Source organism: Parvibaculum sp., assembly GCF_030694575.1.
GTDB lineage: Bacteria > Pseudomonadota > Alphaproteobacteria > Parvibaculales > Parvibaculaceae > Parvibaculum.
Genome location: NZ_JAUYUS010000100.1, coordinates 1 through 109205, shown reverse-complemented (window position 1 = coordinate 109205; position 109205 = coordinate 1). Strand labels below are relative to the sequence as shown.

122 protein-coding genes and 1 tRNA gene (1 of these 123 running past the window's edge) are annotated in these 109205 nt (G+C 63.2%); 39 read left to right on the top strand and 84 right to left on the bottom strand.

Translation table 11 applies throughout. From position 1 onward, the window contains the following. On the top strand, window positions 1–417 hold the final stretch of the coding sequence (locus Q8S60_RS14515) for an acetyl-CoA C-acyltransferase (protein WP_305278216.1). 783 nt of this gene lie to the left of the window's left edge; the window shows 417 of its 1200 coding nt (coding positions 784–1200); the start codon falls outside the window, past its left edge; the stop codon is at window positions 415–417. Here Q8S60_RS14515 and Q8S60_RS14510 read toward each other — a convergent pair. After that, a complete protein-coding gene (locus tag Q8S60_RS14510) occupies window positions 414–809 on the bottom strand; it encodes a nuclear transport factor 2 family protein (protein ID WP_305278215.1) in 396 nt (131 codons plus the stop codon). The two genes, Q8S60_RS14515 and Q8S60_RS14510, sit on opposite strands and share 4 nt — an antisense overlap. A 16-nt stretch (window positions 810–825) precedes the next feature. Beyond that, window positions 826–1416, bottom strand: a complete 591-nt coding sequence (locus Q8S60_RS14505) for a TetR/AcrR family transcriptional regulator (protein WP_305278214.1) — start codon at window positions 1414–1416, stop codon at window positions 826–828. Between the two features lie 78 nt (window positions 1417–1494). Here Q8S60_RS14505 and Q8S60_RS14500 point away from each other — a divergent pair, with 78 nt between their 5' ends. The 4 genes from Q8S60_RS14500 (at window position 1495) to Q8S60_RS14485 (ending at window position 6536) form a co-directional block, all read left to right on the top strand. Further along, window positions 1495–3111 carry a carboxyl transferase domain-containing protein gene (locus Q8S60_RS14500; RefSeq protein WP_305278213.1) on the top strand — a complete coding sequence of 539 codons (1617 nt, stop codon included), beginning with the start codon at window positions 1495–1497 and terminating at the stop codon, window positions 3109–3111. Window positions 3112–3121: 10 nt separating this feature from the next. Further along, a complete protein-coding gene (locus Q8S60_RS14495; RefSeq protein WP_305278212.1) occupies window positions 3122–5143 on the top strand; it encodes an acetyl/propionyl/methylcrotonyl-CoA carboxylase subunit alpha in 2022 nt (673 codons plus the stop codon). Next, window positions 5140–5574, top strand: coding sequence for a DUF1489 family protein (locus Q8S60_RS14490; protein WP_305278211.1), 435 nt, complete (start codon window positions 5140–5142; stop codon window positions 5572–5574). The genes Q8S60_RS14495 and Q8S60_RS14490 overlap by 4 nt, the downstream gene beginning before the upstream one ends. A 68-nt stretch (window positions 5575–5642) precedes the next feature. After that, window positions 5643–6536 (top strand): alpha/beta hydrolase, encoded by an 894-nt coding sequence (locus Q8S60_RS14485; protein ID WP_305278210.1) that lies wholly within the window; start codon window positions 5643–5645, stop codon window positions 6534–6536. Between the two features lie 8 nt (window positions 6537–6544). On the opposite strand, the gene panC is transcribed toward Q8S60_RS14485, so the two are convergent. The 4 genes from panC to Q8S60_RS14465 all read right to left on the bottom strand — a co-directional run bounded on the left by panC (window position 6545) and on the right by Q8S60_RS14465 (window position 11744). Next, window positions 6545–7411: a pantoate--beta-alanine ligase gene (gene panC / locus Q8S60_RS14480; RefSeq protein ID WP_305278209.1), complete on the bottom strand. Its 867-nt coding sequence runs from the start codon at window positions 7409–7411 to the stop codon at window positions 6545–6547. A 399-nt stretch (window positions 7412–7810) separates the two neighbouring features. After that, entirely contained in the window at window positions 7811–8989 is a 1179-nt protein-coding gene (locus Q8S60_RS14475) for an iron-containing alcohol dehydrogenase (RefSeq protein ID WP_305278208.1), read from the bottom strand. Next, on the bottom strand, window positions 8986–10380 hold the full coding sequence (locus Q8S60_RS14470; RefSeq protein WP_305668679.1) for an aldehyde dehydrogenase family protein: 1395 nt from the start codon (window positions 10378–10380) through the stop codon (window positions 8986–8988). Before Q8S60_RS14470 ends, Q8S60_RS14475 begins: the two co-directional genes overlap by 4 nt. Continuing rightward, on the bottom strand, window positions 10377–11744 hold the full coding sequence (locus Q8S60_RS14465; RefSeq protein WP_305278206.1) for a glutamine synthetase family protein: 1368 nt from the start codon (window positions 11742–11744) through the stop codon (window positions 10377–10379). Before Q8S60_RS14465 ends, Q8S60_RS14470 begins: the two co-directional genes overlap by 4 nt. Before the next feature lie 225 nt (window positions 11745–11969). Here Q8S60_RS14465 and Q8S60_RS14460 point away from each other — a divergent pair, with 225 nt between their 5' ends. Then, window positions 11970–12821 carry a division plane positioning ATPase MipZ gene (locus tag Q8S60_RS14460; protein ID WP_305278205.1) on the top strand — a complete coding sequence of 284 codons (852 nt, stop codon included), beginning with the start codon at window positions 11970–11972 and terminating at the stop codon, window positions 12819–12821. Here the strand turns inward: Q8S60_RS14460 and Q8S60_RS14455 are convergent. Then, window positions 12818–14416, bottom strand: a complete 1599-nt coding sequence (locus tag Q8S60_RS14455; RefSeq protein ID WP_305278204.1) for a serine hydrolase — start codon at window positions 14414–14416, stop codon at window positions 12818–12820. The genes Q8S60_RS14460 and Q8S60_RS14455 overlap by 4 nt on opposite strands. Before the next feature lie 629 nt (window positions 14417–15045). Between Q8S60_RS14455 and clpS the strand changes: the two genes are divergently transcribed. From clpS to Q8S60_RS14440, 3 genes are all read left to right on the top strand, one after another. Beyond that, complete coding sequence (clpS, locus tag Q8S60_RS14450) at window positions 15046–15378, top strand: ATP-dependent Clp protease adapter ClpS (RefSeq protein ID WP_305278292.1); 333 nt, start codon at window positions 15046–15048, stop codon at window positions 15376–15378. 48 nt (window positions 15379–15426) lie between these two features. Continuing rightward, on the top strand, window positions 15427–17805 hold the full coding sequence (gene clpA / locus Q8S60_RS14445) for an ATP-dependent Clp protease ATP-binding subunit ClpA (protein ID WP_305278203.1): 2379 nt from the start codon (window positions 15427–15429) through the stop codon (window positions 17803–17805). A gap of 106 nt (window positions 17806–17911) precedes the next feature. Continuing rightward, entirely contained in the window at window positions 17912–18277 is a 366-nt protein-coding gene (locus tag Q8S60_RS14440) for a VOC family protein (RefSeq protein WP_305278202.1), read from the top strand. 80 nt (window positions 18278–18357) lie between these two features. Here Q8S60_RS14440 and Q8S60_RS14435 read toward each other — a convergent pair whose 3' ends face one another. From Q8S60_RS14435 to Q8S60_RS14420, 4 genes are all read right to left on the bottom strand, one after another. After that, complete coding sequence (locus Q8S60_RS14435) at window positions 18358–19977, bottom strand: PQQ-binding-like beta-propeller repeat protein (protein ID WP_305278201.1); 1620 nt, start codon at window positions 19975–19977, stop codon at window positions 18358–18360. A 69-nt stretch (window positions 19978–20046) separates the two neighbouring features. Next, the gene (locus Q8S60_RS14430; RefSeq protein WP_305278200.1) at window positions 20047–20466 is read right to left on the bottom strand and encodes an HIT family protein; all 420 of its coding nucleotides are present in this window, start codon (window positions 20464–20466) and stop codon (window positions 20047–20049) included. A 2-nt stretch (window positions 20467–20468) separates the two neighbouring features. Then, entirely contained in the window at window positions 20469–21668 is a 1200-nt protein-coding gene (locus Q8S60_RS14425) for a GNAT family N-acetyltransferase (protein ID WP_305278199.1), read from the bottom strand. A gap of 27 nt (window positions 21669–21695) precedes the next feature. Further along, a complete protein-coding gene (locus tag Q8S60_RS14420) occupies window positions 21696–22163 on the bottom strand; it encodes a RidA family protein (RefSeq protein WP_305278198.1) in 468 nt (155 codons plus the stop codon). A 96-nt stretch (window positions 22164–22259) separates the two neighbouring features. Here Q8S60_RS14420 and Q8S60_RS14415 point away from each other — a divergent pair, with 96 nt between their 5' ends. Then, on the top strand, window positions 22260–23300 hold the full coding sequence (locus Q8S60_RS14415; protein ID WP_305278197.1) for an agmatine/peptidylarginine deiminase: 1041 nt from the start codon (window positions 22260–22262) through the stop codon (window positions 23298–23300). 5 nt (window positions 23301–23305) lie between these two features. Here the strand turns inward: Q8S60_RS14415 and Q8S60_RS14410 are convergent, their stop codons facing one another. From Q8S60_RS14410 to Q8S60_RS14400, 3 genes are all read right to left on the bottom strand, one after another. Continuing rightward, a complete protein-coding gene (locus Q8S60_RS14410) occupies window positions 23306–24037 on the bottom strand; it encodes a GGDEF domain-containing protein (RefSeq protein WP_305278196.1) in 732 nt (243 codons plus the stop codon). A 173-nt stretch (window positions 24038–24210) separates the two neighbouring features. Next, the gene (locus Q8S60_RS14405) at window positions 24211–25089 is read right to left on the bottom strand and encodes a formylglycine-generating enzyme family protein (protein ID WP_305278195.1); all 879 of its coding nucleotides are present in this window, start codon (window positions 25087–25089) and stop codon (window positions 24211–24213) included. Beyond that, window positions 25086–26051, bottom strand: coding sequence for a D-glycerate dehydrogenase (locus tag Q8S60_RS14400; RefSeq protein WP_305278194.1), 966 nt, complete (start codon window positions 26049–26051; stop codon window positions 25086–25088). Before Q8S60_RS14400 ends, Q8S60_RS14405 begins: the two co-directional genes overlap by 4 nt. An 88-nt stretch (window positions 26052–26139) precedes the next feature. On the opposite strand from Q8S60_RS14400, the gene Q8S60_RS14395 reads away from it, so the two are divergent. Further along, window positions 26140–26961, top strand: coding sequence for a cell envelope integrity EipB family protein (locus Q8S60_RS14395; RefSeq protein ID WP_305278193.1), 822 nt, complete (start codon window positions 26140–26142; stop codon window positions 26959–26961). Between the two features lie 147 nt (window positions 26962–27108). Here Q8S60_RS14395 and Q8S60_RS14390 read toward each other — a convergent pair whose 3' ends face one another. The 4 genes from Q8S60_RS14390 to Q8S60_RS14375 all read right to left on the bottom strand — a co-directional run bounded on the left by Q8S60_RS14390 (window position 27109) and on the right by Q8S60_RS14375 (window position 30230). Beyond that, window positions 27109–28374 carry a DNA polymerase IV gene (locus Q8S60_RS14390; RefSeq protein ID WP_305278192.1) on the bottom strand — a complete coding sequence of 422 codons (1266 nt, stop codon included), beginning with the start codon at window positions 28372–28374 and terminating at the stop codon, window positions 27109–27111. A gap of 139 nt (window positions 28375–28513) precedes the next feature. Next, window positions 28514–28684 (bottom strand): hypothetical protein, encoded by a 171-nt coding sequence (locus Q8S60_RS14385; RefSeq protein ID WP_305278191.1) that lies wholly within the window; start codon window positions 28682–28684, stop codon window positions 28514–28516. Window positions 28685–28769: 85 nt separating this feature from the next. After that, a complete protein-coding gene (locus Q8S60_RS14380) occupies window positions 28770–29000 on the bottom strand; it encodes a hypothetical protein (RefSeq protein ID WP_305278190.1) in 231 nt (76 codons plus the stop codon). A 330-nt stretch (window positions 29001–29330) separates the two neighbouring features. Next, window positions 29331–30230 carry an ROK family protein gene (locus Q8S60_RS14375; RefSeq protein WP_305278189.1) on the bottom strand — a complete coding sequence of 300 codons (900 nt, stop codon included), beginning with the start codon at window positions 30228–30230 and terminating at the stop codon, window positions 29331–29333. 542 nt (window positions 30231–30772) lie between these two features. Between Q8S60_RS14375 and Q8S60_RS14370 the strand changes: the two genes are divergently transcribed. Continuing rightward, window positions 30773–31963 carry a CapA family protein gene (locus tag Q8S60_RS14370; RefSeq protein WP_305278188.1) on the top strand — a complete coding sequence of 397 codons (1191 nt, stop codon included), beginning with the start codon at window positions 30773–30775 and terminating at the stop codon, window positions 31961–31963. A gap of 88 nt (window positions 31964–32051) precedes the next feature. On the opposite strand, the gene Q8S60_RS14365 is transcribed toward Q8S60_RS14370, so the two are convergent. Together Q8S60_RS14365 and Q8S60_RS14360 are read right to left on the bottom strand one after the other, a co-directional pair. Beyond that, complete coding sequence (locus Q8S60_RS14365; protein WP_305278187.1) at window positions 32052–32810, bottom strand: hypothetical protein; 759 nt, start codon at window positions 32808–32810, stop codon at window positions 32052–32054. Then, window positions 32807–33085 (bottom strand): DUF3572 domain-containing protein, encoded by a 279-nt coding sequence (locus Q8S60_RS14360; protein WP_305278186.1) that lies wholly within the window; start codon window positions 33083–33085, stop codon window positions 32807–32809. Before Q8S60_RS14360 ends, Q8S60_RS14365 begins: the two co-directional genes overlap by 4 nt. A gap of 262 nt (window positions 33086–33347) precedes the next feature. Between Q8S60_RS14360 and Q8S60_RS14355 the strand changes: the two genes are divergently transcribed. Next, entirely contained in the window at window positions 33348–33713 is a 366-nt protein-coding gene (locus Q8S60_RS14355; RefSeq protein WP_041536031.1) for a response regulator, read from the top strand. 43 nt (window positions 33714–33756) lie between these two features. Then, the gene (locus tag Q8S60_RS14350) at window positions 33757–35130 is read left to right on the top strand and encodes a PleD family two-component system response regulator (RefSeq protein WP_305278185.1); all 1374 of its coding nucleotides are present in this window, start codon (window positions 33757–33759) and stop codon (window positions 35128–35130) included. A gap of 472 nt (window positions 35131–35602) precedes the next feature. On the opposite strand, the gene rpmG is transcribed toward Q8S60_RS14350, so the two are convergent. After that, window positions 35603–35770, bottom strand: coding sequence for a 50S ribosomal protein L33 (gene rpmG / locus Q8S60_RS14345; RefSeq protein WP_012111739.1), 168 nt, complete (start codon window positions 35768–35770; stop codon window positions 35603–35605). 336 nt (window positions 35771–36106) lie between these two features. On the opposite strand from rpmG, the gene Q8S60_RS14340 reads away from it, so the two are divergent. Next, window positions 36107–38275 (top strand): TonB-dependent siderophore receptor, encoded by a 2169-nt coding sequence (locus Q8S60_RS14340; RefSeq protein WP_305668681.1) that lies wholly within the window; start codon window positions 36107–36109, stop codon window positions 38273–38275. Window positions 38276–38296: 21 nt separating this feature from the next. Continuing rightward, window positions 38297–39412 (top strand): PepSY domain-containing protein, encoded by a 1116-nt coding sequence (locus tag Q8S60_RS14335; protein ID WP_305668678.1) that lies wholly within the window; start codon window positions 38297–38299, stop codon window positions 39410–39412. 91 nt (window positions 39413–39503) lie between these two features. On the opposite strand, the gene Q8S60_RS14330 is transcribed toward Q8S60_RS14335, so the two are convergent. From Q8S60_RS14330 to topA, 8 genes are all read right to left on the bottom strand, one after another. After that, window positions 39504–39974, bottom strand: coding sequence for a DUF3237 domain-containing protein (locus Q8S60_RS14330; RefSeq protein ID WP_305278182.1), 471 nt, complete (start codon window positions 39972–39974; stop codon window positions 39504–39506). A 124-nt stretch (window positions 39975–40098) separates the two neighbouring features. Beyond that, window positions 40099–40749: a glutathione S-transferase family protein gene (locus tag Q8S60_RS14325; protein WP_305278181.1), complete on the bottom strand. Its 651-nt coding sequence runs from the start codon at window positions 40747–40749 to the stop codon at window positions 40099–40101. Window positions 40750–40793: 44 nt separating this feature from the next. Further along, entirely contained in the window at window positions 40794–42002 is a 1209-nt protein-coding gene (locus Q8S60_RS14320; RefSeq protein WP_305278180.1) for an MFS transporter, read from the bottom strand. Between the two features lie 279 nt (window positions 42003–42281). Further along, window positions 42282–42959 carry an NUDIX domain-containing protein gene (locus tag Q8S60_RS14315; RefSeq protein WP_305278179.1) on the bottom strand — a complete coding sequence of 226 codons (678 nt, stop codon included), beginning with the start codon at window positions 42957–42959 and terminating at the stop codon, window positions 42282–42284. A 4-nt stretch (window positions 42960–42963) separates the two neighbouring features. Then, complete coding sequence (locus Q8S60_RS14310; RefSeq protein WP_305278178.1) at window positions 42964–43731, bottom strand: NUDIX hydrolase; 768 nt, start codon at window positions 43729–43731, stop codon at window positions 42964–42966. 96 nt (window positions 43732–43827) lie between these two features. After that, complete coding sequence (locus Q8S60_RS14305) at window positions 43828–44256, bottom strand: DUF983 domain-containing protein (protein WP_305278177.1); 429 nt, start codon at window positions 44254–44256, stop codon at window positions 43828–43830. A gap of 117 nt (window positions 44257–44373) precedes the next feature. Then, on the bottom strand, window positions 44374–46734 hold the full coding sequence (gene rnr / locus Q8S60_RS14300) for a ribonuclease R (RefSeq protein WP_305278176.1): 2361 nt from the start codon (window positions 46732–46734) through the stop codon (window positions 44374–44376). 3 nt (window positions 46735–46737) lie between these two features. After that, entirely contained in the window at window positions 46738–49410 is a 2673-nt protein-coding gene (topA, locus tag Q8S60_RS14295; RefSeq protein WP_305278175.1) for a type I DNA topoisomerase, read from the bottom strand. 391 nt (window positions 49411–49801) lie between these two features. Here topA and Q8S60_RS14290 point away from each other — a divergent pair, with 391 nt between their 5' ends. After that, on the top strand, window positions 49802–50089 hold the full coding sequence (locus Q8S60_RS14290) for a hypothetical protein (protein WP_305278174.1): 288 nt from the start codon (window positions 49802–49804) through the stop codon (window positions 50087–50089). Window positions 50090–50092: 3 nt separating this feature from the next. Here the strand turns inward: Q8S60_RS14290 and dprA are convergent, their stop codons facing one another. From dprA to Q8S60_RS14270, 4 genes are read right to left on the bottom strand one after another with little or no spacing between them, the layout of a single operon-like run. Next, window positions 50093–51208 (bottom strand): DNA-processing protein DprA, encoded by a 1116-nt coding sequence (dprA, locus tag Q8S60_RS14285; RefSeq protein WP_305278173.1) that lies wholly within the window; start codon window positions 51206–51208, stop codon window positions 50093–50095. Between the two features lie 6 nt (window positions 51209–51214). Further along, entirely contained in the window at window positions 51215–51859 is a 645-nt protein-coding gene (gene plsY, locus Q8S60_RS14280; protein ID WP_305278172.1) for a glycerol-3-phosphate 1-O-acyltransferase PlsY, read from the bottom strand. Window positions 51860–51915: 56 nt separating this feature from the next. Then, on the bottom strand, window positions 51916–53217 hold the full coding sequence (pyrC, locus tag Q8S60_RS14275) for a dihydroorotase (protein ID WP_305278171.1): 1302 nt from the start codon (window positions 53215–53217) through the stop codon (window positions 51916–51918). Further along, window positions 53214–54197 carry an aspartate carbamoyltransferase catalytic subunit gene (locus Q8S60_RS14270; protein ID WP_305278170.1) on the bottom strand — a complete coding sequence of 328 codons (984 nt, stop codon included), beginning with the start codon at window positions 54195–54197 and terminating at the stop codon, window positions 53214–53216. Before Q8S60_RS14270 ends, pyrC begins: the two co-directional genes overlap by 4 nt. A 113-nt stretch (window positions 54198–54310) precedes the next feature. Here Q8S60_RS14270 and Q8S60_RS14265 point away from each other — a divergent pair, with 113 nt between their 5' ends. Then, entirely contained in the window at window positions 54311–56020 is a 1710-nt protein-coding gene (locus Q8S60_RS14265) for an isovaleryl-CoA dehydrogenase (RefSeq protein WP_305278169.1), read from the top strand. Here the strand turns inward: Q8S60_RS14265 and Q8S60_RS14260 are convergent, their stop codons facing one another. Beyond that, entirely contained in the window at window positions 56021–56935 is a 915-nt protein-coding gene (locus tag Q8S60_RS14260) for an AEC family transporter (RefSeq protein ID WP_305278168.1), read from the bottom strand. It lies immediately after the preceding gene. An 87-nt stretch (window positions 56936–57022) separates the two neighbouring features. Between Q8S60_RS14260 and Q8S60_RS14255 the strand changes: the two genes are divergently transcribed. Continuing rightward, entirely contained in the window at window positions 57023–57478 is a 456-nt protein-coding gene (locus Q8S60_RS14255; RefSeq protein WP_305278167.1) for a PaaI family thioesterase, read from the top strand. Window positions 57479–57579: 101 nt separating this feature from the next. Here the strand turns inward: Q8S60_RS14255 and ruvX are convergent, their stop codons facing one another. Beyond that, on the bottom strand, window positions 57580–58050 hold the full coding sequence (ruvX, locus tag Q8S60_RS14250; protein WP_305278166.1) for a Holliday junction resolvase RuvX: 471 nt from the start codon (window positions 58048–58050) through the stop codon (window positions 57580–57582). A 52-nt stretch (window positions 58051–58102) separates the two neighbouring features. After that, window positions 58103–58573, bottom strand: a complete 471-nt coding sequence (locus Q8S60_RS14245) for a hypothetical protein (RefSeq protein ID WP_305668677.1) — start codon at window positions 58571–58573, stop codon at window positions 58103–58105. Window positions 58574–58842: 269 nt separating this feature from the next. Here Q8S60_RS14245 and gatC point away from each other — a divergent pair, with 269 nt between their 5' ends. From gatC to Q8S60_RS14190, 11 genes are all read left to right on the top strand, one after another. Further along, window positions 58843–59130 (top strand): Asp-tRNA(Asn)/Glu-tRNA(Gln) amidotransferase subunit GatC, encoded by a 288-nt coding sequence (gene gatC / locus Q8S60_RS14240; RefSeq protein ID WP_305278165.1) that lies wholly within the window; start codon window positions 58843–58845, stop codon window positions 59128–59130. A gap of 3 nt (window positions 59131–59133) precedes the next feature. After that, entirely contained in the window at window positions 59134–60612 is a 1479-nt protein-coding gene (gene gatA / locus Q8S60_RS14235; RefSeq protein WP_305278164.1) for an Asp-tRNA(Asn)/Glu-tRNA(Gln) amidotransferase subunit GatA, read from the top strand. Further along, the gene (gatB, locus tag Q8S60_RS14230; RefSeq protein WP_370867299.1) at window positions 60609–62126 is read left to right on the top strand and encodes an Asp-tRNA(Asn)/Glu-tRNA(Gln) amidotransferase subunit GatB; all 1518 of its coding nucleotides are present in this window, start codon (window positions 60609–60611) and stop codon (window positions 62124–62126) included. Before gatA ends, gatB begins: the two co-directional genes overlap by 4 nt. 219 nt (window positions 62127–62345) lie before the next feature. After that, on the top strand, window positions 62346–62819 hold the full coding sequence (locus tag Q8S60_RS14225) for a histone H1-like repetitive region-containing protein (RefSeq protein ID WP_305278163.1): 474 nt from the start codon (window positions 62346–62348) through the stop codon (window positions 62817–62819). Between the two features lie 153 nt (window positions 62820–62972). Further along, window positions 62973–63620 (top strand): glutathione S-transferase family protein, encoded by a 648-nt coding sequence (locus Q8S60_RS14220; protein ID WP_370867298.1) that lies wholly within the window; start codon window positions 62973–62975, stop codon window positions 63618–63620. Between the two features lie 114 nt (window positions 63621–63734). Next, entirely contained in the window at window positions 63735–64094 is a 360-nt protein-coding gene (locus Q8S60_RS14215) for a hypothetical protein (protein WP_305278161.1), read from the top strand. A 129-nt stretch (window positions 64095–64223) separates the two neighbouring features. Then, on the top strand, window positions 64224–64856 hold the full coding sequence (locus Q8S60_RS14210) for a glutathione S-transferase N-terminal domain-containing protein (RefSeq protein ID WP_305668676.1): 633 nt from the start codon (window positions 64224–64226) through the stop codon (window positions 64854–64856). Between the two features lie 178 nt (window positions 64857–65034). Then, window positions 65035–65304, top strand: a complete 270-nt coding sequence (locus Q8S60_RS14205; RefSeq protein WP_305278159.1) for a hypothetical protein — start codon at window positions 65035–65037, stop codon at window positions 65302–65304. A gap of 106 nt (window positions 65305–65410) precedes the next feature. Then, on the top strand, window positions 65411–66304 hold the full coding sequence (gene tesB / locus Q8S60_RS14200; protein WP_305278158.1) for an acyl-CoA thioesterase II: 894 nt from the start codon (window positions 65411–65413) through the stop codon (window positions 66302–66304). Window positions 66305–66371: 67 nt separating this feature from the next. Then, window positions 66372–66464, top strand: a tRNA-Ser gene (locus tag Q8S60_RS14195). Window positions 66465–66685: 221 nt separating this feature from the next. Next, a complete protein-coding gene (locus tag Q8S60_RS14190) occupies window positions 66686–67399 on the top strand; it encodes a hypothetical protein (protein WP_305668675.1) in 714 nt (237 codons plus the stop codon). 34 nt (window positions 67400–67433) lie between these two features. Here Q8S60_RS14190 and Q8S60_RS14185 read toward each other — a convergent pair whose 3' ends face one another. From Q8S60_RS14185 to Q8S60_RS14000, 38 genes are all read right to left on the bottom strand, one after another. Further along, complete coding sequence (locus tag Q8S60_RS14185; protein WP_305668674.1) at window positions 67434–67619, bottom strand: hypothetical protein; 186 nt, start codon at window positions 67617–67619, stop codon at window positions 67434–67436. A gap of 151 nt (window positions 67620–67770) precedes the next feature. Then, the gene (locus Q8S60_RS14180) at window positions 67771–68070 is read right to left on the bottom strand and encodes a hypothetical protein (protein ID WP_305668673.1); all 300 of its coding nucleotides are present in this window, start codon (window positions 68068–68070) and stop codon (window positions 67771–67773) included. Beyond that, window positions 68067–69311, bottom strand: a complete 1245-nt coding sequence (locus Q8S60_RS14175; RefSeq protein WP_305668672.1) for a hypothetical protein — start codon at window positions 69309–69311, stop codon at window positions 68067–68069. Before Q8S60_RS14175 ends, Q8S60_RS14180 begins: the two co-directional genes overlap by 4 nt. 4 nt (window positions 69312–69315) lie before the next feature. Beyond that, window positions 69316–69642, bottom strand: coding sequence for a hypothetical protein (locus Q8S60_RS14170; RefSeq protein ID WP_305668671.1), 327 nt, complete (start codon window positions 69640–69642; stop codon window positions 69316–69318). 4 nt (window positions 69643–69646) lie between these two features. Beyond that, a complete protein-coding gene (locus Q8S60_RS14165) occupies window positions 69647–70558 on the bottom strand; it encodes a hypothetical protein (RefSeq protein ID WP_305668670.1) in 912 nt (303 codons plus the stop codon). Then, on the bottom strand, window positions 70555–71139 hold the full coding sequence (locus tag Q8S60_RS14160; RefSeq protein ID WP_305668669.1) for a YmfQ family protein: 585 nt from the start codon (window positions 71137–71139) through the stop codon (window positions 70555–70557). The genes Q8S60_RS14165 and Q8S60_RS14160 overlap by 4 nt, the downstream gene beginning before the upstream one ends. After that, window positions 71136–72197 carry a baseplate J/gp47 family protein gene (locus Q8S60_RS14155; RefSeq protein ID WP_305668668.1) on the bottom strand — a complete coding sequence of 354 codons (1062 nt, stop codon included), beginning with the start codon at window positions 72195–72197 and terminating at the stop codon, window positions 71136–71138. Before Q8S60_RS14155 ends, Q8S60_RS14160 begins: the two co-directional genes overlap by 4 nt. Next, a complete protein-coding gene (locus Q8S60_RS14150) occupies window positions 72197–72637 on the bottom strand; it encodes a phage GP46 family protein (RefSeq protein ID WP_305668667.1) in 441 nt (146 codons plus the stop codon). Before Q8S60_RS14150 ends, Q8S60_RS14155 begins: the two co-directional genes overlap by 1 nt. Next, window positions 72634–73185, bottom strand: a complete 552-nt coding sequence (locus tag Q8S60_RS14145; RefSeq protein WP_305668666.1) for a phage baseplate assembly protein V — start codon at window positions 73183–73185, stop codon at window positions 72634–72636. The genes Q8S60_RS14150 and Q8S60_RS14145 overlap by 4 nt, the downstream gene beginning before the upstream one ends. Window positions 73186–73187: 2 nt before the next feature. Beyond that, window positions 73188–74282, bottom strand: coding sequence for a phage baseplate assembly protein (locus tag Q8S60_RS14140; protein WP_305668665.1), 1095 nt, complete (start codon window positions 74280–74282; stop codon window positions 73188–73190). Then, on the bottom strand, window positions 74275–75477 hold the full coding sequence (locus Q8S60_RS14135; protein ID WP_305668664.1) for a DNA circularization N-terminal domain-containing protein: 1203 nt from the start codon (window positions 75475–75477) through the stop codon (window positions 74275–74277). The genes Q8S60_RS14140 and Q8S60_RS14135 overlap by 8 nt, the downstream gene beginning before the upstream one ends. Continuing rightward, a complete protein-coding gene (locus Q8S60_RS14130) occupies window positions 75474–77156 on the bottom strand; it encodes a hypothetical protein (RefSeq protein WP_305668663.1) in 1683 nt (560 codons plus the stop codon). Before Q8S60_RS14130 ends, Q8S60_RS14135 begins: the two co-directional genes overlap by 4 nt. A 52-nt stretch (window positions 77157–77208) precedes the next feature. After that, complete coding sequence (locus Q8S60_RS14125; protein ID WP_305668662.1) at window positions 77209–77568, bottom strand: phage tail assembly protein; 360 nt, start codon at window positions 77566–77568, stop codon at window positions 77209–77211. Continuing rightward, entirely contained in the window at window positions 77568–77927 is a 360-nt protein-coding gene (locus Q8S60_RS14120; protein ID WP_305668661.1) for a phage tail tube protein, read from the bottom strand. Before Q8S60_RS14120 ends, Q8S60_RS14125 begins: the two co-directional genes overlap by 1 nt. 8 nt (window positions 77928–77935) lie before the next feature. Next, a complete protein-coding gene (locus Q8S60_RS14115; RefSeq protein WP_305668660.1) occupies window positions 77936–79405 on the bottom strand; it encodes a phage tail sheath subtilisin-like domain-containing protein in 1470 nt (489 codons plus the stop codon). Next, window positions 79406–79606, bottom strand: a complete 201-nt coding sequence (locus Q8S60_RS14110; protein ID WP_305668659.1) for a DUF2635 domain-containing protein — start codon at window positions 79604–79606, stop codon at window positions 79406–79408. Then, a complete protein-coding gene (locus tag Q8S60_RS14105) occupies window positions 79606–80232 on the bottom strand; it encodes a hypothetical protein (protein WP_305668658.1) in 627 nt (208 codons plus the stop codon). Before Q8S60_RS14105 ends, Q8S60_RS14110 begins: the two co-directional genes overlap by 1 nt. Beyond that, window positions 80229–80735 carry a hypothetical protein gene (locus tag Q8S60_RS14100; RefSeq protein WP_305668657.1) on the bottom strand — a complete coding sequence of 169 codons (507 nt, stop codon included), beginning with the start codon at window positions 80733–80735 and terminating at the stop codon, window positions 80229–80231. The genes Q8S60_RS14105 and Q8S60_RS14100 overlap by 4 nt, the downstream gene beginning before the upstream one ends. Continuing rightward, the gene (locus tag Q8S60_RS14095; protein ID WP_305668656.1) at window positions 80732–81391 is read right to left on the bottom strand and encodes a hypothetical protein; all 660 of its coding nucleotides are present in this window, start codon (window positions 81389–81391) and stop codon (window positions 80732–80734) included. The genes Q8S60_RS14100 and Q8S60_RS14095 overlap by 4 nt, the downstream gene beginning before the upstream one ends. 76 nt (window positions 81392–81467) lie before the next feature. Further along, window positions 81468–83756 (bottom strand): hypothetical protein, encoded by a 2289-nt coding sequence (locus tag Q8S60_RS14090; RefSeq protein ID WP_305668655.1) that lies wholly within the window; start codon window positions 83754–83756, stop codon window positions 81468–81470. After that, complete coding sequence (locus tag Q8S60_RS14085; protein ID WP_305668654.1) at window positions 83753–84103, bottom strand: hypothetical protein; 351 nt, start codon at window positions 84101–84103, stop codon at window positions 83753–83755. Before Q8S60_RS14085 ends, Q8S60_RS14090 begins: the two co-directional genes overlap by 4 nt. 280 nt (window positions 84104–84383) lie before the next feature. After that, window positions 84384–85277 carry a hypothetical protein gene (locus tag Q8S60_RS14080; protein WP_305668653.1) on the bottom strand — a complete coding sequence of 298 codons (894 nt, stop codon included), beginning with the start codon at window positions 85275–85277 and terminating at the stop codon, window positions 84384–84386. Next, complete coding sequence (locus Q8S60_RS14075; RefSeq protein WP_305668652.1) at window positions 85270–86715, bottom strand: hypothetical protein; 1446 nt, start codon at window positions 86713–86715, stop codon at window positions 85270–85272. The genes Q8S60_RS14080 and Q8S60_RS14075 overlap by 8 nt, the downstream gene beginning before the upstream one ends. Then, on the bottom strand, window positions 86706–88400 hold the full coding sequence (gene terL / locus Q8S60_RS14070) for a phage terminase large subunit (RefSeq protein ID WP_305668651.1): 1695 nt from the start codon (window positions 88398–88400) through the stop codon (window positions 86706–86708). The genes Q8S60_RS14075 and terL overlap by 10 nt, the downstream gene beginning before the upstream one ends. Beyond that, window positions 88400–88900: a DUF1804 family protein gene (locus Q8S60_RS14065; protein ID WP_305668650.1), complete on the bottom strand. Its 501-nt coding sequence runs from the start codon at window positions 88898–88900 to the stop codon at window positions 88400–88402. Before Q8S60_RS14065 ends, terL begins: the two co-directional genes overlap by 1 nt. Before the next feature lie 3 nt (window positions 88901–88903). After that, on the bottom strand, window positions 88904–89245 hold the full coding sequence (locus tag Q8S60_RS14060; RefSeq protein ID WP_305668649.1) for a hypothetical protein: 342 nt from the start codon (window positions 89243–89245) through the stop codon (window positions 88904–88906). Next, entirely contained in the window at window positions 89242–89625 is a 384-nt protein-coding gene (locus Q8S60_RS14055; RefSeq protein WP_305668648.1) for a DUF2730 family protein, read from the bottom strand. The genes Q8S60_RS14060 and Q8S60_RS14055 overlap by 4 nt, the downstream gene beginning before the upstream one ends. Then, window positions 89568–89804, bottom strand: coding sequence for a TraR/DksA C4-type zinc finger protein (locus tag Q8S60_RS14050; protein ID WP_305668647.1), 237 nt, complete (start codon window positions 89802–89804; stop codon window positions 89568–89570). The genes Q8S60_RS14055 and Q8S60_RS14050 overlap by 58 nt, the downstream gene beginning before the upstream one ends. 153 nt (window positions 89805–89957) lie before the next feature. Further along, window positions 89958–90167, bottom strand: coding sequence for a hypothetical protein (locus tag Q8S60_RS14045; RefSeq protein WP_305668646.1), 210 nt, complete (start codon window positions 90165–90167; stop codon window positions 89958–89960). Beyond that, on the bottom strand, window positions 90167–90643 hold the full coding sequence (locus tag Q8S60_RS14040) for a hypothetical protein (protein WP_305668645.1): 477 nt from the start codon (window positions 90641–90643) through the stop codon (window positions 90167–90169). Before Q8S60_RS14040 ends, Q8S60_RS14045 begins: the two co-directional genes overlap by 1 nt. 8 nt (window positions 90644–90651) lie before the next feature. Continuing rightward, window positions 90652–91134 carry a hypothetical protein gene (locus Q8S60_RS14035; RefSeq protein WP_305668644.1) on the bottom strand — a complete coding sequence of 161 codons (483 nt, stop codon included), beginning with the start codon at window positions 91132–91134 and terminating at the stop codon, window positions 90652–90654. A 32-nt stretch (window positions 91135–91166) separates the two neighbouring features. Beyond that, window positions 91167–91589: a hypothetical protein gene (locus tag Q8S60_RS14030; protein WP_305668643.1), complete on the bottom strand. Its 423-nt coding sequence runs from the start codon at window positions 91587–91589 to the stop codon at window positions 91167–91169. Next, window positions 91576–92223 carry a regulatory protein GemA gene (locus Q8S60_RS14025; RefSeq protein ID WP_305668642.1) on the bottom strand — a complete coding sequence of 216 codons (648 nt, stop codon included), beginning with the start codon at window positions 92221–92223 and terminating at the stop codon, window positions 91576–91578. Before Q8S60_RS14025 ends, Q8S60_RS14030 begins: the two co-directional genes overlap by 14 nt. Next, window positions 92223–92474, bottom strand: coding sequence for a hypothetical protein (locus Q8S60_RS14020; protein WP_305668641.1), 252 nt, complete (start codon window positions 92472–92474; stop codon window positions 92223–92225). Before Q8S60_RS14020 ends, Q8S60_RS14025 begins: the two co-directional genes overlap by 1 nt. Beyond that, the gene (locus Q8S60_RS14015) at window positions 92471–92968 is read right to left on the bottom strand and encodes a hypothetical protein (protein ID WP_305668640.1); all 498 of its coding nucleotides are present in this window, start codon (window positions 92966–92968) and stop codon (window positions 92471–92473) included. Before Q8S60_RS14015 ends, Q8S60_RS14020 begins: the two co-directional genes overlap by 4 nt. Window positions 92969–92979: 11 nt before the next feature. Then, window positions 92980–93189: a hypothetical protein gene (locus tag Q8S60_RS14010; RefSeq protein ID WP_305668639.1), complete on the bottom strand. Its 210-nt coding sequence runs from the start codon at window positions 93187–93189 to the stop codon at window positions 92980–92982. Beyond that, a complete protein-coding gene (locus Q8S60_RS14005; protein ID WP_305668638.1) occupies window positions 93182–93373 on the bottom strand; it encodes a hypothetical protein in 192 nt (63 codons plus the stop codon). Before Q8S60_RS14005 ends, Q8S60_RS14010 begins: the two co-directional genes overlap by 8 nt. After that, a complete protein-coding gene (locus Q8S60_RS14000; protein WP_305668637.1) occupies window positions 93370–94080 on the bottom strand; it encodes a DUF3164 family protein in 711 nt (236 codons plus the stop codon). The genes Q8S60_RS14005 and Q8S60_RS14000 overlap by 4 nt, the downstream gene beginning before the upstream one ends. Before the next feature lie 35 nt (window positions 94081–94115). Here Q8S60_RS14000 and Q8S60_RS13995 point away from each other — a divergent pair, with 35 nt between their 5' ends. Then, entirely contained in the window at window positions 94116–94277 is a 162-nt protein-coding gene (locus Q8S60_RS13995) for a hypothetical protein (protein ID WP_305668636.1), read from the top strand. Between the two features lie 25 nt (window positions 94278–94302). Here Q8S60_RS13995 and Q8S60_RS13990 read toward each other — a convergent pair whose 3' ends face one another. From Q8S60_RS13990 to Q8S60_RS13950, 9 genes are all read right to left on the bottom strand, one after another. Then, window positions 94303–94590: a hypothetical protein gene (locus Q8S60_RS13990; protein ID WP_305668635.1), complete on the bottom strand. Its 288-nt coding sequence runs from the start codon at window positions 94588–94590 to the stop codon at window positions 94303–94305. Continuing rightward, complete coding sequence (locus tag Q8S60_RS13985; RefSeq protein WP_305668634.1) at window positions 94587–94769, bottom strand: hypothetical protein; 183 nt, start codon at window positions 94767–94769, stop codon at window positions 94587–94589. The genes Q8S60_RS13990 and Q8S60_RS13985 overlap by 4 nt, the downstream gene beginning before the upstream one ends. Continuing rightward, window positions 94766–94993: a hypothetical protein gene (locus Q8S60_RS13980; protein WP_305668633.1), complete on the bottom strand. Its 228-nt coding sequence runs from the start codon at window positions 94991–94993 to the stop codon at window positions 94766–94768. Before Q8S60_RS13980 ends, Q8S60_RS13985 begins: the two co-directional genes overlap by 4 nt. Continuing rightward, window positions 94990–95379 carry a transcriptional regulator gene (locus Q8S60_RS13975; RefSeq protein WP_305668632.1) on the bottom strand — a complete coding sequence of 130 codons (390 nt, stop codon included), beginning with the start codon at window positions 95377–95379 and terminating at the stop codon, window positions 94990–94992. The genes Q8S60_RS13980 and Q8S60_RS13975 overlap by 4 nt, the downstream gene beginning before the upstream one ends. After that, window positions 95376–96008, bottom strand: a complete 633-nt coding sequence (locus Q8S60_RS13970; protein ID WP_305668631.1) for a hypothetical protein — start codon at window positions 96006–96008, stop codon at window positions 95376–95378. Before Q8S60_RS13970 ends, Q8S60_RS13975 begins: the two co-directional genes overlap by 4 nt. Next, window positions 96008–96754 (bottom strand): AAA family ATPase, encoded by a 747-nt coding sequence (locus tag Q8S60_RS13965; protein WP_305668630.1) that lies wholly within the window; start codon window positions 96752–96754, stop codon window positions 96008–96010. The genes Q8S60_RS13970 and Q8S60_RS13965 overlap by 1 nt, the downstream gene beginning before the upstream one ends. Before the next feature lie 69 nt (window positions 96755–96823). Beyond that, entirely contained in the window at window positions 96824–98920 is a 2097-nt protein-coding gene (locus Q8S60_RS13960) for a Mu transposase C-terminal domain-containing protein (protein WP_305668629.1), read from the bottom strand. Then, window positions 98920–99411, bottom strand: a complete 492-nt coding sequence (locus tag Q8S60_RS13955; RefSeq protein ID WP_305668628.1) for a hypothetical protein — start codon at window positions 99409–99411, stop codon at window positions 98920–98922. The genes Q8S60_RS13960 and Q8S60_RS13955 overlap by 1 nt, the downstream gene beginning before the upstream one ends. 1 nt (window position 99412) lies before the next feature. After that, complete coding sequence (locus tag Q8S60_RS13950) at window positions 99413–99730, bottom strand: helix-turn-helix domain-containing protein (protein WP_305668627.1); 318 nt, start codon at window positions 99728–99730, stop codon at window positions 99413–99415. A 180-nt stretch (window positions 99731–99910) separates the two neighbouring features. Between Q8S60_RS13950 and Q8S60_RS13945 the strand changes: the two genes are divergently transcribed. The 8 genes from Q8S60_RS13945 (at window position 99911) to Q8S60_RS13910 (ending at window position 108254) form a co-directional block, all read left to right on the top strand. Beyond that, complete coding sequence (locus tag Q8S60_RS13945; RefSeq protein ID WP_305668626.1) at window positions 99911–100381, top strand: helix-turn-helix domain-containing protein; 471 nt, start codon at window positions 99911–99913, stop codon at window positions 100379–100381. A 545-nt stretch (window positions 100382–100926) separates the two neighbouring features. Then, window positions 100927–101685 carry a carbonic anhydrase gene (locus tag Q8S60_RS13940; protein WP_305278157.1) on the top strand — a complete coding sequence of 253 codons (759 nt, stop codon included), beginning with the start codon at window positions 100927–100929 and terminating at the stop codon, window positions 101683–101685. 49 nt (window positions 101686–101734) lie between these two features. After that, window positions 101735–102364 (top strand): trimeric intracellular cation channel family protein, encoded by a 630-nt coding sequence (locus Q8S60_RS13935; RefSeq protein ID WP_305278156.1) that lies wholly within the window; start codon window positions 101735–101737, stop codon window positions 102362–102364. A 105-nt stretch (window positions 102365–102469) separates the two neighbouring features. Beyond that, on the top strand, window positions 102470–103594 hold the full coding sequence (locus tag Q8S60_RS13930) for a mechanosensitive ion channel family protein (RefSeq protein WP_305278154.1): 1125 nt from the start codon (window positions 102470–102472) through the stop codon (window positions 103592–103594). 343 nt (window positions 103595–103937) lie between these two features. Continuing rightward, entirely contained in the window at window positions 103938–104747 is an 810-nt protein-coding gene (locus tag Q8S60_RS13925) for a class I SAM-dependent methyltransferase (RefSeq protein WP_305278153.1), read from the top strand. After that, window positions 104734–105573, top strand: a complete 840-nt coding sequence (locus tag Q8S60_RS13920) for a cyclopropane-fatty-acyl-phospholipid synthase family protein (protein ID WP_305278152.1) — start codon at window positions 104734–104736, stop codon at window positions 105571–105573. Before Q8S60_RS13925 ends, Q8S60_RS13920 begins: the two co-directional genes overlap by 14 nt. 238 nt (window positions 105574–105811) lie before the next feature. Beyond that, on the top strand, window positions 105812–106522 hold the full coding sequence (locus Q8S60_RS13915; RefSeq protein WP_305278151.1) for a hypothetical protein: 711 nt from the start codon (window positions 105812–105814) through the stop codon (window positions 106520–106522). A 67-nt stretch (window positions 106523–106589) separates the two neighbouring features. Next, complete coding sequence (locus Q8S60_RS13910) at window positions 106590–108254, top strand: Na/Pi cotransporter family protein (RefSeq protein ID WP_305278150.1); 1665 nt, start codon at window positions 106590–106592, stop codon at window positions 108252–108254. A gap of 2 nt (window positions 108255–108256) precedes the next feature. On the opposite strand, the gene Q8S60_RS13905 is transcribed toward Q8S60_RS13910, so the two are convergent. Then, window positions 108257–109129: an alpha/beta fold hydrolase gene (locus tag Q8S60_RS13905; RefSeq protein WP_305278149.1), complete on the bottom strand. Its 873-nt coding sequence runs from the start codon at window positions 109127–109129 to the stop codon at window positions 108257–108259. Window positions 109130–109205: the final 76 nt, after the last annotated feature.

Below are 109205 nucleotides of genomic sequence, written 5' to 3'. Positions count from 1 at the left end.
CTCGTGCTGATGCGGCTTTCGGAAGCCGAGCGGCGCGGGCTGACGCCGCTTGCCGCCATTCGCGGCCAGACAATGCATGCGCAGGCGCCGGCGTGGTTTTCAACGGCGCCTGTCGGCGCGATTTCCAAACTTCTCGAACGGACGGGATGGACGGCCGGGGATATCGATTTGTGGGAAGTGAACGAGGCCTTCGCCGTCGTCGCCATGGCCGCGATCAAGGAACTCAATCTCAGCCACGACAACATGAACATCTATGGCGGGGCTTGCGCGCTCGGCCATCCGATCGGCGCGTCCGGTGCACGCATTCTCGTGACGTTGCTCAACGGTCTGAAGCAGACCGGCGGCAAGCGCGGCATCGCCTCGCTCTGCATCGGCGGCGGCGAGGCGACGGCGGTCGCTATCGAACGGTTGAACTAGGCGGCGGCTTTCCCGAGCGTGCTCTTCACATGCTCGGCAAGTGCGATCAGGCCGTTCAGCGGGCGGATCAACACCTCGATATGGGCCATCTCGCCCTTGTCGTTCACCGTGATGCGGTCGATGCCCTTCAGCTTCTTGTCGCCGATGCGCGTTTCGAATTCGAGGATGATCTCGTTCCCGTCGACCCATTCCTTGGTGTAGGTGAAATCCTCGAAGCCCTGTATCACCGCGTTCAGGATGGCCGTCACATAGGGTTTCGACTGCTTGGGCGTGTAGAAGGCAGGCGAGGAAATCATCGCATCTTCGGCGACCAGCGCATCGAGCAGCGCGGGGTCGTGCTTTTCAACGAAGGCGTACCAGCGCGTGAGAAACTCTCTCGCCTTATTGGACATGTTTCCCTCCCGGGGATTATTTCAGCACGCCCTGCAGGACGAGGCGGGTGTGAATGTCGATCAATTCCCTGCGGCCGATGCGACCTTTGGGATCGTACCATGTGCAGATACCCGTCAACATGGCGAGAATGGCGTAGGCGCTCACAGCTACATCGTCAATTTTGAACAGCTTGCCTGCCACACCCGTTTCGAGAATACCGCTGAGGCGGTCTTCGTAGGCACGGCGGAGGGCAACGATCTTCTTCCGGTTTCGCGGTTCGAGGCTCCGCAGTTCCGCCGAGCCGATGAAGACCTCGCGCTTGCGCTCGATATGGTAGGTGAGGTGAAAGGCGATGAACGCCTTGAGACGATCCAGCGGATGCTCGATGCCTTCCAGCTCCGCGTCGATCCGTTCGAGCAGCGTCACCATGTGGTTGTGGATCAGGTCGTAGAGCAGGTCCTGTTTGGTCGCTATGTGGTTGTAGAGGGAGCCCGGCTGCAGGCCGACGCGGGCTGCGAGCTGGCGAAGGCTCATGGCGTCGAAGCCCTGGGCATAAATGAGGTCGAGACCTGCCTCCCTTATGGCGGCCTGCGTCTTCTTGCCCGATGAACCAGCGGTTCTGCTCAATAACGTCGTCCTTGCCGGGGCCTTGCCCTGTCCAAGATACGAACGTATGATCGTTTTTATAAAAAATCCAGCCCGGGGATGATTGTCGTGTCGGTTCTCAAAACAAGCGTCAATGCGCGGGATGCGCGGTTCAAGGAAAACGCCGGGGCGATGGCCGGTCTCGTGGCCAATCTCGCGCAGGAGAGGGCCAAGGCCGCGACCGGGGGCGACCAGAGGTCGCGCGAGCGGCATGTGTCGCGCGGCAAACTCCTGCCACGCGAGCGGGTTCACGGCCTCATCGATCCGGGTACGCCATTCCTGGAGTTATCCCCGATGGCGGCACATGGCATGTATGGCGAAGACATCAACGCCGCCGGGATCATCACAGGCATAGGGCGGATTGCAGGGCAGGAATGCATGATCGTCTGCAACGATGCGACGATCAAAGGCGGTACCTATTATCCGGTCACCGTGAAGAAACATCTCCGTGCGCAGGAGGTGGCGCTCGAGAACAATCTGCCATGCTTCTATCTCGTCGACAGCGGCGGCGCGAACCTGCCGAACCAGGCGGAAATCTTTCCCGACCGCGAGCATTTCGGCCGCATTTTCTACAATCAGGCGCGCATGTCCGCGAAGGGCATTCCACAGGTCGCGGTTGTCATGGGCTCATGCACGGCGGGCGGCGCCTATGTCCCCGCCATGTCGGACGAGACGGTGATCGTCCGCAAGCAGGGCACGATTTTCCTGGGTGGTCCGCCGCTCGTGAAGGCGGCGACCGGGGAAATCGTGACGGCGGAAGATCTCGGCGGCGCCGATGTTCATTCGCGGAAGTCGGGTGTCACCGATCACTATGCGCTGGACGATACGCATGCGCTCGCCATCGCTCGGCAGATCGCAGGCACGCTCAATCGCAAGAAGCGGGTTGATATCCCCCTCCGCGAGCCGAAAGCACCGCTTTACGATATTGCGGAACTCGACGGCATCGTGCCGTCCTCGCTCTCGGTCCAGTACGACGTGCATGAAGTCATCGCGCGGCTGGTCGACGGCTCGGAGTTCGACGAATTCAAGAAGCTTTACGGCACCACGCTTGTCTGCGGTTTCGCCCATATCCACGGGCTGCCGGTCGGCATCATCGCCAATAACGGCATTCTCTTTTCAGAATCCGCGCTCAAGGCGGCGCATTTCATCGAGTTGTGCTGCCAGCGCAAGGTGCCGTTGCTTTTCCTGCAGAATATCGCCGGCTTCATGGTCGGCCGCGAATACGAGACGGGTGGCATTGCCAAGGACGGCGCGAAGATGGTGACGGCGGTGGCGTCTGCGAACGTGCCAAAGGTCACGCTGATCATCGGCGGCTCCTATGGCGCTGGCAATTACGGCATGTGCGGCCGTGCCTACAGTCCCCGCTTCCTGTTTACCTGGCCCAATGCGCGGATTTCCGTGATGGGCGGCGAGCAGGCGGCGAGCGTGCTCGCGACAGTGAAGCGCGAAGGCATGGAAGCGCGTGGGGATAACTGGAGCGCGGAGGAAGAAGCCGAGTTCAAGGCGCCGATCCGCGCCCGCTACGACGAGGAGGGGCATCCCTATTTCGCGACCGCGCGTCTATGGGACGACGGCATCATCGCGCCTGGCGAGACGCGGCGCGTGCTGGCGCTCGCTTTTTCCGCAGCACTGAACGCACCGATACCGGAGACGCCCTTCGGCGTCTTCCGGATGTGAGGAGGGCATCATGTTCAAATCCCTCCTGATCGCCAATCGCGGCGAAATTGCCGTTCGTATCATCCGCACCGCACGGCGCATGGGCCTCAAGACCATCGCCGTCTATTCGGATGCCGATGCCAATGCCTATCATGTGGCGGAGGCCGATGAGGCCTATCGGATCGGGCCCGCGCCTGCTGCCGAAAGTTATCTCCGGATCGATGCCATTCTCGATGCCTGCGCGCGTTCCGGTGCGGAGGCCGTGCATCCGGGCTACGGCTTTCTCTCGGAGAATGCGGGCTTTGCCGACGCCTGCGAGAAGGCGGGGCTGATATTTGTCGGGCCACCCGCCAGCGCCATCCGCGCGATGGGATTGAAAGACGCCGCCAAGGCGCTGATGGAAAAGGCCGATGTGCCGGTTGTCCCCGGCTATCACGGGGACAATCAGGACGCGGATTTCCTCGGCGAGCAGGCGGAGAAGATCGGCTATCCCGTTCTCATCAAGGCCGTGGCCGGCGGCGGTGGCAAGGGCATGCGCCGCGTCGACGACCCGGCCTCCTTTGCCAAGGAACTGAAGAGCGCGCAGAGGGAAGCCGGTTCCGCCTTTGGCGACGAGCGCGTGCTGGTCGAAAAATACGTGTCGCGGCCGCGCCACATCGAAATTCAGGTCTTTGCCGACAGTCATGGACAGGCCGTGTCGCTTTATGAGCGTGACTGTTCGTTGCAGCGACGGCATCAGAAGGTGATCGAGGAAGCGCCGGCGCCCGGCATGCCGCCCGAAATGCGAAAGGCGATGGGCGAAGCGGCGGTCGCCGCCGCGAAGGCTATCGGTTATCGCGGGGCGGGAACCGTGGAATTCATTGCCGATGCATCCGATGGACTGAAGCCCGATGGCTTCTGGTTCATGGAGATGAACACGCGGCTGCAGGTCGAACATCCGGTTACGGAGGCGATCACGGGCCTCGACCTCGTGGAATGGCAGCTCCGCGTCGCAGGCGGCGAGCATCTGCCGCTGACGCAAGACAAGATACCGCTGAGGGGACATGCCGTGGAGGTGCGTCTCTACGCGGAAGACCCGGCGAAGAAATTCTTCCCGTCCACGGGCCGACTGTTGCGGCTTCGCGCGCCGGAGAACATGCCGCATGTCCGCATGGATATGGGCGTGCGCGAGGGCGACGAGGTCAGCATGTTCTACGACCCGATGATCGGCAAGATCATCGCGCATGGCGAGACGCGGCGGATCGCGCTCAGGACGCTCCGGGGATTTCTTTCGCGCATGGAAGTGGCGGGGCCGAAGACCAATCTCGCGTTCCTCGCCGCCGCGATGGCGCATGAGGCTTTCATCGCGGGGGACATCGATACGGGCTTCATCGACCGCCATCTGGATCAACTGGTGCCGAAAGGGCCGGTGGCGCCGCGCGTGCTTGCGCTGGGGACTGCGGCACATCTCATTGCGCGAAGAGCGGCATTGCGTTCTGCGCAGGCCGGAAGCGACGAGCCCAACTCTCCATGGGCGGAAGCGGACGGCTGGGTGCTGGGCGGCCAGCGCGCCGAAACGCTTCGATTTACTGTGGGCGGTGAGACTGTATCGTTGACGGTGGCGCCGGAAGGAAATGGCTGGCGGCTCTCCGGCGAAATGGGCGGTGCGGATATCGCCGTCAGCGCCATAATGGACGAGGACGGGACCATCAGCGCCACGGTCGACGGCGTTAGGTTGAAGGCGGCCTGCGTGCCGAACGGGCGCGGATTTATCCTCGTCCATGAAGGGATCGCGACCGATTTTTCGATCGTGGATCCCCTCGATGTCGATATCGTGTCGGACGCGGATACGGGCTCGCTGAAGTCGCCGATGCCGGGCAAAATCGTTCAGGTGCTGGTGGAGCCGGGCGCCAGAATTCGAAAAGGCGCGGCGCTTGTCGTGATGGAAGCGATGAAAATGGAACAGACGCTGACGGCGGCGATAGACTCGGTTGTCGCGGCCGTCCATGTCGGCGTTGGCGACCAGGTCGAAGCGGGCGCAACGCTTGTCGCTTTCGAGGAGAAGCCGGGGTGACGGTTCATCTCATCAAGTTGTGTGTCGGCGCCGACGATATTGCCGATCTCGCCACATGGCAGGCGGCGCGGCTGGCCGAGAAGAAAAAACTGAAACAGCCTCAGGTGCTCGCGCATGTGACGCGGATGACGCCGAAACGGGCGGACGAGCTTCTCGACGGCGGGTCTCTCTACTGGGTCATGAAGGGCGTTATCCGCTGCCGGCAGAAGCTGATCGGCATCGAGCCGTTCACGGATACGGATGGCATCGGCCGCTGCCGCCTCGTGCTGGACAATGACATTGTCCCGACCCGCCGGCAGGACAGGCGTCCCTTTCAGGGCTGGAGATATCTCGCCGCCAAGGACGCACCGCCCGACGTCAAAAAGGGCGATCCCGAGGACGATATGCCCGACGAAATGCGGCGCGAGCTGGAAGAGCTCGGACTTCTGTAGCCCCCCAAAAGGGCGGGTGACAGGAGGCGAACCGGGTGGTCGGCTGGAGAAAACACCGGGAGGGACAAATGCGGCGCGATATCGAGTTCAAGACGGAAGACGGCGTCACCCTGCGCGGCTGGTTCTATCCGGCCAAGGACGTCAAGGGGCCGGCACCGACCGTCGTGATGGCGCATGGCTTTTCCGCGGTCAAGGAGATGTATCTCGGCGATTTCGCCGCCTTCTTTGCGGAACAGGGCATTGCGGTTCTCGTATACGACCATCGCAATTGCGGCGCGAGCGACGGCGTACCGCGCGGTCATCTCGATCCGCGCGCGCAGATCGACGGTTATCGCGACGCGATTACCCATGCGCAGTCGATGCCGGAGGTCGATCCCGAGCGCATCGGCATCTGGGGGTCGAGCTATTCCGGCGGGCATGTGCTCGTCGTCGCGGCCATCGACCGGCGCGTCAAATGCGTGGTGTCGCAAGTTCCTCTGGTCGGTGGACTGGAGACGGCGCGGCGGCTTATCCGCGGTGATCACTGGAAAGGGTTGCGAGCCGCCTTTGCGGCGGACCGGGCTGCACGCATGCGGGGGGAAGCTGGCGCCCGGATGCCAGTGACCGCGCCTGAAGGCGAACCGAGCGCCTTGCCGACGGCAGATACCTATGAGTTTTTCACCGAGTTCAGCCGATCGAACCAAACGCCCTGGCAGAATGAAGTGACGCTTCACTCGGTCGAACTGTTCACCGAGTACGAGCCGGGGATATATGTGCCGCGCATCTCTCCGACGCCGCTACTGATGATCGCCGCTCTCGAGGATCACCTGACGCCCTTCGATATGACAGCTGCCGCTTATGAAACGGCGCTGGAGCCGAAGAAGTTTCTGGCGCTACCATGTGCGCATTTCGAGGCTTATACCGGCGACATGTTCAAAATGTCCGCGCCCGTGCAGCGCGACTGGTTCAAAACGCATCTCTGAGAGAGACACTAGACCGGCATGTTGTCGATAAGCCGCGTCTTGCCGATCTTCGCGGCAACGAGGATGCGTGCTGGACTGGTGGGGCGACCGGACGGGAAGGCCGCCAACGAGACGGCATCCCGGATGTCGAGATAATCCAGCTTGTCGAAACCGAGCGCCAGAATCCGCGCCGCGCCTTCCTTCGTCGCTTCGGCTATGGATGCCCCGCCGGCAACTTTCGCGGCGGTCTCTTTCAGGATGACGTTGAGCTGCCCAGCGGCCGTCCGTTCGTCCGGCGAGAGGTAGACGTTGCGGGAGGACATGGCGAGACCATCGGCTTCGCGCATGATAGGCCCGCCCAGAATCTCCACCGGAATATCGAGATCGGCGACCATGCGGCGGATCACCATCAGTTGCTGCCAGTCCTTCTCGCCGAAAATGGCGATATCCGGCATGGCGCGGAGGACAAGTTTCGCAACGACGGTCGCCACGCCCGCAAAATGCGTGGGGCGAAAAGTGCCTTCGAGCGGTTCGCTAACGCCTGTGAGCGAAATGGTCGTGGAGAAGCCGTCCGGGTACATGTCGGCGGCATTCGGCGCATAAATCAGATGTGCACACTCTGTCAGTTTCGCGGCGTCCTCCGCCTCGGTCCGGGGATAAGCGCCGAAATCCTCATGCGGGGCGAACTGTGTGGGGTTGACGAAAATGGAAACGATGACGCGATTGGCTTTCCCGCGCGCCAGATCGACCAGGGAAAGATGCCCGTCGTGTAGCGCGCCCATGGTCGGAACGAGAGCGACGGTCTTGCCCTCTCTCCGCCATGCGGCCACGGCTTCGCGCAGGTCTGCCGCTGTGTGTGCGACGGGAACTTTGTAGCTGGTTGTATCGAGCGGCATGACGGTCTCCAATAAGCCGCGCGGAAGATAGCGGCAGGGCTTCGGCAGTTCAATTGCCGCTGGTTTTTGCCGTGTCGATCCCTATATCCAGCCTATGTACAGATTTTTGCTTGGAGCATTACTGGTGGGGTTCGCGACGCCGCCCGCATGGGCGCAGAGCGCCGTTTCCCCACAGGCGCCCCCACTCAAGACAATCGAAGAGCCGGGGCCGCGCGTCGAGCAGCCCAGGACCTTCGTCCCGGGGCACAAGAGCAAGTATGGCGGCTGGGTGCGGCCCTATACGCACGAAGGTGGTGCTGTCCCGCTACCGGGGCCGGGAGAGAAATCTCAAGGGTATGTGCCCGGCCACCACGACGCCGACGGCGCGTGGGTGCCGGGCCATCCTCAATAGGATTTCTGCTAGGCGAGGCGGCCCTCAATGGCGTTCGCATAGAGCGTCTCATAGATCGGCACGCTCATCGGCAGCGGATTGCCGCCGGTGCAGGGGTCTTCGAGCGCCATGGCAGCTGCCTCGGGGATAACATCGACATCGACGCCGATCTGCTTCAGGGTGTGAGGGATGCCGACTTCCTCGCGGAGTGCCAGCACCCAGTCGATGAAACCGTTGAAGCTGCGATCCTTCAGCGCCAGATAATTCGCCGCGGCAACGATTTTCTCTTCGATTGCCTCGCGGTTATGCATCAGCACATAAGGCATGACGACCGCGTTGGTGAGGCCGTGATGGGTGCTGCGCAGAGACGAGCAGGGATGGCTCATGGCATGCATTGAGCCGAGGCCCTTCTGGAATGCCGTGGCGCCCATGGACGAGGCGGCCAGCATGAAGGCGCGCGCCTCGACATTGCTGCCATGCTTCGTCGCCTCGGGCAGCCATTCCTTGCAGAGCCGCATGCCTTCCAGAGCCACGCCTTGCGCGAGCGGGTGCCAGAAGGGCGAGCACCAGGCTTCCAGATTGTGGGAGAGCGCGTCCATGCCGGTCGCTGCTGTGATGTGCGGAGGCAGGCCGACGGTCAGTTCCGGGTCGCAGATAACGTCGACGGGCATCATCTTCGGATGGAAGATGATCTTCTTGGTGTGGTCGCTCTCATCGGTAATGACGGCCGCACGGCCGACTTCGGAGCCCGTGCCCGCCGTTGTCGGGACGGCAATGACTGGCGCGATGCCTTTCGGGTCCGCGCGGGTCCACCAGTCTTCCCGGTCTTCGTAGTCCCACATGGGGCGCGTCTGTCCGGACATGAAGGCCACGGCCTTGCCGGCGTCCATCGCACTGCCGCCGCCAAAGACGATCACGCCGTCATGCTTGCCCCGGCTGAATGCCCTGAGGCCGGCATCGACATCGGCGCTAACGGGGTTTGGGTGCACGTCGGCAAAAAGGGCGGCGGCGAGGCCGTTTTTCTCCAGCAGTGCCAGCGCTTCGGCGATCATCGGCATGGGCTTCAGGCCGGGATCCGTGACGAGCAGGGGGCGCTCGATGCCTGCAGCTCCGCAAGCCTCCGCCAGCTCCTTTATGCGGCCCGCGCCGAAGCGCATCTTAGTCGGGTAGTTCCAGTTGCCGGTCAGGCTCGGATAGATGTCGATCATTTTGTTTTCGTTCTCAGGTGATAACTTTTCGGTCGCGTCAGATATTCATAGCCGACGCGCGACAGCGTTGCGCCGCGCCCTGTGTCCTTTACGCCGGTCCAGGCGAGAGCGGGATCGAGATAGTCGCAGCGGTTGAGGAAGAAGGTGCCGGTTTCAACACGTTCGCCGATCTTTTCGCCGGCCTCTTCGTCTTCGGTCCAGACAGAGGCGGTCAGTCCGTAAGGACTGTCGTTCATCAGCGCAACAGCCTCGTCATCCGACGTAACCTTCATGATGCCGATCACAGGTCCGAAGGTTTCCTCTCGCATCACGTCCATCTGGTGGTTCACGTCCACCAGGACCTCGGGTCCCAAATAGGGCGTTCCGGGCTTCGAGGCGGGGAAATGTGCTTCACCGACAAGAGCCCGGGCTCCGGCGCGTTTTGCCTGTTCGATCTGGCCGCGCACAAATGCAGCCGACGAGGCGCGCACCATCGGGCCGATCGTCGTTTCCGGGTCAAGCGGACTGCCAAGCTTGTACTTTTTGGTGAGGTCGACAAAACCTTCGACGAAGTCGTCGTAGACGTCGGCATGGACATAGAGCCGCTCCTTGCCGCAGCAGGACTGGCCGGAATTGAAGTAGGCACCGTCGACAAGGTTCTCGATGGTAAAGGGAAGGTTGGCATCGGCGCGGACATAGGCCGGGTCCTTGCCACCGAGTTCGAGGCCTATGCCGATGAAGCGATCCTTGGCGGCATGGACAACGGCATGCCCGCCGGAAACCGAGCCGGTGAAATTCACGAAGTCGACGCGCGGGTCGGCGATCGTCTTCTCAGTCATCTCATGGCTCATATGGAGCACCTGGAACAAACCGTCCGGGGCCCCGGCTTTTTCGAGAGCCATGGCAAAGCGCTCGGCACAAAGCGGTGTCTGACCCGAGTGCTTCAGGACCACCGAATTGCCGGCCATGATTGCCGGTACGACCGAGTTTACGGCAATGAGGTAGGGATAGTTCCAGGCTGCGACGGCGAGAACGACGCCAACCGGCTCGCGTCTGATCCAGCGGCGAAACCCTTCTTTCGGGCCTGGGGCGATGTCGGCAAGTGCGTCGCCGGCTATTGCGACCATGTATCGGGCGCGCTCCTCGAAGCCCCGTATCTCGCCTGCGCCATAGGCAATCGGGCGTCCCATTTGCCACGCGAGTTCAGGGACAATGTCGTCCTTCATTGCAACGAATGCGTCGACGAAACGCAAACAGAGCGAAGCGCGCTCCGCGATGGGGACAAGTTTCCATGCAGCCTGCGCCGCCTTTGCGGTACTCAGCGCACCGTCGATCTCAGGCCAACCGGCCAAGGGCCGTTCGGCATACACGCTCCCGTCGACGGGAGAGATTACTTTCAGCGTATCGGTCATCCGCGCTCGAAGCCTCGCATTAATTCCCAGTCTGTGATGCGGCGTTCATATTCCATCTGCTCCCAGCGCCCGGTGTGGAGATAGTGCTCCACTACATCATCTCCGAGAGCGGCGCGGAGGATATCCGACTTTTCAAGTTCCGTAAGTGCGTCACGTAAGCTCTTCGGCAGGGAAGGGATGCCACCCCCTGCATAGGCATCGCCCGAAAACTCGGGTTCGAGTGTGAGTTTCTGCTCAACTCCTTGCAAGCCTGCGGCCAGGAGAGCCGCAAAGGCGAGATAGGGGTTCAGATCTGCGCCGCCGATGCGGCATTCGATCCGCAAGCTTTTGCCGGTGCCGCACATACGAAAGCCGGCCGTCCGGTTGTCGTTCGACCAGACGATGCTTGTAGGGGCGAAGGAACCATTGACGAAGCGCTTGTAGGAGTTGACCTGCGGCGCAAGAAAATAGCTCAGCTCACGGGCGTGCCGGAGCTGGCCGGCCAGAAACTGCTGACACAGGGCCGACATGCCGTGTGGCGTGGCGTCCTTGTCATAGAAGTGAGCCGCTTTGGCCTTTTCATCCCAGAGCGACATGTGGATGTGGCAGGACGATCCGGCAAGGTCGTAGTTCCATTTGGCCATGAAGGTGATGGCCTTGCCGTGCAGCCAGGCGATTTCCTTGATGCCGTTCTTCAGGATCGTATGCCGGTCAGCCATTTCGAGCGCCTCGGCATACCGGATGTTGATTTCTTCCTGGCCGGGCCCCCATTCCCCTTTGGAGTTTTCCACCGGAATACCTGCGTTCTCCAGGCCATTGCGGATCGCCCGCATGATCCCTTCTTCCTTGGTCGTCGCAAAGACGTGGTAGTCCTCGATATACCAATTGGGGTGTTTCAGGCCGCGATAGTTCTTTTCATGTGCCCCTTCGTACGTCTCATCGAAGAGATAGAACTCGAGCTCGGAGGCCGTGAACGCCTTCATCTTCATCGCGGCGACGCGCTTCAGCTGCTTTTTCAGGATCGAACGGGGAGCATGGGGGACATCTTCGCCGTGATGATCGACCGTATCGCAGATCACAAGGGCGGTACCTGGTAGCCATGGGATGCGTCGTAGAGTTGCGAGATCCGGTTTGAGTGCGAAGTCGCCGTAGCCCTTTTCCCAACTGGTGGCCTTGTAGCCGGGAACGGGCTCCATATCGGTATCGACCGCCAGCAAGTAGTTGCAGGCATGGGTTTCATGTACTGCGGTGTCGAGGAAATAGGCGACCGCCATACGCTTCCCGACCAGACGTCCCTGCATGTCCGGCATCGCCATGACAACGGTGTCGATCTCGCCGGAAGATGCAAGATCGGAAAGCTGGTCGAGAGTGAGCATGCCATTCATTCGCGAGGACCCCCAGGAGATGTCGCTAAAGAAGAGAGTGACGGCAACGCCTGACCTGCCGCCGACTTAGCCCTGTGAGTGTAGCCGGAGAGACGGGGGAGGCCGCAAGGCCTGTCATAGCCCGATCGGCGGCCGCTTTTCGCGCAGTTGACGCTCCAGCGATGAACACCCAAACTCCGCGCGATTCGTCCATCGTATTGCGGTGACGGGAATTGGCGGGGGCCTATGGAAGTCGGCTTGCGGGAGCATCTGCCCGCTCATGTTATCGTTCTGGGTAACGAAAAAGGCGGTTCGGGGAAGACCACGACCGCGATGCACGTTATCGCGCTCCTTCTCCATGAAGGTATGAGGGTTGGCTCGATCGATCTCGACGGCCGTCAGCGGTCTCTGACGCGCTATGTTGAGAACCGACGGGCGTGGGCGGAAGCCGCGGGCGTGAACCTTGTCATGCCCGATCATATTGTCATCACGCGATCCACGCTCGGAACCGTGAGCGAGGCGAATGCGGCGGAGGAAGCCGATATCGACGCTGCGATGGCACGACTCACCGCCGAGAATGATTTTGTGGTCGTGGATTGTCCTGGAAGCGACAGCCACCTTTCGCGGCTTGGTCATGCTCGCGCCGATACCCTGCTCACGCCCATGAACGACAGTTTTATCGATTTTGACTTGCTCGGCAGGGTCGATCCCCAGACTTACAGGATCAAAGGACCGAGCGTTTACAGCGAAATGGTGTGGGAAAGCCGCAAGCGGCGTGCTGTGCGCGACGGTGGGGAAATCGACTGGATCGTGATCCGTAACCGGTTGTCTCACCTTGATGCCAAGAACAAGCGGCGCGTCGAGGCCGTCCTTGAGGCTTTGGCGAATCGGATCGGCTTTCGCAGCGGCCCGGGGTTCGGCGAGCGTGTGATTTTCCGCGAGATGTTTCCTTCGGGGCTCACACTGCTCGATCTGAGGGAGGAGGGGGTGGACACACAAATGTCCATGTCCCATGTGGCGGCACGTGCAGAAGTTCGGGCGTTGGTCGATGCGCTGCAGCTTCCGATTGAAGAAAGAAAAAAAGCGCGCGCCGGTTAGCCGCGCCCTTTTTCCGCCCCGTCCACCGTCTGAGGCAGAGTCCAGTTCGAAGGCGGAATGGGAATGCACTGGATGGCCTGACGAGCCAGCCGTCCGCAAGCATTCTTGGCCGCGCTCTCTCCATCGAACCCGCCGAAACGTGAGCGATAGAGTGTGCGGTTATTCGCTGTTTTCACGGGAATCGTGACCGGAACGGCATCGCCAAGTTCCGTGGGGGCGGCGCGCATGGCCTTGCGGATGCTATCCACCGCATCCGACTGTTCCGCATAGGCACCGATCTGAATGATCCATGTGCCCTCGGGAATAAGGGGATCGCCGTCTCGCCATGACTGAGATGCCGGCGGTTCGCGGCGTGCCGGGTCGTTCGCGGCCGTTCTGAGCAAGGGATTGGCAGCGGCTTCCGGGCTGACGCTTGCATTGGCCGGCGCCACCAGGAAATTGCCAATCTCGCGGCCTGCCTGCATGACGGGGCCTTCTGCGCTCCGAAGCGCTGCGACCGCATAGGCGGTGACGCTGTCGACCGGGGCTGCCACTTCGACTTTTTCAGGGGGCGAAACCGGTTGGGTGATCGCCTTGGCCCGGATAACGGGCTGGGGAGTCGGTGCTACGAGTACCGCCATTTCGACTGGCGCAGGCACGTCGGCCGACAAATCTCCCTGGGCATATGTTTCTTCGTCGGGATCGCGTTCGTCCTCCAGGGACGAAGCAAGTTGCAGAAGCGCCGCCCGATCGTCCTGGGACGCGAGACCCAGGGGACGAACGATCGGCTTCGGAGCCGGTCCGGCATTGGCGGCCATCAGGGTATTGCCGTTTTTCATGGCAATGGCGCGAGGGAAGGCGCGATCGAGAATTTCGATCATATGAGCATCCCGGGTCTTTGCCTGGTTGCCGCCCATCACGACACCGATCAGGAACTTGTCGTCCCGCTCTACCGTAGCCGTGAGGTTGAAGCCCGAAGCATTTGTGTAGCCGGTCTTGAGGCCGGTCGTTCCCTTGTATTCGCCGAGCAACCGGTTGTGGTTGCGGATGCGAGCTTTGCCCCACGCGAAATATTCGGTGCTGAAGTAATGATAATATTGCGGAAAATCGGCCCGCATGCGCTTTGCCAAGGTTGCCTGATCGCGCGCAGTCGTCTTTTGCGCGCTGTTCGGGAGGCCGGACGCGTTTTTGTAGGTTGTTCGTGCCATGCCAAGTTCGCGGGCCTTCTTGGTCATCAAGACCGCGAAATCGTCTTCCGTGCCGGCTATGTAAGCGCCAGTGGCCGATGCCACGTCGTTTGCCGAGCGCGTCACGAGCGCAAGAATGGCGTCCTCGACGCTGATCGTTTCACCGGCCCGCAGTCCAAGCTTGGACGGGGGCATGCCAGCTCCGCGCTGCGTCATCGTAATGCGGGATTTCAAAGTGGCGTCGCCCGCTTGCAGCTTCTCAAAGAGAAGATACAGCGTCATGACCTTGGTGAGAGAGGCGGGATAGCGGTATTCGTCCGCGTTGCGGGCATACAAGACCTGGCCCGAATAGGCATCCATAACGAGCGCCGCCTCTTTGGGCGCTGCCGCATGAACAGGCGAGCCTAACGCCAGGAAGAAGAGTGCCACTAAACCAGCTATACCAAAACTGGCCGCGAAACCGCTCCGACCTGAGGAAATGCGCGCAAAACTCGTGGGCGCAGACCCCTGCATACCGACTTAATCCCTCTTTTTTGGCACACCCTGCCTGTGCGTGCCGCCCCGAAACTCGTCCCGGTCAGACTGTAGCGCGAGAACCACAGCTTGCGAAGACCCCTCGGGGGCCAAAATGTCGAAAACCGTAGCTATCTTAGGCGCTTGCCAGAATGACCGGACGATATGCCGTAGGTATTACCAATTTATTAACAAGGTTAACGAATCCCTAATTTTGGTGGAAGGCGCTGCGGGAATCGGCGTAGGCGTAGTCTTGAGCCTCGATGTCGACTGTCATGCTTCGCGTCGGGTGCGCACCTATGGATGGGCTGGATATGTTTCCGTGCCTCTGTCACACACGTCCGACGCATCTCCGGCCCCGGCGAGCCACGCCCCCGAAGGTTCCCGACGCATCGCAAAATCGCCGAGATGCACCGCTATGATTAGGATGGGCTTTGAATTTCGCGATGTTCGACTATCTAATGTGTTGGTTGCAAAGACGTAGTGGCAAGGCGACCGAGCAGTTCAAAGCCCGGACGCTCCATGAGATTTCGGCGGGAACGGGGATGTCCGACGACAGGCGGCGCGGGGATGACGACGGAGGTTCGGGTACCGGCGTCATCACGAAGACGAAGCCGAAGACCAAAAAGCCATCGCTCTACAAGGTATTGCTGCTCAACGACGATTACACGCCCATGGAGTTCGTCGTGCATGTGTTGGAGCGGTTTTTCAATAAGGGGCGAGATGAGGCGACGGTAATAATGCTTCATGTTCATCAGCACGGAGTGGGGATTTGCGGCCTCTATACATATGAGGTGGCTGAGACAAAAGTGACCCAGGTGATGGATTTTGCGCGGCAGCACCAGCACCCGCTGCAGTGCACGATGGAGAAAGAATAGTAGCGCGTCGTAGCTGTACTTTGGTTCAGCAGAAGGGAAGGTTCGGAAGTGCCGACGTTTTCACGCAGCCTAGAAGAGGGCCTTCACCGCGCGCTGGCGCTTGCCAACGAGCGCGACCACGAATACGCAACTCTGGAACATCTTCTGCTTTCGCTGATGGACGATCAGGATGCAGCCGCTGTCATGCGCGCATGCAACGTCGATATGGATTTGCTGAGGCAGCAACTCACCAACTATGTCGATAACGAGCTTTCGAGCCTGGTGGTCGAGAATGGAGAGGACTCCAAACCAACCGCCGGCTTCCAGCGCGTGATCCAGCGCGCCGTTATTCATGTGCAATCGTCGGGCCGCGAAGAGGTCACCGGCGCGAACGTGCTTGTTGCCATGTTCGCGGAACGGGAGAGCCACGCCGCCTATTTCCTGCAAGAGCAGGACATGACCCGATACGATGCCGTGAACTACATCAGTCACGGCATAGCCAAGCGCGGCGATATGAGCGAGACGCGGCCGGTACGCGGCGCCCAGGAAGAGCCGGAGCCGAGCGAAAGAACCCGGAAGGAGCGGACCACGGAGGCGCTCGATAACTACTGCGTGAACCTCAACGAGAAGGCGAAGCAGGGCAAGATCGATCCGCTGATCGGGCGCGAGCGGGAGGTCGAGCGGACGATCCAGATTCTCTGCCGCCGGTCCAAGAACAATCCGCTTTTCGTCGGCGACCCCGGTGTCGGGAAGACCGCCATCGCAGAAGGCTTGGCGCGTCGTATCGTAAAGGGAGAGGTGCCCGAGGTTCTGAGGAACGCCACGATCTTCTCGCTCGATATGGGCACGTTGCTTGCCGGTACGCGCTACCGGGGCGATTTCGAAGAGCGCATCAAGGCGGTCATCAAGGAGATCGAAGGCTACCCAGGCGCGATCATGTTTATCGATGAAATCCACACGGTGATCGGCGCCGGTGCGACGAGCGGGGGGGCCATGGATGCCTCAAACCTGCTCAAGCCCGCCTTGGCGAGCGGTTCTGTCCGCTGCATCGGCTCTACTACCTATAAAGAATACCGGCAGCATTTCGAGAAAGACCGCGCACTGGTGCGCCGGTTCCAGAAAATCGACGTGGCTGAGCCGTCCGTGCCGGATACGATCAAGATATTGAAAGGGCTCAAGCCTTATTTCGAGGAATTCCACAAGGTTCGCTATACGAGCGATGCCGTGAAAGCGGCGGTGGACCTTTCGGCGAAGTACATGCACGACAGGAAACTGCCGGACAAAGCCATAGACGTTATCGACGAAGCGGGTGCCTCGCAGATGCTGTTGCCCGAGTCGCGTCGCAAGAAGACGATCGGGGTTGCCGAGATCGAGGCTGTCGTCGCCACGATGGCCCGCATTCCCCCGAAGTCGGTTTCCAAGAGCGATACCGAAAAGCTGAAGGATCTGGACACCGAGCTGAAGCGCGTCGTGTTCGGTCAGGATGCGGCAATCGATGCCCTGGCGGCATCGATCAAGCTCGCGCGTGCGGGGCTGCGGGAGGCGGAGAAGCCTATCGGTTGCTATCTGTTCTCCGGCCCGACCGGTGTGGGCAAAACGGAAGTGGCGAGACAGCTTGCTTCGGTGCTCGGTGTGGAAATGCTCCGCTTCGACATGTCGGAATACATGGAACGGCACACGGTATCTCGGTTGATTGGCGCGCCGCCCGGTTATGTCGGCTTCGATCAGGGCGGTCTGCTTACAGACGGCGTCGACCAGCATCCGCATTGCGTCTTGTTGCTCGATGAAATCGAAAAAGCTCATCCCGATCTTTTCAACATCCTGTTGCAGGTGATGGACCACGGGAAGCTGACCGACCATAACGGCAAGAAGATCGATTTCCGGAACGTCGTGCTCATCATGACCACGAATGCCGGCGCCGCCGACATGGCGAAACCAACCATCGGCTTCTCGCAAAAGAAGCGAACCGGCGACGATGAAGATGCAATCAAGCGGCTTTTCACGCCGGAATTCCGCAACCGTCTGGATGCCGTGATCGCCTTCGGACATTTGCCGCAGGAAGTCATCGCGCAGGTCGTCGAGAAGTTCGTCCTGCAGCTTGAGGTGCAGCTCGCGGACCGCAACGTCACGATAGAGTTGACACCGGAAGCGAACAACTGGTTGGCCGAGCGGGGTTACGACGAGCAAATGGGTGCGCGTCCTCTTGCGCGCGTTATCCAGGAAAACATCAAAAAGCCTCTTGCCGACGAAGTCCTGTTCGGCAAACTCGTCAAGGGCGGTCATGTGGTCGTGACGGTGAGGGACGACGTGCTCGATTTCGAGATAGAGGCGGTCGTTCCTCGCAGCCCGAGCGGCGGACCGAAGAAACCCGGCGCACGAAAGCCCCGGGACGGGTCTGGCGGGTCGGGCGGGGGTACCGTGCCGAAGGTGCCGTTGCTGGTCGACTAGCGACGGAACGATATTTGAGATCCAGGCGGGCACGAAAGATTGATTTCGTGCCCGCCTTTTTTCTGTGTATCAATCGACCGCAGAAACAACCTTGGGGAGAATACTCATGATCGGCTACATAATGCTCGGCACCAACGATCTCGATCGGGCCGCGGTCTTTTACGATGCGTTGCTCGGGGAGCTCGGTGCGAAGCGCGCCATGTCGGACCCCGGTCGCTTTATCGGCTGGAGCAACGGTGCTGGACCGATGCTTGCGATCACAAAACCTCATGATGGCAACAAGGCAACCTATGGAAACGGCGTAATGGTAGCGCTGGCGGCAGGGTCGCAGGAGGCCGTGGATAAAATTCACGCGAAGGCGATGAGCCTCGGCGGAACGGATGAGGGCGCGCCCGGGTTGCGCGGTGGCACATTTTACGGCGGATATTTCCGCGACCTCGACGGCAACAAGTTTGTTGCTTTTCATATGTAAGCGGCATTTCGGAACCGATAGAAGGAGAGGCCGCCACGGTGACGTGGCGGCCTCTTTCATGTTCAAAGCCCGGCGGAGATTCAGCCCTTCTTCAGCTTGTAAATCGCAACATCGATGTCGGATGAATAGAAGATATCCCCGTTGGGAACCACGGCGACGCCGGTCGGAATGAAGATCGCGGGTGCCGAGTCTGGACCATCGAATCCGATCGGGAGGTTTTCTTTCAGAATTACCTTTTTACCAGTCTCAAGGTCGACAGCTGTGATGCGCTTTGCGCCGACTTCCGCCACGACAAGCTGCCCGTCGGACGCGATATCGAAACCCTCCGGTGAGGAAAGCCCGTCCGCAACGATTGAACGCTCACCGCTTTCGGCGTCGATGCTCGAAACGGTGCCCGCCTCCCGTTCGCTCACATATAGCTTTCCGTTGCTGTCGAACCTGATCATGGCCGGTCCGGCAAGGCCTGTTGCGATATCCGTTCGCTTCGACCAATCGTTGCCTTTCACGCGGACGATTGCGCCCCGCGCATATTCCGACACAAGGACGTCGCCGTCGGCAAGGGCTATGGCATCCGCCGGTGTTGTGAAGCCGTGATGCAGGCCGAGCGATTCACCCGTTTTCTGATCGAAAATCTGGACCGCTCCTGCGGTCAGCGCCGCGACTGCGATTTTGCCGTTGGCAACCGTGATGCTCAGCGGATAATCGATATTCGACGACCAGACGCGCGCCATTTCGGTGACAGTGCCCGTGACAGGATCGATTTTCCGCAGGGCGAACAGGTCGGCTACATAAAGCGCGCTGTCGTCTGCGGTGCCGCCGAAGGCTATGCCGCCAGCAACGGCAAGAACGCCGGAGACGAGCGTGCGGGAAGAGCCGGTCTCTGTGTCGATCGAGATAACGGCGTTGTCGGCCATGTTGGTGATATAGAGATTGTCGGCCGCGTCGAATGCAAGATTGTCGATCGCCGGCGCTACTTCGGACACAAGCGTCTTTTCACCGTTGCTCGTGTTTACGCGATAGACATGCCCGGCTTCGGTATCCACCACATAGAGATCGCCCTTTGAATTGAAATTTGCTGCGGCGGGCGTTTTGAATCCTTCCGCGACAACGTCGAGGGTGCCGGCGTCTACGTCGACCCTTACCACCTGCTTCTTGAACCAGAGCGGTCCGTAAAGGTGGCCGTCAGGGCCGAAGTCGAAGCCATTGAGTCCGCCCATGCCTTCCATGATCTTGCGAGGCGGATTTTTGCCGGAGGGATCGAGTTCATAGAGGGCATCGCCGAGAAATACCTGGGTTGCAAAAAGCCGTCCGTCATCGGTCCATGCGAGCGAGTTCATGCCGGGCAGGCCGTCGGCGAGCGTCAGCAGGGTTCCATCCAGGGTTCGAGCATAGACTTTACCATCGAGGAAGGCCGTCCATGCGAGGGTGCCGTCCGGACCTTGTTCGAGATCGTCGGCCATGCCTTCGGGCGGGCCTTCATAAATGCCGGTTTCTCCGGTTTCTCCGTTTACCTCATAGATCGCCCGGCCAACGACGCTGCCTGCGAGGATCCTCCCTTCTTTCGTGACGGTTATACCGTGAATCCCGTGAAAGGGAGAGGGCGGGGTCACTGTTTCCTGCGCGTATTCCTCCTTGTCGGAGCAAGCGGCCGCAAGCGCGATCACGGCGGCGAAGATCGCCGCCCCCTGCAAGCGTTTCATGATTCCTCCCCTATGTTGTGCCGCTGCGATGAAAATTTTCGTTCATCGCAGCGGCTATTCTCTTTGTGTCTATTGAAGTGCCGCCTTGATTTTTTCTGCGTGCTTCTTGAGTTCTTCAAAGTCGGCCATCTCGCGCGCATGCAGTTTCAGGTCTATGCCTTGCGATCGGGGGATGACGTGTGTGTGGATGTGGAAGACGGTTTGTCCGGCGGCGGCACCGTTAAGTTGAGCGATGAGTATTCCCGGCGCGTCGAAGGCGGTTTTCACAGCTGCGGCGATTTTCTTTACCGTCTTCGCCATTGCTCCCGCATATTCCGGATCGAGGTCATAAATATTCTCGGCGGGATATTTGGGAATGACGAGAGTGTGCCCCTCGGCCTGCGGCATCACGTCCATGAAGGAGAGCGTCATGTCGTCCTCATACACTTTGAAGCAGGGGGCCTCTCCGCGCAGGATTTTTGCGAAAATGTTCTTTTGATCGTAAGCCACGGTCAGAAATCGTCCTCCTGATGTTCTTCCCTGACACTATCGTGCCGGAAGGGCGCGTATTCGCCAAGTGCTGCAATATCCCGATCGACGTGCTGTCGTTCGCGCGACAGATATTCGTCCACGGCATCGCGGAACGAAGCGTTGGCGATCCAGTGGGTGCTGTAGGTGCGCGACGGCATATATCCGCGCGCCAACTTATGCTCGCCTTGCGCCCCGGCCTCGACACGGGCGAGCCCACGCTCAATGGCAAACTCTATCGCCTGATAGTAACAGCATTCGAAATGCAGGAAGGGATGGGGTTCGAGTGCGCCCCAGTTGCGACCATATAATGCGTCGCCGCCAATGAAGTTCAGGGCGCCGGCGATCAGGCGACCGTCACGCCGCGCCATCACAAGAAGCGTTTCCTTGGCCATTCTTTCGCCGATCAGGCTGAAGAACTCGCGGCTGAGGTATGGCGAGCCCCATTTGCGCGAGCCGGTGTCCATATAGAATGCGAAGAACGCGTCCCAGTGATCTTCGGTCAGGTCGCTCCCGGTTACCCATTCGACGGTCACGCCATTGTCTCGTGCCCGCTCGCGCTCCTTCCGGATCATCTTGCGTTTGCGCGAAGAGAGATCGGCGAGGAAGTCGTCGAAGGAGGTGTAACCTCGGTTATGCCAGTGAAACTGCTGGTCGGTACGCTGCAGAAGTCCGGCCCTGCCCAGACGTGCCCATTGCCGCTCGGGCAGGAAGGTGATGTGCAGCGAGGAGACGCCGAGGCGTTTGCCATATTCAACCGCGCCGGCGATCAGAGCCTCTTCCACCGCTTCGCGGCCGGGGCCCGACGGCGCCAGCAGGCGGGGGCCCGTCGCGGGCGTGAAGGGAACGGAGCATTGCAACTTCGGATAATAGCGGCCGCCGGCATTCTCGAAGGCGTTGGCCCAACCGTGGTCGAATACGTATTCGCCCCGGCTGTGGCTCTTCAGATAGAGCGGCATGCAGCCCGCCAGGCGGCATTGGTCGTCTTCGAGCAGGATGTGCTGAGGCAGCCAGCCGGTGCGGCGTGTGGCTGACCCGCTCTCTTCAAGCGCGGCCAGAAAGGCATGCGAAACAAACGGATTGGCCGGTTCGCCCGGCGGGTTCGCACAGGCGTCCCATTGCACGGGGTCGACCGCCGCAAGGCTGTCGACGATGCGGATAATGGCCTGTTCGCTGTCGCCCATGGCAGGATTCTAGATCAGCGGAGCTACTTACGCGATCTCGAAAATCGCCTCGATTTCGACGGTGATCTGAAAAGGGAGCGAGGGGGCGGCAACGGCGGAGCGCGCATGCCGGCCAGCATCGCCGAAGATTTCCACGAGAAGATCCGATGCGCCGTTTATGACAGCCGGCTGCTGATCGAAATCGGGTGTGGCGTTGACGAAACCAAGCAATTTCACGCAGCGTGTCACGCGATCGAGGTCGCCTCCACATGCGGCTTTCAATTGGGCGAGCACATTCATCATGGTGAGGCGCGCGGCAGCCTTGCCTGCGTCGGCGTCGTGGTCTTTGCCGACCTTACCTTGATATTCGATGCCTTTCGGACCCATGGGACCTTGGCCGGAGATGAAAACAAGGTTGCCGGTGACGACATAGGGCACATATGTGCCCGCAGGCGCTGCAGGTGCGGGCAACTGGATGCCGAGTTCCTTGAGGCGCGCTTCTATTTTTCCTGCCATTGCTTCGATCTCCCTGATCCGGCTGTTGCCGCTTTACTCCGGCCCGCTATACCTAACGCCTAACGCAGATGTGTGAAAGTCCGGGAAGGATTCGAAATGAGCGAGGCGCGGATGCCGGCCGATGACGGGTTGTTCATGCCGGCGGAATGGGAGCCGCATGAACGCTGCTGGATGCAATGGCCCAGCCGGAACGAGGTGTGGGGCGAGCGCCTGCCGCAAGCCTATGCCGCTTATGCGCAGGTCGCGCGTGCGATCGCTTCATTCGAGCCCGTCAGCATGGTGTGCAAGCCGGAGGATGAGGCGCAGGCAAGGCTCGCCTGCGGACGCGATATAGACCTTGTGACCTTGCCTATCGACGATAGCTGGGCGCGCGATTCAGGGCCGATTTTCGTCACGGACGGTAAGGGGCATGTGGCGGGAACACATTGGCGTTTCAACGCCTGGGGCAACGCCTACAACAACTACGAAAACGATGCGGCCGTCGGCGGGCTCATTCTGGACGGAATGGGTATGAGGACCTACAAGGGCGGCATGGTCTTCGAGGGTGGCTCCATTTCGGTCGACGGCTATGGAACGTTGCTCACGACGGAAGAATGTCTTCTCAACGACAATCGCAATCCGGAGCTGACGCGACAGCAGATCGAGGAAGCCTTGGCTCTGAATTTGGGCGTGGCGCGGATTATCTGGCTCGACCGGGGGCTGGAGGACGATGAAACGAGCGGCCATGTCGACATGATCGCTTCTTTCGCCAGTGCCGGGCGGGTACTTCTTCACATGCCGGAGGACAAGCACGATCCGAACTACGAGCGCATGCAGGAGAACAAGGCGCGGCTCGAAGCGGCGCGGGATGCCCGAGGGAAGAAACTGGAAGTGATCGAAATCCCGCAGCCAAAAAGGAATCTCAGGCGAGAGGACGGGCGCCGCCTCTGCACTTCTTATGTGAACGCGTATATCGCCAATGGCGGTGTCGTCATGCCGACTTACGACGATCCGAACGACGGGAAGGCGGCGGCGGTTATGGCTGCGGCATTTCCCGGCCGAAAGATTTTATCCGTGCCGGCGCTCGAGATCGCGCGGGGCGGCGGCTCCATTCATTGCATTACCCAGCAACAGCCGAAGGGCACCACGCTGAAGTAAGACCATCAGCCGTGCGTTGTCAGGCGCATGGCGCGGCCGCCGCTTTTCTTGTCGGCATACATGGCACGGTCGGCGCGCTCGATCAGGTCGGTCTGGCGGGTCTCGCCGTTGTAGCTTGCAAGGCCGAGGCTGGCGGTCACGGAAATTTTCTCTGATTTGCAGACGATTTCGAGTTGCGCAATGCCACGGAGCATCTCGCGGGCCCGCTCACGCGCCCGCTTGTGGTCCGCACGGACGAACAGGATTGCGAATTCGTCGCCGCCGAGGCGGGCGGCATAGTCGGTCGCCCGGATGCTGCGGCTCAGAAAAGAACCAACGGCACGAAGGACTTCGTCGCCGGCCAGGTGGCCGTAGCGGTCGTTGACAGCCTTGAAATCGTTGAGATCGATATAGGCGAGAAGGCCGGCCTCCTCATAGCGCGAGGCGCTGAGCAGGTTGCGGCGAAGCACCTCGTCGAAGCCGCGGCGGTTCAGCAGACCGGTCAATTCATCTGTCTGGGTAAGGGCTTCGAGCTGGCGGAGGCGTGCGTTGAGTTCAACGATACGGGTTTCGCTTTCATCCGCGTAGGCAAGGGCGCGGGCCAGCAGGAATTTGTTGGCGGCGCTTCGCTGCGCGCCACCCAGGCTTCTGCGGAAGCGCTCCGTCTGCGGATCGGAAGGAAATCTCGCATCGGTGAGGGCGGACGATCCCGAATCTTCGCCGGTTCCGGTTCCTATCGCTCTTTTCACGTAGGCCATTGCTCCACTCGCAGTTGCCTGCGACCCCTTCAAAGGCGTGTGTATCAGTCTGTACAATGCAAAGCCCCTGCCATCCGGGAAAGCTATATAAATCAACAGGTTGTGCCGGAAGGATTGAGTGGTAACGGGGAAAAATATGCCGGATGACCGGGGCTCGCCGGGCAAGTTGCGGCCTAGTCGGCGTCGCGGGCGAGGCGGAAACCGGCTATCGCCAGACGCTCCCGCGCCAGCCGGCTTTCGCGGGCTGCGATGCGGATCGGGCCCGGCGTATCGGTCCATGAGCCGCCGCGAAGGGTGCGGATCTGGCAGTTCATGGCGGTGCGCGGCGTGCCGTCGCGCGGACCGAGCCTGTAGTCGCCGAGCCAGCAATCGGCGAGCCACATCCAAGCGTTGCCGACCATGTCATAAAGGCCCGCGGGATTGGGCCGGAAACTGGCGGCGGGGCTGGTGTGGAGGAAGCCGTCGGTGCAGGGCTCCGCGACTTTTGCGACCTTGTTCTTGGCGGTGAGGTCGTTGACGTTGGCGTAGTCGCAAGCGAGGCGATCGTCTTCGCCCCAGAAATTGGTGCCGGTGGTGCCGCCGCGGGCGGCGTATTCCCATTCGGCTTCGCTCGGCAGGCGGTAGGTTTTCCCTGTCTTTTCAGACATCCAGGCCGCATAGGCCGTGGCGTCGTGCCAGGAGACGCAGACGACGGGATGCGACGGGCCTTGAGGAAAGCCCGGATTGCGCCAGTTTGCCTCGGGATCGAGGCGCCAGCCGTCCGCGGTGAGCGTGTGGCAACCGTTTTCCGGGGTGTGGCCGGTGGCGGCGGCGAAGGCCGCGAAATCGGCCAAGGTCACAGCGGTGACGGCCATGGCGAAGGGGCGGAGGATGTGGACCTCATGGCGAGGGAATTCGGTTTCGTCCGCAGCCGGATCGCTTTCGAGACTGCCGCGCATGAAGCGTCCCGGTTCGAACATGACGAGCTCGGGGCAGTCCCCACAATCGCGTAAAGGCCTGGAATCGCAGGCGGAAAGTGCAAGAAGGGCAAGCGCGAGAGCGATGCGGATCATTTGTTCACCCGGTCCGGCGGCGTCTTGCCGGCGAAGAAGGCGTCGAGGTTGTCGAGGGCGCGGAAGCCCATGGCGTTGCGTGTTTCGAGCGTGGCGCTGCCGAGATGGGGAAGCAGAAAAGCGTTGGAAAGAGCCAGATATCCGGGGTGGAAGTTCGGCTCGTTGTTGAAGACGTCGAGACCGGCGGCGGCGATGCGGCGGGAGGCGAGGGCCTCGATCAAGGCCTCGTCGTCGACGATGTCGCCGCGCGCGGTGTTGACGATAATCGCGTTTGGCGGGAGGAGGGCGAGGGTGTCGCGGTTGACGAGGCCGCGCGTCTCAGGCGTCGAGGCGCAGTGGACGGACAGGACATCCGAGACGCGGAAAAGCGAAGCGGAATCAGCATGATAGAAGGCGCCCTCCTCAAGCTCCGGGGCGACGCGGTGGCGGCTGTGGTAGTGGATTTCCATGCCGAAAGCGCGGGCGCGGGCGGCCGTTGCGCGACCGATGCGGCCGAAGCCTAGAATGCCGAGACGCTTGCCGGAGAGCTCGATGCCGAGCATGCCGGTGGGCGACCATTTGTTCCATGCGCCGTTGTGGAGCGTGGAAATGGCGGAGGTTGCACCGCGCGCGGCGCCGAGCATGAGCAGCAACGCGATCTCGGCCGTGGCGCCGGTGAGCACATCGGGTGTGTTGGTGACGGCGATGCCACGAGCGGTAGCGGCGGGGATATCTATGTGGTCGTAGCCGACGGAGAAGGTGGAAACGATCCGTATACTGACCGGCAGCGCGGCAAGGAGGGCGGCGTCGATGCGGTCGGTGACGGTGACGAGGAGGCCATCCGCGCCTTGCGCGCGAGCGACGATGTCGTCGCGATTCAGCAAGCGATCCCCGGTATTTAGCAGCGCGTCGTAGTCGCGCGCGGCGCGGGCTTCGACGTCGCCGGGGAGCTTGCGGGTGACGAGAATGCGGGGACGGGACATGGAGGGACTTTCGGTTGAAGTGGAACTCTGGTTTATCCGATGGTGTAAGCTCGCATAAGCCCAAAGGGTGGATACAAGAGAGGTCGAATTGACGAAAAGCCTGAAAACAGCGCGGATTGCCGCCGTTTTTCTTCTGGCGGGGGCGGGAGCCGTGGAGGCGGCGCCGGCGCTGCAGATGCACCGGGCGGTCTATGACCTGACGCTCGGGCGGACGCAGCCGGTGAGCGATATTACCGGGCTGGAGGGACGTATGGTGGTCGAGTGGCGTGGCGGGCCCACATGTGGTGGCTACACGTCGCTGCAGCGCGTCGTGACGCATGTCACGGGCGCGGACGAGGTGACCGTCAGCAACGATGTCAGGCTCAGTTACTGGGAAGCGGCGGATGGCAGCGAGTTCAAATTCACACGGACGGAATATACCGACGGACGGCTGACCTCGCAGGAGGAAGGCACCGCGCAACGTGAGAAAAATGGTGGAAACGTGCGGGTTTCCCGCGACGGGGAGGAGCCCCTGGCGATGCCGGGCGACGTGTTTTTCCCGGTCGCCTACAACCTCGCGCTGATCGAAAAAGCACAGGCCGGACAGCGGATTTTCAGCAAGCCGCTGTTCGACGGGACCGAGGCGGGGGAGAACCCGACCACGGCTTTCATCGGAAAACCCCTTGCCGATCAATGGGATGGCGATGGGACGACGGTCGATGGCGAGGGCCCGGCGCTCGGCCAGATGCAGCCCTGGCCGGTGCGGGTGAGCTATTTCGACCCGGCGGACAAGGAGGGCGTGCCGAGCTTCGAGATGGGATATGTGTTGTTTCCCAACGGGATAGCGGCCGCGCTCACGCTCGACTACCTCGATGTGCAGCTCAAGGGACGGCTCAGCGAGGTGACTTATTTCAAGCCGGATTCCTGCTGACTGTCACAATTCGTTTCCGGCGGATTCCGGCGGTTCTTGAAACGCGGTCGCCGACTGTCACCGAACTGTCATCGTTCTGTCGTAAACGGGTTTCCCATTTAATCAGTATACGGACCGGTCCGGCGCGCGGCACTTTATCCCCGCCCGTCAGCTCCGCAGGCCGCGACCCTTGACGATGGACTTATCCCCGAATTTCGCGCGCAGCTTGTCCATCGCGCGTTCGGCGGCGGCGCGGCGCGTCGCGGCGGGGTCGAGCAGGTCGTTCGGGTCGGCGAGGTCGCCATCGGCAAGCTGGGAAATCCCCACCCCGAGAAGACGAAAACTTGTCCCCGTGGCCTCGCGCGCGAGCATGGGCGCGGCGATGCGGTAGATGACTTCCGCGAGCTGCGTCGGATCGGGCAGCGTCTGGTTGCGGGTGCGGGTCTTGAAGTCGGCGGTCTTCAGTTTCAGCACGATTGTCGAACCGGCGAGACCGGCGGCCTTGGCACGGGCGGCGACTTTTTCGCAGAGCGGCCAGAGCTTGTGGTCGAGTTCGGCGGCGTTTGAGATGTCGCGCATGAAAGTGGTTTCCGAGGAAATGCTCTTCGCCTCGTGAACGGGCTCGACGCCGCGATCGTCGAGGCCGCGCGAGAGGCGGAAGAGGCGGCGGCCCATCGAACCGAAGCGCGCCATGAGATCGTTCTCTTCCATACGCTGAAGCTGCGCTATGCGGGTCACGCCGTCGCGGGCGAGCTTCGTTTCGAGCGCCTTGCCGACGCCCCAGATCACGGAGACGGGTTTTTCCGCGAGGAAGGACATGGTCTCCGCGCGGCCGATGACGGCGAAGCCGCGCGGCTTGTCGAGATCGGAGGCGATCTTCGCCAGGAACTTGTTGTGGCTGAGGCCCACGGAAACGGTGATGCCGATTTCGTCCTCGATGCGCTTTGCGAGGCGCGCCATGCTGACGGCCGCGCTCGCATGATGCAGGCGCTCCGTGCCGGAGAGATCGAGAAAGGCCTCATCGATGGAGACGGGTTCGACGAGCGGCGTCAGGTCGCGCATCAATGCGCGGACGTCGCGGGCGACGCGCGCATATTTCGTCATGTCGGGTTTGATGACGACGGCTTCGGGACAGGCGGCGAGCGCCTTGAACATGGGCATGGCGGAGCGCACGCCGCGAATGCGCGCGATGTAGCAGCAGGTGGAGACGACACCGCGCGTGCCGCCGCCGATGATGAGCGGCTTGTCGCGCAGCTCCGGGTTGTCGCGCTTTTCGACGGCGGCGTAGAAGGCGTCGCAATCCATATGCGCGATGGTGAGGGTGTGGAGTTCGGGATGGAATTTCAGGCGCGGGCGCTTGCAGGCAGGGCAACGGGTCGCGTCCGGCGGCACGGAGGCGAAGCAGTCGCGGCAGAAGCCTGTGGTTGTGGTCATCTGTGAACGATGTGTTTTTCTATGCGGAGTTATAGCATTAAACATTGCGTTGCGCTTTTTGGGACGCCGCACTTAATGAATGCCGGACATTGGGAGCGACTTTTCCATGACGCCAAGTTTATTATCGATACGTGACCGGTTATTTCAGACGTGCAACAGTTGGAGATGAGGCAATGGAAAACGGAACAAATAATGTTGTTGTTACTGATATCAGGATGCCGTTCTGGTCAATCGTGATATTCATGGTCAAGGCGGCAATTGCTTCGATTCCAGCCTTAATAATTTTGATCGCAGTAGCATTTTTAGTCATGCTTCCGTTCGCCGCGATTTCCTCTTGAGATATTGCGCCGAAGCGAGTTTGTGCCCTGATCTGAAAGCTAGCTAATTTCGGAGCATCAGTTCCGCCAAGTCTGCTTCAATTCCTCATCGAACCAGATCTCTGCATTGTCACTCGCGCCAATTGTCGAACGGAAATTCAGGTAGCGTGCATGGCCGTTAGACCGGAGCCAGGTTTTGAAGTCGGAAAAGTGCGGTTGAACTCCGGATGAAATTTGAAATCCTGTTTCTTTCGCCCATTCGTGACAGAGACTTCTGATCGCTTTCTCACAATCGGCTTTCTTTTCCATCTTTATACTTTCAGGCGATTATGGACGATCCTATCATACACAAATCGCCTCACGCTGGGAGCGACATTGACTCGCTGAGAATCAGCGACCCCTCCCTCAAGGGGAGGGTGGGAAGACTGGATTGCTTCGTCGCTTCGCTCCTCGCAATGACGGATATTTCTTCTGTATACAAATAAAGATTGTCATCCCGGCGAAAGCCGGGACCCACTCGTGGTGCCGAGTTTGAGGGCAGTTGAAAGAAGTTTGTCTTTTTCGCGGTCGAGGCCGGGCGTAGCCGCGTTTGCTGAGGGAACCAATGGGTCCCGGCTTTCGCCGGGATGACACTTAATTTTATTCCGCCGGCCACAACCAGGCCGCGCCTCTTACGCCGCTGGCGTCGCCGTGTTTGTGGGGGCGCAGCTGTGTGGCGACGGTGTCGGAGAAGACGTAGGCGCCCCAGCGGGCGGGGACTTCTTCGTAGAGGGCGGCGATGTTGGACATGCCGCCGCCGAGGACGATGATTTCAGGGTCGAGGATGTTGACGAGGTGGGCGAGCGCGCGGGCGAGGCGGTCCGAATAGCGGCGGATGGCGAGGCGGGCGGGGCGCGCGCCTTCGAGCGCGGCGGCGGCGATTTCTTCCGGTGTCAGGGGTTCGGCGTTTTCGGCCGCGTATTCGCGGGCGAAGGCGGGGCCTGAGAGCCATGTTTCGATGCAGCCCTTCTTGCCGCAATAACAATCCGTACCCGGATATTCATCCGGGAGCATCCAGGGGAGCGGGTTGTGACCCCACTCGCCGGCAATGGCGTTGGGGCCGGAGACGAGCGCGCCATTCATGACGATGCCGCCGCCGACGCCGGTGCCGAGGATGACGCCGAAGACGGAGCGCGCGCCGGCGCCCGCGCCGTCCGAGGCTTCGGAGAGGGCGAAGCAGTCGGCGTCGTTGGCGAGGCGGACGGGGCGGGCAAGGGCGGCTTCGAGGTCGGCGCCGAAGGGATGGCCGATGAGCCAGGTGCTGTTGGCATTCTTCACGAGGCCGGTGGCGGGGGAGAGTGTGCCGGGCATGCCGATGCCGACGGTGCCGGTTTCGCCGGTTTCGGATTCGAGCGCGGCGACGAGATCGCGGATGGCGGCGACGGTGGCCGCGTAGTCGCCGTGCGGGGCGGGGATGCGGCGGCGGGCGCGTTCATGGCCCGCGCCGTCGAGGGCGAGGGCTTCTATCTTTGTGCCGCCGAGGTCGATGCCGATGCGCATGGGGGATCCTTTTTGCGCGGAGGATAGCAGGTTTGGAAATCACGTAGAGACGCAGAGGGGAGAAAAATGAGGTGTCATCCCGGCGGAAGCCGGGACCCATTGGTTCCCCCAGCAAACGCGACTACGCCCCGCCTTAACCGCGGGCAAGACAAACTTCCTTCAACAACTTCGACAAGCGGCACTGCGAGTGGATCCCGGCCTTCGCCGGGATGACAATTTTGTTTTTGGTCTTTGTCGTGCCTCAAGCGGAAAAGTCTTTTTCCGACGCCGCTTTGCGGCTCCTGGATTGCTTCGTCGCTTTGCTCCTCGCAATGACGTGGATGGGGTGGAGGGAAACGAGAATTCGAGAACGCGGGCAAGCCCATGGTTCCCGGCTTTCGCCGGGATGACACCTGTGGTTGTGTAGAGGGCTGGTGTTTCGGGGGCGGCTTTTGCGGAATCAAGTTCTTTGCCGATTTTGGGTGGCTCTTTTTTCGCGACCCCTCCCCAAACGGTCTGACGACCGTTTGACCCTCCCACAGGGGGAGGGTGGAAGATTGGGGATGGCGCTGCTTATGCTTGTCTTGCTCGCGCTGCCTGCGGGGGCGGGGGAGCGGTTGAGTGTGGTGCTGGTGGGGGATACCGGCTTCAACGGGCCGGGGGCGCGGGTGGCGGCGGAGGGCGGGTTCAAGGCCGGGCGGCTGGTGACGGTGCCGGAGGCGACGGCGAAGATTGCGCCCTGGCTTGAAGGCGACATCGTGTTCGCCAATCTCGAAACCGTGGTGACGGACCGGAACGGGATTGCCGCGCGGGACAAGATGTTCGTGTTCCGAACGCATCCCGACGCCGTGCGGGGGCTTGTCGAGGCGGGGATCAACGTCTTCTCGCTGGCGAATAATCACGCGATGGATTTCGGCGGTGAGGGCGCGGGCGAGACGCTGCGGCATGTGGCGGGCCTCGGCGGCGCGGGGCTGCGGGCATGGCCGGGGCTCGGGCGCGACGCGGGGCAGGCGATGGCCCCGCATGTATTTGCACTGGGAGAGACGCGCGTCGCCGTGTCGGCGGTGGGGAATGCGGGCGGCGGGCTCCCCGCGCGCGAGGCGCAGGCCGGGATGCTGCGGGAGCAGGCGGATTTTCAGGCGGTGGCGGCGCGGCTTTCGGCGGAGCCTGCGGATTTGCGGATATTGTCGGTGCATTACGGGGCGGAGTTTGCGCCGTTGACGGAGGATATGAATGTTGCGCGGTTCCGGGGCGTGAAGGCGGATGGGGGCGTGACGATCATTGCCGGGCATCACCAGCATGTGGCGCGGGGCGTTTCGTTTTCCGAGGAAATTTCCGGCGGGCGGGTGGTGTTTTACGGGCTCGGGAATTTCCTGCATCCCGGCACGCAGAACATGAGCCGCTTCGATATCTGCCGGGATTTCGGGCTGCTCGCGAAGGTGGGGCTGGCGCGGGGACCGGACGGGCTTCGGGTGGAGACGGTGGAAGCCGTGCCGCTCACGGGCATGCATGTGCAGCCGGCGCCGATGGGCGGCGAGGCGGGGCGGCTCCGGGTGGAGGTGCTGAACTATCTGGGGCGGCGGCTTGGAGAGGGCGGTGCGGCGTTTCGTCCGCAGGCGGATGGAACGGGGCTCTGGTGCGCGGCCGGGGCGGCGGATGGGCGCTGCGCGGGGTGGCGCGAGCCGGAAGTTTCGGCGCGGGAGGGGGAGATTGCGGCGGCTTGCGGGAAGGATGTGAGGCGGGGGAATTTTTAGTTGCCGCTTTGTATTGGCGGTGAGGTCCATGGTTCCCGGCTTTCGCCGGGATGACACTTCTATTTTTATTTTCCGCAGAAGCTATTCGTCAGAAGCCTTCTTCCGTCAGTTTTTTCTCGATGAATTCCCGCGCTTCGGGCCAGTGGCCGGTGTGGAAGTGGCTGTCCTTGGCCGGGCCCAGGAGTTTGGCGAGGCGGGGGTCGGCGATGAAGTGGATGAGGTGGGTGGGGGCGTGGGCCTTTGCCACCGAGGCGAGGTTGTGGGGGATGTCGTCGAGGAAGACGACGGGGGCTTCCACGCGCTCGGCCATGCGGCGGACGGCGCCGCCCTTCAGGCCCTTGTTGGCGACGACCGGATAGCCGATGCCCTGCGCGGCGAGGCTGGCGGCGCGGGCGGCGCGGGATTCCAGCGGGATATTGGTGAGGACGACGATCTGGGCGCGCTCCGACAGGGCGGCGAGCGCCTCGGCCGCGCCGGGAACGATGTCGAGGGCGTGGGTGCTGACCTCGAAGAAGGCTTCGAGGAGGGCCGGCATGGCGGCGGCGTCATAGGGCTCGTCGGTGCCGACATGGCGGATGTTGCCGGTGAGGGCGAAGCTCTTGAGGTCGAGCCAGAGTTTTTGCGTCTCGAGGTAACGCTCGAGGCCGACGACGAACTGGATCAGCACCTCGTCCGCGTCGGAAACGATGAGGGGGCGGCCGGGGATGAGGGTCAGCGCGTCGATCTGGGCGATCACGGCGTCGTCGATGGCGAGGGGGTCGCGCAGGGCGGCGGCGGTGGTGCGCATGTCGGGGCGGGGGCCGGGGATTTCGCTCGCGGTGGCGCCGGGATCGTCTGTCGTGCTCATGACCAATGGACCTCTTCGCCGCCGGGAAGGGCGCGGCGGGCGGCAGCGGGAAGACGGGGCGGAATGTCCGCCGATTCGCAGAAGGCGAGAAGGCGGGCCTCGTCGGCGAGGAGAAAGTCGAGGATTCCGCCCAGAAACTCGGGTTCGCCGGCGCGGGCGCGCAATTCATCGACCGAAAGACCGCTCAGGCTGAGGAAATCGCCCAGGAGGTCGTCGTCGGCGGCGATGTGGCCGAGGGCGCGGATCGCCAGGAATTCGGCCTCGTCGGGGTTCATGAGGGATTTTCCGCCTGTTTTTTTTGCATTGCGTCACACCGGGGGCCGGCGCGGACACGCAAACTTAATCATAGGGAGAGTTTAATGAAAAACCGAAGGAAAGCGGCGGTGTCGCGGTCCGGAGATAAAGACTTAGTTAACGATATTCGGGTCAGATGACCCAGCAGAGAGAGACGAAAGCCGGCCCCCGATGAACCCGGGGTTGCGCGGCTTCGAATACGGGCATTCCCGGTACAGGTGGAGTTCTGGAGCTATGGACGCAATGTCTAAGAAGGTCCTGATCGTCGAAGACAACGAGCTGAACATGAAGCTCTTTCACGATCTTTTGGACGCGCACGGCTACGAGACGCTGCAGACACGGGACGGCATCGAGGCACTCGAGATCGCCCGCACGAACCGGCCCGATCTCATCCTCATGGATATCCAGCTTCCGGAAGTGTCGGGGCTCGAAGTCACGAAGTGGATCAAGGAAGACGACAGCCTGCGTTCGATCCCCGTCGTGGCCGTCACCGCGTTCGCCATGAAGGGCGACGAGGAGAAGATCCGCGAAGGCGGCTGCGAGGCCTATATCTCGAAGCCGATTTCGGTGACCCAGTTCCTGGAAACGGTCCAGCGCTTCCTGCGCTGATGCCGGACGGGAGCACTCTCTCTTCGACAAGGAAAGAGAACCTGTGACTGCGCGCGTACTTATTGTCGACGACGTTCCCGCCAACCTGAAACTGCTCGACGCCAAGCTCACCGCCGAGTATTTCGACGTGTTCAAGGCCTCGTCCGGCCCCGAGGCGATCGAGGCGGCGAAGGAGCAGCAGCCGGACATCATCCTGCTCGATGTGATGATGCCGGGGATGGACGGCTTCGAGGTGTGCCGGCGCCTGAAGGCGATGCCGGAGACGGAACACATTCCCGTCGTGATGGTGACGGCGCTCGACCAGCCGAAGGACCGCGTGCAGGGGCTGGAAGCCGGGGCCGACGATTTTCTGACCAAGCCGCTCAACGACCTCGCGCTGTTCGCGCGGGTGAAGAGCCTCGTCCGCCTGAAAATGGTGACGGACGAACTGCGCATGCGCGAGGCGACGGGGCAGCGCATCGGCGCGCTCGGCGCGGGTACGGGCGGCGGCTTCCTGATGACGGAGCCGGGGCGCATTCTCGCGATCGACGACCGGCCGACATCGCTGAAGCGGATCACCGAGACGCTGGCCGCCGAGCACAATGTGACCGTGGCCGAGACGCAGGAAGAACTGCTGCAGCTCGCCAACAGCGGCAATTTCGATCTTCACATCGTCAGCCTGACGCTGCAGGAATATGACGGGCTCAGGCTTTGCTCGCAGCTCCGCTCGCTCGAGGCAACGCGGCAGACGCCCATTCTCGTCATCGTGGAAGAGGGCGACACGGGCCGCCTCGTGCGCGCGCTCGACATGGGCGTGAACGATTATCTGGTGCGGCCGGTGGAGCGCAACGAACTGGTGGCGCGGGCGCGCAGCCAGCTGCGCCGCAAGCGCTATCAGGATTACCTGCGCGACAAGTTCCAGCAGGGGCTCGAACTCGCGATCACGGACGGGCTGACCGGGCTCTACAACCGCCGCTACATGGAAGGCCATCTCGCCACGCTGGTCGACGACGCGGTGAACACGGGCAAGCCGGTGGCGCTGCTGATTTTCGACATCGATTATTTCAAGCCGGTCAACGACACCTATGGCCACCAGGCGGGCGACGAGGTGCTGAAGGAATTCGCGGGGCGGATCGCGGCCAATGTGCGCGGCATCGACCTCGCGTGCCGGCTCGGCGGCGAGGAATTCGTCGTGGTGATGCCCGACACCGATCTTTCCTATGCGATGACGGTGGCGGAGCGGCTCAGGCAGTGCATCGCGCTCAGGCCGTTCAGGCTGAACGATGCGGGGCAGACGCTCGAGGTGACGGTGAGCATCGGCATCGCGGTGACGGAGGGGGCGAAGGACACGGCGGCGAAGCTGCTCGGCCGCGCCGACCAGGGCCTCTACCGCGCGAAACGCGACGGGCGCAACCGTGTGGTCGCCGAAGCGGCGTAAGCCCCGGTATTTTCAAGTCATGGCCCAAGTGTTCGTGAAGTCTTCGCGACGGCGGGCGGGCGAGGCGGTGCGTTAACCTTATATATTCATGGTTAATGAAGTCGAATGCGGGCCCCCGCGCGTATTGCGCGCCTAATTCCTTTATTGGGACAGCAGGCCGTGCTAAGTTTAATGGGTTACTTCGTTTCGTTGCCATTGGGCCGTTCCGCTTCTTGCTGGGGGGCAAGCCGGAACCGGTATTCGGGCAACGAAGCGTGTCCTCGTGGGGCGCTCAGGTCCGCCGCATCTCCTGAGTCCGCGGGGCACGGCCGGCCGGGTCCGTGGTTGTGGAGTGGCCTCCTCTGATAAGCCGCGATTGCCTGGCCGGCCACCATTCGAGGGCGAACGCAAAAGAGCCGGTCTCCATTCAGGGGACCGGCTCTTTTCGTATTTTGGTCGTATCTCTGGTCGTGTCGGCTGAAGCCGAAGATCCTTATTTGATCTTGGTTTCCTTGAACTCGACATGCTTGCGCGCGATGGGGTCGTATTTCTTGATGACCATCTTTTCGGTCATGGTGCGGCTGTTCTTCTTCGTGACGTAGAAATAGCCCGTGTCGGCGGTGCTCTCGAGCTTGATCTTGATGGAGGCTGGCTTCGCCATAGCGCGAAATCCTTGAAGTTACAGGGGCTTGGGCAGCCCGCAGGCGATGCCCCAGGCACCGGAATGGGTCGATTTGGGCGCAGACTACTCAAGGGCGGGGGGAAGTCAAGCGGGGCGGGGGGCAGTCAGCGGGCGGCGCGGGAATTTCGATGCAACGCAGGTCAGGTCTGCGTAAAGCCGAAACTCATGTGTTGCATATGAGAATTATTTGCAGTAACCACAGGAAAATGACGCTGCGATCGTGCAGCCGTTCAAGTGTGCCTAAACTTCCTGGGGGAAATTATGAAAACGAGCAGGCTGGCCTTACTGAATGCATGCACAGGCCTGGCATTGAGCATGCTTGTCGTGCCGTCATATGCAGACGTTTCGATTGCGGCGGACGATTCAAAAGCCGATACAGACGAGACGCTTATCCTCAGTCCGCTTTTGGTCAATGCGGGACCGATCGAATCCTCGGCGCAGCGCGCGGCGCAGATCAAGGCATCGGCTCCCAACGCAATCGAGGTCATCGACGGCCAGCAGTTGCAACAGTTCAACGAGCAGTCGCTGGGCGATGCGCTGAGACGGGTCCCGAGCATCACGTTCGACGGCGCGAACCGGGCGCGCGAGATTCGCTTGCGCGGCCTGCCCGGAGAATACACGCAGGTTCTCGTCAACGGACGGCCGCTCATCGACGGTGAATCGCGGCGCAACTTCGAGGTGGACCGTATCCCCACCGGCCTTGTCGAACGGGTCGAGGTGATCCGCTCGCCGCGTGCCGGGCAGGACGGCGCCGGTGCGGCGGGCACCATCAATATCGTGCTCAAAAGCGGTGCCGAGCTTCCGCCCGAGACGCAGGTGACGCTTGGCGGCGGCTATCTGGAGGACAACGGCAATCAGGGCGAGATAACGGTCTCGTCCACAGGCAGTGTCGGCCGTCTGAGCTACACGCTGGCCGGATCGGCGCAGCAGTTCCGCCGCAACGAGAGCAAATTCGTCACCAATTACGACGGCGCGGGCGCACCGACCGGCGCCGCGGACGGCGTCAACGAACGCCGTTTCGAACAGACCAACCTGATCCCCGCCTTCCTCGCCGATCTCGAAGATGCCGGACGCGTCAGCTTCAAGCCGTTCTATCTCTGGACGAAGGAATATCGCGACGACATCGGAACACCCTACAACGCCGATCTCGTAACGCCCGGACGCGTCACCGATGAAGATCGCGAACGCGTGCGCGAAACCTATGGCTTCAATGCGGGGTGGGAGTTCGATCTGGACGACGCATCGCAACTTGCCCTCGGCCTCGACTGGCAGAAGGGCAAGACCGACACCGCGCGCGACGAAATCCGTTACAACACCAACGGGACCATCAACCGGACCCGTCAGCGCGGCGAGCGCATCGACATGCGGAGCGTCCGCCCCGAAATGGTGCTGTCGCTCGACAGGGGTGCGCATGACCTGAGCTTCGGCGCCGGGGCGCGGCTGCAGAAGCACGAGGAAAACAACTGGGAAATCACGAACGGCGTACTTCAGGCGCCGCGCGCGGACCGCATTTTCGAGATCGAGGAAGATATCGTCTTCACCTTTGCCGAGGATGTCTGGCAGGCTGCTTCCGACCTCACGGTCACGGGCGGTATTCGCATGGAGCAGTCCAAGACGGCGACGACCGATTTCTTCGGTGCGACGACCAGCGGCCGCGAAACCTTCGCGCTTCCCTCGCTGAATGTCGTTTATGAGGTGGTGGACAAAACCGATCTGCGCGTCGGGGTGGCACGCACGCTGCGCCGTCCGGATCTGCGCAAGCTCTCTCCCGCAGTGGAAACCCGGGCGGGCACGGCCGCCGATCCCGACGTTCAAGGCAATCCGGACCAGGCGCCGGAGTCGATCTGGGGAGCGGACGCCGGCATCGACCACTATTTCGCCGATGACCGCGGCTCGGTTTCGCTCAATTTCTTCGGGCGCCTCTTCACGGACAAGATCGAGAACGTCACGACCTTCGGTGGCGGGCGCTTCGTGTCCACGCCGCAGAATGTGGGCGATGGCCGTGCGGGCGGCATCGAGCTTTCGGCACGTTTGCCGCTCGGGTTCGCCGGGTTCGACGATTTCACCCTTTGGGGCAACGGTGTCTTCACGAAGACCAGCGTGGACGAGCCGGGCGGCGGATCGCGCCCCTTCCTCGACCAGCCGGACGCGGTCGGCAATATCGGGCTCGACTATGCCTTCACGCCTTTGCGCACGGTGATCGGCGTCGCGCTCAACCACACCGTGTCGGTCGATCAGACGCAATCGCTGGCCAGCGGCGGGCGGCTCGAGCAGAGCATCGGCTCCCGCACCCGACTCGATCTCTCGTCCCGCACGGAGATCACCCCGAATGCCATTCTCACGCTCAGCGCCACCAACCTGCTGGGCGAAACCGAGAAACGGGTTGACCAGCAGTTCGACGCAGGCGGTGCGCCGGTTTCGTCCGCCCAGACGACCGAGGAAACATATCGCGGGTTCTTTGCGCGCCTGACATGGGTGTTCTGAGGAACGATGAGCGACTTCCCCATGGCGGCGGCGACCCGGCGGAGCATGTATCAGCGTATCCACCGCTGGCTCGGGTTGACGCTCGTCGTCCTGCTCGGCGCGCAATGCATCACCGGGACGGTGCTCGTCTTCGAGGAGGAGATCGAATGCCTTCTCAGTCCCGCACTTATGTGCACGGAGGCGCCGTATCGAGAGGCTATGCCCCTCGATACGGTCGCCCTGCACGCCGAGGCTTCATTACCGGCTCCGGCCGCCACGGAGAGCCGGCAGCTCGATGTCACGAGGCTGGGCTTCGGCCTGAATGAAAACGCTGCGATCCGTGTGCGGATGAGAGAGCGGGAGGCGCCGCACGCCGAAATCGAGGCATTTCTCGATCCGGGCGGCGAGGTGCTCGGATGGCGGCCGCACAAGTCGCTGGGGCTTTCGCGCAGCTCGATCGTGCCCACGCTGCGGGAACTGCACACCAAGCTGCTGGCCGGCGATATCGGCAAGAATGTGCTTGGCGCAGTCGCCTTTCTGTGGCTGCTGAGCGGCGCGACAGGCTTCTATCTGAGCCTGCCGCGCAACTTTTCATGGGCGAGGTGGCGTTTTGCATGGACGTTGCGCAGGCTGGGTTCGGCCTATGAATTACACCGCGCCGGAGGCCTCTGGCTCTCGGGCGCGGCTTCCATTTTCGCGCTGACGGCTGTGCTGCTTGTCTTCGATGACAGTATTTTCGGCGCGCCGGACAAGCCGGTATCCGGTCCGGCCGAGGCAACTCTCGGTTTCGATGACGTCCTGGCCGCAGCGGCACGGCATCTGCCCGACAACGGCAAGGATTACACCCTGCGCGAGCTGCGTCGCGATCCGCAGCATCACAGCTACCGGCTCGATTTCCGGCATGTGCCTGCCGGCGGTCTCTGGCATCGGCCGGATGAGCGGCTTTATCTCGATGCAGCCGAGGGCGCGCTGCTCAGGCGCGAGGGCTGGGTAGATGCGCCGCCAGCCGAACGCCTGCGGCACCTTGCATTGCCCCTGCACTCGGGGGCCGTCCTTGGCCTTCCCGGCAGGATGGCCGCTTCCGCCGCAGCCCTTCTGCTGCTTGTACAACTTGTCGCCGGGTTTGCGCTGTGGCGCCGCCGGTCCGCTTTTAGCTGAAGGACCAAGCCCTCACCGCTCCCGTTCTCGCTCGCGAAGATGAAGATCGTGCCGCCCTCGGCAAGTGCGGAATCCGGGAAGCCCGGTAGTTCTACCGGATGACGTAGGTGTCGTAGGTGATGAGGTTTTTGTCGAAGGAAACTTCTCCGATGTTCACGAACTGGCAGCCGTTGACCCATTCATAGGCGGGGCTGGAGGTGCAGATCTGGGGAGCGGCGCGCACTTGCGCGCTGGCGGGAAATTTGCCCTTCAGGAGATTGTCGTAGCCTCCCTCGCCGAGATCGACGAAGCCGCTATAGGTGACATAGAGGAGCGCGCCGTCGAAGGTTTCCACCGTTGCACGGACATCGAGTTGTCCCTTGTTGTCCCTGCGAACGGTCAGCCAATCGCCGCCGACACCTTTCACCTTGCCGATCATCGTACCGTCCGGTGTCCACACATCTCCTCCGAGGACGTAGATATTCGCGCGAATGTTGTCGGGGACCGGGCCGATCAGTTCCGGCGGCGTCAGAGTCGCGTTGTAGGAGAAAACGTGTTCCAGCTTCAGATCGAACTGCGCCATTTCCTGCTCCGTGGTCTTATTCCGCAAGACCGGAGACTAGGCCCGGGACGACGCATGACAACCCACCCTAACGGGTGAGCGGCCGCTCCTGATTCGCGTTTGTCCGGCCCGAAGCGGAGGCTTGTCAGCCGTCCTTCCGTGCCTCGAACACCGCCCGTTGCGCGGCGAAGGCGCGCTTGAAGGCGGGGCGGGCTTCGGCGCGGGCGATGTAGGATTTGAGGGTGGGGTGCTTATCGAGCAGGGGGGAGCCCTTCAGCCTTTGCAGGACCGAGACCATCATGAGGTCGCCGGCACTGAAGGCGCCGTCGAGCCAGGCGGCATCGCCGAGGCGGGCGGAGAGCTGGCTCAGTCTTGTATGGATGCGGGCGTCGAGGAGGGGCAGGCGCTCTTCGTACCAGCTCTTGTCGCGCTCGGCGTAGCCGGTGGCTTCGCGCTCGACGATCGGCGGCTCGACCGTGTTGAGCGCGGCGAACATCCATGCGATGGCGCGCGCCCTTGCATGCGCGTCTTCCGGCAGCAGGCCCGCATGGTGCTCCGCGATATGGAGGATGATGCCGCCGGACTCGAAGAGGACGAGGCCGTCTTCCTCGTAGGTCGGGATCTGTCCGAACGGATGCAGCGCCAGATGCGCGGGCTCCTTCATGGCGGCGAAGGAGAGGAGGCGGACCTCGTAGGGCTGGCCCACTTCTTCCAGCGCCCAACGGATACGCGTGTCGCGCGCGAGACCCCGGCCGCGATCGGGCGAGGCTTCAAAGGCGGTGATGGTTGGCGTCATCGGATACCTCCGGCTCTATGCAAGCATGACGGCGGGCCGGGGCGCTAGCCTGCCGGCCGGACAGGGCGCGGAGCGGTAACATAGCGCCAGCCCGCCACCGCGACATAGAGGGCGCAGATGGCGGCCATGGCGACGATGAGGCCGTGGGGGTTCCACAGGTCCATGGCGGCGCCGGAGAGCGGCGGGGCGATGAGGGCGCCGGTCGAATACATCATCACGAAGGCGGCGTTGGCGGAAGCGAGGTTGGCGCCCCGGAAGCGCTCGCCCAGCAGCGTGAGGCCGACCGTGTAGAGTCCGGCGACGACGCCGCCGAAGATGAAAAGCGTGGGCGCGAACAGCCAGAGGGAGCCGGCGACGAAAGGGATGGCGAGGCTGCCGAGGAGGCCGACAGTTGCGCAGAAGAGGAGAACGAAGCGGCGGTTCACGCGGTCCGCCCAGAGGCCGATCGGGATCTGGCAGAAGATGTTGCCGGCGGCGAAGATCGACAGCACGAAGGCGGCGGTCTGTTCGGTCATGCCGATGCGGACGCTGTAGACCGGCAGCAGGTTGAAGATGTTGGTTTCGGTCGCGCCATAGACGAGGCCCGCCAGCGTGGCGGCGGGGGCGGCGACGAGGAAGGTCGTGAAGGCGTGGCTCGGTTTTTCGGTGATGCGCGGCGCGAGGCCGCGGCCGAAGAGGAGGAGCGGCAGGGCGGCGGCGGCGATGAGGATGCCGGTGGTGGCGAAGGGCACGAAGCCCTCGGTGCCGACGAGGAAGAGCATGACCGGCCCGGCGGCGAAACCGCAGGAGAGGACGGTGCCGTAGATGCCGATGAGGCGGCCGCGGTTTTTCTCCTCGGCCAGCGTGTTGATCCAGAATTCGCTGACGACGAAGAGGCCGGTGAAGGCGAGGCCGTTCAGGAAGCGGATCGGGAACCAGAGCCAGACATTCGGGAAGAGATAATAGGCGGGCATCGCGAGCGCGGAGAGGAGGATGCAGGCGAGCAGGAAGGAGATGGCCGAGGTGCGGCGGAGGAGCCCCGCGATGAAGGGCGTGAACAGGAAGGTGGCGAGCGCGGGCATGGCCGTGTTGAGGCCGATGATGGAGGCGGGGACGCCGTTGCGCTCCATCATCAGGGCGAGCAGCGGGATCGACACGCCGAGACCCATGCCGACGACCGAGATGCAGGCGATGACGGCGACGAGGCTGCGCTTGCGCTCGGCCTGGGTGAGGGGGGCGTCGGGGCCAAGCATGGTGAGGGTACCGTCTGGCATTGCTGTTCTTTTTCGCGGCTTCGGCGGGGGAGATATAGCACCGTTTCGCCGAACGCTTACCCCTCCCCGAAATTTGCGATGCAAATTTCGACCCTCCCGCAGGGGGAGGGTGGGAAGATTTTGTACGCAGAGGCGCGGAGACGCGGAGCAAGAACTCGTCATTGCGAGCGAAGCGAAGCAATCCAGGGCCGCAAGCACAGTGTCTGCCGCCCTGGATTGCTTCGTCGCGTTGCTCCTCGCAATGACGGGGAGTTTTCAGTTGGAGCGCTGCTGCGTCGCCTAGCCGCGCACGATGGGTTTGTCGTTGCGGTAGCAGTAGAGGGGGATGCGGGGGCGGGTTTGGTTGGTTTGACGGCGGGCGATTTCGTTCAGCACGAATTCGGTGACGTCGATGACGGGAAGTTTCAGGGCTTCCGTGAGCGTGTACCAGCCGAGGTCTTCGAGTTCGCCGCTGCCTTGCAACTCGCCGGTCGCGGCGGCGGCGTCGGCGGCGAAGAAGCGGGCGTGGAAGCGGATCGGGCTCGAGGCCGGCGTGATGGCGCGGGCGACGATTTCGAGAAGGTCGAGACGGGGCGCGAGGCCGCGCTCGAGGAAGGGCTGCCAGCCGGCGCCGGCATCGGTGCCGACATGGCCGGGGCCGGCGAGGATGAGGCCCGTCTCCTCGAAGGTTTCGCGAATGGCGGCCATGGCGAGGGCCTGCGCCGTTGCGCGGGCGGAAGCTGCGCGCTCCATCCGCTTTGCGGTTTCGCCGGTGAAGGGCGTGGCGGGTTTCGCGAGGAGGTCGCCCGCGTCGAGCTTGCCGCCCGGGAAGACGAAAGCGTCGGGGACGAACTTCATGCGCGAGTGGCGGCGGCCCATGAGGATGCGGGGCTCGCCTTCCTCCGCGGTGTCGATCAGGACGAGGCTGGCGGCGTCGCGCGGGCGGATGCCGCGCGCGACCGGAGGCTGAACGGTCACCGCGTCAATCCTTGATGGCGTCGCGGATGGCATTGCCATTGCGGAAATAGATGAAGGGGACGTGGCGGCGGCTTTGCGCGGCGGTGGCAAGCGCGAGGCGCTCGTCCAGCTCGTCGAGGACGACGCGGGTGATGTTGGGCAGGTCGAGGTCGCGCGCGTCGGCGATGGTGAGCCAGTGGAGGCCCTGCAATTCGCCGGAGCCCGCGACCTTCGCCGGATCGCCCTGGATCGTTTCCGCATCGGCGATGAAGAAGCGCGTGTCGAAGCGGCGCGTGCGATAGGGCGGCGTGATGGCGCGGGCGACGAAATCGAGTGTGCCGAGCGCGGGCGCGAAGCCTTGCGCGAAGTAGTCGTTCCAGTCGGCGTGCTTGCTCTTTTGCGGCAGGGCGGCGCGCTTACCGATGACGAGGCCGGTTTCCTCGAAGGTCTCGCGGATGGCGGCCATGGCGAGCGCGCGGGCGCGCAGCTCCGACGGCTTGCCGCTCATGCGGGCGAGGAGGCGGCGGGCGACGGGTGCGCGCAGATCCTCGGCGGGGCGGATGCGGCTGTCGGCGCGGTCGACGCGGCCGCCGGGGAAGACGAATTTGTTCGGCATGAATTTGTGATCGGCGTGGCGCTGGCCCATCAGCACCTGCGGGCGCGCGCCGTCGCGGCGGACGATGATGAGCGTGGAGGCGTCGCGCGGGCGCACGGCCTTGCCCTGCGTCGTCTCGCGATATTCCTGCTCGCGCGATTTCTTCGGGTCGAACGCCGCCCGTTGTTCCTCAGCCATTTCCTGTCCTGTTCTCTTGATTGCGTGTTGGAGACAGGATGCCCGCTGGCGGGAGGGGAAGTCCAGCGCGGAGGGGAAAGCGGGGCGGACGCGGCGTCAGAGGTCGTGCTTCACGCCGTCGAAGCCGTGCATGCGCAGCGCCCATTGCCAGCCGACGACGGCGCCCTTGACGCGCGGCAGGAGCCAGAGCGAGAGGGCGAGCGTGAGCGCGGGCCAGACCAGGGCGTGGATCCAGAGCGGCGGGAGATAGGCGAGCTCGACCCAGAGCATGAGCGGCACGACGATGTGGCCAACGATCATGATGGTGAAATAGGGCGGGGCGTCGTCCGCCTCGTGGTGCATCAGCTCTTCGCCGCAATGGCCGCAGGTATCCGACACCTTGAGGAAGCGGCGGAACATGTTGCCCTTGCCACAGGCGGGGCAGCGGCCCGTGAAGCCGCGCAGGATCGCGGGGAAGGCCGGGCGGGGCGCGGCTTCGACCGTCTCGTAGATGCGGGGCTCTGACATGTCCATCGAAATGCTCATGGCGGTCACTTGAGGGTCCGGGAATGCAGCGTCTGGCGATGCCCGACTAAAATGGTCGGAATCCGTGTCCGGCGAAATGTGGCAGGTTGCCGCGCGGCAGGGTTGCTTCGCGGGGCGTCAGCGGCGCTTGCGGGGGGAAGATTTGGGCTTCCTGTTCTTCTCGCCAGGCTTGTGGCCGGAGCGGGGGGCGCTGCCGACAGGGCGGCGGCCGGTGCGGGGACGGGGCCCGGTGGGCTTGCCTTCGCTGCCGCCTTCGAGGAGCGCGAAGCGCATGCCGCCGGTGATGGGGACGGCTTCCTCCAGGCGGACGAGGACGAGATCGCCAAGGCGGTAGGTTTTGCCGGTGCGCTCGCCGGTCAGCGCGTGGAGGATTTCGTCGTGGTGGTAGAAATCGCCGCCGAGCGTCGAGATCGGCACGAAACCGTCGGCGCCGGTATCGTCCAGTTTCACGAAGAGGCCAAAGCGCGTGACGCCGGCGACGCGGCCGCGGAACTCTGCGCCGATGCGGGCTTCGAGGAAGGCGGCGATGAAACGGTCCTTCGAGTCGCGCTCGGCGAGCATGGAGCGGCGCTCGGTGGTGGAGATGTGTTCGGCGATTTCGACGAGGGAGGCGGCTTCGTCGTCGTGCTGGCCGTCTTTTCCGAGGCCGAGGCCGGCGATCAGCGCGCGGTGGACCGTGAGGTCGGCGTAGCGGCGGATGGGCGAGGTGAAATGCGCGTAGCGGCGGAGGTTGAGGCCGAAATGGCCGATGTTCTCCGGCGAATAGATTGCCTGCGCCTGCGAGCGCAGCACGACGTCGGAGACGATCTGGTCATGCTCGGTGCCGTCGACGGCTTTCAGGATGCGGTTGAAGTTCGCCGGGCGGATGTTCTCGCCCTTGGCGAAGCTCAGGTTCAGCGTAGCGAGGAATTCGGCGAGCGCGACGAGCTTCTCGCGGGAGGGCGCGTCGTGGATGCGGTAGATGACGGCGCGGCGCTGGGCCTCCGAGGTTTCGGCGGCGCAGACATTCGCCTGGATCATGAACTCCTCGATGAGTTTCATGGATTCGAATTTCTCGCCGACGCGGATGCCGCCGACACCGCCTTTTTCGTCGATGTCGATCTTGTATTCGGGGAGGTCGAGGTCGAGGGGGCCGCGTGCCTCGCGGGCCTCGACGAGAATTTTGTAGGCGGCCCATAGCGGCTTCAGCACGGGTTCGAGCAGGGGGCCGGTGGCGTCGTCGGGATGGCCGTCGATCGCCTGCTGGACCTGCTTGTAGCTCAGGCTGGCGGCGGACTTCATCAGGCCACGGATGAAATCGTGGCCGCGCTTGTTGCCGTTGCGGTCGAAGGTCATGCGGACGGCGAGGCAGGCGCGGTCTTCCTTTTCGATCAGCGAGCAGAGGTCGTTGGAGATGCGCTCGGGCAGCATCGGCACGACGCTGTCCGGGAAATAGGTGGAGTTGCCGCGCTTCAGAGCTTCGCGGTCCATCGGCGAGTTGGGGCGAACGTAAGCCGCGACGTCGGCGATGGCGACGATGGCGACGATGCCGCCTTCGTTTTTCGGATCGTCGTCCGGCGCCGCCCAGACGGCGTCGTCATGGTCGCGCGCATCGACGGGATCGATGGTGATGAGGGGGATGTCGCGCAGGTCGGTGCGGCCCTTGAGGCCGTGATGCTTCGCGGCCTCGGCATCGGCGATGACGGCATCCGGGAAGGCATCCGGGATGCCGTGAGTGTGGATGGCAATGAGGCTGATGGAGCGCGGGTCGGCGATGTCGCCGAAGACTTCGCGGACGCGCGCGCGCGGGACGCCGTAACGCTTGCCGGGGATGGTTTCGGCGAGGACGAGGCTGCCGTCCTCGGCGTCGCCGATGTCCTCGACGGCGATCTCGAATTCGACGCGCATCTTCTTGTCGACGGGAATGAGGCGCGCGGTTTTGGCTTTCGGGGCGTGGCGGAAGAGGCCGAGGACGCGCTCCGCGCCCTTGCCGACGCGGCGGATGATCTGCGCCTCGTAAGGATAGGTTTCGTCGTCCGATTTGGCGACGCGGGCGAGGACGCGGTCGCCGACACCGGCGGGCGGTTCGTCGACTTCGTGCTTGCCGCGGCGGCGCGTGTCCGGCGCGATGACGATGAGCGGGGCGGGGTCTTCGCCGGGCCAGGAGACGGGACGCGCGATCAGTTCGCCGTCGGTGTCGGTGTGGGTGATCTCGATCACGGTGACGGGCGGCATCTCGCCGACGCGGCGGAGGCTTTTCGTTTCGTCCTTCGCGATCAGGCCTTCGTCCGACATGGCCTTCAGCATCTGCTTCAGGCCGATACGGTCGTCGCCCTTCACGCCGAAGGCGCGGCCGATCTCGCGCTTGCCGGTCTTGCCCGGATTGTCGGCGAGAAAGGCAAGCACTTCCTCACGCGAGGGAAGGCCTCGGGCTTTCTTTTTCGAGCCGGTGTCCTTTTGTGCGGGGCCGGTCTTTTTCGGGGGCTTGCGTGAGGGCAAAGGTCAATCCGCCAGTTCGGAGGCTTTGTCGGTCTTCCTTGCTTTCGCCGCCGGTTTTTTCGCCGGCGCCTTCTTCTTCGCCGGCGCTTTCTTTTTCGCTGGCGCTTTCTTCGCGGCCGGTTTCTTTTCGGCGGCGGGCTTTTTCGCCGCCTTCTTCGCAGCGGGTTTCTTCTTGCCGCTCTTCGCGTCTTTTTCGGCGACGAGAGCCAATGCTTCTTCCAGCGTTACGGCGGAAGGATCGGCGGATTTGGGCAGCGTCGCGTTGGTCGAGCCGTGCTTGATGTAGGGGCCGTATTTGCCTTCGCGGACCTGCACGGGCTTGCCGGTGTCGGGATGCTCGCCCAGTTCCTTCAGGATTTTGCCGGCGCGCTCCTCGGCGCGGACGATCTTTTCGGCGAGGACGGCGACGGCGCGGTTGAGGCCGATGTCGAAAAGCTCTTCCGGGTCTTTCAGATTGGCGTAGGTGCCGTCGTGGAGCACGAAGGGACCGAAGCGGCCGAGGCCGGCGGTGATCTTCTTGCCGGTTTCGGGATGGATGCCGACTTCGCGCGGGAGTGTGAGAAGGCGCAGCGCCGTTTCGAGATCGACATCGGCGGCGGACATTTTCGCGGGCAGGCCGCTGCGCTTCGGCTTTTCGTCCTCGCCGAGCGGCGCACGCTCGACATAGGGACCGAAGCGGCCGGTTTTCAGCGAGACTTCGGCGCCGGTCTCAGGGTCCGTGCCGAGGACGCGGTCGCCCGTCTGCTCCTCGCCTTCGGCGCCGACAGTGAGCTGGCGCGTGAATTTGCAGTCTGGATAGTTCGAGCAACCGACGAACGCGCCGAAGCGGCCGACCTTGAGCGAAAGAATGCCGTCGCCGCATGACGGGCAGGCGCGAGGACTGGAACCGTCTTCCTTTTCCGGGAAGACATGGGGGCCGAGCACTTCGTTGAGACGGTCGAGCACCTCGGTGATGCGCAGCTCCAGCGCCTCGGCGACGTTGACCGTGAATTCCTTCCAGAATTCGCGCAGCAGATCTTTCCAGTCGAGCTCGCCGGCCGACACCTTGTCGAGCTTCTCCTCGAGTTCCGCCGTGAAGTCGTATTCGACATAGCGGGTGAAGAAGCTTTCGAGGAAGGCGGTGACGAGGCGGCCCTTGTCCTGCGGCACGAGGCGGTTCTTGTCCATATGGACATAGTCGCGGTCGCGCAACGTCTGCAGCGTCGAGGCATAGGTCGAGGGACGGCCGATGCCGAGCTCTTCCATACGCTTGACGATGCTCGCCTCGGTGAAGCGGGGCGGCGGCTCGGTGAAATGCTGTTCGGGGCGGACCTTCTCGAGGCCGAGCTTGTCGCCGCGGGCGACCTTCGGCAGGCGGCCGCCATCCTCGCCCTCTTCCGGTTCGTCGCGGCCTTCCTGGTAGAGACGCAGGAAACCGTCGAAGACGATGACGGAGCCAGTGGCGCGCAGGCCGATGGGCGCGTCGTCCGCCTCGATCTCGATGGTCGTGCGCTCAAGCTGCACGCTTTCCATCTGGCTGGCGACGGTGCGGTTCCAGACGAGTTCGTAGAGGCGGCGCTGGTCGTCGTCGAGATATTTCGCGGCATGTTTCGGCAGGCGGGCGAGATCGGTCGGACGGATCGCTTCATGCGCTTCCTGCGCATTCTTCGCCTTGGTGGTGTAGACGCGGGGCGCGTCCGGCAGATAGGCCTCGCCGAATTCGTTGTTGATGACGGTGCGGGCCTGCGCGATCGCTTCCGGCGCGATCTGCACGCCGTCGGTTCGCATGTAGGTAATGAGACCCGTCGTTTCGCCGTCGATCTCCACGCCCTCATAGAGACGCTGGGCGACCTGCATGGTGCGGCTCGCCGAGAAACCGAGCTTGCGCGAGGCTTCCTGCTGGATGGTGGAGGTGGTGAAGGGCGGGTTCGGGTTGCGCCGCGTCGGCTTGCTCTCGACCGACTTCACGGAGAAGCGCGAGGTTTTGATGCGCGCTTCGATCTCGTCGGCGGACTTTTTGTCCGGGATGTCGAACTTGTCGAGCTTCCGGCCGTCGAGCATGACGAGGCGGGCGACGAAGGCGGCGTCGGCGCCCGTCTTCATGTCGGCTTCGACGGTCCAGTATTCGCGGGCGCGGAAGGCCTCGATTTCGAGTTCGCGGTCGCAGATGAGGCGGAGCGCGACGGATTGCACGCGCCCGGCCGAGCGCGAGCCCGGAAGCTTGCGCCAGAGGACGGGCGAAAGGGTGAAGCCGACGAGATAGTCGAGGGCGCGGCGCGCGAGATAGGCGTCGATCAGCTCCTTGTCGAGGCCGCGCGGATGCTCCATCGCCTCGGTAACGGATTTCTTGGTGATGGCGTTGAAGACGACGCGCTGGACTTCGACGTCCTTCAGCACCTTCTTCTTGTTCAGGACTTCCAGCACATGCCAGGAAATGGCCTCGCCCTCGCGATCCGGGTCGGTTGCGAGGATCAGACGGTTGGCACCCTTCACGGCGGTGGCGATTTCGTTGAGGCGCTTCTGGGATTTGGCGTCCACGTCCCAGGCCATCGCGAAGTCCTGGTCGGGGAGGACGGAGCCGTCCTTCGAGGGCAGGTCGCGGACATGGCCGTAGGAGGCCAGGACCTTGAAGTCCTTGCCGAGATATTTGTTGATGGTTTTCGCCTTGGCAGGCGACTCGACAATTACGACGTCCATCGGAACCGCTGAACTCTCTTATAATGTGGCCTGCACGCGACTGAACCGGGGCGCGGAAACGGTCCGGCCCGAGAGAGACCGGACGCGCTTGTCACCGAAAAATCGGGAAAAGCCAAGAGGCGCCGCCGCATCCGGCCGTCCTGAGCCGCCGGCTGAACATGGTGAAAAGGGCGGGGCCTGTCAAATCCGGCGGAAATATCGCGGAAATGAAGGGGTTTTCGAGCTGGAGGCCGGTTTTCCGTCCGGGATGAACCAAGTCGGCTATTCGGCACAAACCGGTTGCCATAATATATTATAGACTTAAGGTCTAGTTCCTTGGGCGTGCGTAGATCGACCCGGGAGAGGCAGCATCGCTCGCCTGCCGGCGGGCACGAAGCACAGGATCGTCAAAATGCGGAAGACGTTGCTGAGAGCCGAAACCGTGCCGCAAGTCGGCGACATGCCTGCGGAGCCCCTGAGGCTGAGAAATTACCAGAAGCCGGCCGATCCGATGGCCGATGCAGACGACGAGGCGGTGGCCGCCTATCTGCTCGACCTGATGATCGCGGCGCGCCGGGTGGCGGCAACAAGGGGATTCAGCTTTCTCGCCTACCTGACAGGCGTGGCAGCGGAGGAATCCCGGCTGCTGACGCTTGGCCGCTCCGGCGCGGGGCAAAAGGGCACCGCCGACAAGCGCTGAGGGTCACGCCTCCGGAAGGAGGCTGACCCGGTCGCCGGGATCGCGGTGGAGACGGCCGGCAAGCTCCAGTTCCAGAAGGACCGACCGCACCAGCGGTACGGAAGCGCCCGACTGACGCACGATGTCATCCAGCGGCGTTGGCGTCGGCCCGAGCGCGGAGAGGATGCGCGCGCGGGCATCTTCGTCGTCGGGGATGCCGGGCGCGGCGCGCGGTGCCCAGGAGGGAGGTTCCGGCTCCCCGAAGCGGCGGCCCGGAGGTTCGGCGAGAGCGGCAATTACATCGGCGGCATTTTCGACGAGCGGCGCACCTTCCTTGATGAGGCGGTTCGCGCCCTGCGCGCGCGGGTCGAGCGGGGAGCCCGGCACGGCGAAGACATCGCGGCCCTGCTCCAGCGCGAAACGCGCGGTGATGAGCGAGCCGGAACGCAGCGCGGCTTCCACAACGACGACGGCGAGAGAGAGACCGGAGATCAGGCGATTGCGGCGCGGGAAATGACGTGCCTGCGGGCTGGTGCCGGGCGGCATTTCGGTGACGAGCGCGCCTTGCGATGCGATCGTGGTTTGCAGGTCCCGATTTTCTTCCGGGTAGACGATGTCGAGGCCGCCGGCGAGGACGGCGACGGTGCCGGTGGCGAGCGAGGCGCGATGCGCTGCGGTGTCGATGCCGCGCGCGAGGCCGGAGACGATGGCGAAGCCTTCGGCGGCCAGGGCTTCGGCCATGGTGGCGGCGATGCGGCGGCCGGCGGCGGAAGCGTTGCGCGAGCCGACGATGGCGATGGATTTGCGCGCAAGGAGCGCGACGTCGCCCGCGACCGAGATGACCGGCGGGGGCGGATCGACGGCGGCAAGCCTGAAAGGAAACTCCTCGTCGCCGAGGACGAGAAGCCTGCCGCCGGATTTTTCCGTCTTCGCGAATTCGGCTTCGGCGTCGGCGGCGGTTGCGATTTCTATCCGCCGCTTCGCGCCGCCGCGCGACGCGAGTTCGGGCAGCGCGTCGAGCGCGGCGACGGCATTGCCGAAATGGCCGAGAAGATCGCGGAACGTGACGGGGCCGACATTCTCGCTGCGGGCGAGGCGGAGACGGGCAAGCCGCTCGGCGGGCGAGAGCGGCGATGCCATTCGCGGTCAGGCCCCGGTTTTCTTTTGCCCGATGCGCGACTCGGTGCCGGAGAGGAGCCGCGAGATATTATCGCGATGCGCGATGTAGATGAGAATGACGAGGAGAACGCCGAGGCCGACGAGATGCCACTGGTCGAGCCAGGCGAGATAGACGGGCGTGAGCAGCGCGGCGACAAGCGCGGAGAGCGAGGAGTAGCGCGAGACGGTGGCGACGATCGCCCAGGTGGCGCAGAAGAGAAGACCGACCGGCCAGTGCAGCGCGAGCAGGATGCCGATGAAGGTGGAGACGCCCTTGCCGCCCTTGAAGCCGAGCCAGACGGGAAAGAGGTGACCGAGGAAGGCACCGAGCGCGGCGATGCTCACCATCCATGTGGGATCGACGCCGGTGCGGGCGGCGAGGAGGCCGGCAACGAGAACCGCGACCGCGCCCTTGCCCGCGTCGCCGATCAGCGTGCCGATCGCGACCCAGCGGTTGCCGGTGCGCAGCGCGTTGGTCGCGCCGATGTTGCCCGAGCCGATGTCGCGGATGTCGCCGAGGCCGGCGGCCTTTGTGAGCAGAAGGCCGAAGGGAATGGAGCCCAGCAAGTAGCCGAGCGCGAGCGCGACGAGCAGCAGCGGCGCGGCGGCCATGAAATCGATTTCAGCGGGCATTGTGTTGGTATCCTCCCCCGTACCCCTTCAAACAATCCCTCAGATTGTTCGACAGATTATCGGTCTGCGTCTTCCCCGTGAACATAGACCATGCGGCCGCCTACCATGGTGCGCAAGGCGCGGCCCTGGAAGAGGCGGTCCTCGAAGGGTGTGTTCTTCGAGATCGATTTGAGCCTAGCGGGATCGAGGCGCCAAGGCACGTCCGTATCGATGAGGACGAGATCGGCGGGGAGGCCGGTGGCGAGGCGGCCGCGACCGAGGCCGAGCAGGTCGGAGGGAATGCAGGTGAGGGCGGCGAGGAAGCGGCCGAGCGGCAGGTCGCCGTTGTGGACGAGGGCGAGGCCGGCCGGCAGCAGCGTTTCGAGGCCGATGGCGCCGAAATTCGCCTCGGCGAAGGGGCGGCGCTTCACTTCCGGGTCCTGCGGATCGTGGCCGGAGACGACGACGTCGATGGTGCCGTCGGCGAGACCCGCGACGAGCGCCTTGCGGTCCTGCTCGGAGCGGAGCGGCGGCGAGAGCTTGAAGAAGGTGCGGTAGCTCTGGACGTCGTTTTCGTTGAGCTGGAGATGGGCCGCGGAGACGCCGCAGGTGACGGGGAGGCCGCGCGTCTTGGCGCGGCGGATGATGTCCACCGATGCCTCGCAGGAGACCTGCGAGACGTGATAGCGGCCTCCGGTCGTTTCGAGCAGGCGAAGGTCGCGTTCGATGATGATTGTTTCGGAGACAGCGGGGATGCCGGCGAGGCCGAGGCGGCCGGCGAGCTCGCTCTCGTTCATGACGCCGGTGGCGAGCGTCGGCTCTTCGGCGTGCTGGACGACGAGGGCGCCGAAATGAGCGGCGTAGCTCAGGGCGCGGCGCATGACCTGTGCGTTGGCGACGGATTTCACGCCGTCGGTGAAGCCGACCGCGCCGGCGTCGCGCAGGAGGCCGATCTCGGTCATCTGTTCGCCGTGGAGGCCCTTGGTGAGCGCGGCCATGGTGTGGACGTTGACGACGCCCGTCGCGCGGGCGCGGCGCTCGATGAAATCGACCAGTGCGACGTCGTCGATGACGGGATCGGTGTTCGGCATCACGATCATGGTGGTGACGCCGCCTGCCGCTGCCGCCTGGCTGGAGAGCGCGAGCGTTTCGCGGTGCTCGGCGCCGGGCTCGCCGGTGAAGACGCGGCAGTCGATGAGGCCGGGCGCGAGGACGCGGTTGTTGCAGTCGACGACTTCGGCGCCTTCCGGCAGGCCGTCATTGAAGAGTTGCGGGCCGAGATCGGCGATGCGGCCGTCCTCGACGAGAAGGCCGCCCTTGGCGTCGTAGCCGCTGGCGGGGTCGAGGAGGCGGGCGTTGACGAAGGCGGTGCGGCTCATGAGCGGCCTCCGGCGAGAGGCAACTCATTCGGCAGGTTGCGCGAGAGGGCGTCGAGCACGGCCATGCGGACGGCGACGCCCATTTCCACCTGTTCACGGATGAGGCTGCGGTCGATGTCGTCGGCGACGGCGCTGTCGATCTCGACGCCGCGGTTCATCGGGCCCGGGTGCATGACGAGCGCATCCGGCTTCGCGACGGCGAGCTTGGCGTAGTCGAGGCCGTAGAAGTGGAAATATTCGCGCTGGCTGGGCACGTAGGAGCCGGCCATGCGCTCGAGCTGGAGGCGGAGCATCATCACGATGTCGACGCCTTCGAGGCCCTTCATCATGTCGTGGAAGACTTCGACGCCGAGGCGCTCCACGCCGGCGGGGAGGAGCGTCGGCGGCGCGACGACGCGGACGCGGGCGCCCATCGCGTTCAGCAGCAGGATGTTGGAGCGGGCGACGCGGCTGTGGAGGATGTCGCCGCAGATGGCGACGGTGAGCCCCTGAAGGCGGCCCTTGCGGCGGCGGATGGTGAGTGCGTCGAGCAATGCCTGGGTCGGATGCTCATGCGCGCCGTCGCCCGCATTGATGACCGAGCAGGAGACTTTCTGCGAGAGAAGCTCAACCGCGCCGGAATTCTGGTGACGAATGATGATGAGGTCGGGGTGCATCGCGTTCAGCGTCACCGCCGTGTCGATCAGCGTCTCGCCCTTCTTTACGGAGGAGGAGGAGACCGACATGTTCATGACGTCGGCGCCGAGGCGCTTGCCCGCCAGCTCGAAGGAGCTTTGCGTGCGGGTGGAGGCCTCGAAGAAGAGATTGATCTGGGTGCGGCCGCGAAGGACGGAGCCCTTCTTGTCGACCTGGCGGTTCTGCTCGACATAGGTATCGGCGAGATCGAGAAGGCTTGTGATGTCGTCGGGGGAAAGGCCCTCTATTCCCAGCAGATGCCGGTGCGGGAAGAGGGGCGGGAGCTGTTTTTCAGCGCTGGTCATTAAAGCCGCATTGTATAGGGCCGATTCCGGAGTGCGGCAAGGTGGAATTGGCCGGGCCGGAGGGCGGGTGATAGGCTTCGGTTAACGACCTTTCGCAAGAAGAGGAGCGCCCGATGGACAAGCATGTGGAAACGCCTGCGGATTTCGCGACCCATGAGGTGTTCAACCAGCCGCCGCCGCTGGAGGATGTGAACCTCTTTACCGCCGACAAGGCGCTGCGCGAGACCGTGAAGCGCGAGGGGGCGGGCGATGCGGAGGCGTCGCTGACGGCATTCGGGAAGATTGTGGGGAGCGCAGAGACGATCGATCTCGGGCGGCAGGCGAATGCCTATCTGCCGGTGCTGAAGAGCTTCGACCGGTTCGGGCACCGGGCGGACCGGGTGGAGTTTCATCCGTCCTATCACAAGCTGATGGCGATTTCGGTCGCTCAGGGGCTGCATGGCTCCCCTTGGGACCACCTCAAGGACGGGCTCGCCGCGAAGCCGAAGCCGGGCGCCGTCGTGGCGCGGCTTGCCGGCACCTACATGATGACGCAGGTGGAGGCGGGGCATGGCTGCCCGATCACCATGACGAATGCCGCCGTGCCGGCGCTGCTGTTCCAGCCATCGCTGGCGAAGGAATGGATTCCGCGGATTCTCTCTCGCGAGTATGACGAGCGGTTTATACCGGCGGCGGAAAAGCGCGGCGTGACGCTCGGCATGGGGATGACGGAGAAGCAGGGCGGGACGGATGTGCGCGCCAATACGACAGAGGCTGTGCCGGTCAATGGCGGCGGGCCGGGGGCGGAGTATCGCATCACTGGGCATAAATGGTTTTTCTCGGCGCCGATGTGCGACGCGTTTCTGGTGCTGGCGCAGGCGCCCTCCTTGAATGGAAAAGGTGGGGGCATTTCCTGTTTCCTGATGCCGCGCTTCACGCCGGACGGCGAGCCGAACGCGATCCGCATCCAGCGGCTGAAGGACAAGGTGGGGAACAAGTCGAATGCCTCTTCCGAGGTCGAGTTCCAGGCGGCGAGCGGCTGGCTGATCGGCGAGGAGGGGCGGGGCGTGCGCAACATCATCGAGATGGCGACCTATACGCGGCTCGACTGCGCGGTGGCGACGGCGGGGATGATGCGGCAGGCGGTATCGCAGGCCGTGCATCATTGTTCGTATCGCACCGTGTTCCAGAAGAAATTGATCGACCAGCCGCTGATGGCGAATGTGCTGGCCGATCTTGCGCTGGAGACCGAAGCGGCGACGGCGCTTTCCTTCCGCGTGGCACGCGCGTTCGACCGGGCGCATGAGGACGAGGCAGAGGCGGCGTTCCGGCGGATCATGACGCCGGTGGCGAAATACTGGGTCTGCAAGCGCGCGCCGAACCTCGCCTATGAGGCGATGGAGTGTCTCGGCGGCAATGGCTATGTCGAGGAGGGCATTGCGGGGCGCATCTATCGCGAGATGCCGGTGAACGCGATCTGGGAGGGGTCGGGGAACGTCATGTGCCTCGACGTGCTGCGCGCGCTGATGCGCGAGCCGCAGGCGCTCGATGTCGTGTTCGCGGAACTCGACAAGGCGAAGGGCGCGAATGCGGCTTATGACGGCGCACTCGACGCGCTGAAGGAGGCGTTCGCGGATTTCGGCTCGCTGGAGGGGCGCTCAAGGCAGGTGGTGGAGCAGATGGCGAAAGTGGCGGCGGGTTCGGTGCTGCTGCAGCACGCGCCGTCGTTCGTGTCGGATGCCTATTGCCAGACGAGGCTCGGGCGCGACTGGGGGGATTTGTACGGGACGCTGCCGGCGGGGGCGGATATTGCCGCGATCGTGGAGCGGGCGCGGGTGGCCTAGCTACCCCAGCAACCACAACATCAGCGGCATCGTGACGACGGCGAGGATAGTGCCGCCGGTGATGAGGCTCGCCATCAGGTGCATGTCGCCGCCGAGCTGGCGGGCGAGCATGTAGGAGGATGTGGCGCCGGGGACGGCGGCGCAGATGAGGACGACGAGGCGGGGCAAGCCTTCGACGCCGAAGACGAGGCAGAAGCCCATCATGATGAAAGGCATCGCGATGAGCTTCAGGAAGCTCGTGTAGAGCACGATCCATTTCTTTTCGAGCACGTTCACGATCTGAAGGCCGGCGCCGACGGCGAGGAGGCCGAGGGTGAGCGAGGCGTCGCCGACGATCTTGAAGGTGGTGGCGAGCGGACCGGGGAGGCCGATGCCGGTGAGGTTGAGCGCGATGCCCGCCGCGCAGGCGAGGATCAGCGGATTTCGCGAGAGGAGCTTCGCGACCGTGGCGGGGCCGGCGGGCGTCGCGCCCGCATAGCGCGTCAGCACGGTGACGGAGACGATGTTGGCGATGGGCACCATCACCGCGACCGCGACGGCGGCGAGCGTGAGGCCCGGCTTTCCCCATAGCGAGGCGATGGCGGCAAGCGCCACAAAGCTGTTCCAGCGCGCGGCGCCCTGGAAGACGCTCGAGAATTCCGGGCCGGTCATGGGGAGGAAGCGCTTCGAGAGCATCAGCACGACAACCATCGCCATCATGCCGGCGGCGAGCGCGGCAGCCATCGCGCCGACTTCGCCAAGCGCGATGTCGGCGACGGCGAGCGTGTAGCAGAGCAGCGCCGGAAAGAGGACGTAGTAGTTGATCTGGTCGAGCGGCGCCCAGAGCGCCTCGCCCGGGAAATCCTTGCGGCGGATGACGAAGCCGAGCGCGATGACGAGGAAGACGGGGACGAGGGCGTTCAGGATGGGGAGCATGGGCAGGTCCAGTCTTTATCTCCCGCCTTATTTTTGTCGGATTGCGGCGGTGTTTTTCTGTCGTACCAGATGATGGGGGGGCAGGCTATGGGATGGTGGGCGGAGCAAATCGATCGGAATATCGACGGATCGTCGGAACTGCCGAAGGTCGTGCAACGGCTCAATATCGGCCGCATCGCGGAATGGTCGCCCGGGTATGTGCGGAAGGAATGGGAACTCGATCCCGACATGCTCAATCCGGCCAATGTGTTGTTCGGCGGCTATGTCGGTGTGCTGGCGGACCAGGTGTTCACTTTCACGGCAATGACGGTGCTGGAAGATCATGAGAGTCTCCGAACCAGCGACATGCAAATTCGGTTCTTCCGGCCGATTGCGGCGGGGCCCGTGAAAATCGAGGGCAGGGTCGTCAACCGCGCGAAGAAAAGCGTGCATGTCGACGTGACGTTCACGACGCCGGATGGAAAGCTCGCTGCGAAGGCGAGTGGCGACATGACCGTTCTCAGCAACGAGCCGCTGCTGAAGGCGGCTCGGGAGAAAGGCTAGAGACCGGCCGGGACGAGATTGTAGAAGAATTGCAGCTCTGCCCTTGCCGCCCCTGGATTGCTTCGCCGCGCTGTCGCGCTTCTCGCAATGATGATGCTGGCTCAGAGCTTCCGCAGGCGGTCGAGGGCGCCTTGGAGGATGTAGGCGGCGGCCATCTTGTCCACGAGTTCGGCACGGCGCGCGCGGCTGGCGTCGGCGTCGAGCAGAGTGCGGGTGACGGCCATGGTGGAGAGGCGCTCGTCCCAGAAGGCGATGGGCAGATCGGTCAGTTTTTCGAGATTGCGGACGAAGGCGCGGGTGGACTGGCAGCGCGGCCCCTCGGTGCCGTCCATGTTGAGCGGCAGGCCGAAGACGAGGGCCCCGGCGTCGTGCTGCTTCGCGAGCGCGATGAGGCGTTCTGCGTCGGCGGTGAACTTCGTCCGGCGGATGGTTTCGAGCGGGCTGGCGATCGAAAGGGAGACGTCCGAGAGGGCAAGGCCGATGGTTTTCGAGCCGAGATCGACGCCGATCAGGCGCTGGTTGCGCTTCAGGCCGGGTTTCAGCTCTTCCAGAGGCTTCAGATTGGGGCTCAAGTGCTGACGCCCCAACGGCGGGCGTGATTGATTGATGTAGGCGTCAAGGTGATCACGGCATCATTGAGCGAAATTCGCGGTATTGCTCGGAAGTAAGCCAAGTTGCGGTTTCCCGGCGAGTTCGACGAATGTGATCGACAACCGAATTGGAGATTAAGCGTTCCAGCGGGCATCTGGCGATCACGATTCGAACCTCTACCCGACTTTCGGATTGCTTGTACCAGTCTTGATGCTCCTTCGGTGCTAGATGCCAATTGGGGTCGCTTTTGGTGTGGACCGCCGAAATCGTCTTGCCATAGCCGACGAGCCCTAGCGAGCCGGTTCCAAGAATGATCGCAGGAATGCCTGCCGATATTTCCTGTGGCCGTCGGCGGCCCGTACGAAACCATTGCTCTGGATGGTCTCTTAGGTCTGATCGCCAATCCTTCCAATGGTTTGAGTTTAGACGAAACAAAAGTGCAAAGTGATCCACGGAGCCCTCCCATTGCACGGCCAAGCTTTGCTCCCGAGCGATGGTGCGCAATTTCGTCATATCCCACAAGCTACTGACGAACTTCGCACAATGACTTCAGATTGGGGCTCAAGTGGTTGCGATCCTTGAATAATATCCGACGCGCGGACCATAGGCGGGGCGCGCGCGGGAGGCAATCGGCGGGTACATATATATAGAGGTGCGCCGTTGCGGCGCGGGGCCTCGGCTTGTTATGTTCCCCCGCGATTCAACGAGCAAGGGGCGCCCGCAGGCTTCCGGCCTTCGCCGGCCCCTTTCCGACCACCAACAAAGGCGGACCCATGTCGGTCGATCAGAAAACGGTCCGGCACATCGCCCGGCTTGCGCGGATAGCCGTGCGGGACGATGAGCTGGAAGCGCTTGCGAAGGAACTCAACGGCATTCTCGACTGGGTGGAGCAACTCGGCGAGGTGGACACGTCGGGCGTGGAGCCGATGACGAGCGCCGTCGCCGTCGCCATGAAGATGCGGGACGACGTGGTGGCCGTGCAGAACCTGCAGGCGGAAGTGACGCGCAACGCGCCGAACTCCGAGGACGGGTTCTATGTGGTGCCGAAGGTGGTGGAGTAAGCGATGAGCGACCTGACAAAACTGACGCTCGCCGGCGCGCGCGACGCGCTGAAGAAGAAAGAGATCACCTCCACGGAGCTGACCGGCGCCTATCTCAAGGAGATGGAGGCCGCCGCGCCGCTCAACGCCTATGTGACGGTGACGGCCGACAAGGCGATGGAGATGGCGAAGGCGTCCGACGCGAAGCTCGCGAAGGGCGAGGGCGGACCGCTGGAAGGGCTGCCGCTCGGCATCAAGGATCTCTATTGCACGAAGGACGTGCTGACGACGGCGTGCAGCCATATCCTCGACGGGTTCAAGCCGGCTTACGAGTCGACCGTTACCGCCAATCTGTGGCGCGACGGGGCGGTGATGCTCGGCAAGCTCAATAATGACGAGTTCGCCATGGGTTCGTCGAACGAGACGAGCCATTACGGCTCCGTGGTCAATCCGTGGCGGCGCAAGGGATCGGATGCGAAGCTTGTGCCCGGCGGTTCGTCGGGCGGTTCGTCGGCGGCGGTGGCGGCGGGGCTCTGCCTCGCGGCGACGGCGACGGATACGGGCGGCTCCATCCGCCAGCCGGCGGCGTTCACGGGCACGGTGGGCCTCAAGCCGACATACGGGCGCTGCTCGCGCTGGGGGATCGTCGCGTTCGCCTCGTCGCTCGACCAGGCGGGGCCGATCGGCCGCGACGTGCGCGACACGGCGATCATGCTGGGTTCCATGGCGGGACATGACGAGAAGGACACGACGAGCGTCGACCGCGCGGTGCCGGACTACGAGGCGGTACTCGGGCAGAGCATCAAGGGCCTCAGCGTCGGCATTCCGAAGGAATACCGGGTCGACGGCATGCCGGGCGAGATCGACGAACTCTGGACGCGCGGCATCGAGTGGCTGAAGGCGGCCGGTGCGACGGTCAAGGAAGTGAGCCTGCCGCATACCAAATATGCGCTGCCGACCTATTACATCGTGGCGCCCGCCGAATGCTCCTCCAACCTCGCGCGCTATGACGGCGTGCGGTACGGGCTGCGGGTGGACGGGCACGACATCACGGACATGTACGAGAAGACGCGGGCGGCGGGCTTCGGCGCGGAAGTGCGGCGGCGCGTGCTGATGGGCACCTATGTGCTGTCGGCGGGCTATTACGACGCCTATTACCTGAAGGCGCAGAAGGTGAGGTCGCTGATCGCGCGGGATTTCGCGGAAGCGTTCTCCGAGGTCGACGTGCTGCTGACGCCGACGGCGCCCTCCGCGGCGTTCGCCATCGGCGAAAAAACCGACGATCCGCTGTCGATGTACCTGAACGACGTGTTCACGGTGCCGGTGAACCTGGCCGGATTGCCGGGCATTTCGGTTCCCGCCGGGCTTTCGAGCGACGGACTGCCGCTCGGACTGCAACTGATCGGGCGGACATTCGACGAAGAGACGCTGCTCAAGGCGGCCTATGCGATCGAGCAGGCGGCGGATTTCAAGGCGGCACCCGAAGCGTGGTGGAAAGCATGACAACGATGGTGAGCGATTTCGAGCGCACGATGCGCAAGCGCGAGGCGCGGCCGGAAGACCTGATCAAAGGGCAGACGGGCGACTGGGAGATCATTCTCGGGCTCGAAGTTCACGCCCAGGTGACGTCGAACGCCAAGCTTTTCTCGGCTTCTTCCACCAAGTTCGGCGCGGAGCAGAACACGCAGGTGAGCTTCGTCGACGCGGCGATGCCGGGCATGCTGCCGGTCATCAACCGCTATTGCGTGGAGCAGGCGGTGCGGACCGGGCTCGGCCTCAAGGCGCAGATCAACCTGCGCTCGGTGTTCGACCGGAAGAACTACTTCTATCCGGACCTGCCGCAGGGCTACCAGATCTCCCAGTACAAACACCCGATCGTGGGCGAGGGCGAAGTCGTGCTCGACATGAAGGACGGGCGGACGGTGACGGTCGGTATCGAACGGCTGCACCTGGAACAGGATGCGGGCAAGAGCCTGCACGACCAGCATCCGGCGATGAGCTTCGTCGATCTCAATCGTTCGGGCGTTGCGCTGATGGAAATCGTTTCAAAGCCGGACATGCGTTCCGCAGACGAAGCAAGGGCTTACGTGACGAAGCTCAGAACGATCCTGCGCTATCTCGGCACGTGCGACGGCAACATGGAAGAAGGAAGCCTGCGCGCGGACGTTAACGTTTCGGTGCGGAAGCCCGGCACTCCGCTCGGCACACGCTGCGAAATCAAGAATGTGAACTCGATCCGCTTCATCGGGCAGGCGATCGAATACGAGGCGCGCCGGCAGATCGAAATCCTGGAAGAAGGCGGCAGCATCTCGCAGGAAACGCGGCTTTTCGATCCGAAGACGGGCGAGACGCGCTCGATGCGCTCCAAGGAAGAGGCGCATGACTATCGCTACTTCCCCGATCCCGATCTTCTGCCGCTGGAACTGCTGCAGGACGATGTCGACGCGATCAAGGCGTCGCTGCCGGAACTTCCGGACGAGAAAAAGGCCCGGCTGATATCCGAGTATGGCCTATCGCCATATGACGCGACCGTGCTGGTCGGCGAAGCGGCGCGTGCCGACTTCTTCGAAGCGGTCGCGAAAGGGCGCGATGCGAAGCTCGCGGCGAACTGGGTGACGGGCGATTTCTTCGGCGCGCTGAACCGCGAAGGGCACTCCATCGAGGAGACTCCGGTGACCGCAAAACAGCTCGGAGAGCTCATCGATCTCATCTCGGACGGGACGATCTCGGGGCGAATCGCGAAGCAGGTTTTTGATTCGATGTACAAAACGGGTCGAGACCCGGCCAAAATCGTCAAGGATGAAGGCCTGCAGCAAGTCACGGATTTTGGGGAAATCGAGGCCGCGATCGACGCCGTCATCGCCGCAAACCCCGATAAAGTCGAGCAAACAAAAGTCAAGCCTCAACTTGCCGCATGGTTTGTCGGTCAAATCATGAAATCCACGTCTGGCAAGGCTAATCCGCGCGTCGTGAACGAAATTCTGGCGCGAAAACTCGGGCTATCGTCCGACGGCTGACGAAAATTTCGGCCCCCAAGTGAACCGTTTGTAAACCACTTTACCTGAAGAGTGGGAACGGGCGCGCTTGCACAAAACCTTTGCATTGTGTTGCCGAGCGCAAATTCGGCGCTCATATTATTCGCGAGCGCCTGAGGGGTACGAGGGCGCCAGCAATGTGTGCGTTGCGAGTAAATGGATTGTCGCCAAACAAAACGGCACATCAGGAGCTAGAGAAACATGGCTACCACCACGAAGACGAAAGCTAAGCCGAAGGCCGCCGCCGCCAAAAAGCCGGCCGCCAAGAAGCCCGCAGCCAAGAAGAAGCCGGCTGCGAAGAAGACCGTGAAGAAGCTCGCCGCCAAGACGACGGCCGCGAAGAAGGCCCCGGCCAAGAAGAAGCCGGCAGCGAAGAAGAAGCCCGCTGCCAAGAAGACCGTGAAGAAGGCCGTGGCGAAGAAGACCGTCGCCAAGAAGGCGCCTGCGAAGCGGAAGCCCGCAGCCAAGAAGAAGCCGGCTGCGAAGAAGCCCGCAGCCAAGAAGACGGCCGCCAAGAAAGCGCCGGCGAAGCGCAAGCCCGCCGCGAAGAAGACGACCGCCAAGAAGCCGGCTGCTCGCAAGACCGCCGCGAAGAAGGCACCGGCGAAGCGCAAGCCCGCCGCCAAGAAGCCTGCTGCGAAGCGCAAGCCCGCAGCTCGCAAGAAGGCGGCCTAAAGCGCCGCAATGAGCGATAGACGCCGGCCGAAGCCTGCGAAGGCAGCGGCGAAACATTCCTCAGCGAGGCGGAGTCCCGCGACAAAGCGGGGCGACGCCAAGCTGATCGATCTCTACTACTGGCCGACACCTAACGGCTGGAAGGTTTCGATCATGCTTGAGGAATGCAAGCTGCCTTACGAGGTCAAGCCGGTGAATATCGGTGTTGGCGATCAGTTCAAGCGATCCTTTCTGAAGATCGCGCCGAACAATCGGATGCCGGCCATCGTGGACCCCGGCGGTCCAGGGGGGAAACCGATCTCGATCTTCGAGTCGGGGGCAATCCTTCAATATCTCGGGCGCAAGACAGGGAAATTCTATCCCGACAGCGAGCGCTCGAGAGTTGAGGTCGACCAATGGCTGTTCTGGCAGATGGCTGGGCTTGGTCCCATGGCGGGCCAAGCCCATCATTTTCGTCAGTACGCTCAGGAAAAGATCCCCTATGCGATCAAACGGTATACCGACGAGGTCAACCGGCTCTACGGCGTGATGAACAAGCGCCTGAAGGACCGCGACTACCTCGCCGGCCGCTACTCGATCGCGGATATGGCCTGCTGGGGCTGGATCGTACCCTACAAGAACCAGGGCCAGCAGATCGACGATTTCCCATTCCTGAAAGACTGGTTCGAGCGGGTCAGTGCCCGCCCGGCCGTCAGACGGGGATTTGCCCTCGGTCGCGATTGGCGCCGGGGCACCATCGGTGACGAATCCAAGGAAGCCGAGAAGGCTCGCAAGATCCTTTTCGGACAACGCGCACAATAAGAGGGTGCGGGGCTTAACGGCCCCTCCTCATATGATAAGCTTGCAGCGCTTCCGGGAAACCGGGGGCGCTGTTTGCCTTTCACGCGGTGCGTTCAGGCTTTGCGAGGTTGCCCGATGCGAAAACGACCGACGATTGCGGCGATTGCCGGACTGGCGCTGGCCGGTGCGGCGTTGACGGGTGCCGCCTCGGCGGAAACCGTGACGGCGACGGGTACGCTGCAGATGAAAGACGCCTATGGCACCGAGCAGGCGTGGGGACGCAGCTTGGTACTGCCGCGCGCGGGCAAGGTGGTGCGGGTGATGGATGCGACTTACGGCTTCTCCATCCTGAATGCCGAGGGTGAGTCGGTTGGCGATTTCCTGTTGCCGCAGCAGGCGCTGGGACTCGAACTTGCGGCGGGCGAATACAGCCTGCGGCCATATGTCTGCGCGAAACACCGGCATCATCACGTCGAATTGACGGTCGAGTACTGACGTTTCGCTGTCCGTGCCGGATTTTTTATCTCGCCGACGCGCGGTGCCCTCCCCATATCCCGGCGACCAGATATCCGGCGGGGGGCGGCACGATCCGTGCGCTTCTCGCATATGCGAAAGGCGAGAACGATGATCGATCTCTACACATGGACGACGCCGAACGGCCGCAAGGTCTCCATCATGCTCGAGGAGACAGGGCTTCCCTATGAAGTGCATGCCGTCAACATCGGCAAGAACGAGCAGTTCGAACCGGCCTTCCTGAAGATCAGCCCCAACAATCGCATCCCCGCCATCGTCGATCGCGACGCCGACAGCGGTCCGCTTTCCGTGTTCGAGTCCGGCGCCATCCTCCTCTATCTCGCGGAGAAGACCGGCAAGTTCCTCGCCGCCAAAGGCGAGCAACGCGCGAAGACGCTCGAATGGCTGATGTGGCAGATGGGTGGCGTCGGGCCGATGCTTGGGCAGGCCAGCCACTTCGTCAATGCGGCGCCCGAGAAAATTCCCTACGCCATCGATCGCTACATTTCCGAAGCGGCGCGCCTCATCAAGGTGCTCGATACACGGCTCGGCAAGGCCGAATATATGGGTGGCGATTACTCCATTGCCGACATGGCGACATATCCCTGGCTCGCGGTCGCATTCGACCTGATCGCGCAGGGGAAGCCCGAAATTGTGGGTGAGGGCGCGAATGTGAAACGCTGGCTGGCCGCCGTCGGCGCGCGGCCGGCGGTGCAGCGCGGCATGGCGGTTCCGAAGGTCTGAGGACGGCCGATCTCTCGATGGATTCTTTAACGGCCGCTCACCATGAGGAAACATGAGGGCGGCCGTTAACCATTTTTTCAGCGGGGTCATGGAAATTGATTGCGGGGGGCAGAACTCGACGTTCCGCCGATACGGCAATCACTGGGCTTGAAGCCGATATCCTGAGGAGAGAACGCACATGGCTCGCATGCAGCTCGATACGCTCGAGAAAGGCGAGCTTGCCGCCGAAGGTGGCAAGTGTGATGCGCTTTATAATCTGGGGCTGATGTATTCGACCGGTAACGGCGTCGAGGTGGATCTCGTTACGGCTCACAAGTGGTTCAACCTGGCGGCGATGCAGGGCAGTCTGCCCGCGCGGACATGCCGGGCGGAGCTGACGGTCGAGATGACGCCGGCGCAGATCGCCGAGGCGCAACGCCAGGCGCGCGAGTGGCTGGCCCACCAGTAACGGCTCGCATTTCCTTGTATTTTGCGGTTCAGCCAAAGCCGGTGACAGCGCCGGGCCTTGCGCTTATGTTCCGGCCTTCCGTAGCGCCCGCGCCGCAGGAGAGGCCATGACCGACAATTCCCCCGAAGCCGACCAGTCCGCCGTCGAAGACCTGATCGAGCTTCTCGATCTCGAGCGGATCGAGATGAACCTGTTCCGGGGCCACAGCCCCGATGTGAGCTGGCAGCGCGTGTTCGGCGGGCAGGTGATCGGGCAGGCGCTGGTCGCCGCGTACCGGACGGTGGAGGAGCGGGTCTGTCATTCGCTTCACGCCTATTTCATCCGGCCGGGCGATCCGAAGGTGCCGATCGTCTATGAGGTCGATCGCGCGCGCGACGGCAAGAGCTTCACCACGCGGCGGGTCGTCGCCATCCAGCACGGAAAGCAGATATTCAATCTGGCCGCGTCGTTTCAGACGCCGGAGACGGGCTTCGAGCACCAGAGCACGATGCCCGATGTGCCGCAGCCGGAAGACCTGCCGAACGAGCGGGAACTGAGGAAAGCCATCGAGTCGCGGCTGCCGCCGGAAATTGCAAAGCATTTCGCGCGTCCGCGGCCGATCGAAATCCGTCCGGTCAATCCGCAGGACTATATCGATCCGGCGCCGATGGAGCCGTTTCAGCATGTCTGGTTTCGGGCGCGCAAGAGCGTCGGCGACGACATCGCGCTCAACCAGTGCATCGCCGCCTATGCTTCGGACATGACGCTGCTCGATACCTGCATCCGTCCACACGGGGTGAGCTGGCTGTCGGGGAAGCTGCAGTCCGCGAGCCTCGACCACGCTATGTGGTTCCATGCGCCATTCCGGAGCGACGAGTGGCTGCTTTATACGCAGGACAGCCCGAGCGCCTCGGGCGCGCGCGGTTTCAACCGGGGCAGCCTCTACACGCGGGACGGCAAGCTCGTCGCCTCGGTAGCGCAGGAAGGGCTTATTCGCTACCACGGCAAGCCGAAAGGCTGACGAGCCCGGGGCCTTGCCCGGAATCGCGCTTGATGCGGCGCCCAATCTTGGGCATACACGGGGAGCCGGAGAGGTGGCCGAGTGGCTGAAGGCGGCGGTTTGCTAAACCGTTGTACAGTGTAAAGCTGTACCGTGGGTTCGAATCCCATCCTCTCCGCCATCCCCCCGATACATGTCAGACAAATTGGTCAGACAAATTGGCCCGATTCCGGGACCGGACGCTTTATCTTGTAGCGCGGCGCGCGATTTGGCACTTTTTTGCGCCTGATTTGGCACGGTGAAAAGCTTCCCAATCGCTGGATTTTTGGCTTCTCGGAGGGTGAAACTTCCGGTGCGGGCCATGCTAAAGTCCCGGTTCCGTTTCTTAGCTGGGGAGCTGCCATGACCGATATCCTTACCGTGCTGTTGCTGATCACCCTCATCGTTTTGACCGTTGGCCTTGTCCGGCCTCGGCTCGTCCTTTTCGGCGAGCCCCGCACGCGCGGCCGTGTTGGCTTCATTTATGGCTTTCTGGCAGCAATTCTCTTCGCTGCATTTGGCAACTCCCTTCCTCCCGAGGGGGAAGTGGCCGGAGAAGAACCCGTAATCGACACGGCCGCCGCAGAGCCGGAGCCTGAGCCCCAGCCAGCGCCGCCGGCCGATCCAGCCGAAACGCTCAAGGCGGCCGTCGAAAAGATGGCCGATATCACGGTCGAGCTGGAGGACCGCAACGGCAAGTTCCAGATCGCCGCGACCTACAAGCCCACCGCCATATGGTCAACATCCTCCTATGTGTCAGGGCTCGGCATGCAGCTAAACGACATAGGCCGGTATGCGACGAAGAGCGGGGTTCCCGTTGAGGGTTTTTCTTTGGCCGCCTGGACGCCCACGACGGACAAATACGGCAACTCCGGTGTCGGCCTGGCCTTCGTCCTGGAGATCAAGCCGGAGGACTATGTTCAAGTGAACTGGGAGGGCATCGGCTTCGACCAGCTTCTCAACCTCGCGACCGTGACCGCAACTCCGCTCGGCAAGAAGGCGGCGGCAACATATTGTGCGGACGACGACAATCTGCGTTCGTCGCTCGCCTTTTGCCGCGCAGCGCTGGGCAGCTAACCAGATTCACGATGTCAAAGAGCGGAAGCTCTTCCTAATCGTCCTTCGGCGCGCTAGGCGCGGCGCGCTGAAGGACTTCATGGAGGAAGCGCATCTCGTCGTCGGTGGCCCGCCGATTGAGGTAGATGACTAAGGTCTTGGGGTTCTCGCTGTCCCGGCCGATGCCAGGGCAGCGGAGCGGATCACTGCGTACCTTTTCAAGCGATAGAATCTGTGCCATCAGTCAGCCTCCATGCAACAGCGTCTTACGCGCCGTCGACGGCTCTGGATTTTATCGGTCGCTACTGTCGCCTTTGCAGCGACGGCGGCCGCCACGGTGGTGTCGATCTTTACCATGCTCGGTTGCTAGCCTTCTTCGGGCATCACGGAAGTCATTCCGATATCTCGATCTCTTGGAACGAGACGGCGGAAAGCTCCGCATCCGATTCCGCGAGACGCGCTGCGCAGCGCCAATATCCTGTCGGCTCTATCGGCGTGGTGGTCTCGCCGGTTTCTTCGTCGACGACAGGTTCACCGTCGACCATTTCCGGGTAGGGCCGCTTGACGAGGTTTTCGGCAACGTGCTTCACGCCCTCTTCGTCCGTGACCACGAGGTCGGCTCGCGCGGCTTCCAGCATCGCTATCAGCGCGGCTTCGCTTTCGGCGCGAAGGCGATAAATGACCTCGCTCATGCCGCCCTCGCAATCTGAGAAGAGAGGATCGCGCCCCTGAAGTAGGAATTGCTGTTTGTGACCAACCGGCCGATGGCCCGCTCGCCGGAAATGTCAGGAAGGGTCTCCCCCGCGCCCGACAAAGGCGCAATCTGGTCGCCGCCGTTGATCCTCATCCAGTATGCACCGGGCTTGCATTGATAATCGATGGTCCAGACGCCAGGCGCGTTCACAGCCGACGTGGTGACGAGTCCGACGGCCGAGCCTCCTTTGCGGGTTTCCATCCTCAGCAGATTGGCGGTCGTGTAGAACAAGCGCACTCCATCGGTGACGGTGCCGTAGCTCCAGATGTAACGATTGCTGCTGTCGCCCAGCCGCGCCAGATTGACGGTGTCGCGCCCCGCAAAGCCATCCTGCAAGCCATGGGTGGAGACAATCGACGGGAAGTCCGGGATGCTCAGTGCATCGGCGAAGCGTGTGGGAGCGGGCGACGCATTGCTGATCCACGGTGTCGCGATGCCGGCCGCCACGACATCGAAGCCATGCACGATGACCGATGCTCCTTCGACACCCGACTGCGGGCCGACGTTCCACTCATAGTTTGTGTTTACGGAAGGGGTCCAGAAGAAGCTGCGATGCCAAAGGTTCCCGACGACGTTGACCTCCGCCAGCCCCCCAAGCAAACCGCCTGAGTTAGTGCTGGTATTCGGGTTGCCGGGACTTCCGACGATCACGATGTTGTCGCCTCCGCCGAAGCCCTGAACGCGGAAGTTGCCGCTGGTTTCCGGCTCGTAAAGAGCCGTCACGTAGTATTTGACGCCCGCCGACATGTTCGCTGTCTGCCGCCGACGGTCCGCAGTGGCACCGCCGCTCGCCAGGCGCGCACGCTGGAACACTCCGAGCGGCGACGGCCCGAGATCGGCGACCGTCAGCCCGCCGACACTGCCCCAACCAGCCGCCGCAAGGTTGTGACCGTTAGCCAGCCGAGAACTGAATTGGCCCCAGCAGTCCAGCCCGAGCCCTCCGAGGATGGCGGGCGCATTGGTGCCGAACACATGGTGATTGAAAGCAACGTCCGCCTTGATCGCATCGCCCGCGCGCGTGTTCGCAAGCACGTCGGCGAGGGCGGAAGGCTGATCGTTTCGCCAGAATTGCGGCGCCGTGAGGTTATGGGTTTTGAAGCCCCAAACGGCATTCGGGATCAGCCAGGGATAGCGCGTCAGCCGCCGTTGGCGGGTCTGAAATGTCGCGAGCGGAAGCATGCGCCTACTCAAGCTCCGACACATCCACTGGCACGTCGGCCGCGCCGACGCGAATGATGGCGACGTGTGTGTGACCTTCTGGCACCGCGCGCGTGTGACGCTCGCCCGCAGCGAGAAGATGCGACGTGCCGCTTGCTTCCACGTCCTCGCCGCCGATTTCGTACCGGATTTTTTCGTCCGCGTAGATTTCGATGACGCGCGTACCTGCGCCGAACGGCCCGATTGTGGATGACGCCGCTTGCGCGCTGCCTTGCTTCGCCCCACCGCCGCGCGCGGCGAGAACCGGGACCGGGTGAGCGTTATTGTCGAGCGGCATTTTGAGTTTGGTCATGGGACTATACCTTCCACGCGCGAATGAAATAGCGCCATCGCGCGGCATTCGCTGAGTTGTCGACGATGGCGCCGTCGCTCAGTCTGTGAATGTGCAGCCCGGAGCCGATGATGTAGCCGAGATAGGTTTCGTCGATGGCGTATGCCGTTATGTTGTAGGAGGTCGTGCCACCGGTCGAAATCATGACAGGAACTTCGTCGCCGACCTGATATCCCAAGTCGGCGGTCTTGCAACGGAGGAAGGATCGAACCGTCATCGGCCTTGAGCCCAACCCATGCGCGAGCGCGCGGAACGAGGCGCCCGGCGCGAAGGCAATCTCCGCGCTCTCAAAGGGCGGCGAATAGACGGCCGCAAGCGCGGCGGCCACGAAGGCGGTTGTCGCAAGCCGCGTGGAATCATCGCCCAATGCCTGCGTCGGCGCTGTCGGGTCGCCGGTCAAAGCCGGAGAAGCGAGGGGCGCTTTCAGCGCAAGAGAGGCGGTGAGCGTCGCGGCAAAGTTCGGGTCGTTCGCGAGCGCGATGGCGAATTCTTCGAGAGTGTCGAGCACACCCGGCGCGGCGCCGACGAGATCATTGAGCGCGGCTTTGACGGCGGCCATCGTCGCGATCTGGTTTGTGTCGGTTCCCGGCGCCGCCGTCGGCGCGGTCGGGATGCCGGTAAGCGGCGCGTCATGCAAGGGAGCAAGCGTCGCGAACTTCGCCGCGAAGAGTGTCGCGAGCTGGTTTACGGCTTCGCCGTCAAGCTCCGCGCCGAAGAGTTGTTCCACAAGATTGGCGGCTTCTTCCTGTATGGCGTTGAACCATTCGGCAGAGAGCTTGGTAGGCGACTCGCCCCCGAGAACGTTGCCGGGCTTGAAGCCGTGCTTCCCCGGTCCAAACAGGTCGACGGCTTTTGTTGCCGTGTTGATACGCTTCATTCCGCGTCTCCGTAGCCGAATTGAATGATGGAATGCGAATGCGTGCGACGGCGGAGCGCGCATTCCAGCACTTCATTGCCCCATGACCTGAGCGGGTCTTCACACGACATATCGACGGTTGCTTCCCTGACGGTGACTTCGGGGGCATTCACGCGGAAAGCGTGGGCCCAATCCTCGGTATAGAGAATATCCTCGCAGTCGCTTTCGCAGCTAAACGGAAGGAATTCCGTAATCGTCACCTCATAGCCAAGAGCGGCGGCGAGGCCGACAAAGAAGGGGATGGACTGTCCGCCTTTTGTCGTGACCTTCTGGACGACACGCTCTCGTCTCGCCTCGAACGGTTGATCCTCTCCAGCACAGGCGTCCGGAAGGCCATAGGCACCTTCCCATTCCGGCAGTGCAATGTCGGTCGTGTTCGGGTCCAGCTCGTCTTCGAGCAGCGAGAGGAGGGCGTCCACGCGCGCAAGCTCCTGCGCTGGCGCTTCGGCAAGTGCCCGCAACATGCTTCCCTCCTCGCGCGGCCATGCGGTGCCTGTCGGAAGCAGGGAGAGAAGGAGTTCCTTGTAAGCGTCCGCATTCATGGCGCCGCCCAGGTGATTGCGCCAAGACGAGCGATGTGACCGGCCGCAGTCGTGATTTCCTCGGGCACGCCGACGAACTTGTGCGAATACTGGCCCGTCGCCGAAGAGATGGCATCGGAGAGCCGCGAGCGTGGAAGCGTCCCGCCCGGTTCGGCCTCGCGGATGAAGAAGTCGGCGGCTTCGGCTTCGACGGCGGCGCGCACGGCCGCCGTGTCCGGCGATATCTCGATTGTGAGGTCGATTGCAGTGACGGCGGGCGCGAAGAGGTGAAGGGTTGCCGTCACCGGCCGCTTCACATGCAGATTGGCCGCTACCGCTTCGAGCGTCGGAGCGTCTGGCATGGAACCGTCCGGCATGATGAACGTGACGCCGACGGTGCCCGGCCCCATATGAAGCGGGTAGGGCCAGACGCGTGTCGCGCCGACGACTTCCTGCACCCAGCCGCGCCAATCCGCATTGTTGCCGCCGTCTGCTTCTTCCTGCAATCGCTCGATGATGCGCGCGCGGAGAGATTCGTCGCGTTCGATATCCGCACCGCCGCCTATGCCAGGCGCGGCGACCGTGGCTTGCGACTGGACGCCGGCGACCGGTGAGATGAAAGTGAGTTTGGTTCCAGCCGCCGTATTGCCCGCCGCGCCGGCGACGAGGGCGGTGATCTCCACCGTCGCGGCGCCGGCCCCGTCCATCGTCGCGTCGTCGAGTGTCGCATAGCGCTCGTCGTCGCTGCGGCGAAGCTCGGTCCATGCGGGAACCGTCGTTGCAGGCTCGCCCGTGAGCGTGGCGGAGCCGGATGCGGCGATGGCAGCTCCTCGTGTCACGATAGGGCGGCAGAGAGCGCCATGCCGCTCCAGATATTCGTCCTCTGCCGTGTCGGGAAAGCGTTGCCGGAAGACATATTCGATCCGGCCTTGCAGCTCGTGCGATACCAGGGCAACCGCGCGGATGAGAGCGCCTTCGACGCTTCGCGTGGAACGCGGATCGCTGCCGCTGATAACGGTCTCCATCTCGGTGGCCATGCGATCGCGAATTTGCGGCGGTGTGGAGCGCGGCAAAGGCATCAGGCACCTGCCGAAACGATGTGAGAATAGGTTTCGGTTTGCGAGCCGGGCATGACGATTGCAATCGAAAGGGCGAGAAGACCTCGCCCGATCCATTGCGCGGAGACCTCGATCGTGCGGGCAAGACCGCGCTTTACGATCCATGCGAGAGCTTCGCGCGCATAGTCGATCGCACGGCGGCGGGTCTCTTCGGTCTGCTTGGCGCGGCGGAGAAGCCAGAGGCGCGAACCGATGCGGTCGCCATCCTCCGAGAGCGTGTCGCCAACCCAGCCGCGCCGGTCGCTTTCGCCGGAAGGAAGAATATCGTCCGGCCGGGCGCGTGCATCGGTGAAGAGCGAAACGATGATGGCGGTCGCAAGCGTGTCGTCGCGCGCGAGCCCGCTCCCCGTGTTCACGAGGTCGGCCGCCTGAAATCTCTCGTTCCATTCGAGTGCGATCATGTGCCAGACATCTTCTGGTTCGGGTCGTCGGTGCTGCCGATATTGTTCTCCGGGTGCGTGTGGCCGTTGTAGACGGAACGCATTCCGCTCATGGATTGGCCGGTGCCCGTATCGCAGAGGTCGCGGATTTCGCCGGTTACTTCGAGAAGCGGCGTTTCCATCCGCACCTTCCCGGCATTCGTTATCGTCACCGGCTTGCCGGCGCCGCGAATGAAGATGCCGTCGCGCGTCAGATGCACCTCCTGGCCGAGATCGTCATAGATGATCACCTCGCCTTGCTGGAGCCCCTTCCTTCGGCGCGCCGCATCGTCAAGCGCGACGATGACCGGATGCGAGCGGTTACCGGAAAGGAAGGCGACCAGAGCCGTCGCCCCGGCGAAGGGATGCGAGCTGAAGCCGTATTCCTGCAACCTTACTGCGTCGTCGCGGACCTCGCCCTTCAGGACTTCGATCTGCACCCGCTGGAAGCCGCCCGTATCGTCGAAGAGGCGGGCTCGCGCCTTGGCGAGCATCAGCATCACGCGGTCGCGGAGAGTGCGCTCTGTCATGCTCAGTTCCAGACCGAGTTTTCGTCGTAGACGACACCGCCGGCGCTGCCTTCGCCGCCGCTCTTGTCTTCGGCCTCCGGCAGGAGGTCATAGGCTTCGCGCGGCGCAACCTCCAGTTCGGTTTCCCGGCCGGCGCTTTCCGTGAGCCGGTGTGTCACGGCGCCAATCAAAAGCTCGCGGTCGATGTTCATGTAGTCATCGCGGACATGAACGGTCGTATTGGGCATCCAGAATGCTCCGCCGTCGTCGCGCCAGCCCTGCATGACGTAAGTGACGCTCGCGCCGCGCCCCCGAGCAACGGCCTTGTGCCATGCCGCGCGTTGCCCGAGCGTCTGACCGGGGCCGGGTTCCTCGCCGACAATCACCGTCGGCCGGTATCGCGTGATCGCCTCGTCTTGCGCGCGGCCCTCCGGGTGCAGCTCACTCTCGCTATCGAGGCCGTCTGCGCTCTCCTGTTGGCTGCGCACAACGACAAGACTGAAGCGCTCGGCCTGGCTGAAGCGCCCGGTAGCGGATTTGGCGTTCTCGCCCAGGCGGATCGAACCGGAGGCCGATCCGGAGAGCCCGGCCCGCGTGATTACAAGTTCACGGCGGCCGTCGCCGAAGGCGAGCACCGCGCGTTGCCGCGCCGCGCGCTCGATCGCCGCCCAGGCGGTTTCACCGGGCTGGATGGCGAAGCGGGCGAAGGGCGCGCCCGTGTCGCATTCGGCGCGCACGGTCAGGCCGTAGGGCTGGCAGAGCTTTTGTGCCAGGGCGGTGAGGGTGAGGTTGCGGAATTCGTGAGGCCCGTCGACGGCCGCCGCGCAATCGACGATGTCCGCCATCGCACAGCGCGTCTCGATGTTCACGTTGTGATTGTCCGGGTCGTAATCGACCGTGAGCCCGTCGACGTAGCCGGCTGCCTTTTCCACGCCGCCCAGGGAAAGCGAATAGGCCGAACCCTGCCGGATCGGCCGGCGCGCCTCGATGCCCGCCCATTTTTCGGTGACTGTCAGCGACATCAAGGCCGCGCAATCGTCGATCCGCCGCGTGAAGGAGAACTCCTGCCAGCCGCCGTAAATCGCGCCGTCGACCGCCAGTTCCACCGCGTCACTCATCGACAAGCACCTCCAGCGACCGGCCGCCCGGCACAAAGCCCGGATGCCGGATGCGGTTCCGCGTCACGATTTCGCCGGCGCGGTCGAAGAGCGTCGCCAGATTGTCGCCGTCCAGGCGGTAGGCGATGAGGAGGGAGCTTTCCGTTTGCGCGGGCACCGTCGCGCGCAGCCGTGGCAGAGGCAGAGCGCGAACCGCCACATCCCGCGTCACGGCCGCCCGGAGATCGGCCATGCGCTTCCATGTCGTTTCCGTGCCGGCGCTTTCCGAGATTGCCGCGAGCAAGTCGCCAGCATCGTTTCGCCACGCCTCGGCCTCCTCGCGGCTTTCCCAGCCCGTCGTCGTCCCGGCCGTGACCGCCTCGATCGCCGCCGCCGCACGCACCAACTGGACGAGTGCGGCGTCATTCTCGGCCGCGCGAATGCGGGCGGGTGTCGTGACGGGTGCGGACGGTAGGGTGAGCGCGCCATCCGCCGCGATCGAGAGCAACAGTCCCGCACCGCTCGCGGCGCCAGCGCCGGCCTGAACGAGGCCGTAAAGCTCGCTTGCGAGGCTCGCGGGAGCAGCAAGAAGCGCTTCCGGCGCGTCCGCCAGGCGCACGGCCGCAGGCGAGGCGTTGGTTACGATCGACGTGGCCGCCCAGCCCCGGAACTGACCTAGGATCGAGGATGTGAGCGACGTGAGCGAGGCGCGCGCCGCGTCCAGGACAAGCGCATGCTGACCGGCCACGGCGAAGGCATTGTTGAATTCCTCGATCGCGGCCGTCTTCGCGAGTGCCGCCGCCGAGCTGACACGCGCTACGGTATCGACACGCGTCGTTGGCGATGCTTCGCCGCCAGCGCGCTGGAACGGGATCGAATAACGCAACACGCGGCCTTCGCGGGTCGAGAGGCTGGAGCGCACGGGCCCCATAACAACGGCGTCCAGCTCGCCATAGAGCGGATGGACGAGGCGGCCGGTCGCCTGTTCGGTGAGCGCGCCGTCGAAGACGCGCGATTGGGCTTCGAGATCGTCGCCATAGAGCAAGGCTTCGATGGTGAAGCTTTCGGGGAGTGTGCCAAGGAATTCATGGACGGGCGACGTTCGCAGCGTCATCCCATGCGAGACGGTACGCGGGCCGAATTCCTTGGAGGCGATATCCACGAAGAAGGCGACACCGCGAAAGCTTGCCGGGCGAAGGCTGTCCAGGAAGCTCATGGCGCCATCGCCTTTCCGGTGTCCGGCACGAGCGGAGCGCGGGGATTTTTGGACTTCACCTGCTTGACCCGAACGCGCTCATCGTCGACGCCGATCCGAACCTCACCGCCGACTTCGTTTCGCGCCGCGACGGGCACAGCCGCTGCGCCCGTCGGCGCGCCGGGCGGCACATCGTCATTGCCGCCGAAGCCGATGAACTTTCCCGCCTTGGAGGCGAAGCCGCTGACACCCTCCACGATCGCAAGCACGGGCCGGAAAAGAACGGAGAACCAGTCGACCCAGCCGGAAAGGAAGGACTTCAGCCCCTCGAAGGCGCGCGTAAAATCCAGCGTGAAGAGGCCCGCGACGATCTCCACGAAGCCGGTGAAGATTTTCGTGAGCGCGGAAAGCGCGTCCGCGAAGAAGGGAACGATATCGCCCCAGTTCCGATAGATGAGATAGGCCGCGCCCGCGAGTGCTGCGACCGCGACGATGACGAGGCCGATGGGATTGGCAACGAGAATTGCGTTGAAGACGCCCATGATGCCAGCGCCGGCCTTGATGGCGAGGAAGAGGTGGCCGAGCATCGAAATCAGGCCGCCGATCGCGAGGCGGCCGAGCGCGAAGGTGGTGAGCGCGATCGCCTTCGCGAGCCCGCCGAAGGTGAGGATGAGTTTGGCGACGGAGAAGATCAGCTTGCCGCCGATCAACACACCCATGATGAGGAGCGCGGCATTTGCCGGGCCCATGAGGGCGACAAGCCAGCGCAATGCCGCGAGGAACGGCGAGAAGGCTGCGCGGATGCCTTTCAAGACCTCAAGCAGCGTCTTGAAATATCCCGGCAATCGCTGAACGAAATCCGCGATGTTGGTGTCGATGAACTCCCGGTTGGCGACGATCCAGTCGCCCATGCTCGCGATAAGCGGATTGAGGATCGGCAGGAGATAGGTCGCGAGGATGCTGCCGAGCCCCTTTACCAGGGCGAACAGGCGGGCGAGGCCCTTGCCGAAGGCTTCACTCTCCGCGAGGGCTTCATCGCCCATGACATAACCGACACGCTCGGCTTCGTCGCCCAGCTCGCGAAGCGCGCCCGAGCCCTTGTTGAGGATCGGGATGAGCTGCAAGGCCGCGCCGGCGAAGAGACGATCGGCGGCTTCGGCCTTGCGCGCATCGTCGGGCATCGCGGCGAAGCGGTCGGAGATTTCGGCGAGAAGAACCGAAGTCGATTTCACCTTGCCGTTGTTGTCGAGAAGCTCGATGCCAAGGCGTTTGAAAGCGCCTTGCGCATCCTCGCTGCCACGGATCGCTTCGACCGTGCGCTTGTTGAGATCGAAGAGGCCCTGTTTGAGTTGTTCCGCTTCCGCGCCATAGGCTTCCGCCGCATAGGCTGTACGCTGCCAGTCGCGAGCGCTCATGCCGACGATCTGGGCCGATTTCGCCGCCGCGTCGCCAGCGCTCGCCGCGCTCTTTGTCAGAGCGAACAGCGCGCCGCCGACAATGCCGACGCCGGCGACGATCCTCCTGGCCATCGTCGAAACGTCGCGGCCGACAGCCTGAAAGGATTTGCCGACATTCGCGGCCGAGGAGGCGATGCGCGAGAAACCGAGATCGGCATTCAATCGGCGCGCCGAAGCCGCGATCCGCCTTGCAGGGGCGGACACGCGGTCGACAAGCTCCAGAATGACGCCGAGATTGATCACGTGCCGGCTCCGATCCGCTTTTGCCAGGCGCGCGCCTGGCTAACCCAGAACCTCAGCTCGGCTGGGCCCCATCGCTCCCATCCGGCCGGGAACCCGAAAGTCCCTGCAACAAGGCCGATGGCTTCCCTCCAGTCCGGAGGGAAGCGGGCAAAAAACCTTCGAGTTTCCCCATAGCCGCAACGAGGTCTTCGAGATCGAGACGGTCAACGTCCTTGTGCCCCATGTTGACCGAGCGGGCGAGAAGCGCGCGGACAAGCGAACCTTGTCCGGCCTCGCCGCCGGCGTCGAGCGCGGCGAAGAGATCGCCCGCGACGAGCGGGCGGAAGGTGAGCGTGTCGATGCGCTCGACAACTTCGCCGGTATCCTTCGTCTTCCGTTCGAGAGGCTTTGTCAGCGTGAGCGTGTTGTCCATCAGAGAAGTTCCTCCGCCGGATCGCCATTGATGACGAGGGTGACTTCACCGCCCGCACCGTCCTTCAGCGTCGTCGTATCGGTACGGAAGGCGTTGCGGATGACGTAGGATTGGCCGGTATCGCATTCAAACATGACCGTCGCGTCCTTGAGGTTGCGCAGGTCTTCGAGCGACATGCCCGCCTCAAGCGAGGTTGTGCAGTTAATGACGGAGGGAACGAGTTCCTCCGCCCGGCCGATCTTCGAGCCGGTGACGACGGTGTTGTTCTTGACCCCGCCGAGATCGAGCGACGCGCCGGGTGCCGTCTCGATGGTCTTTCCGTTGGCCGAGATTTTCGCCCGGCCGAGAAACTGCGTCATGTCGCCTCCTAGAGGATGAACTGGATCGCCGCCGCCGTGACGCGGAGCTGGTTGATGAGATGCGCGGGGATCAGCACGTTGAAGCGGTTCGGATCGGTCGATGAGATTTCGACGCGGGCATCGCGCTTGAACTGCTCGATATCCTGAATGAGGCCGAGTTCGTGCCAATCGCCGGCGAGCGCGACCAATTCGCCGCGCGCTCTCTTGGGCGTCACGACATTCGGACCCTTCGATCCATCTTGTCCGATTTTCTTGCGGCGGAACCGCGCGCTCCAGCGGGCGCGGAGCGTGTAGCGCAGATAGGAAAGGTTGCGCAGCGTTTCGCTGTCGAGATAGGAGCGGTCGGAGAGACCGTTCCCGTCGAGGCGATAGCCGGTGATTGCGCGCTCGATGACGACATTGCCGGAGGCGTCGACCGTGAATGTGGCAATGCCGTTGTGCAACAGAATGTCGCGTTCCTCGCGCGTGAAGATGTCTGGCTTCGCGGGCGGCTTGAGGCCGGTCAGGATGATGTCGCTGACCGGCTGTGCCGGGTCGATACCCGCCGCAAAGGCCGCCGCGCCCGCATAGGCCGCCGCCCATTCACAGGGCGTGTCGGGCGCCTTGTGTGCGCCCATCGTCGTCACCCAGGGTGAGTTCCGCGTCAGGCCATGAGCGGCGAGCGTGCCCTGTGAGCCGCGCTTGCAGGCATAGGCGATGCTGTCGATCATCTTCATTGGCCCGGAGCGCACACGCAGCTCGGTTTCGAGCGCCGCGAGGTTCGCGGCGTCCGTCCAGGGCATGACGTAGGTCGTGTACCATTCGTCGCCAATCGCGGCGAAGACATCCGTCACGTCCGGGTTGCCAGCGCCACCCGCCATCGCGGCAAAGACGATCCCGACGCCCGCCGGCAGCTTCTCGTCCGCGTAGTAGTTCGCGCGGAGGTCGATGTCGTTCCCGCACTCGCCCTTGTTCCGCGCGGTGACGACGACAAGCGTGGTATCTGCACCATCGACGGCGGCCGTCACCGGGAGATCGGCGTTCGCATTGATCGCCGCCACTACGGCCGTCGCGATCTCGGCCGCCGTGTCGGTCGCCGCAACGCCCACCTGGATACGCTCGCCCGCCACATAAAGCGAGATGACGCCGGCCGCCGTTGCCGGGCCGGAGAATTTGAGCGATCCGGCCGCCGCTGTGCTCGCATCGGCGTCGTCGATGAATGCCGCCCACGTCTCCGTCGTGCTGTTCACGCGCTTCAGCGCGCGGATCATCCGGTGCGCCGTGCTGCCCTGTCCGCCGAGCGCGGCGGCCTGCCGATGATCGAAGACGAGGATGGGCCGGTCGGTTTCCGCCGTGCCGGCAGCGAGCTTCTGACCGATGATGAGAATCCGGTGCGGCATGAGCGCGAGGCCCTGATTGGCCTGCGAGTTGTCGAATTCTACAAAGGTGCCCGGCGTCAGGAGATCGACCGGAATGTTCTCGAAGAGGATTTCGCCCATTTACTCGGTTCCTTCCTTGCGCGCCCGGCTCTGCGCTTTCGGCGCGGCGACGATCTCGATGTCGCCGTCGCGCTTGCGGCGTTCCCAGTACGATGTGAAAATCACGGGCTTCCCGGTAGGCGGAAGCTCTTCCTTCGTGCCCGGCATGTTGACGACACGGCCGGGCATCGGCTTGACCCAGACCTTCGCGGTCTCGCTCATCAGCTTTCCTCTTCCTGGTTGAGGTTGGTTAGACGATCGGTAGCCGCTGCGTCTTCATCGTCCGGCAGCGCCGGGCCGGTGAGATCGCGCGGCGGCAATTCCCAATTCGCATGGATGGTGACGAGATCGGCGAGGGCGCTTTCGTCGTATTCGCGCTCGTTGTGTTCGGTCGTCAGGCCGAGCTGCACGCCGTGGCAGAGCACGTTCGCCAGCATGTAGGGGCGGCTTTCGAGAAGCTGGAGCCCGCGCTCCGCGCCCGCCTGGGCGGGCTCGGGGTTCAAGAGGCCGCCCAGCGTGAGATCCAATGCGAAGGCGGCCGTCGCCGCGTCCACGAGCGCATCCATGACGATTTCGCTCTCTGCTTCGTCCACGACAGCGAGAAATCCGGCGATGCGCCATTCCGTCGTGACGAGCACGGTCGAGTTGAGATGCGGGCGACGGCGAAAGCCGATGCGGCGAACATACCAGCCGCGAATATGCGTCGTACCCCCGCTTTCCCAGGCATAGAAGGTGCGGAACGGTCCTTCGTTCATCGCATAGCGCTCGAAGCGGTGAACGCGGCCGATCGCGGGCACGGTTTCGAGGCGAGCCGCGATTGCCTCTCTGATTTGCGCGGAGCCGGTCATCGCGCAGCCTCTTCAAGCCGTGCCAGGGCGCGTTGTGCCGCAGCCTCGTAAAACGCGGCAACCTGACCTTCCGCCGCCTTCACGCCGTCGCGAAACATATGCGCGCCTTCGGTGCCGCGTGCGGCGATCTTGAAGCGGATGGCGCTGGCGACCTCTTCCGCTTCCTCGCCCCGTTTGCCGAGCTTGCGCGTCACCCAGTCGATCAGGGGCTCGATCGGCGCCCAATGCGGCTTTGAGCCATGCTCGACCGGCGCCGCATAGGCAAGGCTCGTCGCTACCTGGCCGCGCACCGCGTGAGCCGAGACGACGACCGGCATGGCGCCGATGCTTTCGCGCAAGGTGGCCGCGCCGCTTGTGGGCGTCCGCTCCTTCACTTCGCGCTCGATGAGCATCGTGCTCTCGACAGTTGCGGCGAAGGCCTCCTCAAGGAAGAACTCCGGGCACTTCTCAAGCGCCGCCTCGATCGTCGCGCCGCGAGGTGAGATGCGAAGATCGTCCGTCACAGCCGCGGCCTCCGTTGCGTCACGCGCCGGCCGCCGTCGGATGCGGGCGTCGGTTGCGAGACCGTGACGCTGGCAGGGCGCGTGCGCTTCGGGTCGAGACCGAGAATTTCGAAATAGCGGGCGCGAAGCCGTTCGGCGCGGCGGGCGTAATTGTCGGGCTTCGTTCCGTGCGCGACCGCATCGGCCGCGATGAGCGGGTTGCCGTCGCCGGAGGTGTCGGCGGCCATTTGATCGAAAAGGAGGGCGGCGGCATAGCTTGCCACCGCTTCGCGATCGGCGTCGGGCACCGTATCGGTTTCGTCGGTGAGAAGATGGGGGCCGAGAATGGTGAGGCGGATGGTGGTGCCGGCGGGAAGGCCGCCTGGGAATATCAGCTCCGCGCCGGCGGGCGCGTCATAGCGCTGCCAGCTCTGTCGGGGCAGAAGGGAGGGGGGAATGCTGCCGATCGGATGCTCGATCGCCGAGACGTTGCCGTCGGCGGGCCAGTCGAGCCGCGAGGCGGCGGAAAGCGTTTCGTCGCGCACGATCCTGCGCGGGCGGTCCTTGCCATATTGAGCGAGAGCGAGATCGAGCGCGCGGCCGAGCTGCGCATCGCTCACGCGGGCGCGTTCGTCGCGCAGGAGGTCGGTGCTAATCGTCAGGAAATCGGCTCTCATTGCGCCTGGACCGTTTTGAGGGATAAGCACCGGGCGGTGGGCCGCCCGGCGCTCTTCGCGTGCGGGGCGAGGCTCGTCAGTCGGCGACGACGGACTTGTAGGCGCCGCGCCAGTCGACAACGTTGCCGCCATAGATGTGACGGAGTTTGTAGGTCACCTTGTCGGCACTGAAGAGAGAGCCGACGGTCGGGCTGTCCTGGACGAAGAGTTCGGGCTCTTCGTTCCCGTCAAGGAAGCCGAGTTCGATGAACGGGATGTCGGCCACATCCGCCGTCGCCGCCCAATCGCTCGGGTCCGTCCAGTACCAGACCGGCATGATCTCCGGGACGAGCGACTGCACGAAGGTCTTGTCGTGGTTGGTCGAGCGCTGGAAGAGATTGTAAGCCGTCTCTTCGAGACCGGGCGGGAGCCAGAGATATTTCGGACCGACGCCGATCGGGTCGGTCGCGCCATACTCCACCTGCGACACCATCGCGAGACGCGCCGCCGCGTAGGATTGAGCGGTAAGTGCCGCCGAACCCAAGTTGGCATGATCCGCGTGGAAGAGAGCCTTGGTGTCGTAGATCGCCGGGTTCGCGCGGATGAAGTCGAGCACGAACTTGGCGAGCGTCCGCTTCGCCGCGCGGGCGAGTTTGCCGGGAATACGCTGGATCGCGCCGACATCGTCGTTCTTGATCATCTCCAGCGTGATCGTCTCAAGCCCGCCGCGCTTCGTGACGGAGTACTCGGCCTTCTCGTCCGTCGGCGAGGTGAGGGCAACATAGTCCGCACCCTGGGCCACGGCTGGCATGTCGCCATAGCCGCCGATGCGCGTGCGTTCCTGCTTGCGGAAGTCGTTCACGGGTACGGGCGTGCCGGTGAGGAGCTTCCAGAAGTCGTATTCGATGGCGCCGCGGTACTCGGCCACCATGCGGCGGTGAATACCGTCGCCCAGCACTTCGGAGAAGGATGAGCTGTCGAGAGCTTCCGCGAGCCGCACGGCGTCACGCGCGCGGCCCGTCACCTGACGGTCGCCCGTGATCTCGATGTAGCACTCCTTGAACGAGCGCGCATGGCGATGATGCTCATGCGACGGATCGAAGAAGGCGTCGATCATGTCCGCGATCTTGTCGGGGCGCGACTCGCTTTCGATGAAGCGTCCGCCGTCGCCGAGATCGAGTACATGGCCGCCACGAATGCCGCTGGACGAGAGATAGGCGGCCTCGTCCTTGATCGCCTGCGTCACCTGCGCATCGCTGAAGCTCTTCGCTTCGGAGAAGCGTTCGATGAGGCGCTGCTTCGCCGGGGCGGGGAGCTTCGAGGCATTGACTGCTTCACGCATGCGCGTGCGGCGTTCGACCGCCTCCACGAGTGCGGTGCTGTCGCCGGCGGGAGCAGCTTCTTCTTCCTTCTTCATCGCCGTGGCGAGAAGGGCTTTCAGTTCATCGTCGGTCAGGGCCGCGACATCCTTGCCTTCCAGCAGGTGCGGGGCGTTCGCCTGGATAAGCGCGATGATTTCGTCGCGATCCATTACCTTGGTTCCTTCTTCTCCCAGCGCTTCAAGGAACGAAATGACCTCACCGCCCGCGCCGGGCTCCACGATGAGATCAACCGAATTGATTTTGGTGAAGGCTTCCAGGACACGGACGCCGTTAGCCCCCTTGCGGGCCGAACCGTTCGCGTCGATGGAAAGACCGAAGAGTTTCGAGAGGCCCTTCTTGGTGGCCTCGCGAAGACGGACGGCCGAGGGATCGTCGTCGCCGACGATCAGCGTGAGCTTGGCGCGGATTTCGCCGCTGTCGGGAAGCTTGCCTTCGACGAAGACCGGCTCCGAAAGCGCGCCAAGAAGATTTCGGACATCCTTGCCGCCTTCGCGGAGATGTTCGAGATCGGACTTCACAAAGACGCGGACGCCCTCGAAAAGCGAAACGGCTTCGCGGAGAACCGCATCGGAGTAGAAGTTGCGGTTGCCGCTCATGCCCGCGCGAATGACGCGGACGAGATAGGTTCCCTCGCTGCCGTCGACGGCTTCGACGACGGTCGCCGCAAGCGTGGCGGCGGTGTCGGGAACGACGGGCGGCGGCGTCTCGCCGAGCGGGCGGAATTCGCGCGTCACCTCGACGGGATTGCCGAGCGCCACGTCCTGACCGGAAATCGTATAGCCATAGGACATGAGCTTGCCGTCGATATCGACGACGACGTTTTCTGGATAGAGGGCGACGACGTAGGGCCATGGATCGTCGTCACCCGTCAACTTCAGTACCTCGCGAATCTTGCCCTGCAAGAGATCGCGGACGGTCAGCATGTCGGGCTCGGTCGCCTCGCGAAGGCGGACGCCCGAGACGCCGCGCTTGCCGAGCAGCTTTTTCAGTTGCTCGCGCTTCATTCGTCACCGCCAGCGCGAAGCTTGCGGCCGTCCACCGTGACCACGGTGCCAGTCTTGGTGTTGACCGCCTGGATGTAGCCGGCCGGGACGCCGAGCTTCTTCGCCAAGGCAAGCTCATCCTTCGTGAAATCGCGGGAGGGCTTGCGTTCGGGAAGGTCGGCGAGGGCCTTCTCCTGGGACGCGGCCTGCGCCGCGCCGAGCTGCTTGCCGAGGGCAGCAACCTGTTCTTCGGCCGCCGCGAGCTTTTCGGCGACGGCCTTGTTCTCCGCTTCCAGCTCCGCGATGCGGGCCTTGTCGGCGGCAGTATCTTCGGCGGCGTCACCGCCGTTCGCAGTTTTCTGAGACACGCTCTTGCTCCGTCGTGATTGGTGCTGCACCATCGCGACGTGAGCGTGCCTTCTCTAGCCGGAAGCCCTTCCGGTCATGCACCCGTTGCAGTGCGGTGCGGCGTGTGGCCAGGCACAAAATTCCACCCAAATCCCTCTTCGGAGCCCGCCTGAGGGCGCCGCGACCGGGCGAACGCAAACAGCGCGGTTGTTAATCGGGTTGTTAATCGCGCAGGAGAGGCGTTTGAGGTTTTTGGGTAGTCGGGGAGGGGTAAGGGCGTCCCGGCGCGCCTGAGGCAAATCAGAGGGCGTTCGCGATCATCCGCTTTTGCCGGTTGGCGGCGATCTCCTCAGGGGTGAACTCCTGACGGCCCGGCCGCATGACCTCCCAGCTCTTCATGAAGGGTATCGAGCTGCACCCGCAGTTGATCGTGTGCTTCGCTGGGCCGGCCGGATCGCGCGGGTGCATCAGCTTGGTTCCGTCGGGGAGGTCGAAGGGCTTGTCCACCTCTCTCACCTGACCGTCGATGAGGTCGTGTTCGATGCGGCTATGTGTCTTGCCGCTTCGCCGCCATTGCTTCCTGAGACCAGGCACGGCCGCCGCCGCCTGTTCCTGCCGCTCCTGGGCGGCGGTAGAGAAGGCGGTGCCGAGCTGATGGCGCGTGATCGTTGCCGCCCGATCGAGTCCGCCTGTCTGGAGCCTTCCCGCGATCTTCTGTGCCGCCTCGAAGGGCGTCTGCGTTCCGATGGCCGCTTGCGCCAGTTCGCTGTTGATGCTGTTCGCCAGCGTCACCGTCACGTCCTTGATGCGATCGGTCGTGAAGCGGCGCATGGCGAGAAGCCGGCGGTTGTCGATCGCGAAGAGATCGGCCGATATGTCGACGGCGGCCGAGGCGAGCGGTCCATCGACAAGCGCGACGCCCGCCGTCCATGTCGATGAGAGGCCCGATTGCAATACCGCGTTCGCACCTGCCTCCAGCTCCGCGAGGGCGCGGGCTACCGATTGCTGAAGCTGACCGAGCTGCCAGCGCCGGTAGTCAGTGGGCGCACCGGAGAGGATTTCGGCGATGTCCTTTTGAGCCTTGATGAGCTGTGCCCGGACTTCCTTGCCGGTGTCGGCCGTGAGACGGATGCCTTCGCGCAGCCGCGCCTCGCGGTCGGCCGCAAAACGCTTCGCGCGTTCGCGGTCATTCATCGCCCTTTACCTGCGGCTCGACCTCTACAGGCTGAGGCTGCGCGGGAAGCGGTTCCATCGGTGGTAGGGACGGAAGCGAGAACGCATCGCGCTCGCGCCGCTTCTCTGCTTCCGACTGGGCGATCTTCAGTTCTTCCACCGGATCGATTTCAAGACCGAGAAGCGAGGCTGTGAGTGCGATGAGCCGGACGCCCGTGTCTTCCGACATGACGCCGCCGGCGATCGCCTGTGTGACGGATACGACGACCTGCTGCAACGCCGACGCATACTTGGCGATGTCCTTCGCCGTGAGTTCGGGGAAGACGGCCGTCGGCTGCAAGGCGTCTTCATTCTCCATGCCGATGAGCCCGAGGGCGGCGAGGCGCTGGCGGATGACGTATTTGGCGACCTCTTCGAGAATGGCCTTCAGGAAGCGCTGCCGCTGCGCGAAGACCTTGTATGTGGGCTCGCCCATACTCGAAGCGGTTGCGAGGTTCACATCGCCGCCGCCGCCAAACCAATGTTCCGGAACGGTCGACCCGGAAAGGATGTGGTTCCGCGCGATGCGAGCGATGCCGTCGGCGTCGGCCGCCTTGAGGTCCGGCGTCAGAACTTCCCACTCTTCCGCATCATTGTGAACGCGCACCGAATTCGGGCCGGGCGGCTGGATCGTCTTCGCGCGGTCTTCAACCTCTTCCGGCGTGGCATTCTTGAGCGTCACATCCCAGACGACGCTTCGCTTCTGCACCGCGCCGTCGATCTCCCCGAAGACTAGCTCCTCATAGGCATCCGCCATGTCGAGCGACGAAAGAATGTCGCTCCGGCCCCGGCGGCCGTTCGAGAGATCGTTGACGCGCCAGAAGAAACATTCGCCGTCGTTCATCGCCTCGCGCATCTTGCATGCGCCGATGCCAAAGAGATCGTAATCGTCGCCATTGTAGATCACCCGGAAGAGCTTCTTCCTACCGTTCGACTGTGTGACGCGGACGCCGATCGGCACGGCGGCATTATCGGGATCGCAGATCACGCTTTCAATTTGCGACGGGTCGATCTTGCCCAGGCGGACATGCCCGGTCAGCTCGTTCACGAAGACCGGCCAGAGCTGTTCGCCGAAGAGCCCCAGTTCGCGCACATGCTTCTCAAGGTTCAGGTCCATCCTGTTGATGGGGTCCATCCAGAACTTGTCGAGCCAGACTTGGGCCTCCGTATCTCCGACCTGAAGCGTGACGCCCTCACCGAGAAGAAAGGCCGTCTTCAGCTCGATGAGCCGGTTGGCGATGTTGTTGCTTTCCCAGAGATGCGCGGCGAGCTTCTGCATCCTCGATTGCGTCATCGGAGCGAGGTCGCGGCCCTTATCCGCGCCGACGCGCCGCCAGCCGTCCTCTTCGGCCGACGCCCCGGCCGCTTCCTTCACCCTCGTCTTGGCGAAGAACCCCTTGAAGAAATCGCCTATTGCCATGATCGCCTCTCAAACATGCGGCGTCCGCCGTTGCGGCCGAACATGCCGCGCCGTTCACTTGATCGAATACTCTTGTCTTCCACGGTTGCGCCGGCCGAAGGCTTTCCGCCGATCGCGATAGACCAGAGCATTTCGAGCGCGTCGAGACCGTCGTCATGATCGACCATCGGGTAGTGCCGCATCTGGTCAATAAGGACTTGCTGGCGCGGGTGCAGTCGGATGAGGCCGTTGCCGACATGCGGCTGGATGCACTCGATGCGTAGCGCCTTGTCGGTCTGTGGGATGACGGGCACGGCGGGAACGGGCACGCCCAGCTTCGCGGATTCCGAGACGAGCTGAGTGCGAAAGAACTCCTGAAACTGCACGGCCTCGATCGCCCATCTGAGACAGCGATATTCCTCCTGGAAGGCGATGATGTCGGAGATGATGCGCGACGGCAGACGCCGCCGGATGCTCGCCTCTACGACATCGAGAACGCCGGTTTCGCGGTTCATGCCGCCGATCAGGACGGCCGACGGGTCGCGGCCCTTGTTGTTCTTGCCGAGCGACGGATCGCAGGCGCCGAAGAAGATCCAATTGGACAGCCGCTCGACCCAGAAAGTGACGGTGCCGAAAAGTGCATCCTCGCTCGAGATCGGATCGTTCTGCTGTTCCGCATCGAAGGCGGCAACGCCAATGCGAACGCGCAGCTCCATGAGCGAGTAGAGCGGACGAACTTCCGGCCAGCTCACTTCCGCGCCTTCCTCCATTTCGGCGCGGCGTGCCTGGAAGAACGCCTCCGCAACGTCGCGGCCTTCATTGCGGAGAATTTCCTCCCAGCGCTCCCAGAGGTCCATGCGATCCGGCCAGCGGCGAATGCTGGAGAGTTTGATCGACTTCCACATTGGATTACGGAGCTTGCGGGCAAGCACGCTGTCATAGTGCAGGATGGTGCCGATATAGAGCTGATCGAGCGAGCCATCGGCGGCGCCGACGTTGGCGACCGCCTTGTCCACCCAATCTTCCGTCTTGTCGCGCTGTTCCGGCCGCCTCACATTCTCGTCGTTCTCAATGTCGTCCAGGACAACGAGGTCCGGGCGGTGCGGGCCGTGGCGCATACCACGAAGGCGCTTGCCGTTGCCGAACGCCTGGAGCTTGACGCCGGAACGCGTGATCGCGACGCCCTCCTTCCAGACGCGGCCCTGCCCGCAGATTTCAGGGAAGTCGAGCTTGAGACGCGGGTTCGCCTCCAGCTCCACCTTGATCGCTTCCAGCATGGACGCCGCCTGATCGAAGGCGTCCATGAGAAGCAGGATGTAGAACTTCAGATTACGCACGATGCACCAAATCGGGAAGAGCTGGGAGCAATGCGTCGACTTCGCTTCGCCGCGCGGCGCGGCAATCACATCGTTCTGGCCGCGCGGGTCGGCGACGATCTCAGGAAGCCGCTTGAAGAGATACTGGTGAAGCGAAGAGGCGCTTTCCGATTTGATGTAGTGGGGAAAGTAGGTCCGCGCGAAGAACTCATAGCCGTCCCCCGCGAGCACCTTCGCGCGGCGTTCGGCAATCGCGGACGGGCTGTCGTCGAGACCGGTTACTTCCGCTTCGACCTTCTGCCGCAGCTCGGTTGCGACACCGGCGATGAGATCGCGGAATTCCTTCCTTGTGACCTTCTGGCTTTGCCAGCGAAGCCCGCGCTGTGCCATCAGCCATATTCCTTTGCCAGCTCGGCGGCGAAGGGCTCGATGACTTCGAGAAGAGAGCCGACGAGATCGGGCCGTTCGTCGCCGACATAGCCCGCGAAGCGCTGAAGTACGTCGGTCGCGACGGCGAGGCGTGAAAGCTCCGGCGAGGCCTTGCCGACGGCCGACATGGTTTTCGTGAAGGCATCTGCGAGGCGCGAGAGAACTTCCGCCTTTGCGAGCGGACCGATATTGTCGGCGCTCTTCACCGCATCCACCGTCGCCTGGTGAAGCGTCAGATAGTCTTCGAGCATGAGCTGTGCGACATTGCGAATACCGTCGCCCGAAAGGCGCGCGGCCGAGCGGGCGCGCTCCCAATCGTCGCCGTCGTTCTCCGCATCCGATTTCCAGCGCCGCGCGGTCGCATATCCGATGCCATGCTTTTCGGCTGCCGTTTCGAGCGGCAGCCGGTCATGCACATAGGAAGCTCTGACTTTTGCGCGGAGTTCGGGCGGATGCGCCATGCCTCAGCCCTTCAGCTTGTCGATGGCGAGCGTGGCAGCGGCGGTAAGGGCGCGAGAGGGCTTCTTGACGCCGGGATAGCTCCGCTTGCCTTCCGCGACGAGCACACCGCGCTCGGTCAGCGAGGCGCAAAGCGCGCCGCGACGGACTTCCGCGACGACGAGGTTTTGTTCATGCAGCCAGGAGATCGCGCCGCGCACCTGGTCGCGATCGGCCATGATCGCGACACCGTTCACGAGATCGACGAGAAGGCTTTCGTGGCCGGTCTGTTCCGGCAGGTCGAGAAGCGAGCGCAAGACCGCGATGCGGAGGTGCTGTGTCCATGCCTGGGCGGCGTCTTCCATCATTTCTGTCCTCTCGCAGCGTTGGCGAAGATTTCTTCGTGCCGCGTTACCGCATTTTCCACCCGCTCGACGAGCCTGCCGAGACCGCGCAACTCGGCATTCGTTTCCTTTACCCCGCCTGCGATGCCCGCCATCGCGACGTGAAGCTCTGTCAGGTCGCGGCGTGTCGGTAGCTGGCTGAGCGTGCTTTCCGTCTTGTCGAGACGGCGCTCGATTTCCGCCAACTCATCCTTCGATGCGAATTGCTTTCTCATGGACCAAAAGAACCACGCGATTAGGAGGTTGATGACAAAGCCGACGACCGGCCAATATTCGAGAAGCGCGCTCACCCTTTTCCCCGCAACTTTCTGTGACGTCTGATCGGCTCTTCGCAGAATGTGCATCGCCGCGCCGTCGGCACGGCCGCAAGGCGGGCGGCCGGAATCTCGTCATCGCAATCGACGCAGTAAACAGTTTCGCAAGGTGCGGCCATCGCCGGCAGCGGGAAGCGCTTCCGCGAGGCGATGATTGCATCGCGCTCTTCCGTCTCGCGCGCGGATGCCCGGTCGAAATCGTCGCTCACCGCGTCGTCTCCAGTTGATCGTGAAGCTTGTCGAGACGCGCCATCCATTCCCAGAGGGCCGGGAAGTCGTCGTCGCCAAGGCGCTCCAGCTCGGCTGCCACCTGCGGCCCTGCCACCGGCCAGGCGGGACACGCTTGAGGCGAAACCGGCGCGTCAGAGGTCGCCGTTGCGCATGCGCTCAAGCAGCTCATCGCGAGAAGCGTGAGGCCGAGCCGCAATGTCCGCTTGTTCATCGAGAATTTTCCGTTGCTCGGCCGACTGGCTTGCCGCCGCCTCGCTCTTGCCCGCCGCCCGCGCGGCAATTGGCCCGGCGAGAAGCCGGGCCAAGAAGGCGATGAGCGAGGCGGCGAGCTTCGCCCACATCAGGCGGATTTCTTCAGGAGCCGCGCTTCGAGCATTATCTCGATGTCTTCGGGCATCAGGTCGAAATGATCGAGGGCATCGGGAACGCGTTCGGTGAGATAGTTCACGGCATCGGCCAGAACCTTGTTCTTCGTCTCGATGTCGGGAATCTTCCCCGCCGCGTAGTCGGTCAGGTTGCGGCTTCCCCAGGCAAGCGCATTGTCGAGCGCCGCATCGAGATAGGTTCTCGTCTTCTCGTCCAGTTCGAGGCCAGCGCGCTCCGCCAGATAGTCGATGAGCGCATGAATGCCCTTGCGGATCGCGAGGCCGATTGCAGCCGCGATGGCGGCGATGACGAGAAGAGCGACGGGAGCGAGGTCGATGGTGTAGGTCGCCTCGTCGGCCGCGAGTGCCGGGAGGGCGAAGGCGACCGCGCTCGCGAAGACGAGCGAGACGGCGAGGAACAGAACAGACGCAAAGGATTTGAAGCGCGGCATGAAGCCTCCTAGAGGTTGGGCGCGACGAAACGATTGAAGTTGGCGATGAACTCCGCTTCGGTTCCTTTGCCGAGCGGCGTGTTGTAGACGCGCTTCCAGACATTCGCCTGACCGGCAATGTCGCCGGGTGCGGGAACGGCGGCGGGAGAGCGGTAGTAGACAAGGCGCGCAATCGCGGTGGCGAAGGCGAGGTTCGTCACGAGCTGGCCTTCAGGATCGGGCCAAGCCGCGCATAGCGACATGACGGCCTCGCGCGCGGCGGGCTTGAAGCGCAGGTAGTTTTCCTGAATGTCGCGATAGGTGGCGGGCTCGACCTGGTAGAGCCCGCGCGCGGGGCCTTTAAGCTGCACGAGGTGGCGGAAGTTGCTCTCTTGGGCGATGGTGCCGAGAAGAAGCTCAACCGCGCCGTCGCGCGCAAAGCCGGGAAGCTCGTCGCCCAGATAGAGCAACGTCGGTTGGATGACGTGATCGCGAAGGTGCCGAATGTTCATGGCAGCATGAAAGCCGCCTAATGCGCCGCTACCTAGTCGGAAGCGCTTCCGGTGTGATCCGTGTTGCGTGGCGAGCCGAACATATCGATCTGCCGTTCGTCAATGCCGCCGCGCTCATTGGCGCGGACCATGCGTACCCAGCGCTCCGTCACCGAGAACTTCCGGGCGACTTCACGTGCCGTGCCCTTGGCGCGCATGATGAGGCGCCGCTTGTGTCTGACGGATGCAAGGTTCGGCACGTCGAAGGAACCGGCGCCGAGATCGCGAATAAGCTTCTCGGTCGCTTCGATGCCAATCACCTGCGTCAGCCTGTTAGAGGGATCGGGTGTCGCCGGAATGTAGCAAGCGGTGCCGCCAAAGGCTTCGACGAGGCGGAGCGTCGCGGCAAGCCCGATGCTCCCCTTGACCTGAACAAGCGATGCAGGCCATCCCTGCGTTTCTTCAATCTCTGACATCGGCCCCAGCCCCCCGGATGGTTCGTATCTTCTCCCCAAGTTCCGCAATCAAAGCATCGGCCTTGACTGCGGAGAGCTTGTGTATGTCAACCCATGGGCACGAATCACCTGCTTGTTTGAGGATGCGACGTTGCGCCTCAATGACCCGTGCACGCGGGTTATGGCTAACGACACGCTTGCCCTGCCGGTACGGCGACCAATCCACGCCCGCATCCCGCGCTGCGCGTTCCTTCAGAGCCTCGATAAGGGCGAAGGCGTCGTCCCCGCGCACCCATTGGAGAGCGGCGAGGCCGAGTTCCTTTCCGCCCGTTACGCGCCGCGCGAAGCCCGCCAGCGCTTCTTCAGAGGGGTCCGGGATGACGCCGAGATGCCAGAGCGAGAGCCAGAGCGCACGTGCCTTGCGGATTTCCCGGCCGCCGGCGAGCGGCTTCGATTGCTTCGCCGGCTTGAAGCCGAGACGGCGGCATTCCTCCACAAGGCCCTTGAGTTGGGTGTCGTCCAGCACTTTCAGCGACCGGTCGCCGGTCACCCGCTCGAGAAGATCGCGCCAGGCATCGTCGTCCAGGCCGAGCTGCTTCTTGGCGATGTGGAGCTTCGCATAGAGCTTTTTGCGGAGGTCGGGGGCGGCTTGCATCAGATCCTCACGACGATTGAACGGGAGACGGTGAGCGACACGCCGGGCTCGCGCCTCCGCCACACAAAACGAAGCGTGACGGTGCGATCTGCGCGGAGATAGGGCCGCGACGACGGGACGAGGCTGTAACCGTCGTCGAGCAAGAGGTTGTGAAGCGCCGCAAGATCGGCGTTGGCGGTTGCGATCCGGGCCATGTCATGCGCGGTGAGCGCTTCGAGATACCGGCCCTTGCGGCGCTGGCGGCGGCTCATTTGTGCGCCTCCCGCTCCAGACGCTCTTCACGGGAGCGGAGAATGCGCGCGACGGAGCGCGCCATGCGCAGCTCCTCGGCCGACAAGGGCGATGTCTGACGCCGCATGTCGGCAAGCGTGCTCTCATAGAGGTTGAGACGCGCCGCCAGTTCGTCGCGGAAGCCCTCGTCGCGCGAGAGATCGACGATCATGTCGATGCAGGAGAGCACGGCCTGCGCTTCATAGAGGCGCATATCCACGAGGAGGGCACTCACGGCGGCAAAGAGGCGGTTGGTGTGCTCGCGCAGGACGAAGGCCGCATAAGGCTCCAGCTCGTTCGGTCCTTTTGCCTGGAGCGCTTTCGCTTCGCGCTTGGATGCGGCAAGATCGCGCATCGTCACGATGAACGCATCGCGGATTTCCCGCGTGGCCTCATCGACGGAAGCGAGTTGCGCCGCGTCCGTCGTGGCCGCGTTCTCGGCCTCCAGCAATGCGCTAATCTGCCGTTCGGACATTTCCGGTGTTCCTAGTCTTCGAGAAGCGCGGCGAAGGCCGCCCAGTTGAGCTGCCGGCAGGCGGCAATAAGGCCCAGCTCGACAAGCGTGTCGTCGAGATCGCCGGGCCGGATCGCATCGTCTTCCTGAAAGGCGCGGAGGGTCCGGACTGCCTTGCGCACGCGCTCGCCGGCGAGAGCGGCCTCGCGGAAGGGCGCGAGAAGGTCGGGGTTCTCAGCCATTTGTTTTGGACTCCGCCGCATCAATGAATATTGACTTCAACTTGCCGAGTTCACGGATTGCGGTGTCGTGGGCTTCGAGGTCGCGGTGCGACGGACGCCTAGCTCCATCGCGCATCGCGCGATGCCAATCGATGGCGGCTTGAATACCGCACGCGATACCCTCGCGAAGAACCCGCACGCTCATGCCGCCCACCCGAGATTGAGAACATCGGCAATCGCCTTCCAATCGGTGCGCTCGTCTCCCGCGAGCGGCACGGCCGCAATGTCGAGCGTGAGCGTGATCCAGCTCGCATTGGCATGCGGCCGGAAGCGGAAATGGAGGTAGGACTTGCTGCTGTCGACGCGGATCGCGGCGCGGAGCGCATCCTGCATGCGCTTCCATCGCGGGTCGTCATGCTCGGTCCGCAGCAACCGGAAAATCTGGTCGCGGGCGACCTGACCGGCCTTGCCGGTCTTGAAGGCGTCCTGGATAAGATCGCGGATGACGGGCGGTGCGCTCGCGCCCCACTCGATGAGGCATTCGTCGCAGATTTCCTTGGCGGTCTGGAGTTCCGGCCCGAAGCTCAGAATGTCCGACACGCGGATCATGACTTGCAGACGGCCGTCATAGCTCGAAAAGGTTGTGTTGCCCTTCGCGCCGCCGCGACGCTTCAAGCCGTACTTCTCCGCGAGAAGGTCTTGAAACGTGTCGATGTTCCCGAATGCGAGCGACTTGAACGCCGCAAGGATTTCGTAGACGCCAAGGGCGCGTGCGAAGAGGTCGCGGACAAGCTCGTCTTCGAGCCGGTGTTCCGGCTCTACGAGATCGATGGGCTTGAACCTGCCCTGGCCGTCCACCATGCAGACGTTGCCACCGACTTCGACGGTGGGGGGAAGAAGTTCTGGTTTCATTGATGAATGTTCCTTGTGCGAGAGGTGTTCTGTAGGTGGACACCGAGCGCGATGTAGTGGATGCGCTCGTATTCGGCTTTGCGGCGGCGAAGGGCGGCGGTGCGACGCTGCGCTTCGATCCGCTCCGCTCGTGCGGCGCGGATGTGGTGGGCGATGTCGCGAAGCGCGATGATTGCAACCGCCATGTAGTGGTCTAGCGCTTCGATCGCTGTCAGGAGGTAGTCACGCGGGCGTTGTGTCATGGCGACGCTCCAACAATCCGACCTCCTTGAGAATGCCCGCGAACGTATCCAGCGCTTGGCTCGCCGCGACCCGGCCATCCGGCGATACGTCGTCTGCTAGTCGGTCGATGGTGATGACGGCACGCGCGCCGTAGTCCAGCCGCAGCCGCATGTCGAGAACGGCACGGCATAGCGCGCGCACTTCCATGTTTGAAACGCCCGTCTCCTCGCGCACGCCTCCACCGAGAATGCGGCGTGCGACCGCAACAACGTCGACGAGATCGCTCATGCGCCGTCTCCGTCCATGCCGGCCTTTTTCAGATAGGCGTCGGCCTCGGTGAGGAAGCCGTTCACTTCGTCCGAATAGGAGGGAAGACGACCTTGGTTTGCTTCAACCCTCCGGATGTTGCGAAGAAGGTGATATGCCTTCTGCACTAGCTCCGGCGCGGTCGGGAGGTTATCGCTCATGCTCTTTTCCTTTCGTTGAGAAGCGAGACGATGCCGGGCGGAAGGTCGCCGTGGTTTACCCGTGCGGATGGTGGCACCTGCATGCCTTCGAGCTGGGCGACCTGATCGGCCAGCGCCGACATGACTTCGCCCCACGCTTCGAGGTACTTTTCGGACATGGTTCCCGCGCGAATACGGGAGGCCATTGCGCCGGTCGCATTCCTGATTTCCGATGCGATTGTCATTTCGGTTTGATCCTTGAGTTGACGCAGCCGTTCCGGCAGGCGCGGTAAAGCAGGACGCGGGTGGGGTTGTGAGAAGCCCAGGGCGCTTTCTGGTTTTCGTTGCAGCGATCGGCGGGGATTTCGCCGAGCAACGGGCAGGTGACGGATTGCTGAAGGAGCGTTCCGCGCACGGCCATTTCGACGGCCGAGAGCTTGCCGCGCGCCGTCGTCTCGCCGGTCTGCCCGTACTTGGCGGATAGGACGTGGTTGACGACGGTCTGCGAATAGCCGACGCGGGCGGCGGTCGCGCGCTGGCCGTGGGCATCGCATTCGCGGGCGAGCGCTTCCACCCATTCCGGCAGCTCGCCGCCCCACGCCTCGCGCGCCTTGTCGATGGAGGAAGTCATTCCGAAACCTCCTCCTGCCAGACGACTTCGCAGAGGTTTGGATCGAAGACCGTTTTCAGCCGCTGGATCATCGGCGCACGTGGGCCGGTGTTGCGCGACTTCACGAAGCGATAGGAGGCAAGGCGGTGCGCGTTGCCTTCCTGTACGACGACGAGATATCCCGCTGCCGAAAGATGTTTCAGATAGTCCTTCGCCGCCGCTTCCGTTACCGGCACCTCTTCGGTGCGCGACATGACGGCGAGGTCGCGGAGGGTGAAGTCGGGAAGCCGCTTCATCGTCCGCCACATCGCTTCCTGCGCGAGGCCCTGCGCGCAGGGTGTGCCGTCCCGCTTGAGACGCGGCGCTTCCACGCCGATATCCCGGACGAGGCGGAACACCTTCATCGGGATGGCGTTCTTGTGCTTGCTGCCGACGATACCGTTGGAAGCGGGCCTGACGCCCGCCTCCTCGACATAGCCGCCGCGACGGAGCGCGGTGAGATAGGAGCGGATCGTGTCGCGCTCCTGTTTCGTGTCGTGCCATAGATCGTTCAAAGAGAACTCGCGGCGCGCGCGGATGGCCTCCCAGACCGCCTGCCTGCCGGTCGCCTTGCCGCGCTTCATGGTGAGGTGAACGGGCTTGCGCGCCATTACTGCCTCCCGGCCGGCGGCTCGCCGGTGAAGAAGGCTTCGGCGGGAAAGTCGGCGAGCGTCATTCGCGGCTTGCCGAGCGTGGATGCCTTCTCGCGGATGCGGTCGAGATTGACGCAGACGCGGCGCACGCTTCCGCGCGCCTTCACATGGGCCTCGCTCATGAGGTCGTCGGCAAGCTCGATGCCGGGGCAGTAGACCTTGGAGAGGTGGCGGGTGTCGGAATGCGAGGCGGGCTGTGCCTGTATCCAGTCGAGCATGCGGCCGTGCACGCGCTCCCAGCGCTTCAGGGCGTTCGGCAGGTTCTCTTCGCCGATGAGGATCACCGTCGCCTGGGAAGCCTCGTAGATATCGCGGATGACCTCGATCAGGCTTTTCTTCACGAGGTAGTCCGCCTCATCGACGAGAAGCGGGCGCTGCGAGCGCGCGAGCTGATCGCCAATCTGATCGACCATGCCGGCAACCGTGGTCGCGGGCTGCGTGACACCCATTTCTTGCAGGATCGAAAGGCAGAGGTTCTTGCGCGTCCAGACGCTCCGCACCTCGACATGATAGGCGCGGAAGCGATTGGCGGCATACATCGCCGCATTGCTTTTTCCGTAGCCGGACGGCCCGCTGAAGGTCGCCATGCCGGGAAGATTGGGCGCCCGGTTCTGCACGCGTTCCACGAGTTCGGCAAGCAACGTCACGTTGCGAAGCGGCGCGATGGTCGGTGCGGTATTGACGGCGGTAGTCGATTTTGTCATTCTTCTGGCCTCACTTGTTGATGGCTTAGGGCGTTGTCCGTTTCCGGCGGGCAGCGCCTTTCTTCTTCCTCACGCTTCCAGCGCGTCCGCGCCGAAATCCTCATAGATGTGACGTGTCGCCCGGTACTCGGGCTGGGTGCTGTAGACGCTGTGCCAGCGTTCGTCCTCCGCGCTCACCTTCTCGCCCGCCTCCATCCGGGCTTCGATGTCGAGCGCGCGAAGGAAGCGTGTGCGGCGGGTTTCGAGCTGATGAACGATCGGGTCCGGCTCGGCTGGTATCGGGTGAAGGAGTTCCGCCTCGATCTCGCGTTGCCGCGCTTCGAGCGCCGGCGAGAATTCCTGTTCGGCGGAAAGCTCGATGAGGGCCGGGCCGAGTTCGGCGCGCACGTCCTCGATATGCTTGGTCAGCAATTTCTCGCGCCCGGCCGCGCGGCGCTGGCGCGCATACTCGACTTTCGAGGCGGGCTGTTCGGGAACGACGTTCGCGTCGCGCCTGGCAATCGCGATCAGGCGGCCCTCTTCCAGCGTGCGAACCCACGCCCTCGAACCGTCGTGAATGTCGTAGCCGACGCGGACCTTCTCTCCGCCGAAGGGCACAAGCTCTTGCGCGTAATAGGTTCCCCAGGGGAGGCGGACCTCACCGCGCTGCGTCGTGCGGATTTCGTAGGGCCGCCAGAGATCGGTCATCGCTTCCGGCGTCAGTGTGTCCGGCTGCCATCCGTTCGCGCGATGCTCTTCCAGCGCCTCGGCGGGCGATTGATGACGGAGCTTCCCCGTCTCTTCGTCGCGAATGCGCTTGAGGCTGCGGTGCGGGCGGTTGTTGTAGGCTTCGACTTCCGCCGTGCAGAAATCGAGGAAGTCTTGCCAGCCGATCAGGAAGCGGCTCGCGCCGTGTTCCTTGAGGTCTTTCGTGATGAGCTTCACGACCTTGCGGCGGGCCTCGCCGTCCATGTCCCGGCCGGAATAGCTCGGCAGCTTCCGCGCCGCGCGCTTCCAGAGCGAGGATTGCAGGCGCTCGATCTTGCCGCGCGACTGGGCGCGGCCGGGGAGCGAGTTGTCCGGCGTGGCGCCGAGGCGAGACAGGAAGCCGGTCACATCGGCCGTCATCGCCTGGGCGACGAAGCCGGAGCCGTTGTCGGTGTAGAAGAGCGCGAAGAGGCCGAGCGATGAAACGCCATGACGGATCGAGTCCATGACGACATGCGAGCTTTCCGCGAGGCCCGTGCTCCAGCCGAAGACGTAGCGGGTCGTGACATCCTGCAATGCGCAGACTTCCGGCCGGAACGGCTTGCCGTGAACGGGATGCGCAACATCGGCCTTGAAGCTGTGGCCGTCGGCCGTCACGACATCGAGCGGTTGCAGCCCTCCCGTCGAGCGGCGCTTGAAGCCCTTGAATTTCAGGAGCCCGTTCGGGCCGTGACGGCCGCGCTCGCGATCGACGACGGAGACGCGGGCGAGGAAGCGGCGGGCGGCATGATAGTCGGGGCAGAGAATGCCTTCCGGGAGCGCGGCGGGAAGGTCTTCCATGACAGCCGCGAGGCTGCGCTTTGTGGGCGTGTTGTAGAGCTTGAGGAGGGTGGCGCCCCATGCCGGCGGCGCGGTGGGTGCCGGGGCGGCGGGCGTCAATGCGTCGACACCGCCCGCGCCGTGAAGGCTGCGCCAGCGCTTGATTGTCCGTATCGAGAGCGCCCGCTTGCCATCTTTGCCCGTCCGCGCATTGGCGGCGGCAACCAGTTCTTGCAGGTCGGGGCGCAACTGACCTTCGGCGGCGAGCTGCACGACTTCCTCGATCGCGGCTTCGACGCCCACGAAACAGGCCAGCCGCTCGACTTCGAGGAGGATCGCGGCGCGTGCTTCGGCGCAACGGAGCTGCCAATCGGCGAGCGGAGCGGCGGGCGCGGCCAGCTCGATAGCGCGGGAAGGTTTCGCGGGCACCGGAAGATCGTCTGTCGTCTTGGTCACGGCCTTCAGGAGCGAACGTCGCGCACCTTCGGGCAGCGATTTCAAAAGCGATTGGACGCAGTATTCGCTACCGCCACCACGATCTGTGCGCATCCGGTTTTGCCACCGCTCCCGCGTGGCTGCCTTGCGAATGCCAAACGCGGTCGCCGGGAGGCCCGGAAGGCGGAGATCGGCGAGCTGCGATGCGGTTAGCCAGCTCTTCATTACTGCCCCCGCGCTTCGGCTTCGCGTTCGGCCCAGTCGAGCGCCTGTTGCGGAAGGTTCTTCTTCGCGGCGGCGATGCGCGCGCTGATCGCGCGTTGCTGGAGTTCGAGCGTCACGAGTTCGGCGACGGCGGTCGCCTCGCCGGGCAGCGCCTTGAAGCCGCAGGCTTCGGCAATGAGCGTCACGAGCCGCGTATCGCCCGTCGCCTTCACGAGTGCCGGCAGCGCTTCGAGCGGAAACCGCCAGTCGTCGGCCGAGGGCGCGGCATAGCGGTCGAGCATGTTCTTGGTCATGTCGCGGCCCGTGAGGCGCGACATGTCGGAGGCGACGGCGAAGCGGTCGCGGCCCTGCGCCTTGGCGAAGGCCAGCGCATCGGAGACGGCCTCGCGAATCGCGGTAGAAAGTGCCGCGCCTTCGAGGATCGTGTCTGGCCGGTCGAAGAAGCCCGGCTGATTGGGAGAGGGAGCGTGCGGCGATGGGCGGCGCGCCATGTCAGCGGGCCCCGGCGAAATGGACATTGTGCGCGGGGGCCGGGCTGATACGATTGCGCGGCTTCGTCTGGTTGATCCGCTCGCCGGCCTTGTTGAAACGTTCAGCGAAGAGCTGCCGCGCGGTCAGGTCGAGGCGCCGGGCAATCGCTTCTTCCAGGTAGCTGGATGGATTGAGAAGAGCATTGGCGACCGCGTTCGCCGAAACACCTTCGTCGCGGGCGATCGCCGTTAGCGTGATCCCGCGAATCTTGAGCTGATAGATGATCCACGCCCGCCGAACGGCGGGTTCTTTTGGGATGTCTTCAGTTCGTATTTGCATAAGGGCCTCGATTGGTTAATGACGATGATAGTACCTAAAAGTGACCTTTCTTCAAGGCGAAAAAGTCACTATCAGGCCCTTAACCAAGACGGGCGTCTGAGGCATTACGAATTTTCAAGCTTTTTCAAATGGTTAAGGCGCTAGGGGCGGGAACGAAATATGGAGGAAAGTGACCCTAAAGTGCCCGGATTGGACAGGACGGGCTTCGCTGAGCGCCTGAAAGTGGCGATGAAATCGTCCGGCAAATCGACCAAGACGCTCGCCGAGGAAATCGGCACTTCGGAGTCCGGTGTAAAAAAGTGGCGGTCGGGCGCGGCGGACCCTGGCTTCGGGCTCCTGGCACACGCGGCGGCGGTAATGGGGGTGTCGCTCGACTGGCTTGCTGACGGAAAAGGCGAAATGCTCTCGGCGTTTCCGCCGATCCATGTGAACCCGAGCAAGGCCGCTATCGACCCCAAGAGGCTTGCCCTCGTCATCGCAGCCGTCGAGGCGCTGTTCGAAGAGCTCGGCGGCAAGGCACCGCCTTCAGAGCGAAGCGAACTGGCGGCGCAGCTCTATGAAGAGGTGTGGGACATGGACACCGACGACGAGGTTCGGGGCGGGCTGGCGGTGGCGATTGGGCGCGAACGGAAGAGGCTTCGGGGATGGTGATTTCAGTTGCTACTTGCGCCGCAACGAGAATTTGCGCATCGCTCAATTTTTCCTTTTAGTGTCAATGGGTTAGTATAACCAGCAACTTGAATGGTGTGGCTGTGCACTAGTTGCGGGATGTGCCTCTGAAAGTCGGACCGCGTTTTTGGCGGTGCGGTGGCGAGTGCGACGAAGGAAGGGCGAGGCTTTCTGCGGCTTTCCGAGTGCTCACGATACGCGCGCAGGGTGATCGTTCCCGCTCGGTCCCGTGCCAAAACGAGTGCACAAATTGATCGCTTCCGCTCATTCGCGCTCATTCCGTGCCAAAGCGCGCGCCGATGTTCCTGCTTGTCGATGGCCTCCTAAGTGCCGATACTCACAACACTTTCCGCCGCGCCCGGTGTTTTCGGTTCCTCGATAGCCCGTGCCAAAGCGATCACCTCCCCACAATCTCAAGGTGTAGCTCCTTCCGGCGCTCGACCTGCCGGGCGGTTTATATGACATGATAAACGTCACATCGTTGATCGGCGTCAGGATGAGGCCGGTCAATAAACGGGGGGATGCCCATGAGATGGCGAGGGTATACGTTCGCGAGCGTGTTTGTGGCTTGCGTCATCTCCATGCTGGCGCTGGCGGCCGGGGACGAGCACAGGGATGGGCATCCCGAGTGGGATTATGGCCGCGATCTGGGACCGGAGCACTGGGCGGAGATCGATCCCGCTTTCGCGACATGCGGCACCGGGCAACGGCAGTCGCCAATCGATATTTCCGGGGAAGCCTCTTCAGACGCGCCGCCGGTTTCATTTGCCTACCGGGCGGGTCCGGCGAGCGTCGTCAATCTCGGCCATACAGTGCAGGTGAATGTTGCGCCCGGCAATTCGCTCGAGTTCGGCGGCGAGAGCTACGAACTGGTTCAGTTTCATTTCCATACGCCAAGCGAAAACACATTCGAGGGCGCACATCATCCGCTGGAAATTCATTTCGTTCATCGGGATGGGGCGGGGCGGCTGGCCGTGGTTTCCGTAATGGTTCGGGCGGGCGGCGCCGGCCCTCTGGACCTGTTGCCGATGCCCGGGGAGGTGGGCGGGACAGTGGCGCTGGATGCACCGCTCAATCCCTTCGACATGCTGCCGGACGATACCGGTTATCTGACTTTCGAGGGGTCGCTCACGACGCCGCCCTGCAGCGAGGGTGTGCATTGGATCGTCATGCGATCTCACGCGGTGGCGGGGGATGAGGCAATAGCGCATATCGCGGCGCTGATCGGGCCAAACAACCGTCCGACGCATCCACTGAACGGGCGCCTGCTGCAGGCAGGCGAGTAGTCGGCGGTGCGGCTGGCTATTGCGACGCCGGGCAATTAAGTTCGGCGGCATGATCCATCTCGATCTTCTGATGTCCCTGCAGCTTATCGGCATCGCGGCTTTCGCGGTGTCGGGAGCGCTTGTCGCGGGCGAACGCCAGATGGACTGGTTCGGTGCGATCGTACTCGGCGTCATCGTGGCCGTGGGCGGGGGGACGCTCCGGGATGTGCTGCTGGACGTGCCCGTCTTCTGGATCGACGCGCCCTGGTACATCGTGCTGGCGGGGGCGGCGGCGCTTGCCACCATACCGCTTGCGCGCTGGAGCCAGAGGGTACGGCGACCCATTTCCATTGCCGACGCGGTGGGGCTTGCGGTCTTCGTGGTTCTGGGTACGCAGAAGGCGCTCGATGCCGGGACACCGGGTTTCGTCGCGATCCTGATGGGTCTGATTACCGGAATATTCGGCGGCATCATCCGCGATGTGCTGGCGAACCGCTCGCCCATTATCCTGCGGAAGGAAATTTATGCGCTGGCGGCGCTGACCGGTGCGACGCTTTATGTGCTCGGACAGTATCTGGAGGTGCCATCGATGCTCAACCTCTGGTGCTCGATGGCGGTCATTCTCATCATCCGCCTGCTGGCAATCGCACGCAACTGGTCCATTCCCACGTTTCGCATCGAACCGGGCGACCAGGAGTAGGCTTCGCTCTCCGACCGCGGTGCATTTTTCCCCGATCGTGCTTGTTCCCGGAGCCGGGCGATCTAGTTCCATCGGCAGCTTTCGTGTCATCAACGAGAAGCCGCCTTGTCCGATCGCCAGTTTGCCCTTTTTTACGAGATGTTCGGCTGGATGCCGGCGTGGAGCGCGACGGCGCTGCTGTTGGCCATGGCGATCGTCATTGCCGTTGTCGTGCATACGATTGCAGTGAGAGTGCTGCTTGCTACATTCTCGCGACGCGCGGTCTATGTGCAGACGCTGCTCCGACGCACGCGACTGCTGACGCGGGTGGTCGTCATCTTCATCGTCTGCTCGGTCGTGGTTCAGGCAGCGCCGCTCTCCGACAGCGGCCTTTCCTTGCTGAGCGCCATTCTGGGAGCGTGTCTTGTCGTCATCCTCGGCTGGACCGTGCTGATGGCGACGCATATTGCCGCCGACGTCTATCTGGCACGTTTCCGGATCGATGTGGCCGACAATCTCATGGCCCGGAAGCATGTGACGCAAATCCGCATCCTGCGGCGCGCCGCGGACACGCTGATCGTCATGCTCACCTTGGGTGCGGTGCTGATGTCGTTCGAATCCGTGAGGCAATATGGTGTCAGCATCTTTGCGTCCGCAGGGGCCGCCGGCCTGGTGCTCGGATTTGCGGCGCGGCCGGTGCTTGAGAACCTCATTGCCGGTATTCAGATTGCCGTTACACAGCCGATCCGCATCGACGATGCCGTGGTGGTGGAAGGCGAGTGGGGCTGGATCGAGGAGATTACCGGCACCTATGTCGTCATCCGCATCTGGGACTGGCGGCGGCTGATCGTGCCGCTTTCCTACTTCATCCAGAACCCGTTCACGAACTGGACGCGAGAGAGCGCCTCGATCATCGGCACGGTCTTTCTGCATGCGGACTACAAACTGCCGGTGGACGAATTACGCGGCTATCTGACAGAGGTGGCGAAGTCGTCGCCGCTGTGGGACGGAAAGGTGGTCAATCTTCAGGTAACGGATGCGACCAACCGAACGATTGAAATACGCGCGCTTGTCAGTGCCGCAACGTCGCCGCAAGCGTGGGATCTGAGGTGCCATGTACGGGAGAAGCTGATCGCTTATCTTCGGGAACATCATCCCGACTCGCTGCCGCAGATACGCAGTCTGGCGCTGGACGATGATGGCGGGCGCCGCGATAAATCAACCGGCGGCGCCATTATCGACGACGCCTGACAAAAAACTCATATGCGACAGCGTTTTCTGGAACTTTTTTCCTCACGCGGTTGATCCCGGCAGTGTGGTTTGTTAGCGTGCAGTCGCTGAGCGGGCATAATCCGTGCTGCATCGAGAATGCAGTGCCGTTCCCAGTCGCGTCCTGTGACTTCAGTCACCTTGTCGTATGTTTTTGTCGACGCTTATGGACACGGCCCGTTTTCGTGCGTGTGCACGGCTGACCTTTGCGGGCTTTCGAAACCGAATTCATAGGCTACCGGCGGGATCGGCCGGAGCCGTTTGTTCATTTTGGCGGCAGCGGAGACGCATGCGCGGTCGCCGCCATTTCCGGAGGAATGTCGTCATGAAACAACTCAAGAGGGAACAGGAGTTTGGAGAGGACCCGCTGGCCAGGCGCGAGACGGACAATTACCAGAACGAATATGTCGAGTCGTTTGTCGAGAAGTGGGACGATCTCATCGACTGGGACAGCCGTGCGGAAAGTGAAGGGCATTTCTTCATCGACATCCTGAAGGAGCGTGGCAAGCACAAGATCCTCGATGTTGCGACGGGAACGGGATTCAATTCCGTGCAGCTTCTAAAGGCAGGCTTCGATGTGACGAGTGTCGACGGAAGTGCGGAGATGCTGTCCCGCGCCTTTGCGAACGGCCGCGAGCACGGCTTCGTCATGCAGACCGTTCACGCCGACTGGCGCTGGCTCAACAAGGACGTGCATGGAAAGTTCGACGCCATCATATGTCTGGGCAATTCGTTTACGCATCTGTTCGAGGAAAAGGATCGCCGCCGTGCGCTCGCTGAATTCTATGCAGCGCTGAAACATGACGGCATCCTCATACTCGATCAGCGCAACTACGACGCCATCCTGGATCACGGATTCAGCTCCAAGCACAAATATTACTATTGCGGCGACAAGGTTACGGCCGAACCGGAACATGTGGACGAGACGCTTGCACGGTTCTGTTACACGTTCCCGGACCAGAGCGTTTATCACCTCAACATGTTTCCTCTGCGCAAGGACTACATGCGGCGTCTCATGCATGAAATAGGTTTTCAGAAAGTCTCCACCTATGGCGACTTCCAGGAAACCTACAAGGAAGCCGACGCCGATTTTTTCATTCACGTCGCGGAGAAGACCTATCATGACGACCGGTAAGTCGAAAGCAGTCGCCCAGGCCGAAGCCTATTACGATAGCCCCGACGCGGATTCTTTCTACTTCACGATATGGGGAGGCGAGGACATCCATATCGGGATGTACAAGGACGACAGCGAACCGATCGTTACGGCGAGCCATCGGAATGACGAGACGCTGGCATCGATGCTGCGAGGCGTAGACCAGACGACGAAGGTGCTGGATATTGGCGCGGGCTACGGGGGTGCGGCACGGCATCTCGCGCGAACGCGCGGCTGCCACGTCACCTGCCTGAATATCAGCGAGACGCAGAACAGGCTCAACCGCGAATTGAACGATAAGGCGGGGCTCGCCGGCAAGGTCGATGTCGTCTACGGCGACTTCGAGAATATTCCGGCTGAAGATGCGAGCATGGATGTGGTGTGGTCGCAGGACGCAATCCTGCATAGCGGCAATCGCCGTCGCGTGCTCGACGAGGTCAAGCGGGTGCTGAGGCCGGGTGGCCAGTTCATTTTCACCGATCCAATGCAGGCGGACGATTGTCCGGAAGGCGTGTTGCAGCCCATTCTGGACCGCATTCATCTCGAAACGCTCGGCAGTTTCGGCTTCTACGATGCGGAGCTCGGCAAGCGGGGCTTCGAGAAGGTCGAGGTGAAGGTGCTGACGCACCAGCTGCGCCGCCACTACTGGCGCGTGGGTGAGGAGTTGAAGGCAAAATACGAGCGCCTGTCCAAAGGCGCGAGCACGGATTATCTCGACAATATGATCAAGGGCCTGGGTCACTGGGTGGACGGCGCGGATAAGGGCTATCTCGCCTGGGGCGTCATGCATTACCGCTTGGCAAAGTGACGCGGCGGGCATAAGTTTCCTTCGCCCGGCGCTGTGCCGGGCGAAGAGGATCGAGATGACTATTTCGCATGTCACGAACGGCGCATGGTGGACCACCTGAAGGGTGGCCCCGTTCCGTCGTCTGACGACCAAACCGGAAAAGGCCGCCCCTCATGGAGGCGGCCTTTTCGTTTGCGGGTTTCCCATCGAAAGGCGCCTTCCCCGGGGCGGCTTCCATGCGCGTGGAGGCGCGAGGAAGATGAGGAAATTCGAAGCCGTCCCGGAAAGGGAGTTCGATCTCGGCGGCGTCGTGCCGTGGGGCCGCCGCCTTCGCGAGTATGAGGCGTTCTTCGGGCTCAAGGAACTGGCGGGTCTGTCGCCGGTACTGGATGCAGGCGGAGGGCCGTCGTCCTTCGCGGCGGAGGCAGCCGCTGCCGGTATTCGGGTGGTTGCGACCGATCCGATCTACCGGTTTTCGGGCGACGACATCCGGGCGCGCTTCGAGGAGACGGCGGTTGCCATGCGAACGGGCATGCACCGCGCCGCTTATCGCTTCAGGTGGGACTATTACGGATCGGAGGAGGCCGTGCATCGGTTGAGGCGCGAAGCGCTCGAGCTTTTCCTTGCTGATTTCGAGGTGGGGAAAAAGGACGGCCGATATGTAACGGCCGCCTTACCGGGGCTGCCGTTTCCGGACAACGCCTTCCGGCTGGCGTTGTCGTCGCACCTGCTGTTTCTCTATGGCGACGATCTCGACTTTGCATTTCATCTGGCCGCAATGCGCGAGCTTTTGCGCGTGGCCGGGGAGGTGCGCGTCTTTCCACTCGTCAATCTGGACGGGCGGCCGTCGAGCCATCTGCCCGGCATCATGAAGGCTCTTGCGGAGGAGGGCGCTCGGCCTGAACTTGTGGATGTACCGTTTGAATTCCAGATGGGGGCGAAACGGATGCTGAAAGTATCGAGGGGATAGTGAGGATCGCTTTTCCTTTTCGCGCGAACCTTGCGATATTGCTCGCGGCAGGAAGAAGAGGGGTCGTATGAGCATTGAAAGCGTGACGGGCCTTGTCGGCGGGCTTGGCCTTTTCCTCGTCGGCATGTGGCTGATGACGGAAGGCTTGAAAGTCGCGGCCGGGCCCTCGCTGAAAACGCTGCTCGAACGCTGGACCAATACGCGGCTTCGGGGGCTCGCCTCCGGCTTCGCCCTTACCGCACTGGTACAATCATCGAGTGCGGTGACGGTGGCGGCTATCGGCTTCGTCAATGCCGGTGTGCTAACGCTCCGGCAGGCGGTGTGGGTGATCTTCGGCAGCAATGTCGGGACCACGATGACCGGGTGGATCGTTGCCACCATCGGCTTCAATGTGAATATCGAATTCCTGGCCCTGCCGATGATCGGCGCGGGGATGATCGTGCGGCTGACTGCGCCCGGTACGGCGCGCGGTGCGCTGGGCGAGGCGGTGACAGGTTTCGGGCTGTTCTTTCTCGGCGTGGCGGTGCTGAAAGATACGTTCGGGGGTATTGCGGCAGGACTCCCGGTCGATGCGCTGGCCGGTGGCTTCTTCCAGGATTTCCTTTTTGTATTGGCGGGATTTTCCATCACGGCGCTGGCGCAGTCGTCCAGCGCGTCCATCGTCGTTGCGCTGTCGGCGGTGTCGGGTGGGCTGATCGGTATCGAGACCGGCGCGGCCATGGTGATAGGCGCCAATCTGGGTACGACGGTGACCGGGCTGCTCGCCGTTCTCAACGCCACGTCCAATGCCAAACGAGTGGCGGCGGGTCATCTGATTTTCAATCTCGCGACGGGCGTTATCGCGCTTCTCATCCTGCCGGGGTTCGTTGCCGTCTTTGCATGGATTTCAGCGAACGGGTTTGAGCTCGAGCCGGCGGCTACTCTGGCGCTGTTCCATACGCTCTTCAACGTGTTCGGGGTGATCCTGTTTTGGGGCCTGACGGACCGTCTGATCGCGAGGCTTGAAACATTCTTCGTGTCGGAAGAAGAAAATGAGGCGCGGCCGCGACATCTGGATCGGACGCTGCGCAATATGCCATCGCTGGCGGTGCCAAGTCTGTTGCTGGAGCTGCAGCGTCTTGGCGCGATCGTGACGGAGGCGGGAGCAAATTATCTGCGAAACCCTGCAGCGCAAGCCGTATATGTGCGGCGCCGGTTCGCTGTCGCGTCGCGGCTGGCGGAAACGATACGGGAATATGCGGCGACCATGTCCGAGGCGCGCCTGCCCGCCGGCTTGCCCGATTCTCTCGCGCACAGCCTGCGCGCCCTGCAGCACTACAATGGCGTGGTTCACGAGTTGCAGTCGCTGATGGTCTATGCAGCGGCGGAAGGGCGAATGCCCGACGGTGCGCGTCATGCCATGGTGCAATTCCGGGGTGATGTGGCGGCGTTTCTGGCCAATCCGCAGATTCACGCCGAACACACCGATGTGGAATGGTTGGCGGCGGCGGGGAACCAGTTCGAGGGGCAATATCAGGAGATGAAACAGATCGTGTTGTCGGCCGCATCGCGCGGCGATTTCGTTCATCTCGCTTATCTCGACGATGCGATGCGCGAGGCGGACCTCATTCGTCGTGTTGCTCACCATGCGGTCAGGGGCGCCCTGCGGCTGCAGGCGGCGCAGGACATTGTCGCGGCGCCGGCCGGGCAGGCACAAGAAGAGGCTGCAGAAGAAGTGAAATCGAACGAGTAAACCTAAGCGATGCCGGTCGCGAGGAAGTCGTCGATGGCGGCGAGAACTTCGGGCTCGTCGAGGAACGGGGCGTGGCCGCGATCCTTCGCGACAACTGTTTTCATGGCAGGATGCTCCTCCGCCATGCGCGCCACGATCTCCGCCGTCAGAAGATCAGAATACTCGCCGCGCACGACCAGCACCGGCATGTGGGCGAGCGCCTTGAACTGAGGCCACAAGGTGGGGATTTCACCTTTTGCCGCTTCCATGCCCTTGCGCATGGCCGTTCCGATTTTCGGATCGTAGTCCAGTTTCGGTGCGCCGTTCTCTTCGGCAAACGTGCGGCGCGAGAAAGCACGCCAGTCTTCGCTGGAGAGGTTGGGGAATTCGCGTTCGTTCATCATGCGAAGCTTTACCGCTGCTTCGTCCCATGTGGCCGGCGTTTCCATGACGCCCACATAGCCCGCGATGCGCTGGATGCCTCTCGGATCGAGTTCCGGCCCGACATCGTTCAGGATTGCGGCCTTGATGACGTTCGGCCGGAAGGCCGCGAGCGCCATGACGATGAGCCCTCCACGCGAGGTACCAATGAAAATTGCCTGCGCCACGCCGGCCGCACCCATAAGGTCGAGTGTGTCCATCATCTCGTGAGCGGGCGTATAGTCGGACCAGTTCTCGCAATAACCGGAACGGCCCCGGCCGCGAAGATCGGGACAGATGACGCGGTGTGCAGCGGAGAGATGAACGGCCAGCGATTCGAAGTCCTTCGAATTACGGGTCAGACCGGGGAGGCAGATGATTGGCGTGCCGGGTGAGGTGCGCTCTCCGTAGTCGCGGGCGAAAAGCCTGAGGCCATCCTGGCTGGTGTAAAAAAGCTCACGGTAGGGAAGCGCCATGACGATCTCCGGGCAGCATGTGACGGGGGATCATGGCCGGGCAATGCGGCGGCAGCAAGACAGCGGTCAGCGGACG

Coding starts and splice junctions, on each gene's coding strand:
- Q8S60_RS14510 (WP_305278215.1), bottom strand. CDS start 809: ATGTCCAATAAGGCGAGAGAGTTTCTCACGCGCTGGTACGCCTTCGTT.
- Q8S60_RS14500 (WP_305278213.1), top strand. CDS start 1,495: ATGATTGTCGTGTCGGTTCTCAAAACAAGCGTCAATGCGCGGGATGCG.
- Q8S60_RS14495 (WP_305278212.1), top strand. CDS start 3,122: ATGTTCAAATCCCTCCTGATCGCCAATCGCGGCGAAATTGCCGTTCGT.
- Q8S60_RS14485 (WP_305278210.1), top strand. CDS start 5,643: ATGCGGCGCGATATCGAGTTCAAGACGGAAGACGGCGTCACCCTGCGC.
- panC (WP_305278209.1), bottom strand. CDS start 7,411: ATGCCGCTCGATACAACCAGCTACAAAGTTCCCGTCGCACACACAGCG.
- Q8S60_RS14475 (WP_305278208.1), bottom strand. CDS start 8,989: ATGATCGACATCTATCCGAGCCTGACCGGCAACTGGAACTACCCGACT.
- Q8S60_RS14470 (WP_305668679.1), bottom strand. CDS start 10,380: ATGACCGATACGCTGAAAGTAATCTCTCCCGTCGACGGGAGCGTGTAT.
- Q8S60_RS14465 (WP_305278206.1), bottom strand. CDS start 11,744: ATGAATGGCATGCTCACTCTCGACCAGCTTTCCGATCTTGCATCTTCC.
- Q8S60_RS14460 (WP_305278205.1), top strand. CDS start 11,970: ATGGAAGTCGGCTTGCGGGAGCATCTGCCCGCTCATGTTATCGTTCTG.
- clpS (WP_305278292.1), top strand. CDS start 15,046: ATGTCCGACGACAGGCGGCGCGGGGATGACGACGGAGGTTCGGGTACC.
- Q8S60_RS14440 (WP_305278202.1), top strand. CDS start 17,912: ATGATCGGCTACATAATGCTCGGCACCAACGATCTCGATCGGGCCGCG.
- Q8S60_RS14435 (WP_305278201.1), bottom strand. CDS start 19,977: ATGAAACGCTTGCAGGGGGCGGCGATCTTCGCCGCCGTGATCGCGCTT.
- Q8S60_RS14425 (WP_305278199.1), bottom strand. CDS start 21,668: ATGGGCGACAGCGAACAGGCCATTATCCGCATCGTCGACAGCCTTGCG.
- Q8S60_RS14420 (WP_305278198.1), bottom strand. CDS start 22,163: ATGGCAGGAAAAATAGAAGCGCGCCTCAAGGAACTCGGCATCCAGTTG.
- Q8S60_RS14415 (WP_305278197.1), top strand. CDS start 22,260: ATGAGCGAGGCGCGGATGCCGGCCGATGACGGGTTGTTCATGCCGGCG.
- Q8S60_RS14410 (WP_305278196.1), bottom strand. CDS start 24,037: ATGGCCTACGTGAAAAGAGCGATAGGAACCGGAACCGGCGAAGATTCG.
- Q8S60_RS14405 (WP_305278195.1), bottom strand. CDS start 25,089: ATGATCCGCATCGCTCTCGCGCTTGCCCTTCTTGCACTTTCCGCCTGC.
- Q8S60_RS14400 (WP_305278194.1), bottom strand. CDS start 26,051: ATGTCCCGTCCCCGCATTCTCGTCACCCGCAAGCTCCCCGGCGACGTC.
- Q8S60_RS14390 (WP_305278192.1), bottom strand. CDS start 28,374: ATGACCACAACCACAGGCTTCTGCCGCGACTGCTTCGCCTCCGTGCCG.
- Q8S60_RS14385 (WP_305278191.1), bottom strand. CDS start 28,684: ATGACTAAAAATGCTACTGCGATCAAAATTATTAAGGCTGGAATCGAA.
- Q8S60_RS14380 (WP_305278190.1), bottom strand. CDS start 29,000: ATGGAAAAGAAAGCCGATTGTGAGAAAGCGATCAGAAGTCTCTGTCAC.
- Q8S60_RS14375 (WP_305278189.1), bottom strand. CDS start 30,230: ATGCGCATCGGCATCGACCTCGGCGGCACAAAGATAGAAGCCCTCGCC.
- Q8S60_RS14370 (WP_305278188.1), top strand. CDS start 30,773: ATGGCGCTGCTTATGCTTGTCTTGCTCGCGCTGCCTGCGGGGGCGGGG.
- Q8S60_RS14365 (WP_305278187.1), bottom strand. CDS start 32,810: ATGAGCACGACAGACGATCCCGGCGCCACCGCGAGCGAAATCCCCGGC.
- Q8S60_RS14360 (WP_305278186.1), bottom strand. CDS start 33,085: ATGAACCCCGACGAGGCCGAATTCCTGGCGATCCGCGCCCTCGGCCAC.
- Q8S60_RS14355 (WP_041536031.1), top strand. CDS start 33,348: ATGTCTAAGAAGGTCCTGATCGTCGAAGACAACGAGCTGAACATGAAG.
- rpmG (WP_012111739.1), bottom strand. CDS start 35,770: ATGGCGAAGCCAGCCTCCATCAAGATCAAGCTCGAGAGCACCGCCGAC.
- Q8S60_RS14340 (WP_305668681.1), top strand. CDS start 36,107: ATGCTTGTCGTGCCGTCATATGCAGACGTTTCGATTGCGGCGGACGAT.
- Q8S60_RS14335 (WP_305668678.1), top strand. CDS start 38,297: ATGGCGGCGGCGACCCGGCGGAGCATGTATCAGCGTATCCACCGCTGG.
- Q8S60_RS14330 (WP_305278182.1), bottom strand. CDS start 39,974: ATGGCGCAGTTCGATCTGAAGCTGGAACACGTTTTCTCCTACAACGCG.
- Q8S60_RS14325 (WP_305278181.1), bottom strand. CDS start 40,749: ATGACGCCAACCATCACCGCCTTTGAAGCCTCGCCCGATCGCGGCCGG.
- Q8S60_RS14320 (WP_305278180.1), bottom strand. CDS start 42,002: ATGCCAGACGGTACCCTCACCATGCTTGGCCCCGACGCCCCCCTCACC.
- Q8S60_RS14310 (WP_305278178.1), bottom strand. CDS start 43,731: ATGGCTGAGGAACAACGGGCGGCGTTCGACCCGAAGAAATCGCGCGAG.
- Q8S60_RS14305 (WP_305278177.1), bottom strand. CDS start 44,256: ATGAGCATTTCGATGGACATGTCAGAGCCCCGCATCTACGAGACGGTC.
- topA (WP_305278175.1), bottom strand. CDS start 49,410: ATGGACGTCGTAATTGTCGAGTCGCCTGCCAAGGCGAAAACCATCAAC.
- Q8S60_RS14290 (WP_305278174.1), top strand. CDS start 49,802: ATGCGGAAGACGTTGCTGAGAGCCGAAACCGTGCCGCAAGTCGGCGAC.
- dprA (WP_305278173.1), bottom strand. CDS start 51,208: ATGGCATCGCCGCTCTCGCCCGCCGAGCGGCTTGCCCGTCTCCGCCTC.
- plsY (WP_305278172.1), bottom strand. CDS start 51,859: ATGCCCGCTGAAATCGATTTCATGGCCGCCGCGCCGCTGCTGCTCGTC.
- pyrC (WP_305278171.1), bottom strand. CDS start 53,217: ATGAGCCGCACCGCCTTCGTCAACGCCCGCCTCCTCGACCCCGCCAGC.
- Q8S60_RS14270 (WP_305278170.1), bottom strand. CDS start 54,197: ATGACCAGCGCTGAAAAACAGCTCCCGCCCCTCTTCCCGCACCGGCAT.
- Q8S60_RS14265 (WP_305278169.1), top strand. CDS start 54,311: ATGGACAAGCATGTGGAAACGCCTGCGGATTTCGCGACCCATGAGGTG.
- Q8S60_RS14260 (WP_305278168.1), bottom strand. CDS start 56,935: ATGCTCCCCATCCTGAACGCCCTCGTCCCCGTCTTCCTCGTCATCGCG.
- Q8S60_RS14255 (WP_305278167.1), top strand. CDS start 57,023: ATGGGATGGTGGGCGGAGCAAATCGATCGGAATATCGACGGATCGTCG.
- gatC (WP_305278165.1), top strand. CDS start 58,843: ATGTCGGTCGATCAGAAAACGGTCCGGCACATCGCCCGGCTTGCGCGG.
- gatA (WP_305278164.1), top strand. CDS start 59,134: ATGAGCGACCTGACAAAACTGACGCTCGCCGGCGCGCGCGACGCGCTG.
- gatB (WP_370867299.1), top strand. CDS start 60,609: ATGACAACGATGGTGAGCGATTTCGAGCGCACGATGCGCAAGCGCGAG.
- Q8S60_RS14225 (WP_305278163.1), top strand. CDS start 62,346: ATGGCTACCACCACGAAGACGAAAGCTAAGCCGAAGGCCGCCGCCGCC.
- Q8S60_RS14220 (WP_370867298.1), top strand. CDS start 62,973: ATGCTTGAGGAATGCAAGCTGCCTTACGAGGTCAAGCCGGTGAATATC.
- Q8S60_RS14215 (WP_305278161.1), top strand. CDS start 63,735: ATGCGAAAACGACCGACGATTGCGGCGATTGCCGGACTGGCGCTGGCC.
- Q8S60_RS14210 (WP_305668676.1), top strand. CDS start 64,224: ATGATCGATCTCTACACATGGACGACGCCGAACGGCCGCAAGGTCTCC.
- Q8S60_RS14205 (WP_305278159.1), top strand. CDS start 65,035: ATGGCTCGCATGCAGCTCGATACGCTCGAGAAAGGCGAGCTTGCCGCC.
- tesB (WP_305278158.1), top strand. CDS start 65,411: ATGACCGACAATTCCCCCGAAGCCGACCAGTCCGCCGTCGAAGACCTG.
- Q8S60_RS14190 (WP_305668675.1), top strand. CDS start 66,686: ATGACCGATATCCTTACCGTGCTGTTGCTGATCACCCTCATCGTTTTG.
- Q8S60_RS14185 (WP_305668674.1), bottom strand. CDS start 67,619: ATGGCACAGATTCTATCGCTTGAAAAGGTACGCAGTGATCCGCTCCGC.
- Q8S60_RS14180 (WP_305668673.1), bottom strand. CDS start 68,070: ATGAGCGAGGTCATTTATCGCCTTCGCGCCGAAAGCGAAGCCGCGCTG.
- Q8S60_RS14175 (WP_305668672.1), bottom strand. CDS start 69,311: ATGCTTCCGCTCGCGACATTTCAGACCCGCCAACGGCGGCTGACGCGC.
- Q8S60_RS14170 (WP_305668671.1), bottom strand. CDS start 69,642: ATGACCAAACTCAAAATGCCGCTCGACAATAACGCTCACCCGGTCCCG.
- Q8S60_RS14165 (WP_305668670.1), bottom strand. CDS start 70,558: ATGAAGCGTATCAACACGGCAACAAAAGCCGTCGACCTGTTTGGACCG.
- Q8S60_RS14160 (WP_305668669.1), bottom strand. CDS start 71,139: ATGAATGCGGACGCTTACAAGGAACTCCTTCTCTCCCTGCTTCCGACA.
- Q8S60_RS14155 (WP_305668668.1), bottom strand. CDS start 72,197: ATGCCTTTGCCGCGCTCCACACCGCCGCAAATTCGCGATCGCATGGCC.
- Q8S60_RS14150 (WP_305668667.1), bottom strand. CDS start 72,637: ATGATCGCACTCGAATGGAACGAGAGATTTCAGGCGGCCGACCTCGTG.
- Q8S60_RS14145 (WP_305668666.1), bottom strand. CDS start 73,185: ATGACAGAGCGCACTCTCCGCGACCGCGTGATGCTGATGCTCGCCAAG.
- Q8S60_RS14140 (WP_305668665.1), bottom strand. CDS start 74,282: ATGAGTGACGCGGTGGAACTGGCGGTCGACGGCGCGATTTACGGCGGC.
- Q8S60_RS14135 (WP_305668664.1), bottom strand. CDS start 75,477: ATGAGCTTCCTGGACAGCCTTCGCCCGGCAAGCTTTCGCGGTGTCGCC.
- Q8S60_RS14125 (WP_305668662.1), bottom strand. CDS start 77,568: ATGGACAACACGCTCACGCTGACAAAGCCTCTCGAACGGAAGACGAAG.
- Q8S60_RS14120 (WP_305668661.1), bottom strand. CDS start 77,927: ATGACGCAGTTTCTCGGCCGGGCGAAAATCTCGGCCAACGGAAAGACC.
- Q8S60_RS14115 (WP_305668660.1), bottom strand. CDS start 79,405: ATGGGCGAAATCCTCTTCGAGAACATTCCGGTCGATCTCCTGACGCCG.
- Q8S60_RS14110 (WP_305668659.1), bottom strand. CDS start 79,606: ATGAGCGAGACCGCGAAGGTCTGGGTCAAGCCGATGCCCGGCCGTGTC.
- Q8S60_RS14105 (WP_305668658.1), bottom strand. CDS start 80,232: ATGACCGGCTCCGCGCAAATCAGAGAGGCAATCGCGGCTCGCCTCGAA.
- Q8S60_RS14095 (WP_305668656.1), bottom strand. CDS start 81,391: ATGAGAGCCGATTTCCTGACGATTAGCACCGACCTCCTGCGCGACGAA.
- Q8S60_RS14090 (WP_305668655.1), bottom strand. CDS start 83,756: ATGAAGCGCGAGCAACTGAAAAAGCTGCTCGGCAAGCGCGGCGTCTCG.
- Q8S60_RS14080 (WP_305668653.1), bottom strand. CDS start 85,277: ATGAATGACCGCGAACGCGCGAAGCGTTTTGCGGCCGACCGCGAGGCG.
- Q8S60_RS14075 (WP_305668652.1), bottom strand. CDS start 86,715: ATGGCAATAGGCGATTTCTTCAAGGGGTTCTTCGCCAAGACGAGGGTG.
- terL (WP_305668651.1), bottom strand. CDS start 88,400: ATGGCACAGCGCGGGCTTCGCTGGCAAAGCCAGAAGGTCACAAGGAAG.
- Q8S60_RS14065 (WP_305668650.1), bottom strand. CDS start 88,900: ATGGCGCATCCGCCCGAACTCCGCGCAAAAGTCAGAGCTTCCTATGTG.
- Q8S60_RS14060 (WP_305668649.1), bottom strand. CDS start 89,245: ATGATGGAAGACGCCGCCCAGGCATGGACACAGCACCTCCGCATCGCG.
- Q8S60_RS14055 (WP_305668648.1), bottom strand. CDS start 89,625: ATGCACATTCTGCGAAGAGCCGATCAGACGTCACAGAAAGTTGCGGGG.
- Q8S60_RS14045 (WP_305668646.1), bottom strand. CDS start 90,167: ATGTGGGCGAAGCTCGCCGCCTCGCTCATCGCCTTCTTGGCCCGGCTT.
- Q8S60_RS14040 (WP_305668645.1), bottom strand. CDS start 90,643: ATGCCGCGCTTCAAATCCTTTGCGTCTGTTCTGTTCCTCGCCGTCTCG.
- Q8S60_RS14035 (WP_305668644.1), bottom strand. CDS start 91,134: ATGAACATTCGGCACCTTCGCGATCACGTCATCCAACCGACGTTGCTC.
- Q8S60_RS14030 (WP_305668643.1), bottom strand. CDS start 91,589: ATGTCAGAGATTGAAGAAACGCAGGGATGGCCTGCATCGCTTGTTCAG.
- Q8S60_RS14025 (WP_305668642.1), bottom strand. CDS start 92,223: ATGCAAGCCGCCCCCGACCTCCGCAAAAAGCTCTATGCGAAGCTCCAC.
- Q8S60_RS14020 (WP_305668641.1), bottom strand. CDS start 92,474: ATGAGCCGCCGCCAGCGCCGCAAGGGCCGGTATCTCGAAGCGCTCACC.
- Q8S60_RS14015 (WP_305668640.1), bottom strand. CDS start 92,968: ATGTCCGAACGGCAGATTAGCGCATTGCTGGAGGCCGAGAACGCGGCC.
- Q8S60_RS14010 (WP_305668639.1), bottom strand. CDS start 93,189: ATGGCTGAGAACCCCGACCTTCTCGCGCCCTTCCGCGAGGCCGCTCTC.
- Q8S60_RS14005 (WP_305668638.1), bottom strand. CDS start 93,373: ATGAGCGTGCGGGTTCTTCGCGAGGGTATCGCGTGCGGTATTCAAGCC.
- Q8S60_RS14000 (WP_305668637.1), bottom strand. CDS start 94,080: ATGAAACCAGAACTTCTTCCCCCCACCGTCGAAGTCGGTGGCAACGTC.
- Q8S60_RS13990 (WP_305668635.1), bottom strand. CDS start 94,590: ATGAGCGATCTCGTCGACGTTGTTGCGGTCGCACGCCGCATTCTCGGT.
- Q8S60_RS13985 (WP_305668634.1), bottom strand. CDS start 94,769: ATGAGCGATAACCTCCCGACCGCGCCGGAGCTAGTGCAGAAGGCATAT.
- Q8S60_RS13980 (WP_305668633.1), bottom strand. CDS start 94,993: ATGACAATCGCATCGGAAATCAGGAATGCGACCGGCGCAATGGCCTCC.
- Q8S60_RS13975 (WP_305668632.1), bottom strand. CDS start 95,379: ATGACTTCCTCCATCGACAAGGCGCGCGAGGCGTGGGGCGGCGAGCTG.
- Q8S60_RS13970 (WP_305668631.1), bottom strand. CDS start 96,008: ATGGCGCGCAAGCCCGTTCACCTCACCATGAAGCGCGGCAAGGCGACC.
- Q8S60_RS13965 (WP_305668630.1), bottom strand. CDS start 96,754: ATGACAAAATCGACTACCGCCGTCAATACCGCACCGACCATCGCGCCG.
- Q8S60_RS13960 (WP_305668629.1), bottom strand. CDS start 98,920: ATGAAGAGCTGGCTAACCGCATCGCAGCTCGCCGATCTCCGCCTTCCG.
- Q8S60_RS13955 (WP_305668628.1), bottom strand. CDS start 99,411: ATGGCGCGCCGCCCATCGCCGCACGCTCCCTCTCCCAATCAGCCGGGC.
- Q8S60_RS13950 (WP_305668627.1), bottom strand. CDS start 99,730: ATGCAAATACGAACTGAAGACATCCCAAAAGAACCCGCCGTTCGGCGG.
- Q8S60_RS13940 (WP_305278157.1), top strand. CDS start 100,927: ATGAGATGGCGAGGGTATACGTTCGCGAGCGTGTTTGTGGCTTGCGTC.
- Q8S60_RS13935 (WP_305278156.1), top strand. CDS start 101,735: ATGATCCATCTCGATCTTCTGATGTCCCTGCAGCTTATCGGCATCGCG.
- Q8S60_RS13925 (WP_305278153.1), top strand. CDS start 103,938: ATGAAACAACTCAAGAGGGAACAGGAGTTTGGAGAGGACCCGCTGGCC.
- Q8S60_RS13920 (WP_305278152.1), top strand. CDS start 104,734: ATGACGACCGGTAAGTCGAAAGCAGTCGCCCAGGCCGAAGCCTATTAC.
- Q8S60_RS13915 (WP_305278151.1), top strand. CDS start 105,812: ATGAGGAAATTCGAAGCCGTCCCGGAAAGGGAGTTCGATCTCGGCGGC.
- Q8S60_RS13910 (WP_305278150.1), top strand. CDS start 106,590: ATGAGCATTGAAAGCGTGACGGGCCTTGTCGGCGGGCTTGGCCTTTTC.
- Q8S60_RS13905 (WP_305278149.1), bottom strand. CDS start 109,129: ATGGCGCTTCCCTACCGTGAGCTTTTTTACACCAGCCAGGATGGCCTC.